At 39.9% G+C, this 115,343-nt stretch carries 91 protein-coding genes (2 of these 91 cut by a window edge); 44 read left to right on the forward strand and 47 right to left on the reverse strand.

Features of this window, described 5'->3' with window-relative positions; all coding sequences use genetic code 11:
* On the reverse strand, positions 1–6 hold the 5' portion of the coding sequence (locus JST56_00540) for a hypothetical protein (GenBank protein ID MBS1987461.1). The gene continues 882 nt to the left of window position 1, outside the view; the window shows 6 of its 888 coding nt (coding positions 1–6); its start codon is at positions 4–6; its stop codon lies beyond the left edge, outside the window.
* A gap of 267 nt (positions 7–273) precedes the next feature.
* On the opposite strand from JST56_00540, the gene dnaN reads away from it, so the two are divergent.
* Positions 274–1,395, forward strand: coding sequence for a DNA polymerase III subunit beta (dnaN, locus tag JST56_00545; protein MBS1987462.1), 1,122 nt, complete (start codon positions 274–276; stop codon positions 1,393–1,395).
* 70 nt (positions 1,396–1,465) lie between these two features.
* The gene (locus JST56_00550; protein ID MBS1987463.1) at positions 1,466–2,587 is read left to right on the forward strand and encodes a DNA replication/repair protein RecF; all 1,122 of its coding nucleotides are present in this window, start codon (positions 1,466–1,468) and stop codon (positions 2,585–2,587) included.
* On the opposite strand, the gene JST56_00555 is transcribed toward JST56_00550, so the two are convergent.
* Positions 2,499–3,416, reverse strand: a complete 918-nt coding sequence (locus tag JST56_00555) for an ankyrin repeat domain-containing protein (protein ID MBS1987464.1) — start codon at positions 3,414–3,416, stop codon at positions 2,499–2,501. The genes JST56_00550 and JST56_00555 overlap by 89 nt on opposite strands.
* A gap of 678 nt (positions 3,417–4,094) precedes the next feature.
* Positions 4,095–4,874, reverse strand: coding sequence for a hypothetical protein (locus tag JST56_00560; GenBank protein ID MBS1987465.1), 780 nt, complete (start codon positions 4,872–4,874; stop codon positions 4,095–4,097).
* A 322-nt stretch (positions 4,875–5,196) separates the two neighbouring features.
* Here JST56_00560 and JST56_00565 point away from each other — a divergent pair, with 322 nt between their 5' ends.
* Positions 5,197–5,835: an ankyrin repeat domain-containing protein gene (locus JST56_00565; protein ID MBS1987466.1), complete on the forward strand. Its 639-nt coding sequence runs from the start codon at positions 5,197–5,199 to the stop codon at positions 5,833–5,835.
* A gap of 601 nt (positions 5,836–6,436) precedes the next feature.
* Here the strand turns inward: JST56_00565 and JST56_00570 are convergent.
* The 8 genes from JST56_00570 to JST56_00605 all read right to left on the reverse strand — a co-directional run bounded on the left by JST56_00570 (position 6,437) and on the right by JST56_00605 (position 14,761).
* Positions 6,437–6,943: a crossover junction endodeoxyribonuclease RuvC gene (locus JST56_00570; protein ID MBS1987467.1), complete on the reverse strand. Its 507-nt coding sequence runs from the start codon at positions 6,941–6,943 to the stop codon at positions 6,437–6,439.
* A 31-nt stretch (positions 6,944–6,974) separates the two neighbouring features.
* Complete coding sequence (dnaB, locus tag JST56_00575) at positions 6,975–8,348, reverse strand: replicative DNA helicase (protein MBS1987468.1); 1,374 nt, start codon at positions 8,346–8,348, stop codon at positions 6,975–6,977.
* 99 nt (positions 8,349–8,447) lie between these two features.
* Positions 8,448–8,897 carry a 50S ribosomal protein L9 gene (rplI, locus tag JST56_00580; GenBank protein MBS1987469.1) on the reverse strand — a complete coding sequence of 150 codons (450 nt, stop codon included), beginning with the start codon at positions 8,895–8,897 and terminating at the stop codon, positions 8,448–8,450.
* Between the two features lie 77 nt (positions 8,898–8,974).
* Positions 8,975–10,279 (reverse strand): hypothetical protein, encoded by a 1,305-nt coding sequence (locus tag JST56_00585; GenBank protein MBS1987470.1) that lies wholly within the window; start codon positions 10,277–10,279, stop codon positions 8,975–8,977.
* An 11-nt stretch (positions 10,280–10,290) separates the two neighbouring features.
* Entirely contained in the window at positions 10,291–13,200 is a 2,910-nt protein-coding gene (locus tag JST56_00590; protein ID MBS1987471.1) for a hypothetical protein, read from the reverse strand.
* A gap of 118 nt (positions 13,201–13,318) precedes the next feature.
* Positions 13,319–13,801, reverse strand: a complete 483-nt coding sequence (locus tag JST56_00595; GenBank protein MBS1987472.1) for a hypothetical protein — start codon at positions 13,799–13,801, stop codon at positions 13,319–13,321.
* Positions 13,801–14,334: a hypothetical protein gene (locus JST56_00600; protein ID MBS1987473.1), complete on the reverse strand. Its 534-nt coding sequence runs from the start codon at positions 14,332–14,334 to the stop codon at positions 13,801–13,803. The genes JST56_00595 and JST56_00600 overlap by 1 nt, the downstream gene beginning before the upstream one ends.
* Before the next feature lie 10 nt (positions 14,335–14,344).
* On the reverse strand, positions 14,345–14,761 hold the full coding sequence (locus JST56_00605) for a hypothetical protein (GenBank protein ID MBS1987474.1): 417 nt from the start codon (positions 14,759–14,761) through the stop codon (positions 14,345–14,347).
* Positions 14,762–14,849: 88 nt separating this feature from the next.
* On the opposite strand from JST56_00605, the gene JST56_00610 reads away from it, so the two are divergent.
* From JST56_00610 to JST56_00645, 8 genes are all read left to right on the forward strand, one after another.
* The gene (locus JST56_00610; GenBank protein ID MBS1987475.1) at positions 14,850–15,713 is read left to right on the forward strand and encodes a hypothetical protein; all 864 of its coding nucleotides are present in this window, start codon (positions 14,850–14,852) and stop codon (positions 15,711–15,713) included.
* A complete protein-coding gene (locus JST56_00615) occupies positions 15,710–17,017 on the forward strand; it encodes a hypothetical protein (GenBank protein ID MBS1987476.1) in 1,308 nt (435 codons plus the stop codon). Before JST56_00610 ends, JST56_00615 begins: the two co-directional genes overlap by 4 nt.
* A 26-nt stretch (positions 17,018–17,043) precedes the next feature.
* Positions 17,044–17,562 carry a hypothetical protein gene (locus JST56_00620; protein MBS1987477.1) on the forward strand — a complete coding sequence of 173 codons (519 nt, stop codon included), beginning with the start codon at positions 17,044–17,046 and terminating at the stop codon, positions 17,560–17,562.
* Between the two features lie 23 nt (positions 17,563–17,585).
* Complete coding sequence (locus JST56_00625; protein MBS1987478.1) at positions 17,586–18,179, forward strand: hypothetical protein; 594 nt, start codon at positions 17,586–17,588, stop codon at positions 18,177–18,179.
* Between the two features lie 349 nt (positions 18,180–18,528).
* Positions 18,529–19,566, forward strand: coding sequence for a hypothetical protein (locus tag JST56_00630; protein MBS1987479.1), 1,038 nt, complete (start codon positions 18,529–18,531; stop codon positions 19,564–19,566).
* A gap of 30 nt (positions 19,567–19,596) precedes the next feature.
* Complete coding sequence (locus JST56_00635) at positions 19,597–21,882, forward strand: hypothetical protein (GenBank protein ID MBS1987480.1); 2,286 nt, start codon at positions 19,597–19,599, stop codon at positions 21,880–21,882.
* Positions 21,879–23,210 (forward strand): ubiquitin carboxyl-terminal hydrolase, encoded by a 1,332-nt coding sequence (locus JST56_00640; protein MBS1987481.1) that lies wholly within the window; start codon positions 21,879–21,881, stop codon positions 23,208–23,210. Before JST56_00635 ends, JST56_00640 begins: the two co-directional genes overlap by 4 nt.
* Positions 23,211–23,391: 181 nt before the next feature.
* Positions 23,392–25,059 (forward strand): AAA family ATPase, encoded by a 1,668-nt coding sequence (locus JST56_00645; GenBank protein MBS1987482.1) that lies wholly within the window; start codon positions 23,392–23,394, stop codon positions 25,057–25,059.
* 104 nt (positions 25,060–25,163) lie between these two features.
* On the opposite strand, the gene ileS is transcribed toward JST56_00645, so the two are convergent.
* Entirely contained in the window at positions 25,164–28,094 is a 2,931-nt protein-coding gene (gene ileS, locus JST56_00650; GenBank protein ID MBS1987483.1) for an isoleucine--tRNA ligase, read from the reverse strand.
* 136 nt (positions 28,095–28,230) lie between these two features.
* A complete protein-coding gene (locus JST56_00655; protein MBS1987484.1) occupies positions 28,231–28,887 on the reverse strand; it encodes a hypothetical protein in 657 nt (218 codons plus the stop codon).
* A gap of 260 nt (positions 28,888–29,147) precedes the next feature.
* On the opposite strand from JST56_00655, the gene JST56_00660 reads away from it, so the two are divergent.
* Together JST56_00660 and JST56_00665 are read left to right on the forward strand one after the other, a co-directional pair.
* A complete protein-coding gene (locus JST56_00660) occupies positions 29,148–29,885 on the forward strand; it encodes an ankyrin repeat domain-containing protein (GenBank protein MBS1987485.1) in 738 nt (245 codons plus the stop codon).
* Positions 29,886–29,931: 46 nt separating this feature from the next.
* Entirely contained in the window at positions 29,932–31,968 is a 2,037-nt protein-coding gene (locus tag JST56_00665) for a hypothetical protein (protein MBS1987486.1), read from the forward strand.
* Positions 31,969–32,023: 55 nt separating this feature from the next.
* Here the strand turns inward: JST56_00665 and JST56_00670 are convergent, their stop codons facing one another.
* The 9 genes from JST56_00670 to JST56_00710 form a co-directional block, all read right to left on the reverse strand.
* Entirely contained in the window at positions 32,024–33,598 is a 1,575-nt protein-coding gene (locus JST56_00670; protein ID MBS1987487.1) for a hypothetical protein, read from the reverse strand.
* Positions 33,599–33,601: 3 nt separating this feature from the next.
* A complete protein-coding gene (locus JST56_00675; protein MBS1987488.1) occupies positions 33,602–34,753 on the reverse strand; it encodes a hypothetical protein in 1,152 nt (383 codons plus the stop codon).
* 93 nt (positions 34,754–34,846) lie between these two features.
* Complete coding sequence (locus JST56_00680) at positions 34,847–35,959, reverse strand: hypothetical protein (GenBank protein ID MBS1987489.1); 1,113 nt, start codon at positions 35,957–35,959, stop codon at positions 34,847–34,849.
* Between the two features lie 24 nt (positions 35,960–35,983).
* Complete coding sequence (locus JST56_00685) at positions 35,984–37,192, reverse strand: hypothetical protein (protein ID MBS1987490.1); 1,209 nt, start codon at positions 37,190–37,192, stop codon at positions 35,984–35,986.
* A 24-nt stretch (positions 37,193–37,216) separates the two neighbouring features.
* Positions 37,217–38,383 (reverse strand): hypothetical protein, encoded by a 1,167-nt coding sequence (locus tag JST56_00690; protein ID MBS1987491.1) that lies wholly within the window; start codon positions 38,381–38,383, stop codon positions 37,217–37,219.
* Positions 38,384–38,428: 45 nt separating this feature from the next.
* Positions 38,429–39,568 (reverse strand): hypothetical protein, encoded by a 1,140-nt coding sequence (locus JST56_00695; GenBank protein ID MBS1987492.1) that lies wholly within the window; start codon positions 39,566–39,568, stop codon positions 38,429–38,431.
* Between the two features lie 14 nt (positions 39,569–39,582).
* A complete protein-coding gene (locus JST56_00700) occupies positions 39,583–41,565 on the reverse strand; it encodes a hypothetical protein (protein ID MBS1987493.1) in 1,983 nt (660 codons plus the stop codon).
* A gap of 28 nt (positions 41,566–41,593) precedes the next feature.
* Positions 41,594–42,016: an RpiB/LacA/LacB family sugar-phosphate isomerase gene (locus JST56_00705; GenBank protein ID MBS1987494.1), complete on the reverse strand. Its 423-nt coding sequence runs from the start codon at positions 42,014–42,016 to the stop codon at positions 41,594–41,596.
* On the reverse strand, positions 41,994–42,674 hold the full coding sequence (locus JST56_00710; protein ID MBS1987495.1) for a hypothetical protein: 681 nt from the start codon (positions 42,672–42,674) through the stop codon (positions 41,994–41,996). The genes JST56_00705 and JST56_00710 overlap by 23 nt, the downstream gene beginning before the upstream one ends.
* A 168-nt stretch (positions 42,675–42,842) precedes the next feature.
* Here JST56_00710 and JST56_00715 point away from each other — a divergent pair, with 168 nt between their 5' ends.
* The 3 genes from JST56_00715 to JST56_00725 all read left to right on the forward strand — a co-directional run bounded on the left by JST56_00715 (position 42,843) and on the right by JST56_00725 (position 46,742).
* A complete protein-coding gene (locus JST56_00715) occupies positions 42,843–43,781 on the forward strand; it encodes a diguanylate cyclase (GenBank protein ID MBS1987496.1) in 939 nt (312 codons plus the stop codon).
* A gap of 82 nt (positions 43,782–43,863) precedes the next feature.
* A complete protein-coding gene (locus tag JST56_00720) occupies positions 43,864–45,414 on the forward strand; it encodes an ATP-binding protein (GenBank protein ID MBS1987497.1) in 1,551 nt (516 codons plus the stop codon).
* Between the two features lie 35 nt (positions 45,415–45,449).
* A complete protein-coding gene (locus JST56_00725; GenBank protein MBS1987498.1) occupies positions 45,450–46,742 on the forward strand; it encodes an ABC transporter permease in 1,293 nt (430 codons plus the stop codon).
* Between the two features lie 68 nt (positions 46,743–46,810).
* Here JST56_00725 and JST56_00730 read toward each other — a convergent pair whose 3' ends face one another.
* The 3 genes from JST56_00730 to JST56_00740 all read right to left on the reverse strand — a co-directional run bounded on the left by JST56_00730 (position 46,811) and on the right by JST56_00740 (position 48,950).
* Positions 46,811–47,452, reverse strand: coding sequence for a hypothetical protein (locus tag JST56_00730; protein MBS1987499.1), 642 nt, complete (start codon positions 47,450–47,452; stop codon positions 46,811–46,813).
* Positions 47,453–47,654: 202 nt separating this feature from the next.
* Positions 47,655–48,242 carry a hypothetical protein gene (locus tag JST56_00735; protein MBS1987500.1) on the reverse strand — a complete coding sequence of 196 codons (588 nt, stop codon included), beginning with the start codon at positions 48,240–48,242 and terminating at the stop codon, positions 47,655–47,657.
* A 162-nt stretch (positions 48,243–48,404) separates the two neighbouring features.
* Positions 48,405–48,950, reverse strand: coding sequence for a hypothetical protein (locus JST56_00740; GenBank protein MBS1987501.1), 546 nt, complete (start codon positions 48,948–48,950; stop codon positions 48,405–48,407).
* A 248-nt stretch (positions 48,951–49,198) separates the two neighbouring features.
* Here JST56_00740 and JST56_00745 point away from each other — a divergent pair, with 248 nt between their 5' ends.
* The 4 genes from JST56_00745 (at position 49,199) to JST56_00760 (ending at position 56,465) form a co-directional block, all read left to right on the forward strand.
* Positions 49,199–49,651: a hypothetical protein gene (locus JST56_00745; protein ID MBS1987502.1), complete on the forward strand. Its 453-nt coding sequence runs from the start codon at positions 49,199–49,201 to the stop codon at positions 49,649–49,651.
* A gap of 21 nt (positions 49,652–49,672) precedes the next feature.
* Positions 49,673–50,872 (forward strand): phosphoglycerate kinase, encoded by a 1,200-nt coding sequence (pgk, locus tag JST56_00750; protein ID MBS1987503.1) that lies wholly within the window; start codon positions 49,673–49,675, stop codon positions 50,870–50,872.
* Positions 50,873–50,895: 23 nt separating this feature from the next.
* On the forward strand, positions 50,896–53,415 hold the full coding sequence (locus JST56_00755; protein ID MBS1987504.1) for a cation-transporting P-type ATPase: 2,520 nt from the start codon (positions 50,896–50,898) through the stop codon (positions 53,413–53,415).
* Between the two features lie 104 nt (positions 53,416–53,519).
* Positions 53,520–56,465, forward strand: a complete 2,946-nt coding sequence (locus tag JST56_00760; GenBank protein ID MBS1987505.1) for a hypothetical protein — start codon at positions 53,520–53,522, stop codon at positions 56,463–56,465.
* Positions 56,466–56,524: 59 nt separating this feature from the next.
* Here JST56_00760 and JST56_00765 read toward each other — a convergent pair whose 3' ends face one another.
* The 6 genes from JST56_00765 to thrS all read right to left on the reverse strand — a co-directional run bounded on the left by JST56_00765 (position 56,525) and on the right by thrS (position 64,082).
* Positions 56,525–57,949: a serine/threonine protein phosphatase gene (locus JST56_00765; GenBank protein MBS1987506.1), complete on the reverse strand. Its 1,425-nt coding sequence runs from the start codon at positions 57,947–57,949 to the stop codon at positions 56,525–56,527.
* A 156-nt stretch (positions 57,950–58,105) separates the two neighbouring features.
* Entirely contained in the window at positions 58,106–59,362 is a 1,257-nt protein-coding gene (locus tag JST56_00770; protein MBS1987507.1) for a hypothetical protein, read from the reverse strand.
* A gap of 113 nt (positions 59,363–59,475) precedes the next feature.
* Positions 59,476–60,135, reverse strand: a complete 660-nt coding sequence (locus JST56_00775) for a hypothetical protein (protein MBS1987508.1) — start codon at positions 60,133–60,135, stop codon at positions 59,476–59,478.
* A 195-nt stretch (positions 60,136–60,330) separates the two neighbouring features.
* The gene (locus tag JST56_00780; protein MBS1987509.1) at positions 60,331–60,954 is read right to left on the reverse strand and encodes a hypothetical protein; all 624 of its coding nucleotides are present in this window, start codon (positions 60,952–60,954) and stop codon (positions 60,331–60,333) included.
* Positions 60,954–62,288, reverse strand: a complete 1,335-nt coding sequence (locus JST56_00785; protein ID MBS1987510.1) for an extracellular solute-binding protein — start codon at positions 62,286–62,288, stop codon at positions 60,954–60,956. Before JST56_00785 ends, JST56_00780 begins: the two co-directional genes overlap by 1 nt.
* 81 nt (positions 62,289–62,369) lie before the next feature.
* Positions 62,370–64,082, reverse strand: a complete 1,713-nt coding sequence (gene thrS / locus JST56_00790) for a threonine--tRNA ligase (protein ID MBS1987511.1) — start codon at positions 64,080–64,082, stop codon at positions 62,370–62,372.
* Between the two features lie 478 nt (positions 64,083–64,560).
* Between thrS and JST56_00795 the strand changes: the two genes are divergently transcribed.
* Entirely contained in the window at positions 64,561–66,099 is a 1,539-nt protein-coding gene (locus tag JST56_00795; GenBank protein ID MBS1987512.1) for a hypothetical protein, read from the forward strand.
* Positions 66,100–66,293: 194 nt separating this feature from the next.
* A complete protein-coding gene (locus JST56_00800; GenBank protein ID MBS1987513.1) occupies positions 66,294–67,763 on the forward strand; it encodes a PhoH family protein in 1,470 nt (489 codons plus the stop codon).
* A gap of 43 nt (positions 67,764–67,806) precedes the next feature.
* On the opposite strand, the gene cmk is transcribed toward JST56_00800, so the two are convergent.
* Positions 67,807–68,484 (reverse strand): (d)CMP kinase, encoded by a 678-nt coding sequence (gene cmk / locus JST56_00805; GenBank protein MBS1987514.1) that lies wholly within the window; start codon positions 68,482–68,484, stop codon positions 67,807–67,809.
* A gap of 29 nt (positions 68,485–68,513) precedes the next feature.
* On the reverse strand, positions 68,514–69,347 hold the full coding sequence (locus JST56_00810; GenBank protein MBS1987515.1) for a hypothetical protein: 834 nt from the start codon (positions 69,345–69,347) through the stop codon (positions 68,514–68,516).
* 405 nt (positions 69,348–69,752) lie between these two features.
* Between JST56_00810 and mutS the strand changes: the two genes are divergently transcribed.
* The 5 genes from mutS to JST56_00835 all read left to right on the forward strand — a co-directional run bounded on the left by mutS (position 69,753) and on the right by JST56_00835 (position 77,532).
* Complete coding sequence (gene mutS, locus JST56_00815; GenBank protein MBS1987516.1) at positions 69,753–72,425, forward strand: DNA mismatch repair protein MutS; 2,673 nt, start codon at positions 69,753–69,755, stop codon at positions 72,423–72,425.
* 122 nt (positions 72,426–72,547) lie between these two features.
* Positions 72,548–73,555, forward strand: coding sequence for a protein serine/threonine phosphatase 2C family protein (locus JST56_00820; GenBank protein ID MBS1987517.1), 1,008 nt, complete (start codon positions 72,548–72,550; stop codon positions 73,553–73,555).
* A gap of 308 nt (positions 73,556–73,863) precedes the next feature.
* Positions 73,864–74,733: a hypothetical protein gene (locus tag JST56_00825; protein ID MBS1987518.1), complete on the forward strand. Its 870-nt coding sequence runs from the start codon at positions 73,864–73,866 to the stop codon at positions 74,731–74,733.
* A 234-nt stretch (positions 74,734–74,967) separates the two neighbouring features.
* The gene (locus tag JST56_00830) at positions 74,968–76,341 is read left to right on the forward strand and encodes a hypothetical protein (GenBank protein ID MBS1987519.1); all 1,374 of its coding nucleotides are present in this window, start codon (positions 74,968–74,970) and stop codon (positions 76,339–76,341) included.
* Between the two features lie 264 nt (positions 76,342–76,605).
* The gene (locus JST56_00835; protein ID MBS1987520.1) at positions 76,606–77,532 is read left to right on the forward strand and encodes a hypothetical protein; all 927 of its coding nucleotides are present in this window, start codon (positions 76,606–76,608) and stop codon (positions 77,530–77,532) included.
* A gap of 109 nt (positions 77,533–77,641) precedes the next feature.
* On the opposite strand, the gene JST56_00840 is transcribed toward JST56_00835, so the two are convergent.
* On the reverse strand, positions 77,642–78,298 hold the full coding sequence (locus JST56_00840; GenBank protein ID MBS1987521.1) for an endonuclease III: 657 nt from the start codon (positions 78,296–78,298) through the stop codon (positions 77,642–77,644).
* A 128-nt stretch (positions 78,299–78,426) separates the two neighbouring features.
* Here JST56_00840 and JST56_00845 point away from each other — a divergent pair, with 128 nt between their 5' ends.
* Both JST56_00845 and JST56_00850 read left to right on the forward strand, forming a co-directional pair.
* On the forward strand, positions 78,427–79,368 hold the full coding sequence (locus JST56_00845) for a tyrosine-type recombinase/integrase (GenBank protein MBS1987522.1): 942 nt from the start codon (positions 78,427–78,429) through the stop codon (positions 79,366–79,368).
* Positions 79,365–80,240, forward strand: coding sequence for a class I SAM-dependent methyltransferase (locus tag JST56_00850; protein MBS1987523.1), 876 nt, complete (start codon positions 79,365–79,367; stop codon positions 80,238–80,240). Before JST56_00845 ends, JST56_00850 begins: the two co-directional genes overlap by 4 nt.
* 79 nt (positions 80,241–80,319) lie before the next feature.
* Here JST56_00850 and JST56_00855 read toward each other — a convergent pair whose 3' ends face one another.
* Both JST56_00855 and trpS read right to left on the reverse strand, forming a co-directional pair.
* On the reverse strand, positions 80,320–81,132 hold the full coding sequence (locus JST56_00855; GenBank protein ID MBS1987524.1) for a hypothetical protein: 813 nt from the start codon (positions 81,130–81,132) through the stop codon (positions 80,320–80,322).
* A gap of 166 nt (positions 81,133–81,298) precedes the next feature.
* Positions 81,299–82,306 (reverse strand): tryptophan--tRNA ligase, encoded by a 1,008-nt coding sequence (gene trpS, locus JST56_00860; protein MBS1987525.1) that lies wholly within the window; start codon positions 82,304–82,306, stop codon positions 81,299–81,301.
* A gap of 131 nt (positions 82,307–82,437) precedes the next feature.
* Between trpS and JST56_00865 the strand changes: the two genes are divergently transcribed.
* Positions 82,438–84,378: an alginate lyase family protein gene (locus JST56_00865; GenBank protein MBS1987526.1), complete on the forward strand. Its 1,941-nt coding sequence runs from the start codon at positions 82,438–82,440 to the stop codon at positions 84,376–84,378.
* Here JST56_00865 and JST56_00870 read toward each other — a convergent pair.
* From JST56_00870 to JST56_00895, 6 genes are all read right to left on the reverse strand, one after another.
* The gene (locus tag JST56_00870) at positions 84,375–84,908 is read right to left on the reverse strand and encodes a hypothetical protein (protein ID MBS1987527.1); all 534 of its coding nucleotides are present in this window, start codon (positions 84,906–84,908) and stop codon (positions 84,375–84,377) included. The two genes, JST56_00865 and JST56_00870, sit on opposite strands and share 4 nt — an antisense overlap.
* 171 nt (positions 84,909–85,079) lie before the next feature.
* Positions 85,080–86,387, reverse strand: coding sequence for a hypothetical protein (locus JST56_00875; GenBank protein ID MBS1987528.1), 1,308 nt, complete (start codon positions 86,385–86,387; stop codon positions 85,080–85,082).
* A gap of 29 nt (positions 86,388–86,416) precedes the next feature.
* Positions 86,417–87,880: a hypothetical protein gene (locus tag JST56_00880; protein ID MBS1987529.1), complete on the reverse strand. Its 1,464-nt coding sequence runs from the start codon at positions 87,878–87,880 to the stop codon at positions 86,417–86,419.
* A gap of 72 nt (positions 87,881–87,952) precedes the next feature.
* Positions 87,953–89,389, reverse strand: a complete 1,437-nt coding sequence (locus JST56_00885; GenBank protein MBS1987530.1) for a UDP-N-acetylmuramoyl-tripeptide--D-alanyl-D-alanine ligase — start codon at positions 89,387–89,389, stop codon at positions 87,953–87,955.
* A 101-nt stretch (positions 89,390–89,490) separates the two neighbouring features.
* Positions 89,491–92,004 carry a DNA translocase FtsK gene (locus JST56_00890; GenBank protein ID MBS1987531.1) on the reverse strand — a complete coding sequence of 838 codons (2,514 nt, stop codon included), beginning with the start codon at positions 92,002–92,004 and terminating at the stop codon, positions 89,491–89,493.
* A gap of 104 nt (positions 92,005–92,108) precedes the next feature.
* Positions 92,109–93,002 (reverse strand): undecaprenyl-diphosphate phosphatase, encoded by an 894-nt coding sequence (locus JST56_00895; protein MBS1987532.1) that lies wholly within the window; start codon positions 93,000–93,002, stop codon positions 92,109–92,111.
* Positions 93,003–93,448: 446 nt separating this feature from the next.
* Here JST56_00895 and JST56_00900 point away from each other — a divergent pair, with 446 nt between their 5' ends.
* From JST56_00900 to JST56_00930, 7 genes are all read left to right on the forward strand, one after another.
* Entirely contained in the window at positions 93,449–94,963 is a 1,515-nt protein-coding gene (locus tag JST56_00900) for a hypothetical protein (protein MBS1987533.1), read from the forward strand.
* 187 nt (positions 94,964–95,150) lie between these two features.
* Complete coding sequence (locus tag JST56_00905; protein ID MBS1987534.1) at positions 95,151–95,534, forward strand: type II toxin-antitoxin system RelE/ParE family toxin; 384 nt, start codon at positions 95,151–95,153, stop codon at positions 95,532–95,534.
* Entirely contained in the window at positions 95,527–95,859 is a 333-nt protein-coding gene (locus JST56_00910; GenBank protein ID MBS1987535.1) for an XRE family transcriptional regulator, read from the forward strand. Before JST56_00905 ends, JST56_00910 begins: the two co-directional genes overlap by 8 nt.
* Before the next feature lie 388 nt (positions 95,860–96,247).
* Complete coding sequence (locus JST56_00915; protein ID MBS1987536.1) at positions 96,248–96,886, forward strand: hypothetical protein; 639 nt, start codon at positions 96,248–96,250, stop codon at positions 96,884–96,886.
* A gap of 164 nt (positions 96,887–97,050) precedes the next feature.
* Entirely contained in the window at positions 97,051–98,457 is a 1,407-nt protein-coding gene (locus tag JST56_00920; GenBank protein MBS1987537.1) for a hypothetical protein, read from the forward strand.
* 219 nt (positions 98,458–98,676) lie between these two features.
* Positions 98,677–100,368: an AAA family ATPase gene (locus JST56_00925; protein ID MBS1987538.1), complete on the forward strand. Its 1,692-nt coding sequence runs from the start codon at positions 98,677–98,679 to the stop codon at positions 100,366–100,368.
* Positions 100,369–100,483: 115 nt separating this feature from the next.
* Positions 100,484–101,395, forward strand: coding sequence for an Rpn family recombination-promoting nuclease/putative transposase (locus tag JST56_00930; GenBank protein MBS1987539.1), 912 nt, complete (start codon positions 100,484–100,486; stop codon positions 101,393–101,395).
* Between the two features lie 183 nt (positions 101,396–101,578).
* Here JST56_00930 and JST56_00935 read toward each other — a convergent pair whose 3' ends face one another.
* The 4 genes from JST56_00935 to JST56_00950 form a co-directional block, all read right to left on the reverse strand.
* Complete coding sequence (locus JST56_00935) at positions 101,579–101,896, reverse strand: DUF86 domain-containing protein (protein MBS1987540.1); 318 nt, start codon at positions 101,894–101,896, stop codon at positions 101,579–101,581.
* Between the two features lie 102 nt (positions 101,897–101,998).
* The gene (locus JST56_00940) at positions 101,999–102,304 is read right to left on the reverse strand and encodes a nucleotidyltransferase family protein (GenBank protein MBS1987541.1); all 306 of its coding nucleotides are present in this window, start codon (positions 102,302–102,304) and stop codon (positions 101,999–102,001) included.
* A gap of 282 nt (positions 102,305–102,586) precedes the next feature.
* On the reverse strand, positions 102,587–102,913 hold the full coding sequence (locus JST56_00945) for an XRE family transcriptional regulator (protein MBS1987542.1): 327 nt from the start codon (positions 102,911–102,913) through the stop codon (positions 102,587–102,589).
* Positions 102,914–102,926: 13 nt separating this feature from the next.
* Positions 102,927–103,289 carry a type II toxin-antitoxin system RelE/ParE family toxin gene (locus tag JST56_00950; GenBank protein MBS1987543.1) on the reverse strand — a complete coding sequence of 121 codons (363 nt, stop codon included), beginning with the start codon at positions 103,287–103,289 and terminating at the stop codon, positions 102,927–102,929.
* Positions 103,290–104,118: 829 nt separating this feature from the next.
* Between JST56_00950 and JST56_00955 the strand changes: the two genes are divergently transcribed.
* The 3 genes from JST56_00955 to JST56_00965 all read left to right on the forward strand — a co-directional run bounded on the left by JST56_00955 (position 104,119) and on the right by JST56_00965 (position 110,488).
* Entirely contained in the window at positions 104,119–105,594 is a 1,476-nt protein-coding gene (locus JST56_00955; protein ID MBS1987544.1) for a hypothetical protein, read from the forward strand.
* Between the two features lie 257 nt (positions 105,595–105,851).
* Positions 105,852–110,096, forward strand: a complete 4,245-nt coding sequence (locus JST56_00960; protein ID MBS1987545.1) for a hypothetical protein — start codon at positions 105,852–105,854, stop codon at positions 110,094–110,096.
* Between the two features lie 56 nt (positions 110,097–110,152).
* Positions 110,153–110,488 carry a hypothetical protein gene (locus tag JST56_00965; protein MBS1987546.1) on the forward strand — a complete coding sequence of 112 codons (336 nt, stop codon included), beginning with the start codon at positions 110,153–110,155 and terminating at the stop codon, positions 110,486–110,488.
* A 165-nt stretch (positions 110,489–110,653) separates the two neighbouring features.
* Here the strand turns inward: JST56_00965 and JST56_00970 are convergent, their stop codons facing one another.
* Positions 110,654–112,129: a hypothetical protein gene (locus tag JST56_00970; protein ID MBS1987547.1), complete on the reverse strand. Its 1,476-nt coding sequence runs from the start codon at positions 112,127–112,129 to the stop codon at positions 110,654–110,656.
* Between the two features lie 1,075 nt (positions 112,130–113,204).
* On the opposite strand from JST56_00970, the gene JST56_00975 reads away from it, so the two are divergent.
* The 4 genes from JST56_00975 to JST56_00990 all read left to right on the forward strand — a co-directional run.
* Complete coding sequence (locus tag JST56_00975) at positions 113,205–113,345, forward strand: type II toxin-antitoxin system RelE/ParE family toxin (protein MBS1987548.1); 141 nt, start codon at positions 113,205–113,207, stop codon at positions 113,343–113,345.
* 17 nt (positions 113,346–113,362) lie between these two features.
* Positions 113,363–113,653 (forward strand): XRE family transcriptional regulator, encoded by a 291-nt coding sequence (locus JST56_00980; protein MBS1987549.1) that lies wholly within the window; start codon positions 113,363–113,365, stop codon positions 113,651–113,653.
* 77 nt (positions 113,654–113,730) lie between these two features.
* Complete coding sequence (locus tag JST56_00985; protein ID MBS1987550.1) at positions 113,731–114,039, forward strand: helix-turn-helix transcriptional regulator; 309 nt, start codon at positions 113,731–113,733, stop codon at positions 114,037–114,039.
* 401 nt (positions 114,040–114,440) lie between these two features.
* Positions 114,441–115,343, forward strand: partial view of an ATP-binding protein gene (locus tag JST56_00990; protein MBS1987551.1) — the 5' portion only. 255 nt of this gene lie beyond the right edge of the window; the window shows 903 of its 1,158 coding nt (coding positions 1–903); the start codon lies at positions 114,441–114,443; the stop codon falls past the right edge of the window.

Below are 115,343 nucleotides of genomic sequence, written 5' to 3' on the forward strand. Positions count from 1 at the left end.
GTTCATGATAAATCCCTGAGTATTGTCGTAGAAATACTTTCTAAAATTGATTATAACGCAATGTTTATAAAGCAAGCGCAGAATATGTTTCAAATTTAAAAATATAGCAACCAGTGATTGCGCGTCTATTTTTTTGATGTTTACTTTTAATTTACATACAATTTTCAGACTTAACATTTTATAGCATTATCACTTTTTAAAATGTCTTTGGTACGGTATACTTCCCTCAAGCTTGTTTAGTTCTTAAAAAATTTTTTCTCAGTGAGTGTTTTTATGAAGTGTACATTTAGCGTTGATCAAAAAGAACTCCTTGGCCTTTTGTCTGCCATGCAGCCGATTTGTAACAAGCGTACAACGCTTGATGTTACAGAATCGATTTTGTTTCATGTGGCATCAAAAGAGTTAACGCTTAAAGCAACCGACCTTGAAATTAGCCTACAATCAAACATGAATGTTGAAGGTGACCTGACAGACGCGGTAAGTTTTCTTATTTCCGGCAAGCGCATTTTTGAGCTTGTAAAAGAGATGGATGGTTCTATTGAGTTTACACTTGAAGACAGTCAACTTCAGCTTAAGTCTAACGGTGTTGATTTATCACTCAATATTAAAAATGCCGAAGAGTTTCCTCCATTCCCTGAGCGTATTGAAAACTTAATGGATCTTGAAGCACCACCTCTTTTGGCTATGCTGAACAAAGTTGCTTTCTTGATTCCTCAGAATAATGCTAATACGGCTCTGAATGGGATGCTGCTTGAAATTGGACCAGAACAACTTTCAATGGTTGCAACCGATGGTCATTGCTTGGCAAAAATTTGCACAAAGAGATATACGCTTCCTGATGAACGCAAATGGTTACTCCCAAAACGGGCAGTTATGGAAGTTAAAAAACTTCTGGAAAGCACAACAACAACCAATTTGTTCTTAGGAACCTGTGGAAGTCAATTGGTATTTTCAGGTAAAAACTTCAATTTCTTTACCAAGTTGATTTCTGAAAGTTTTCCTCATTATAAGCCTGTACTTGATAAAACTGGATTTACTCCTGCACGCATGGCAAAAGATTCATTGCTCAGAACGCTCAAACGTACTAATTGCTTGCTTGCAGGTAAATTTGTTTCAACAACCTTCAAATTTACACCTGGCACGGTGAACGTTAATGTTCACAACAAAGAAGTTGGTAAGCTGGATGAGTCAATTGAGCTGCTTGGATATGATGCTGAGTTGGTTGAAAGTCGCTTTTATTCACCATATTTGCTCAATGGTCTTTCGGTATTTCCAGAAGATAAGGTTTCTTTTCATATTAAAAATGCGATTAAGCCAATTATTTTTGAATCAAATGCTGCTGATTATGAGTTTACTTATTTGGTGATGCCCGTTTCGATGGCTCAAGCTGAGTAGTAGATAATTTTTTGTACTAAAAAATGGGGTTGTGAACTCAGTTTGCAACCCCATCACAGAATGGTTATTCGTGATTATTAGACAGCTTAGACTTAACAACTTTCGTTGCTTTGCCAATACAGAATTTTCCTTTGATAAAAAATTTATTATCATCCAGGGGCCTAATGGCTCCGGGAAAAGTAGCATTCTTGAAGCTCTTCATTACAGCTGCTACTTGCGTTCCTTTAGAACGCACCTCCACAAAGAGCTCATGCTCCTGGGGGAAAACCATTTCTTTGCGCATATATTATTTGATCAAGAGCTCACTGGAACCAATGACCAAATTCAGATTGGCTACTCAAGCAAACAAGGAAAGGTTGTTAAACTCAACCAAAAACCAGTTCAGTCGTACAAAGAGCTTTTAACCGCATATCGCATTGTTACCCTTACTGCCGATGATTTATCGCTTATTCATAGCGCCCCTGAAGCTCGACGAAGCTTCATGAATTACTCACTCTTTTTGATTGATCCTGAATGTGCAGGGCAGCTGAAACGGTACAAGCAAATTGTTGACCAGCGTAATAAACTTTTAAGCTTCCATGGCTTGCGACAATCGCCATCATTCCATGATGAACTCAAAGTTTGGACAGGTAAAATGTGGGAAGAGTCGCAACTCATTCGCGCTTCGCGTAAAGATTATTTAGCTAAATTAGAAGCAAAAGTTAATATTTTACTCCAGCAATTTTTCTGGAGCAGCACTGATGCTCAGCTCCATGTCAAGCTTGAGTATGTTGCTCGCCCGGCAGTAAGGCATGAAACCTTTGACTCTTTCTGGAAAGACTTTTCGCAGCAAGGGCTTGCTCGTGAGTTACAATACGGACGAAGCACCTTTGGTGCACATCTTGATGATATGACTATTATTTTTCAACAAAAAAATTCTCGTATTTTTGCTTCACGCGGACAACAAAAATTATTAGTTTTTTTGCTGAAAATTGCACAGCTTCAGCTTACCAATACTTCAGGCGAAGCAAGCGTTCTTTTACTTGATGACTTTGTAACAGACTTTGATGAAGATCGATTAAAGCGTTGTCTTGAGGTTTTACAAAGTATTCCGGGTCAAATTTTTATCTCATCGCCGCACGAGCTAAATAGTCTGCTGCTTGAGCAAGTTGATAGCCAGCGTATCGTTTTGTCTGGTGTAATGAGCCATTAGGGGTCTCTGTTTTATTGACTCCAGGTTGCGCACCGTAGCTTTTGAGGAGTTTAATAATCTCAAAGCATCCATGGTCTATTGCATCATCAAGAGGTGTTTTTCCACCAATGTCGGAATCACTTTTTTTTGAAAAAGTATTAACGAGTGCCCCTTTTTTCAATAACATTTTCAATGACCCGATGTCTCCTCGAATAACAGCTAAATGAAGCGGCGTTCTGCCAAGCCGACTTTGCTTATTGATATTTGCTCCCGTCTCAATGAGCTCATTGAGTATATGATTAGCCTTAGAAAAGCGCACAGCAATATGAAGTGGAGTATACTGATCTTCGGTGGTTGCACCGTCAATATCAACTTCTTTGGTTGCTAAGAGTTGATCAATAATATCAAAGTGCCCTTTGTAAACAGCAATATGAAGAGGTGTAAAGCCATCATTGGTACGAAGATCCGGCGCAGCTCCTTGCTTAAGTAAAAATTTTACCAGATGAGCATCTTCGTAATACGTAGCAATATGGAGTGGTGTAATGCCATTTCGGTCTGATTTGTTAACTAAGGATGGAATTTTACGTATATATTTTTTGACCATTTTTACTCGTTCGTTTTTCATAAGTTTGCGCAAATGGCCAAAAGCGTTATTGAGTGCAGTATCATCAAGCGCAGAATCGGCATAATTGATTGCATTTTTTTTTGATGACCAAGACCAAAGAGAACCTAATTTACTCAAGAAACTTTTTTTTTCTATTGGGTTTTTATGAGTACTTTCTAGTTTTGACCATATTATTATTATGGATAAAAGACAAAGTAAGGTTGTTTTTGTGAAGCGAATTGCCATTGTGTCCTCTCAAGTACAAATTAACCATTATGGAAATATTTCTATTTTAAATGTGGTTTTATTTGGGTCTCGCAGTCAATACTCTTGTTTTTTTGTTCTTTAAGCTGATACCTTTAAATAGTTTTATGCAAAATTACTCTCTTTTCTCCTTTTTCCGCCATGAATGGTTTTCCTACATGGCGGTTTATTGTCTTTATTTGATGTTTTTGGCTTTTTATCTCAATTAACAATATTTTATTCAATTTTCCTTGCATTTCTTTTTTTGATCAGTAGAATGTATTTCCCCGCTTGAAAAGAAGGTACTTTTAAGCTTTTCTCGCCAAAAAGACCTTAGAAATCACAATTTCTTCAAAGCACATTAGTTTTAAGCTATTTTGCCTTAGAAATTGTAATGTACTGATCATTTAAATTATTTATTAGCAATATTTATAGTAAAAACATTAATTTATCGTTTTTTTATAAATACGCTTGATTTTCTCTTAGATAATGTTAAATTAAGATCATGAACTTAAATAAGAATTAAAAGACTTCATTACTACTCTCCTTTCTCCTTTTTCCGCCATGTAGGGTTTCCTTACATGGCGGTTTATTTTTTATACGATCAAAAAAAGCTTTAGGCCGATGTGGCATTCCACGTCGGCCTGATTTATTTCTGGGGAAATTTGAATTTACTTAATGTTACTGATTATGCCATCTTCCATGTCGTCCATGACCATGACCATGTCCATGCCCGCCGCCATGCCTACCACTATGATGGTGCGAAAATGGTGCTGCTGGTTTAGATACAGCAACTGCGCCTGCATCAGTAAGCAATTGTTTAATATCTCCATTACCGGTTTCGGTAGCAATCCCTAAAGCTGTTTGTCCACGCCTCCCAACTTCATCAATAAAAGATGCAACATCGGCACGTTGAAGTATTGCCTCAACTTTTGCCTTATCACCTATTGAACAGGCCACGCGTAAAAATCTACCCGGTTCAAGCGTCGTTGCGGGATCAGCATTCAAGATATCAAGTTGTTTTTGATGCTTGCCATGACCGTGATACCCGCCGTGCCATCCTGGCACAGGTGCAGGGGCTGGTTGAGGAGCTGGTGCTGGGAGGGCCGAAGCCTGTAGTCCACCGTTAGCTTGCAATAAGTTCCTTATGGGAATATTGATATCATCAAGGGCTATATCTAGAGCTGTTTTGCCTTTATGAAGATGGTTAATAAAATCCGCAATGTCAGCATGAGTAACTAACGCCTGAACAGTTGCAATGTCATCTGATGCGCAGGCTCGTTGTAAGAGTAAGCCAAGATCTGCAGGAGTTATTGGCGCAGGAGCCGCCTGAGAAGGCATTCCATGATGTGCTCCGTGGTGACGGCCTCTACCACCATGTCTTCCATGATACATAGCGAAGACAGAAGAGCTTGTCAGTAGGACAAAGGCAAAAAAAGCGCTAAAACGTTTCATATTCATAATACCTCCGTAATGGGTAAATCTTAGGTAAATACATTTATTATATTTTCTATCTGTATTTATTATAGGCTGTTTTGCCCTTATGAGTCAAAGACTAAAAAATAAACTTTTTGTAGGTTGATTAGCAAAAACGGCTCTTTTCTGCTGAGATTTATTATGCGTGTGTTGATTCGAGTAAAAATGGTACTAAAAAGTATTACGTACAATTGGTTAAGTTAGTGGAGGTTTTACAAAAAAAAATAAATTATGCTTGGATTTTACAGATAAATAGCGTAGAATTCGGTTCCATTTTTAACAATTATTTTATCAAGAAGGCTTTTCTATGGTCCAAAACAGTTTATTTCGATTATTCTTTATCAATTCTGCCGTATTAATGTTGCTTATGAGAACTGCTTTTGCTGGGGCTGATTTGAGTGATCCAAGAAATAATGAAGTCGAATTACCCAATCAGGCATCACTTGTAAGAGCTATAAAAACAGGAAATTTAGATTCGGTTAAAAAAATCTGTGAAGCTAATCCGGATAGCGTTTTCCAACGTGATTTTGATAGAAATATAGCACTTCATTACGCAGCCGAAAGCAAACATCTGAATGCGTTCGAAATTGTTGCTTATTTGGTTTTTGATGCGCAAGCAAATTCGTGTATTAATACACGTGGAAAATATGGTTATACTCCGCTTGATTTGGCTTGTACGTACGGAACAAAGAATGTTATAGATTATTTGAAAGCGAATGGTGCTAAAAATAATCATCGGGGTTTTGTACTTAAAAAAAAGTTGTGTTTTAATTATGATGAAGCGACCGATGAGGCAACTACTGAAAGTGATGATGAAGAAGAAAATCAAGGCAACGGTAGCGATCAAGATGAAGTAGCTACTGACCGAGAATATGAAGATGAGCAAGACGATTATGAAGAAGAAGGTTATCTCAGCCAGGAATATGATTCTGAGCAGGAATACTAGGTTGATTACTTTTTTGCTTATCTTCTTGTACCCACGTTGATTGGGATCATAATTTTAAGAGTACATGTTTCGTGCGATTGGTTCGAAAAGAAAAACTGGCTAATAGAGGAATACCGGTAAGCTTTAAAAAGAGCCGCAGGCTCGGCTTGTAGTTCTTTGAGGTTTATTTTCTTGAGCTTACGTTGAAACTTGCGTTGAATATGTACGCGCGCGATTCGTGCGATTGGTACTTTATTAATAGCATCATGATTTATTAAAACATTGATCTAGTCGGTATTATTTCGAGTTTGTTTAATAAAAAACCCCATTAGATCAATATAATTCTTTTTAAAATATTTATTACGGTTCATATAAATTTAAGTCTTTATAAATATTTTTATAAGTTCCTTGAGTTCTTTGCCTCCGGCAGGAGGCATTATTATTCCCCAGGTTTCTCTGGGGAATAATAGAATTCTTTATTCGTATCTTCATATTACTTTTCTTCTTTTTTCTTTTTATACCACTCAATGTTTACATAATAACGATTATCGGACGTAAAAATTATGTCGATTTCCCGCTCATATTTTTTCCTATTACTCCGCTATCATAAAAATTTAAAAAGTTATCGAGAAGGAATCGATTGTCGCTGATCAGCCCACAGACCGCAGACAGAAATCGCCAGCGCATCAGTGACGTCTTGCTTTGCGATATCACCCAGTTGCGCAATTTTAGGAAACATACGTAAAATCATATGCGCTACTTGATCTTTGCTTGCACCACCAGAACCCGTAACTGCTGCCTTAATTTCACGTGGAGCAAATTCACTGATTACAAGCTTATGTTGGTCAGCAAGCAGGTATAAAATACCGCGAAGAAAACCAAGCTTTAAAAAAGTCTGCGGATTCTTCCCTAGGAACGACGTTTCTAACGCAACTTGAGTGACAGAATGATCTATGATCTTCTGCTTAAATACGTCATAAAACTGGCCTGTTCGCTCCGAAAGCGTTTTAGTAGAACTCATTTTGAGGTAACCATAGTCAATAACGTAGGCTTGACGGTTATCATGCTTAAGAACGGCAAAGCCAGTAACAGAAAATCCTGGATCTACACCCAAAATAACTTTTGACATCTCCTTCTCCTTTTTTTTGAAAAATCAAAAACTAATATCCTTCTTGAAAATCCTCAAACCGAGAAACTTCTCCTCGAAAGCGCGTATGAAACGAACCGGTTGGACCGTTACGCTGCTTACCAATAATAATTTCGGTAAGCTCTGGATTATCTGTATCTGGATTATAAACGACATCTCGATAGATAAAGAAGATTACGTCACCATCTTGCTCAATCGCTCCAGATTCACGCAAGTCGGAAAGCATAGGCCGCTTATCCATACGAGTTTCAAGCGAACGCGAAAGCTGAGAAAGTGCAAGGATTGGGATACCAAGCTCTTTGGCAAGCGCCTTAAGAGCACGTGAAATTGCAGAAATTTCTTGTGTTCTATTTTCATGACGAACATGCGAATTAATAAGCTGAAGATAATCGATAACAATCAACTTGATATCCGCTTGTGCTTTGAGCTTACGTGCTTTTGCTCGCAACTCCATAATATTAAGCGATGGAGTGTCATCAATAAAAACTTTTGCTTCCGCAAGCTTTGCTGCGGTATTGGTCAACTCCATCCACTCGTCAGAAGAAACCGAAGCATTTTTAATCTTCTGGTGCGGAATATTCGACTCAGAAGAAAGCATACGCAGCACCAATTGTTCAGATGACATTTCAAGCGAAAAAACACCTACTGAATGACCTGCATGCCAGGCATTTAATGCCATATTTAAGGCGAATGCCGTTTTACCCATCGAAGGGCGCGCCGCCAAGATAAGGAGGTCGCCCTTCTGCATTCCAGAAGTCATCTTATCAAAGCCTGCAAATCCTGATGGAACACCCGTTACTCCTTCACGCGATGTTTTAACTTGTGCTAAATGTTGAAAGGTTTTTTTGAGCAGAATATCTAGCTGTACAAATGACTGAGCTGCAAGCTTGTTAGAAATTTGAAAAATTTTCTTTTCAGCCTCATCAAGCACACCATCAATGTCTTCGATGCTTTGAGCATAGCAAGTACCAATAATATCCGCAGCCGAATGAATCAAATCACGCAGGACAGCTTTATCTTTAACAATTTTTGCATGCTGCTGAATCAGTCCAATCGAAGGAATATCTTCCTGCAACTCAAGCAGATAAGCAATTCCACCAGCTTCATCAAGCATCGCTCGCGTTGAAAGATAATCTTGCAGCACAACCAAATCAACTTTTTGATTGCTTTGTGCAAGCTCCATGATCGCTTGATAAATAAGCTGATGAGAACGTAGATAATAATCTGCTGGCTTCAAAATATCTGAAACAAGCGTTAAGTTTTCATCGTTGAGTAAAATTGCCGCCAGAACCGATTTTTCGGCTTCAATGCTTGTTGGTAAACTCTTTCCAATGATCGTCTCTGGAGCATGCTGTTCACGCCGCCTCGGTTTTGCCGCTATTTGCACTATCTGGCCCCTTTATCAGATCTATATTCTTCAAACATTATTCATGGTGAGGGGTCGCCGCAGCAATGGTTATAAAGCAACGGCGAACGTACAGAATCACTATGCTTCTTTTGAAACAACTTTAAGCGTTAACTGTGGTTTAAGCTTAGAAGAAATTTTAATGGTAACCTTATGTTCACCAACTTCTTTGATTGCCTTTGGAAAGTCAACTTGTTTTTTATTGATAGCAACTTCTTTGGCCTTCAACAAATCAACAATCTCATCAGCAGAAACTGAACCGTACAATTTGCCATCATCGTGAGTTTTTTCTTTGATGACCAATTGGATATTTTTAATCCGTTCAGCAAGCATTGCAGCCTTAGTTGAAATCACCTCTGCGGTAACTTTTTCTTTAATCTGTTTTTGTTTAAGGAAAGCGATATTTTCATCAGTAACTTTGACTGCAAGTTTGCGTGGAAACAAGAAATTTTGCGCATAGCCATCAGAAACGGTAATAATCTGACCGTTCATGCCAACTTTCTCAACATCTTTGAGCATGTATACTTTCATGGATATCCTTTCAGGAATGCTTATAAAAGCATCATAATAGACTTTTCAATACTCGCACGAGTATACCAAGAGTTTGCTCAAAATCCTAGGCGGTTTACGCTGCATTTATTACTCATTAATTCATGTGAAATTGAAATCACCGGCAACCCAATCCAGGCACCACGCAAGCACCCCGCAAGCAACAAAACTCGTTTGAACGACCCGATGAACCAACTATCATTCACTAACCACACCACGCATGTCGATTTTTCACCACACACCCAACGTCTGAAGCAACGAGTTGTATGTGAAAAAATAAATTCAGAACAAACTTGAGGCAAAACAATGCAATCACTTGCAATGGCAAAGCGCTTGTTGTAGGAGGAATTTTTTCCGTACACAAACATTTCCTGTTGTTCAGACAACAAGCTTGCCTTAGAATGTAAAGTTGACCATGCATAGGGAATATGCTCAATGAAAGGAACAAGATGTTTTTTGACATAGATTTTTTTTATACGACACTGTTGGATTAAAAATGCTGCTTGATAAACATTCTGGCCACATTGATAATACGCCCCGAGCAATAGGCTCGCATCATGCGAAATTGCAGATCCCCACAAAGCTACAAGCTCTGGATAATTATTAAGCGGAAATGGAAAAAAGCTTTCTGCCCCGCAATAGATAGCCGTTTTTATATTTTTTTTTTGATGTTTCAAAGAGCTTTGTATATCGCACAACTGGTGATAAATTTTTTGCCCCAAAGAACTCGGGTCTACCTGATGCTTATTCTGCTGAGTCACCATCGGCTTGAGAGAGATTATGCTACAGCTGGCTGGTAAAGGGTCGTAAAAATGGTTTGGCCCAACAACCAATGAACTCACCAAACAGACAAGTTTAACAAACCACCGATAGGCACAAAGCGGAATCAGAGGATTGAGCAATGGATAGCCGTCGCCACTGGCCAAAATCAACGCACCAATATCTCCAAACCACATAAAATAACTCAACGTAGCAAACAGATAAATCGTCAGACGAACAAAGGTGCGCCGTGCATACCAACCGATAAACATCATGCTACCAACCCACCAAGCACTGGTGAAAGCAAAGTATGAGCAGAGCAAACCATAGGCCCCTAGTTTGAACAAAAACGATCGCTCTGAAAAATGATATAAAACAGACCAGACCCAATACAACTGGGGAAAAAAAACAAGCACGCCCCACCACAATCCAAACCAAAAGCCTTTACTCACCACAACAGATCGCGATATATTTTTTATTGCTAGCAGACTGTATAAAAAAAAAATAATGCCAACAACAGCACCAAACCCAAAGTAATCGGGCATAAAAAATGCGGCGTTAAAAAGAATTGCCCAGAGTAAAGTAGTCAACCACAAAGCCATCATGCTCTTCAAAATTAAGACTGGGCAGGAATTTTTATATCCATAATAACCGGCAAATGATCACTTGCTGCATCATACCAAACATAGCAACCATCTATTTTTAAATCCCAATTTTTAAGGTACAAAAAGTCGACAACCGTCCCGGTCCAGACAGTAAATTTTGGCGCTGAAATTTGTGCCCAAGAAAAACAATCACTAAATCCATTACTTTCAAGGTGTGCAGAAACTGCAACAGGAACTGGATCTATCCCACGGCTTTTATGCTCGGCAACAAGAAGGTCCCATGCAAGCTTTCCGCTTACTTCATATTGATAATCTTTTTGCCTATTTTCGTTAAAGTCTGCTCCAATTAAAATATTTCTTTGGTCCCCCTCACTATCAATATCGGTCACAAGTTTTTTGATTTGACTCAGCCTTGTTGCTCCTGACTCATCAAATACATCCAAATGTGTAGCATAAACATCAATCGTTTTTGCATCAGGAAGCTGCACAGCAACTCCTACATAACAGCGATCTTCCCCATTAAATATCATATTGTATTTAACCAAGCTCACTTGCTTACCAGGAACTAGTGGATATTTTGAGAAAATGGCATTACCAAAGGGCGCACCAAATAACGTAGCTGCCTTACAAAAATGTTGCTCCGAATAACCCAGTGACGTAAATATTGCTTGAAGTTCTTGTGCTGTTTTTTTTAAAAAGTAAGTTTCATCCCAACTCACTTCTTGAAGAATAAGAACATCGGCATTAATCGATTCAATAAGCTTGATAATGTTCTCAAAATTTCCATTATTTTTTGGGTCAGCCCAGTAATGAACATTCAATGTCGCAATTCGACATATTCCATCACCATGTTGATGTACAGGGATGTGGCTATTAAGATTTTTATGTGTTGAACAATCGGCAATAAATGCATCGAGTTTTTCAGCTCGAGAACACTTTCCTTCGTTTATTGCCCAAATAGATGAAATTGGGTGATCAATAAAACTTAATTTATTTTTGAGCGAAGCAAGCTTGTCTTTTAACATTCCCAACTTCTGTTTAAGAAGCTGCAATTTCCCCTTCAGGCCTGCAAGTTTTTCGGCTAAACCTTCATTTTTTGTACCACTCATGAGCGACAAACCAGATTCCCCTGAGCTGCTTGGGTTACCATGCTGCTGCAAAATACCTCTAAGCATTTCAGCTGAATATTGATGATTTTTTCTTATTTCTTCAGCATGTTTTAATAATGGATTTGATTTAAAGCTCCATTTGTTCAAATTCATATCATCAGGAAACCTTAAGCCAACTAAGTTTTTTCGCACATAAGTCGAAAACAATATCTCATGCTCCAAAGGATCTCGGCACTGTAAAAAAGATCCTGTATAATCTTGAACATCACCCTCCAAAATTTGATCAACCTGATATGCTCGATCTTTATAATCTTGGTCTGGCACAACGGCAGTTGCTCGTCCATGAAAAAATTCACCCGATGAAAATAAGCCAACAAGCGTTGAAATTGGTGGAATTCTAAAAAGGTTATTACATCTATTCGCTACATATTCAGACTTAGAAACAAGCAAAGCCTGAGCAAAAGATTCAGACTTATACATATATTTTAAAGCGCATGCCATTCCATCTAATATAACTCCGGCAAAAAGTGTTAGGCCATAAGATATTGATCGCGGTTTAAAATTTTTATTGGTATAAGCTTGAACAATAGATTCACGGCTATCTAACGGCGCTTTAGTGTGCAACATCAGCGTTGAATCAACAAGTTTATTAGATAAGACTAAGCTATCAGAAGGATTACCTGTATTTTGACTCACTAAACCTGCACCACGAAAAAGTATGCATTTGTTCTCCATGTAGGCTTGATATTCAAGATCAATAAAAGCATCAAATGAGTCTTTATAATCATTTCGCAGATAGGCCATTGCACCATGAAATGGTGCTACTTTTTTTAATAAATCTTCCTTAGATAAAATAGCAGCTATTTTATTTTTAACCTCAGCCTTAATAAGCTCTCTTTGCTCATCAGTTGTTTTATCAAAAAAGTTTATACCCTTCAAAATTTCAACAATTTTATTATTTAAATAACAAGCAGCATGTTTTATTGTCAGAGCTTGGTTAATGAATTTATACATCTCATCAAGGCCCTGAAGAGAACTTTCCGGCTTTTTAATATACTCATGAACCTTTTGATTAAAATATTTTTCAAAATAATCAGGATAATAAATAGACGCAAAGCCAAGTTGTATAGCGTTCAATGAAAAAACAGTTCCATTATAAAAAGATGAAAGCTGTTTATTTGTCAGTCTATTAAAATACCTCTGATCACCCTTTAATAAGTAGTTAATGCAACTTTTTCCAATAAATTCTATTGCTGCTAATTGGTCATTACCTGTATAATTTATAAATTCTTCCAATGCACATAACTCATAAAATGATGTTGGCACCCAGCAGCATTTTATATCAAAATTATTAATATTCGCGCTCACATCTTCAATGGATTCTTTAATAGTACCCCTGTATCTATTAAGATCTCTCTCAATATCCTTTTTTATTTTGCTTGTAACTTTAAAAAGTTTTTCTTTAATAAATTGAAACTCTCGTGAGCTATTGGCAGCTGAGGAAGAGCTTTCTTCTTGAAATAAAGATTTTTTTTCTTTATCACTGAACACATGCGCAAGACATGTCGGCCACTGATATTTATCTAAAATAAGATAGATCTGATTCCACTCATATGATATTTTTTCATTAGAATCGCAGGTATTTGTTACGTGATCCCAATCAGCATGGTTATATTCAAACCCCGAAACACTATGAGGAGATTTTTTTACTTGCTTATAAACAATAATTTCTGCCGATAGCTGCTGCGCAGATAATGCCAAAAGTATCAATAATCTACTTAAAAAGTTTTTTATAATATTTTTTTTAAACATCCCACTCCCAATCATTATTTATAACGCTTCAATTTCAACGATGAAATGTCTCTAAATCTACCCACATACGCAGCAGCGTATCAAGAAATAAGACCGATTAAGACGATTTGCTTTATCTCTAGATATTTGTTGCCCCCAGAGTAAAGTAGTCAATCGTAAAGACATAACCCTCTTTCTCTTTTTGTCGCATTTGTTCACGGTTCAATAAACAGGTCAGTGATCGTTTAACGCGTTCCTGTTGCACAAGAAGTTGTATGCAAATTCTGACCTGCTGCTCGTCAAGTAATAATGGCTTATCAATGAGCGCACGAAAATGAGCGCTCTTAGTCTTACTATCTTGACTCAGCACGAGTGGCAAAACAAGCGGTTGAGCAAGGCGGCCCAACTGCCCCCAAATAATTACATGATCTTTTTTGAGCTGTTTAACGACTACTGCAAGCACTGCTTCAAGCTGCTGCACCTCTTCATGACACTTTTGTCGCTGAATCGTTAATTCATAATAAATGCTCGCCGTATGCCAAAAATGAAATACAAGGATACTTAACGGCATAAGTATTGTCAGTACCAATAATGTTGCAAATGCATGATGGTTACGACTCATCACACCACCCTATTTCTTATCAAAGATTGATCACTCAGTATGCGCTTGCGGCCCTGCTCTTCCACATGATACGTCATGGTTACACGCAGCACCTGCTTTGTTACCTCATCAAGCGAACATGATAAATCAAGCTGTCTAATCTGCGCAGGAAGAGAGCTCACCGATTTCTTTTTCCAAGTTCCTCCTTGGGGATCATAAATCCCTTGAAATCGTGCAAGTCCTTTAGGTCTCACCTGATATCCAATCCATGCAAACTGTCGTCGACCAGCATGATCAATCCAATATTTCTTAAAAATATTCTTCTCAACATCATAGTCCTGCAAGAACCCACTTGCTCCTAACAAATCTCGCTTAACAACATCACGCGCAAGCTGCAGATAAAGATGAGCATGCAGAGCCGATCGTGCATGGGAAACATCTTTATAGAGCGACGATGCAAAACCAAATACAAACAAGCTCAGCATTGTTGTACAACTCAAATAAATCATGCACTCGATAAGAGAAAACGCCTGAGTCAATTTATTACTTCGCACACTAACCCTCTCACACTCCTGATCGAAAAAGATTCTTACCCCCTTGAAAATCAACTTCATGCAGAGCAAGCCTTATCGGCTGTTCTGGTAAAATCGATTGCCCCCTCCACCGCTGGCACCATGCACCATGAGCCGCCTCATCAAATATCAGCTGCGCTTGGTATCGATGAACTGCTAAATCGCAACCTCCAGCACGATTATTCGCAAGCTCCACCATATTATCGACCAGGTGAGCCTTTTGCACCATTGCACGCTGCGTTTGCACCGCTACGTGGAGCAATTTCCCCAATACTGCTATCGAAATGATTGCTATTCCAAGCGTTATCACAAAATCAAGCAATAAAAAACCTGGCCTTGGAGTTAACAAATAATCTCTATTTTGATTTTTTTTATTTTTAAAAATTAAACATTTTTTAACATTTGACATATTTAAACCGATTCAATTAAACTAAAAGTAGTGCATCATGGCTCAGCTCCTAGCTTGAGGAGATGTTTTATAAAAGCAAAGGATTTACATGAAAACAGCCCAGAGCACCTTTAAATTTATCTGTTTTCTTTCCCTGGCACTCATGTATCTTTGCCTCTCATTCTGGAGTGCAAAGACCTTTAGCTTTGAAGATCTTTTCCAGGGGGTAGACTTTGAACAGCTCGCAAAAGATATCGAAAAAGCAGTTGAAGAGGCTGAAGCAAAAGGTGAACTTCCCGCACGTCCCATGCCGGGAGCTGCCATAAGCCAACCAACATTTCCACTAACAGCTCCCGTGACTGAACCGTTTATAGAGCCAGAAAAAAAGGCCGCTGCTGATAAACAGGACCTTGGTAAAGATCTTAAAAATCTTTTCTTAGAACCAATTGTTATTACACAAGAAAAAGGCAAGCAAGCCCCAATCAAAGTTTCTGATCAAAAACAAAAAGCGTACGATTATTACATGGACCAACTGGTTGAACTGCTCGCATCGGTTGAGCAGATTGTTGAAACAAGTCCTAAAATTTCAGACCAATTCAAACAATTTTTTACCCATTATCAAGATGCACTTGATGAGATTACCGTTCAAAAAGATATTTTTGCTTCAAAGAAATTGTACCTTGCGGTCCTCTATGCCGACAACCCAGCAACCAATGAGCTCCGTAAAAAAATTGTTAGTACCGTCGATGAACTTTCAAAACTCCATAAACAAATTCAAGTTACTGAAGCCCAAGAAATTAAATCGGCAGAACGAGAGCAGGCTGAATTGCTCAAACGCGCACAAGAAAAGCTTGATCTGCCGGAACCTCGTAAAATTATTCAACGAAAAAAACGAGGACGTCGGGGCGCACCAGAGCAGAAAGCTTTACCGCCAAAAAAAATTAATTTAGATGATGATGAGGAGGAATCATGAACTTCCGCATTATTTTAACACTTTTACTCATCGCCTACTCAACACAAGTTTCTGCCGCTCCAAAAAGACGCTCCATGTCATCGCGCAAAGGTGATGAAAATGGAAAAGAACTTGAGAAAAAAGATGAACAACGTTTTAAAGTCAAAGTTCCAACACCGCGCAATCTTTCATCGACCGAACGACGCATTGCAAAAATTTTTTCGGACGATGTCATTCCTATTGCTCAAGGCCTTTCTCAAATAGCAGGCGGCAAGGAGGTACAAACAGCGCGTGAAGCAAAAATTAAACTTCGTGAACAAAAAGCTCAAACTGCCCTGCGCAGCAGAACTGCTACCGGAAGACATCGCCATGCATCAACACCTTCCAGCCGTGGTGGTGGATTTGGTGGCACCAGTTGGGGTGGCGGTGGATATCGCCCTTCTGGTCAAGGTGGATATGGCTGGGGAGGTGGCGGTGGATATCGACCAACACCGAACTATGGTACACAAAGTAGCTATTCACCCAGTTCTAGCTGGGGGCAAAGTTCACCAACATCGTATGGATCACCTAGTTCTTCCAGGGGATTAACAACGACCAAAGCAGCACCCTTTGGTACTGACACTGATTCTTCTAAGACTGGTGAACCAAAGAAGTCTTACTCATCTAGTTCTCAATCATCAAAAAAATATGCAAAAAATAAAGACAGCCTCATGTCGACTCACAAAGAAATTGTAAAAGCCATGGAAAATATCAACGAAAAAGCTGATGAAGCAACTGATATTCAAGAATACTATAAAGGCCAGCTTGGTATTATTGGCAGGCTGGTTGATAAATTCAAAATACACGAAAAAGCATATGGTAATCTGAGTCAGCAAGATAAATTAAGATTTGATCAAGAAGTTATTAGGGCCAAATCGACTGTTGAAAAATTTCTTTCGCACCTTGTATGTATGATCGTTTACCCAACAAGTGATGCCGAACTTCAAACGAAACAAGATGATGCGCGGGGTGTAATCTTGGATAATCTTAAAAATCTTTGCCCCATTACACCAATTGTTGCCACACAAATAACAGCCATTAAAGATTATTATGATAAAAAAACAGATGCTGCTTACAAGCGAGCTGATACTGAAAAAAAGAAAACTCCTCCTCAATCTATTGCAGCTGCAGACCAAAAAGACCTTGAACAAGCAAGGGACTCTCTCAAACTTATTCAGAATAACTTTGAAAAAAAGTTTTCTGACCCAACTAATTCAAGCAGCCCCCTGGTAAAACCAACAGAAATCAAAAATCTCTACGATAAAATAGTAGATGTTTTGAAATAAAATATTATGAAAAAAGGGAGATGCTCATGAAAATGAGTCTAATTAAAATAACCGTCGCTGTCCTTGCAAGCATCGCAACAACACACCTGCGGGCAAACCTTGCCGGCGATGCAGCGCGTACCTCAGCAGCAACAGCCGCAGCTGCGCTTGCACATGAGAATGTAAAAAAAATGCACCGCGAAATTGAGCTCAAACGCGCTCCGCTTTCTGCACTAGAAAACGCATCACAAGATGTACGGCGCGAGCATGAACAATTCAAGAAAAAAATAGCAACCATGCAGCAAAGAGTTGTTGGTATGCAACAGCTTCTCAAAAACACCCAAGATAAAGCCGACCAGATTATTAAAAAAACTAATCTGCAGCTGCAAGACGCACAACCACTGCTGGCAGTTTTACAACAAGCAAACAAGCTTCAAGATGTTGCAACAGCTCAGTCAGCTGTAGCAAAACTGCAAGCAACTATTAACGATGTTTCCGGCTTACTCAAAAACCAGCAGACGGTCCTTGAAAATCTTACCAAGACAACGGCTACACTTGAGCAATAAAAATATAAAGAAGGGGTTTGATCATGAAAAAGTTATTAGCAGTTCTCTTGCTCTCAACGCTTGCCGGAGTCTTTATCTCGCACGCTCGCCACACCCTGTTTGCTGCTATCCCAACCCCTCTGCTTGTTCCACCACAAGCAAACCCACAATTAACCGAAGAACAAGCTCAAAAGGCCTTTGAGGCTCAAATACGGAATGCTCAAAATAAGCTTGAACCGCTCATGCGTCAGGTTAAATTTGCACATACCGACCTCGGTGCAATTAAACGAGCGCTTGAACAAAGCAAAAATCAAGTTGACCGCATAAACCAAGATCTTGGTTCACTCAAGCAGGAACAAGAAAAACTTCGCACGAAAGTCTCTACTCATCGACAAAATCTTGTCAATGTTCAAAGAATTTTCAAAGAACTGCGCGAGAAGCAGCTGAGTGTCACTTCTGAAGCGCGTCAACGTGCGGCAGAAGCTCAACGCCTTGCCCGAAGCACGAGCGAAATTGAAAATTCAAGCAGACTCGCCCACATGCAAGAGGCTTCAATTAAGAACAGCGAGTCACAGCTGACCGCTATGCAAAACCAGCTCAACAAAATTGAAGTCATTGCAGCAGCCCTTGGCAAGTAGCATCCAACTTTACTCAATTCTTGAATTCAGCAGACTACATTTGCTATTATTAATTTATCGCCCTTATTGGTGGCGATATTTAATGGTATTTTAAAATTATAAAAAAATTGGCGGGGAGCCTTCATGAAGAAATGGTTTGATTTTAATAATAACAATGCATTTATAACGATCATCATTCTTAAAATTGTTTTTGTAAGCTCATTGGTTTGTTTGATGTTTACCCTGGCACGCAGCTTTAAGATCTAGCTTTAAGCGCTCAAGCTGCACAGATATAGATCTGTTGACTCGGCTTGGATAAGCCAGCTATCGTGAGATAAATAATGAGATAGAAAAATTGAGAGGGGTTGTCATGCATCGCTGCGCCAAAAGAATACGATTTTTTCTTCTGTTACTTTTTATCAAGGGTATTGCGCTCTCTGCGCTGCTTGTTAACACAGAAAAATATATACCTCATAATCATGCACTCAAAGAGTTTGATGCTTACCTGGTATCAAAGGTTAAGCGTCATAACCTCAATCTTTCCAAGCACGAGCTCCGCAAAATTGCGACAACTGGACACGTGCTTATTACCGCACATGGAAAAAAATTAACTCCAAAACAGTTAAGTACCATCAAGCGGAACCTAAGGCACTACCTCAAGGCACGATTTCCCGCAAAATATAAACCGGCAACCAAGCCGCTGAATATGCACTTTCGCTTAGCAAAGCGGGCAATCAAAGCAACACTCTTTGACTATCTGACCAACCGCATGACAATCAGCAACCCTGACTACCGTAACGCGATGTGGCACACCGTGCGTGGTTTTGTTATGCATCAACTCTACCAAAAATCATACTTTGATGCGGCAACAGGATCGCTTGCCGTCGATTATAACGATATGACCGCTATCATTGCAGGAACACAAAAACTTTTGGCGAGTTACCAAAAACAACTTCCTGCCCAAGCTCATCACGACGCAAGCTCAACTCAACAAGCTTCAAGCTCACATACACGCAAGACACTCACTCATCGCAAAAAACATCTTGTTACGCTGAAAAAAGCTCATAGCTTCGTCCATGCAATCATACAATCAAAAGGTGTTCCAGGAACCGAGCGAAACCAGGTTTTTAGAGACATAATGGCTAAGGTTAATGGACGATCAATCAATGGAAAGATCGATCATTACGACATGAAAAAACTTGCTCATGATGAAATTCAGAAACATACAACGCAGCTTACAAAACTGGTGTGCAAGCTCTGCCATAAACAGATTAAGGCACCCAACAGAAAAATGTATTCATGCAAGCATGCGTACCATAAAACCTGTTTGTATAAAAAGTTTGGAACGGTTGAATTCATCAAGGGACTCAGCTCATCCAAGCAATGCCCGGTGTGCGTAAAAAAATAGTTTTTAGTTCATCAAGCCTTGGAGTGTGTGGTGATGATATTCAACAAAATAAGCCTGATTTTTATTCTATCCTTCATGGTTAGCATTTCTCAAAATTTTGCTTTGAATGTTACACCCAAGACAAAACCAAATCCTGGAATTAATAATGAAAATGGAAATGACTGTTTTTTTAACGCTTCCATGCAAGTCCTCAGCAACATTCCAGCACTTGAAAAAATTTTAAACAAAGAAAATTATTACATCGCAGACTCTATTCCCGGCCAGTTAATTGCGTTTTTCAATAAACTTCGCACAGAATCAAATGCCATTTCTGGATCAAAAGCTCTTCGTGCTTATATCGTTAGAAATACCAAAAATGAAAGCATCAAAAATATGGCCTTAGGGCAACATGATGCCCAAGAATTTCTTTCATACGTTCTCTCCACACTCACAGAAGAATCAAAGCCAACATTTGAACTCAAACGAACTATCACTGAGTTTTTTAGAAGTAGATATGCAACACACAATTTCCACGAAGAAGTATTCAGCTCCTTTAAACACAGACTTGAGGCATACCCAATAACGAATATTGAAGATATTAAACATCACTTGAAAGATATCACTTCTATCGAAGGGAACAAGAAAAGTGCCTCTAGTAATTATACAACAAAAATCTATGCTATTACTGATGCTCAAATAACTAAAATTCAAAATGACATAGATCTTTATGACTGGGAATCTGTCCTCAATCACATTCAACTCAAAAATCAAATCACCGCTGATGTAAAAAATGTTTTTGAAATAACGCTCCAATCAACTCTTGTTTGTCAGCAAGGATTACACCAATCAACACAACTCGATCCTGCATGGCTACTCTCGCTCCCAACCCCAAATCAAGCTACTGCTGTAAGCCTATTAAGTCTTCTAAATAACTTTCTTAATCAAAGCGAAAGAGTTGATGAATTTTTTTGTGAATCGTGCGGTTCTCTGGGTGGCACAAGAAAATTCTCTCTTAAAAAACTACCCCGAGTTCTTGTTTTATCACCTAAACGCTTTGAACAACTTAATGGAGTTGCAAGCCGTATCATGACACCAGTTGCATCGCAAGAAAAACTTGTCCTGGCTGATGAAACAGGAGAGGTCACTTTCCATTTGATTGGTGTAGTCTTACATCTAGGTGGCACAGGCGGAGGTCATTACAATGCAGATGTTAAAGATAGCGGTAGTCACGCATGGTACCATTACAATGATTCATCCCGTAGCAATCAATCAATAGCTGGCGTAACTGCAGCTGCTCAGGCACCATATATTTTCTTTTATCAACGACAAGAAACTCCAGCTGATCAACCAGAACTAATCCAACCAATTGCTCCCAAGCCAGAACCAATTCTTCAGCCAGAGCCAATTAAACCGATTACTCCAAAGCCACAGCCTGTTCAACCTAAACCAGAACCAATTCAACCTAAGCCACAGATAGTACCAATTATTGATGAAACCTTTTCCGAAAAACTCAAAACACTTCAAATGAGTACAGAAATAAAAAAAGCAAAACTGGAAAATGAACTCAAGAAAAATCCAGGATATCGATTTGCGCATGTAAAAAGCGGTGAAAGCATACTCCATCTCTTTGTTGACTTTTTAGAAAGCCTCTTAGAAAGAAAATCAAAAGACGAAGTAGAAAAGCTGATTACGAATAAGATACCCCCTACTGATAATTTTTATAATAAAAAATTTGAATATGCTAGCTTTATTGATGAATTTTCACCTCAAACATATTTTAAATTTTTTGAATTTCTTGTAGAAAATTTTGATATCAATACTCCGCACCCTCTTTCTAAAAAAACCGCCCTCGAACGCCTTCTTGAAAATTCCTCACTCCAAGATGAAATCAATAAAAATGATGATCCCTACAAATTTGATAATTTTATAGAAATAATTATGAATAAAGAGGGAACTTCTAAAACTGATTTTAAACAATCAGATATTGATAAAAAAAATGTTACAGATGCATTTGATAATATAGTTCAAGAACTCCTCACCAACACAGCACTCTCAGAGAAAATAAAAAAATTGGAAGCAGACAAAGCACTCGAAAAAATTAAACAAGAAATAATCCAAGAAGCTCTGGTATCAACAAAGCCGCTTCAAAATAAAGATGTTATTGATCTGATTAGAAAGAAAATTACGGACTCCCTTGTGCAACCACAAGATCCACTCAGTGAAAAATTAAACCAACTAAAACAAAGATTAACACTGCTTAAAACAAAATTAGGACAGCTCAGCAATAGTCTTACACATCTGAAAAAAGCACTGTCACAAAGTGAGACGGGAAAATGAAATCAATACGCGTTCTTGTAGCTATTTTTTCAATTTTCTTGAGCACAGGACAAGCTGGTGCTATCAATCGAGGTCTCATCAATTGCGCGAATAGCTGTTACATGAATGCAAGCACTCAATGTTTCTCTCATATAACGCCACTATCAGAGTATCTTAAAAAAAATGAACCGACATTTATGCACGATGAAGAAAGCGATGGAATAGTACAATATATCGGTTTATTAAAAGATTTGCAGGCATCAACTGAAGAGCAAGCCCTATCTGAAGGCCCTCTGGATATTAATACTGAAACAAATCACTTTCATCACACTATCATCAATCGAATTGCAGATTGGTGGGGACTTGATGAGCAACAAGATACACCCGAATATTTAGAATACTTTCTCAATTATCTCATGAGCAAAGATCCTAACCCTGATTTTATTAAACAATTATTCTTAATACAGAGTCATTCAAAAGTAATGTGTGCATCAGGTCACCTATCTGAAAACGCTGCGAGCCCTGACTTTATACTCAAAATTTCGATACCTGAAACACCAAACGCCTCAATTGAATCTTGTATCGAAAAATATTTTGAAGAAGAACAGTTAACAGATGAAAATCAATATCAATGTGATCTGTGCAACAGAAACGTTGATGCAACTAAACAGTTATCGATTGCAGATGCTCCTCCCTACCTTATTGTCTCGCTTAATCGATTCAAAAATATAGAAGAAGAAATTGAGATTCAAAAAACAGAAAGTGATGAAGATGGCAACGTCATAACCGATGATAAAGGTTTCCCTGTAACAATTACAGAAAATCAAATTATTTATGTTCAAGAAAAAATTATGCAACCTGTTACTTTTGATCAGAATCTGACACTCCCTCCTCATATATTTTTAGATCAATCAATTGGGAATATAACCTACTCACTCGTTGGCTTTGTCGTTCATCAAGGTGCATTTGGTGCTGGCCATTACTGGGCCTATGCAAAAGATCCGAGAGATAATACATGGAGAAAATTTGACGATGAAACTGTTTACGATGCAGAGAAACTTGTTCAAAGAATTGCAGCAGCTGGGATAGAAAAATTTAACATTCAGAGTGGTAGCGAAAGCGAAGAAGAAGAAGAAGACTATGACGAAAACCTGGATGGAACGCCCTACATTTTCTTTTACGTACGCGATAATTTACCAGAAGAGCTCAACAACTATCTAGTTCCAACATTTGAAGATCCTTTGGCCAAAAAATTACGCCTCCTCAAGAATAAACTCATGAATTTAAAAAATAGACTCACTACGCTCAAAAAAAGCTTGGAGCAGCTGAAACACGATCTTGGTGCATAAAAGTTAAAAAACATCGTATCCCCCTAAAAATCAATTACTTATCCATAGTAACTGAATGTATCAGACCGACACAAGCCACTTAAGACCATTCATTGCCATTGAACCTATCGTTGATATACTTTGTATAATCCCACCAAAGCAAGCTGTAACATAAGTTTTTAAAATCGTAAGGGCTTGGATCATGAAGCGGTTACCAATTGGACTCAGTGATTACAAAAAACTCATTGAAGATAATTACTACTACGTTGATAAAACATTACTTATCCAAGAGCTTTTTTACAAGGGTGGAATAGTAACACTCATGCCTCGCCCTCGCCGTTTTGGTAAAACACTCAACTTATCAATGCTCAAATATTTTTTTGAAAAAACAACAACATCACATGCTTACCTTTTTGAGGATAAAAAAATCTGGCAGATCCCTGAAATGGCAAAACTGCAAGGGAAGTTCCCCGTTATTTTTATAACTTTTAAAAGCATTAAAGAATCGAACTGGCAGGATACCTACCATAAAATTATTCATCTCATTGCTTATGAATATCGACAACACAGCTATTTATTAGATAATGATATTTTAGATACAAACGAAAAAGAATTTTTTAACAAAATAACCTCGCTTTCATCTACTCATGCCGATTATCAGATGAGCCTGCTCTATCTCTCACGTTTTCTTGAACGCTATCACAAAGCTAAAGTCATTGTCTTAATCGATGAGTATGATGCCCCTATTCACATGGCCTTTGTTAAAGGATATTACCAAGAAGTAATTTCATTTATGCGAGGTTTTTTGACCGATGTCCTCAAGGATAATCCTAGCCTTGAACGAAGTATTGTAACCGGCATTTTGCGCACAGCAAAAGAGGGAATCTTCTCAGGCTTAAATAACCTTAAAGTCGCTACGGTTTTACAGCAAGACTTTGCGAATAGCTTTGGCTTTACGGAGCAGGAAGTTGAACGTCTCCTCAAAGACTATCAGCTTGAAAATATTCATGCCGATTTCAGAGCGTGGTATAATGGCTATTTAATCGGTCAAACAAAAATTTACAACCCATGGTCAGCACTTAATTGTATTGATGAATCCGGCGTATTTCGCCCCTACTGGGTCAACACGAGCGACAACGCGCTTATCAATACGATTATTGCCGAAGCAAGTACACAGGTTAAAGATGCTTGCGGCCTCTTAATCACTGGAAATTCTCTGCCTGATATTATCATTAATGAAGGCATGGCGCTGCCAGGCATGCTCAATGATGCAAACTCAATTTGGACACTTCTTCTTTTTAGCGGCTATCTCACCGCAGCATCATCCCACGTTGAAGAAGGACTTACGTATGTCGAGCTTATACTTCCCAATAAAGAACTACTCATTCTTTTTAACACGCTCGTCGACAGTCTCTTTAAACAAAGCTTAGGTAATGACGATTTTAGATACCTAGAATCTGCACTGCGCGATGCTGATGGTGAACTTTTTGAAAAACTTTTAAGTAAATTTATGATACAAAGCATGAGTTTTCATGACATCTCTGATGCAGAACCTGAAAAAAGTTACCACCTTTTTGCCCTAGGTTTGTTGGTACTCTTTTCAAAAAAATACGCCGTACGCTCAAATCGCGAAAGCGGTTATGGTCGTTACGATATCATGCTTATACCCCAGGACAAAACACTGCCCGGCATTATCATAGAATTTAAGAAAAAAGATCTTAAGGAATCTATGCAAAAGTGCGCTGATCGTGCTCTTGAGCAGATTAAGAGTAGAAGCTATGCGACTGAGCTCGAGAGCCGAGGGGTCAAAAAAATTGCATTTTTTGGTATCGCTTGTCACAAAAAGAATGTTTTGCTTAAGCAAGCATAAAAATACAATTTACTGACTTCAAATAAAAAATTTTAAGGCCCTGAATACAAAATAGTACTCAGAGCCTTAAATACGCTTCTGGATCTCGATAAATTATCAATATCTTATTTTAAAACCAATTCGCAACGCTTACACAGTTGCTTGTCATGGGTACTGATGCACCAATGCCAACAACGTGGGCATTTAACCCCATCGGCATGCTCAACCTTGAGCGACAACCAGTTAAGATCGGTTGACTGACAGTCGCCAAGTGACGAAACAAACTCAACATGTGAAACAATGAGCCAGTCTTTGAAGAATTTATTCACATCTTCAAGCGATTTATGTTCTTGTACAAATTCATTGAACAGGTCGCGTATGCCCTCAATCTTGGTGACGTGTATAGTCACTTTTGCCTCGAGTGAATGCTTGACGACACCCTGCTCACGCAATGGTTCAATTGCCTTGAGCACTGCAGCGCGCAATTCATGCAGCATGATCCAGAAGCCTTGCATTTTCACGGTCGACTCAACACGCGACTGACCAAGTGGTACACGTAGATGATCAACCGGACGCAACTCTTCCCAAATATCTCGACAAGGGGCAAAGTCGGTCAAATGAACAGAATCTTGATCAAGCCCAACATGATCGGCAATTTCTTCTGCAGTAAATGACATAATCGGCGCGAGCAAACGAACAAGCACCTGGAGCATATGATACATAACCGTTTGGGCCGAACGCCGAGGATGACCATCAGCTTTTTCACAGTACAAACGATCCTTGATAACGTCCAAGTAAACAGCACTCAAATCGTTGGCACAATAATTATTCACCAGCTGCACAATGCTTGAGAAATGATACTGCGCGTAAGCATCTTGAACTTTTGCATTGAGCTCATGAAGCTGCGCCAAAGCAAATTGATCCAAACTCAAAAGACTTTCTAACGCAACCAGATCTTTTGATGCATCAAAGTCATACAAATTTGAAATAAGAAATCGGCAGGTGTTACGAATTTTTCGATACACTTCCGCCATATTTTTAAGCACTTTTTCAGAAATAACAATGTCGTCTTGATAATCGGCACTGGCAACCCACAAGCGCAAAATATCGCGGCTGTACTGCTTGATTACTTCATTGGGCGCAACTACGTTGCCAACCGACTTGGACATTTTGTGCTTTTTTTCATCAACCACAAAACCGTGTGTTAACAACGCTTTGTACGGAGCTTTGCCCTCAATCACCATTGCACAGAGCAAAGAGCTTTGAAACCAGCCTCGATGCTGATCGGACCCTTCAAGGTACAAGTCTGCAGGAAACCCTAACATGTTGGAATCTTGAGCAAGCACGGCATAGCTGCTTGCACCGGAGTCGAACCAAACATCAAGAATATCCTCTTCTTTAACAAAAGAGCTTACATCGTTGTTGCCACAACTTGCGCATGCAAAGTCTGGCTTGAGTAAACCTTCTTCAAGAAGATCGGTAATGGTCACCCAATCCCAATATTCAACACCTTGATGCGCAACGCGGTCTGCAACTTTGGCAATAAATTCTGCATCCAAGTATGCCCAATTACAGGTGCCGCATAACAAAGCTGGAATCGGAACGCCCCATTGGCGCTGACGCGAAATGCACCACTCGGTTCTGTTGCCAACAAATGATAAAAGACGCTGCTTACCCCACGCAGGAATAAATTCAATATACTCAAGCTCGTGCAACGCTTTAGAAACAAGATCATTTTTTTGCAGATCACAAAACCACTGATCGGTTGCTCTGAAAATCAACCCATTGTGACAACGCCAGCAATGTGGATATGAGTGAGTAAGGGAGGTTTTATGAAGCAAGCGCCCTTTTTGTGCCAATGCCTTGAGTACCCAAAATTGCCCATCGGCAACCGGCATTCCCTCAAGCTCTGCAGGCATGATGCCAAAGGTATATTTTCCATCATCGGAGACTGGTGAGAAAATTTCTAAATTATTTTTAATACCAAGCAAGTAATCGTCTGGCCCGCAACCCGGCGCACAATGCAAAACAGCTGTTCCTTCATTGGCCAAAATTGATTCATCAAGCAGAACCGGAACGGTGACATGGTCAATGAGGGGATGATAGACACGCTTGTCCTGAAACACAACGGCATCAAATTCTGCAACAACCTGCTTTTCAATAGTAAGCATCTGACAAATTTTATCAGCTAACTGAGCTGCAACAATAAATGCTCTGTTGGTTGTAGGCTCCTTGAGTACAACATATTCAGTGGTAGGATTGATGACAAGCGCACGGTTGAGCGGCAAAGTCCACGGCGTTGTTGTCCAGACTAAAAAATTAACTTCAAGCTCTTTGTGCTTTTCAAATGCAAAAGGGAAGGTCATGCGTGCAAGTTCGTCTGGCACGGGAAAGAGCACATAACTGGATGGATCTTTGCGATCTTGATATTCAATTTCTGCTGTTGCAAGTACCGTTTTGCACGAAGCACACCATGGCACTGTTTTGCCCTTGCGCTCAATAAAACCTTTTTTTACAAAGGTTGCAAGTGCTCGCACGGTTGATGCTTCATAGGTTGGATCCATGGTTGCATAGCGTGTTGTCTGATCTGAAAGCACGCCTAGGCTTTCAAATTCCTCTTTTTGCGCAGCTATCCAGCCAGAAGCATATTCACGGCACGCTTGCTTGACCATCGACTTATGGAGCGCATTTTCTTGGGCTTGTGTTTCAAGCTCTTTCATTACCTTGAGCTCGATGGGGAGGCCATGACAGTCCCACCCTACAACAAACGGAACGTACTTGCCGATCATGCGCTGCGACTTGCAAACGATATCTTTCAAAATTTTGTTGAGCGCATGCCCCATATGAATATGACCGTTCGCATAAGGAGGGCCATCATGCAAAACAAATTTTGTTTTGCCTTTGTTTTTCTCAACAACTTTTTGAACGATACCACGCTCTTTCCAACGCTTCAAAAGTTCTGGCTCTTTTTCATGCGCATTCGCACGAATTGAGAATTCGGTTGTTGGTAAATTTAAAGTACTTTGATAGGGGTTCTTTTGTTCTTTTTCATTCATGGTCTATTCCTGGTTAACAAAAAGGGAAACTTTTGGTCTAGTTTAACGCATTCATTGATTTGCGCCAGGGTATATGCCCCACAAAAGCGGATACATCTGACAACTCTATAATAATCAAAAATAAGAAATTCCCGAATTAGGACTTAATAATTGCTTCAAGTTGGTCAACAAGATCATAATGCTTGAAATAGATTCCAAAAAGCCTGACAGACTCCCGACTTGATAATTTCTCTCCACTTTCCTTCAGAAGAGCGATGCATGCTTTAATTGACTTTACAAGACCACTTATTTCAGATTCAGACACAAAGTTAATGCCTTGAGCCATTTTTTCAAAAATAATGTCGACCTCTTTTTGAGGCAAACACTTCAGAATAGATGCAGGTATCGCTTCTATAATCGCTTTAATTTCTGCACCCGAAAGCGTCTGGAGTAATGATTTGATTTGTGCCGGCTTATCATCTATTAGTGTTATTGACTCCTCCACCCCAGACTCAGAATCTAATAAAATCTCACTTGAAGTGGTAAAATAATTACCCCAACTAGTGAGGTCAAAGTATTCAAGCAATTCTTGCGGAATATCAACAAAAGGGATATCTCCCAGAATGACAGAATAGGCTACAAGAGCTATAATTGGCACAGCGATTGCCGTTTTATAATTAAGCAAAAAATGTATGGCTTTATTGTAGTTGCTTATCGGTCTATCTTCACGAGAATCAACCGCCTCTGCAGTTGATACACTCAGCGCAAGCAAAACTATACAAAAAAATGAATAAATATTTTTTTTAATGATCACGATACACCCAAAAGACTAGTACTTTAAAGCTAACCTAAATAGATTACCAGAGCTGGTAATGATTACAAACGAGCGCAAAATACCAGTTTATCCAAGTTTAAAGCAATATATATGACAGATACTAACCGGCAAAAGCCGGCTATAGGCGTTTGCAGAAAAATGGGTAAATTATTATACTATATGTAATAATAAGTCGTAATAATCCCCACAATCATTACTTAAAACCACAAATCGCAATACTTTATTTGAAAGATAAGACTATGAATATCTCAAAAAAAATTATGTTTTTTTTACTCCTTGCTCTTGTTTCAGGTGATGCGCTCTGGGCCGCACAACCTCAACAAATGTGCTTTAACCATGATGAGGAAACGTTTTATCTCACAAATATCGGTACTTTAAGAGATTTACTCGAAACAAAAGAGCTCAATGTTAATGCACGCGACCAAGCGGGAAGAACTTTATTAATTGCTGCCATAGAAGCCAACAGCTTAGACGTTATTGAACTTTTGGTTGCAAACGGAGTTGATATTGACCTAGGAATTGATTGCGCCGAGCAACCGCCCTTACACTGCGCCATATGGAATTTTCATAGTGGTATTGTCGAGTTTTTATTAGACCATGGAACACAACATATCAACTATCCAGATGCTGATGGCACGCTACCTCTTTGCACCGCTGCGCATGGCGGAAGGCTCATCAATGATATCGATGATAAAACTATTACACCGGAAGACCTACAAACCTATCTCCCTGTGTGCCAAGAAATGATTCGTCTTTTGGTCAGCAGGGGTGCTGATATCAATGGAAAAAATACACCGGGTGAAACAGCGCTCCACGAAGCGGTCACCTGGGGACTTCCAGAGCTTGCCAAAACGCTTATTGATTTAGGCGCTGATATCAATGCTCAGGATAGCAAAGGAAAAACACCACTTGATTATGCATATGAACGCGATAACCAAGAAATTATCTCAATTTTAACTCAACCGATTCATGCATGATAATTCATAAATAGTTCTAAAAATTAGTTCATGGAGGTTATAAAACATGAGTACTTTTTTTAAAAAAATACTTTGTCGTATTACACTATTTTTTGCGTTAGCAGTCACTCAAAATGCACAAGCAACCCCAAACTTTGATATTTTACGTGGCTTTGAACAGATTACTCAGATCCCTGACCATGCAAATCCTTATGCAGGAATGGCATTGCTTCATATGATGCCAACATATCTTAATGCACTTGATGAAGAGCAAACTCCCGCAACAAAAAATTTACTCCATCACTTATTCAAATGCCCATATCCAGAGCTTGACTCTTCACACATCTTACCGGTGACAGGAGAATTTCAAGTTGCTCACCACCTCAACCCATTACTTATTGGGGAGATAATTGCAACTATCGATTTCGCACAAAAAGATATCCCGCAAAGCATATCAGTTGAAGATACTCAACAAAAAATAATGGACCTCAAAGCTATTCTTCTTCACAAGCTGAATACTCATCTTCCAAATACATCAGAATTTCATAAAAAAAATAGACACTTTGTCGACTTGCTGATCGAATCACTCAAAGAATGCGGCTCATTAACCCTTGACGCTCGAAACGCTCGGTTAATTAATCATTTCGCATCAGGAGCTCTGCTTGCATTTCTATGCCTTATGGCGTCAGATAAAGAATCTCTTCAAGAATATTGCATCGCTTATCAAGTGGAAAAAAATAGATTAGAAGGTACTGAATTGGAAATTCAATACCCCATTGAAGAAATAGCAACCACTAAAAAAAGAAACGTCCTTATATCTTGGAACGCTGCAAAGACAATAAATTCTCAATCAATTTTTATCGACTCGCTCATCACTTTTCTTAAAAGTACCCATAATGAAATGGCTCAAATAATAGAAATTCCAGACATAAAAACACGCGGAACAAGATACCCCGTTTGCATTGAAACACTTCTGTGCAACTTGGTACAATTTACGCTTAAGAGTTCAACTTTTAAAAACAAGGAATTGAGCATAATAAACTTTTTTAAAGAATCTCAAACGCAAAATCTTGAACAACATATCACAGATTTTAGCCAACTCATTAATAATTTACCCGGATTTGTATATGGCAAAATTATAACTTCAGATGACAACGTAGTTAGTCGACATACTAAAAAATTCGACCTAGCTTCAGAAATCGATGGTTTTATACATATTGGTGACAATTTAAGTGAAAGTAAACTCACAAATTTTTTTAAAAATCGAGAAGATTTTAAAATCATTAAAGAACAAGATGGCATTGTATTCATACATTTAGGGAATAAAATTCTCGGCGTTTATAACCCTGCAAACACCTACGGGCTAGCAATACGTGCAAATCTTAATAACATTATTTCAGGGCTAGTTCATCTTCTTGAAATCAATTTTGAAGTAGATAATGCACAGCTCATGTGTAATGCCACCTATGCAAAAGAGATTTTTGACTCACTTGCACCGCTTATTGACTGGAAACTAAAAACCTTAGCTAATTTTGATAATTGTGAAACTTTAAGTATTTCTGCATCAAACAATACCGGTGGCTTAATCATCAATTTATCGGCTGTTCACGGCTTTTGCTCTTGCCCAACAGAAAGAGAACGACTACGGGGTAGAGCCAATGGTTATAGCTTAAGTCTCTTCAAATTACACTGCTCAACTCAAGAAACACAACATGCTTATAAATCACTCATCCTTCTCACCGCACTTGCTCCGTGGAATCTAGCAAAACTCATTACTATGAAAGCAGCACCAAAAAACCCTTATGGGGGCCTTCCAGGAGTTGAACCAGTAACTCAAATGATATCAGAAATTCCAGAAGGGCTTGCACGCCATCTCTATCTTGGGCAAGAAATCAACGATGAAAGTTGCGCCATAAGTATTATTGATATTTTGCAGAACGATAGAGGTTATCGATTTATTGATGTTATCAATTTTCTGCACAAAAATATTAAAGCTGCTTTATCTATTAAAACTAAACAGCTTTTAAACAACGCTCTTTGTGAATCAACATGGATTAACGAAAATCAAGAGCTTGGTGAAAAACTCAACGCTCTTGTCGTATAAAAATCATCATCAGTTAATCTCACGCGGCTCAAGGTTTTTCATAAGAACCTTGAGCCTATTTTTTTTGAAGCAATGAAGCTATTGCCAGCGATATACTACACAAAACAAGGAAGAGTAGGCACAGCGTTATAACATTTAAAAATACACTGCCTTGAAATAGAGCACTTGGCTTACCGCTTATTACGTTGACAGCGTATGAATCAAGAACAAGCTGACTTTTTTGAACAAAAATTTGAAGGGCTTGATCAAAATTAAAAAGCGAGCGCATTAGGAAAACTATACCAAAAAGCGCTCCTGTGCTGAGCAGGTAACAATCAACGCCTGGGCGATACAGATCGTTCCTCCCTACAGGCCCGCTGCGCACCAACCATGCACATACAGCAATAACAGTACATACGACGGGAATAATCAAATTACCCAATAGTTGAATCATCGGAACAAACTGTTCTGAGGCAAAAATCGCCGACGGTGTGAACCTCAACCATGATTTAAGGGCTGCAAAGCTCAGCATATTTTGATAGGGAACAACAGGATTTGCCCATGGGTTTGCATAAAATAAAACGAGAAAATTGGTAACAACGGCGCCATAAAACCAGGCAAACAAAAACATGCGTGTTATAAGTAACAATGGAACCAGCCACATGAAATATTGAGGGCAGATGCCTGAAAGGCCGAAGAGGAGCGCAAACGTAATGAGTATTGCTTGAAACGCCGTTATGCGCGATCTATAATAAAACCAGGCCAGTACCGCAATAGCTCCCAAGAAAAGAAGCCTATGTTTTAACATTGAGGCAAGCACTGAATCTTTAATCAGCCAGAAAAATGGCAGCCCAAGGACTTGGACCCCACGATTGCCGTAACGCCCAATCGTGTCTGCAAGTTTAAAAAGATTAAACCCATACCAAACCAAAAAAGCGGCTACCAAACTACATACTAGCGCAAAGCCAAAACATGCCACAAACTGAAATTTCAGGTATTTTTTTACCGATTGCGAAGCCGTTGACCAACGGAAAAACGCTTTGCAAATTTCATCTAATTTCTCTTGTGCTGGCGTAAAAAAAAATGGCAAGAAAATAAGCGAAACCGGCTTGATAAGCAGCGAAAATCCAAAGACAAAACCAAACCAGAAAAATTTGGTGTATGTATCTTGAAAATAGTCTCGAATATAAAAACTCAAAATTAAAAAAAATAAAAACAGCGCATCCCATTGACCATGAATTGAGGTAATAATAATGGGAATTGGGCACAATGCATAAGCTAAACCAGCCCATTGAGCAATTCTAGGTTGATGTTTCTTAACGATATCAATAATTAACACTGCTAAAAGCGAGTCAAAAAAAATGGGAACCAATTTCATACAGAATGCAACAGGAAGCCCCGTTTTAATAATCAAAAATCCTGGGATCCACAAAAAATAGGTCAGAACAGGAACATAGTTCCACATGGGAAATGCAAGCAAATCGTGATGTAAGGTACAGTGCGTCATCGAAATGAAGCAAGGAATATCGACGCTGCCAAAAAAAATATACCCCAGAAAGCTCCGCGTACTGAGTGCGATAAAAAATATTATAAGGCGACGTGCCCATGAATATTGAAAAAAAGATTGAGGTAATGATTGAGTTGAAAACATAGATCACTCACCATAATATTGTGTAAGCATTTTATGATAAATCTTTTCCATCATTGGACAAAAGAGTGTACTCACCGCTTTTAAATCTTGAGCACTTACTTTTGCAGAACTCACCGAAGCTGTTCCATGAATATCAGAACGATGCTTGTCAACAAATGACCCTTGTTCAGAAATCGCTTTGGCCGGCAGCTTCCAGTATGCTCCTAAAATATCAACACCTACCTTGCGATTGATGCGATAGGTTACAAAAACAAGTCGCATGGTTGCATCGTACTGTTTACCGTCAACGGTAATCGTTTTTGATGGAACATATTCCTCAACAAGAAAGTTTTTTGCTTTGCCCAGAAGCCAAAAACCATAGCAATAAGGCGACTGGTTGCTCATTTTTCTGAGTGTTTCTCGATCGTATAAGATAGTTTTCAACGTTACATCAAGCTCATCTTTTGTAACAAAAATCACTCCACGCCCGCGACTACCATCGGTTGGCTTTACAACATATAAGTCGCTATTCATCTCATCAATAATAGATTGTGCAAGTGAAGGAGTGTATCGCTTTTTGCACGGCTTACAGACGGGCCTGTATGCTTTGAGCTCATGATCTTCTTGAAATAAAAGATGCGTATTGTGCTTATTAACAATATGAGTATACGCAACTTGATTAACGAAAAGAATTGATGGAAATTTACGCCTCATCGCTTCAATGGCAGGCCGCTGATGATCTCTTCTAATAAATACAATCGCTTGATAATTTTTTAAGTTTCGCAATCCTTTTGCACGAGCATCTGCTTCAATTATGCCTTGCAGCCGTACAACACTCTGCGCAGACTGCCCACCAATGCGATCAAGCGCATCACTGCCGGTTGATTTTCCGGCATGACCAACATACCAAACTGGCAAATTAAAACGTGCCAGATAGTTCCAAAATCTCTCCCAAACACTCCCCCGCCCATACAAGGCGTCGTGTCCATTAAAGAGCGATTGCCCACAATCACCAAATTCAAGAACCTTGAGATTTTTTCCGTCATATTTTAAATCTGCTATACAAAACGAGATATCATCAGGTACTTTTTTTTCAGCTGCCAGAATAGGCAATATTGAACTCAAAATAATTACGCTCACCAGCGATAGAATTTTAGATTGCATACTGATTTTCATGATCCTTTTCCTTTTTTAAACGGTTTGAGAAAGCACCATTAAATGCCTTCTCAAACCTATCATAAGATCATGTAATCAGCTAGATCAGAAAATTCAAGGTTTCAACATACTTTGATAAAGCTTTTTCATCATAGGCTTAAAAATTTGAGAAACATGCTCCAAATCATCTGGAGTAACTTTTACTGAATTAACTGGAGCTGAACTATGAATATCAGAGCGATGTTTTTCGGTGAGGCTATTATTACTGGTTAAAGGCTTCCCCGGAAGCTTCCAGTATGCTCCCAAAATATCAATTTCAATTTTTTTACCGAGAGAGTTCATCGCAAAAATCAACCGCATCGTTGGATCATAAGGTTTTCCAGCAATCGTGAGAATCTTGGATGGAGCATATTCTTCGACAAGAAAATGCGATGCACCATCAGTAAGCCAAAAATCAAACATACGCGAGCTGACATTTCTCATTTTTCTTAAATTTGACCTGTCTCCCAATAGAACTTGCAACATTTCATCAAGCTCATTCTTTTTCACAAAGATTACACCTTTACCGCAACTTCCATGAGTTGGCTTGATGACATACGTATTGCCTTTTAATTCATTAATGATTGATTTCGCCAGTCCAGGAGTATACTTTTTTTTACATACCTTACAGCCCGGTCTAAATTTTTTTAAGTCATTATCTTGCTTGAATAAAATATCAGTCCGGTATTTATTAATAACGTGATGGCGGACTTTTTTATTAATAAAAACAAGCGATGGAAATTTACGCTTAAGCAATTTCATGCTTGGTTGAGAATATGCTGTTTTGATAAATACAATACCTGCAGGATTACTCGAATCATATTTTTTTTGATCCCTATCTCTATCAATTGCTAAGGATAAAGCATTCATAGTCGATACACGCTTACCGCCCATTTTTTTAAATGATGGCAATCCTATAAATTTCTTATCTCCACCAATAAGCCAAAGTGGAGCTTTAAATGCTGCCAAATATTTCCAGAAAGAGGCCCAAATAGCACCGTTGCCATACAAAGCATTGTACCCGGTAAACATGGACTCAGCACAATCACCAAACTCTAGAATTTTAAGATCTTTTCCATCATATTTCACATCGGCAATACAAAATGAAATATCATTGGGAAATTGCCCAGAAGCACCTACACAAGAGATGCTTACCATCAAGCAAAGCATGAATATTTTTATCATCACAAACTCACTCTCTTTGTGTTAAAATCAGCTTGTTTTTATTTTTTTATCTTTATTCTTGGTACTTGCAATCATTTTTGCGTAAACACGAGTCAATGATGTAGTCAAAATTTCTCGAATACGCCTCATGTCAACAGGGTCAACAGGGAGCGAAAATATTGCTCGATCGTATTGATGAGACTGATGCACTTCATTAAGTGAAGCATCATCTCCAATTCCATAAATCGGAAGCTTCCAGTAGGCACCCAAAACCGTTATCGTTATTTTTTTGTTCAAGCAGTGCATGGTAAAAATTGCACGCAACGTTGCATCATATTTTTTCCCTTCCAGCTCTACAAGCTTTGATGGAACATACTCTTCAATCATAAAGCGCGAGTTGCTATCTTGAGACCAATAAGCAACCGATTCATTAAGAGTCACTTTTGTTTGCCCCTGTTTTTTAACTTCAACCAAAATAGTTTGAAGCATAGAACTAAGCTCTTCTTTTTTTACAAAGATTATGCCCTTGCCGTACTGGGCATTAAGCGGCTTAATGACAAACATATCACACTGCATCGTGTTAATAATTTTCTGTGCAAGCCCAGCATCGTAACGCTTAAAACAGACCATGCTTTTAGGGCGATATTGTCGTAATTCATCATCTCTAAATAGACGATCAGTCTTAGACTTATTAAAAACAAATTTATCTGCAATCTCATTAATGAAAAGAGCTGATGGAAACTTCTTTCTCATAGCGCTATTCATAGGACCATATTCAGGTCTATGGCGACTAATGTTCATTAAAAAAGCGCCGTTATAATCTGGATATGTTCCATCTGCGGCTGGTGGACTCAAAGGCGAAATATACCCTTCAACCTCTTCAGGATTAAGAGCAAAGCGTCCTCCTAATCCCAGAAATGTTTCATACGCTATAAATTCAAGCCATTTTTTCCCCACAGGAGATTCAAATGATGGAGTCCTCATGTACCACATTGGACGATTAAATTGAGCTAAGTACTTCCAAAACTCACGCCACGCCGCACCAAAGCCAAACCAGCGATCGTATCCATCAAAGCCTGAACGCGGCCCACCACCAAATTCAAGAATTTTCAATGCATCATCATTGTATTTAATATCAGCAATACAAAATTCAATACTCAGTTCTTGTTTTTGAGATATAACCTCTGGCACAGCACCCATCAATGAACCCAAGGTCCCTGAGAAAATAATAACGAAACTTAATTTTAAAAGTTGCATAGTTTTTTTCCTCATCATCATTTTTTATTTTTTTATTTGAGTAATCATCTTTGCATAAACACGGGTGAGCGATGTTGTCAAAATAGCCCGAATTCGCTCCATATCCAAAGGATCAACGGGAAGTGAATAAACTTCTCGATCATCATGCTGGCTCGATTGATGAACATCGTTGAGTGAAAATTGATCATCAACCCCGTATACTGGAAGCTTCCAATAAGCACCCAGAACTGTTATCGTTATTTTTCGATTCAAGCAATGCATAGCAAATACTGCTCGAAGCGTTGCATCATATTTCTTTCCCTCCAACTCAACCAACTTTGATGGAATATATTCTTCGATCATGAAGCGAGAATTGTTATCTTCAGACCAGTATGCAATAGCTTCAGCAAGAGGAACTCTTAAGTGCTTTGTATCTTTCACCTGAACCAAAATAGTTTTAAGCATAGAATCAAGCTCTTCTTTTTTTACAAAAATTATCCCCTTCCCATATTGTGCATTAAGCGGCTTAATCACAAACATGTTGCACTGCATGGTATTGATAATTTTTTGCGCAAGCCCAGCATCATAACGCTTTAAGCAGACCATGCTTTGGGGGCGATATTGTCGCAACTCATCATCTCTGAATAATCGATCTGTTTTAGATTTGTTAAAAATAAAATTATTCGCAATTTCATTAATAAAAACGGCTGAAGGGTATTTCTGCTTTAAAACATCATAAATTGGACCAAACTCTTGCATTCTTTTGTTAATTAAAAAAATGCCATTATAATTCGAATATGTTCCATCAGGCCCAACAGAGCTGAGTTGAGAAACAAGATGTTGTACTTCGTCTGAATTGAGCGCAAAACGGCCGCCTAAGCTTGTAAAAGTCTTCGCTCCCATAAAGCTTATCCAAGGCTCTCCTATTGGAGTTTTTATGTACCACATTGGACGATTAAATTGGGCTAAATACTTCCAAAACTCAGTCCACATTGCACCAAAACCAAATGAGGCATCGTAACCCTCAAATCCTGAGCGTGGACCACCACCAAACTCAAGAATTTTCAATGCATTATCATTGTACTTAATATCAGCAATACAAAATTCAATCTTAAGCTCCTGATTTTGAAATGCAATATCAGGAGTCATACTTATTAACGAACCAATCATTCCCAAAAAAACAATTGATACATTACGCGTTAGCCCTTGCATAGATTACTCCTTTTTGTATGAGACAAAATCGTCAATACAACTTTTTTAATTCTGCATTTCTAAAATATTGGTATAAACCTTTTTAAGAAGTTGAGGCATAATTTTTCTAATATGAGCCATATCCGCTGGATCAACTTTTGCCGACCGTACACCGCTGCCAATATAGACATTAGAGATATGCTTATCGATAAGCGACCCTTCATCTTCAAGCGATTTTGCTGGAAACTTCCAAAACCCATCTAAAATAGTAACCGATGGCTTCCCATCACTATAATGCAAACAAAATGCAATACGTAATGTTGCATCAAACGATTTGCCCTCAGCCTGGATAATTTTAGAAGGAGCATATGCTTCCACGAGAAAAATATCATTCTTGTCATGAGCCCAATATTTGTAGGCTGGCTCAATAGATTCATCTTTGAGTTGTTCTGGTTTTTTCAAGATTAAACGAAGCGTTGCATCTAAGTCATCGCGCATAACGGCAATAACCCCCTGACTTAATGTTGAATTCTCCGGCTTAATCACAAACATGTCGGCTTTTAATTCTTCAATAATTGATTGAGCAAGCATTGGTGTATATTTTTTGGGACAAACTTTACATGCAGGACGAAATTGACGCATCCACGGTTCATTAAATAGCTTATTCGATAGCAGCTTATTGCTCATCTGTTTTCGCGTAAATTTTCCAACACACAACGACAAGGGAAATGTTTTAAGAATTGCTCGAGGAGAAACAACCGGCATTTTATGACGCCACATGCTAAAAATAATCGCCCTATATCGGCTAGCTTGCCACCGTTTTCTCAAAGCCCCTTTTTGCCCACGAGTTACATTTTTTTTAAGTTGAGCCAAATTTGAAACAAGATGCCCATTCAGAGACCTAAAAGTATCTATCCCTTTAACCGCTAAGCTATCATGATCAGAAGCCGGGTCAATAAGCCAAATAGGTGCATCAAAGCCTCTGAGATAAGTCCAAAATTTTTCCCACATTTCACCTGGACCACACAAAAGATCATAGCCAACAAATGCTGAAAATGCACCGTCTCCAAATTCACAAATTTTTACCTGCTTACCATCATATTTCATATCGGCAACACCAAAAGAAATATCATCCGGTAAGCCCTTACTCAAAGCTTGTTGAGTTGCAAAAAAAGTGACTACAATGCTCAGTAATAAAATCTTCATTCTACCCTTTGCGGTTATGTTACGGTCAGTGCATTCAAACGAGTTGTGCTTTGTCCATCTGGATTCGTAACCGTCAGATTTTTGCTTCCAGGTGGCGTTCCAACCGTTGAAATTTCAATCACAATTGTTGTTGGATTTATATATTCAATTTCAGTTACCGTAACTCCACCAGAAATTGAAACATCTAAGCGACAATTAAACTCATCACCTGGATCAAAAAAACCAGAATTGTCTTGGCTTAGACCATTAATCTGAATTGATACATTGTTTTGCCCTTGAGCAACTGAAGATGTATTAAGCGATGCAATGGTTGCAGGAGGTGGGGCTTTGATTTGTGCAACACGAACCGCCCATGAATTTCTGGTATCACAGTATTCTTGAATCGTCCAAAAAGTCATATCATCACATGGATCAACACTGGTGTATGAATAATCACCCCATCGTCGAGCGCCGCTATTACTTCCAGGATCTCCGGGAGGATTATAAGTACCAGCACTTAAGGTAAAAAAAGTGGGCGAACTCAACACCCCAGGCCCATCGGTAACAAAGCGACGAGCAACCGCTGCATTAATACGATTATTTGCCCCAGCAGAACTGCAACCTAATGCCATAGTTCCTTGACCTGAAACCATAAGTGATGGCATCCAATATGATGGCTGTAATGTGTTATTTTTTAGGGTTCGATGCGATAAAGTTCCCACTTGAACCAAATGAGGAGTACCCGTTAGATTATCTATTTCATACCAGCGGGAGCCATTGCGAGTCAATGAACCAACTGCAGCCCCCTTGTTGTTAACCGCAATATTATGAGTCGTCCACAATGAGCCATCTCGAATCTGTGCCATCATCAATCGATCATCAATTCCATCCAAACGCCCCGCAAAGCCGCGTCCATTTCCATAATGCTGCACGCGCAATGGATACTGAGTCGCAGGAACGGCAAATCGTATATTCCCCGAAAGCGTTGGAGACCCGGCGGGATTGGAAACTCGACGCATAACAAGACTACCGAATCGAAGATTATCAACCCCAATAAAAAAACCGTATGTTGGTGTTGAATCAAAATTATCGACCCCCTGGGGAACATACATCCCCTCACCCGCAGGAGTAATTAAATTATTGAATGCGGTAACAAAAGCCGATCCCAAACCCAAAATTGAGCTTTTGCGAATAACTAAAACCCTACTGCTATTGTAATCACTAAATGTTGCACCACCAACGTACAAAGCATTTTCATCGATCCCAAGTGTTGGGTAATCAAGAAAAATATCTCCACCCATTCCTACCGAAAAAAAAGTCCAGGTAGTTCCAAGGGAAAGCGTACCACTATCGCTTACTGCGATGAGCAGCTTATTGGCTCCAAAATCGGGAACCGTGATGGCTATCACAATCCAACGATCTGATAGACGATCATACCTGATACGAGGGTCACTGGTAAAAGCACTGCCGCGCACAGGATTAAAAAAAATGTCTAAGTCTGCATTGATGCCACCATCTGCAGATCCAGTTATTTTACTAAAGCTCTTGATTCTGCCGTTAATTGCCATGGTGAATTGCGTTGGTCCAATTGCACCCATGCTATCGGGAGGAAAAAATCCTACATTGGAAAATCGTATAGCTTTAAAATTAACGCCAACCACCGGAGCAATTGCTCGCGTCGAAGCATGGATTGAATCATCGACTTCCAAGCCCACGCCAATGCCTTGGCGTGCAGGTGCGAGAACTTCTTGATCACGGTTACGCACGTGATGTGTTGAACGAGATTTTATTGGATGTTTTTTGAAAAATTGTGCACGTTCTTGGTGCAATCGAGGTAATTGACTGCGAATCAAGTGCTCACGCATCATGATTGATTCAGCTGATTCTTGAATAGGGGGTTCACAGGCAAGCAATTCTCCTGAATATTCTTGAGCAATACTGACGCTGTGAATTAAAAGAAATAATATTGATAGCGCTGTTACTTTTCTGAAAACAACACACTCCACCCTTTTCTCCATCTCTCTCCTTGCCGTTTTTTACATAATTTTATTGGTCAATCATGTCAAGCCGTTCCTGATAACGCCCTCCCTGAAACGTTGCTCCAAGCCATGACTCGATGATAGAAAAAGTTTGATGAGAAGAGAGATAATCAGCAGGCAAAAGAAGGAGGTTTGAGCCATTTTTTTCTCGCGCACTTCGTGCAACCTCTTCATTCCAACACAATGCTGCATAAATACCTTTATGCCGATTTGCCGCAATCGAAGGACCAACTCCAGAGCCACATACAAAGATACCTATCTGCGCAACCCCCTGCAAAACATCTAGGCAAACTTTTTTTGTATAGATTGGAAAGTCTGAACGCTCACGATCATGCGCACCAACATCAAGCCACTGATATTGAGAAAAATGCTTTATGATGTCATTTTTCAAAACATATCCACGGTGATCAGACCCAATAGAAATCTTCATGGTGTTCCACTTCTTCTTCAGATTTTTTAAGATCAAGCGACCATTCCATGGTTGCAGTTTTTTTGGTAGAAGCAATGGTCATTTTAAATGATTTACCACGATCTAAATAAGCTTTACCATCAAGTGGTTTAGCAGGAAACTTAACAAGGTAAGCTTTTTTAAACATATTAAAACGATGCCCAAAGAAAATTTGATACTCGGGCTCAAGCTCAACTTCTTTGATACTTACCGGTTGAACCTTTTCGCCATCAGGCATCTGAAGATACAAACTCCATGCAGAATCTTTTTCGCTCATTGCAACATGAGTCTTATCACGAATATCAGCCAAAAGGGCAAAGGTTACCCAATGCTTATTTTCTTCCAGCTGGCGTCTTAAAAGAGCATCACGTGCTTCATTGTCTTTTCCATGGCGCCTACAAACCATATCAACATACGTTGACTTGAGCTTGTCGGAAAACCAAACAACATCAAAGAGTGCAAGCGTTTGAAATTGATCATACAGCGCGCATGAACGAAGATGAGCGCCTGCTATAGCAGAAGGCTCGTGTACTTCTACTCCTTGTGGAAATTCACTTTTAAAGATCTTGTGATATTTAACACATCCTGGAAAAAATACCAAAACTAATGAAAAAATTAAAACGTGAGCATAGTGATACATGTGTATATCTTTCAATATTATCTGAGCTCTTATTGAAAACTGCGTTAAGATATTGTATATCATCATTACGATTGTGTGTAGTAGCGCTTCAAAGAGTAACCGGATCAGCTGGAAAATGTATACAAATAATTTAAATCTTAAAACAATCTTGCACAAAAGCAACCGGTCATGAAAAGTAATCTTTTAAAGAACAATGTTTTAGTTGTTGGGCAAAGCTGTGTGCACCAAGAAGTCACTCAAGCCCTTGGGGACGATTACCAAATTATAGCACTCGATAAAGCGGCAAATTTGCTGGCGCTGATTATAGAGCTCCCCACTATTTCTTGCGTTATCATCGAATACACTGAGAAAATCTTGCTTGAAATTTGTACGCTCAAAGCACATTTCAAAACCTACTCGATTCCAATAATCGCAATTTTATCGACATTATGTCCTGAAACAATGCATCAAATTGTACAATCCGGAATCGACGATTTCATACAAAAACCCCTTGTCGCTCAAGCACTCCAGATGCGTATGAGCATCAATACCACTCGATCACTTCGCAACCAAAATACAAATCCCTTAACTAAACTTCCTGGAAACGAACTGGTCACCACCACAATTACCAATCGCCTCAGTCAGTCCTTTGCAATGGTTTATGCTGATCTTGATCACTTTAAGGCCTACAACGACGTATACGGCTTTGCACAAGGAGACCAACTCTTACTTGCACTTGCTCACATACTCGTGAACACAACGCAAACATTGGGCAACCCAACGGATTTTGTTGGCCATGTAGGAGGAGACGATTTTGCAATTATCTCAACGCCTGATAAAGCAGAATTGATTGCACAAAAGGTTTGCGTACAATTTGATCAGCTGGCACCCAGTTTTTACAACGAGCACGATCGAACACAAAAAAAAATTGTCACGTTCAATCGCCAAGGCGATGTTCAAGAGTTTCCACTTATCACGCTTTCATGCGTCCTTGTTTCCAATGCAACGCGCACACTGAGTTCAACTGCACACGTTGCGCAGATTATTGCTGAACTTAAGCGATATGCAAAGAACAAGCCCGACGGCGTTATACGTAGTAATTATGTAAAAGACCGTCGCACAAAATGACCCAACCTTATTCGATTCTGAAAGCTTGTGCTACACTGAGCTGGTGTAGCGTTAAGAACCGATCGTTTCGAGAGGAAATGCGATGAAAAATTTACCTATTGGTATTCAAACATTTGCCGAGTTAATACTCAAAAATTATGTTTATGTTGATAAAACAGAAGTAATTTATAACATTATAACTCAAGGTAAAGCTTATTTTCTCGCACGCCCTCGTCGATTCGGCAAATCACTGCTCATTTCAACTATACAATCTATCTTTGAAGGGAAACGCGAGCTCTTCGAAGGCCTTGCAATAAGCAAGCTCAATTACGACTGGGCTGTTCGACCGGTTCTTCACTTTAGTTTTTCCAGCATTCCGCATAAAACCATTGAAGAGTTTGAAGAATCGCTTACGTTTGTACTCAGGAAAAAATTTGCTGACCATCAGATTATTGCTCCAGAAACAAAAAACTCGGCCTTATTGCTCACAAGCTTGGTTGAGTCGCTCTCTTTAAAATACGGACCCGTTGTAATTTTAATTGATGAATACGATAAGCCAATCATTGATCATCTCAATGAACCAGCACTTGCAGAAGCAACTCGTATTGCACTGCGCAACTTCTACCAGGTATTTAAAGATCTTGATCAATACCTCTATTTTCTCTTTATTACCGGTGTAAGTAAATTTACTCAAACAAGCATCTTTTCAGGCCTTAACAATCTCAATGATTTATCAACACACGCAAAAGCAGCAACACTCTGTGGATATACAAAAGATGAACTCACGCGTTATTTTCAAGAACATATCGCTCACATGGCACATGTTCGCAATTCAACAATTGATCAAATTATTCAAGAATTTGAAATCTGGTACAACGGCTATTCTTTTAAATGGGGAATGACAAAAGTATTCAACCCTTTTTCGGTATTATGCGCACTTGACCAACAAACTTATGAAAATTTTTGGATAAAAACTGGCACACCAAACTTTCTAGTAACGATGTTTAAAAATCAAAATCCAGTACCACAGATCGACAAAAATCTGCGTGTTAAAAGCGATGACCTTGTGATTGTTCATTTGAATCAACTCCCCTTTGTGCCGGTGCTTGTGCAGACCGGTTATTTAACGCTTACTGGTGAAGACCAGGATGGTTATATGCTCGATTTTCCCAACCAAGAAGTCTCAAGAAGCTACTCACTTTGGAGTCTTGCTGGAACTTTTAACAAAGAGTCAACCAGCATTCGCACGTTAGGAATCACACTGCGAGCAGCACTTAAAGAGCTCAGTTTTGATAGTTTTTTTCAACAATTAATACCTATGTTTGCCTCTATTCCGATTGATATTCAGGTTGAAGATCGTGAAAAATATTATCAAAGTATTATTTACCTCCTGTGCTTACTGGTAGGGATTGACATGGATGTTGAACTTTCAACAAATATAGGAATTATTGACGCAGTCATTAAAACCGATAAACAAATTATTATTTTTGAATTTAAGCTCCGTGGAAATGCACAAGAAGCGATGAACCAGATTAAAGATAAAAAATACTACCAACGCTTTTTAAACAACGGCAAAAATATTGTCCTGGTTGGAGTAGAATTTAGCATGCACGAGCGCAACATTACGGAGTGGCTTGTTGATTCTATTTCATAATATTTTATAGAGAAAATAAAGACGAGGATCTCTTTATGCCTTCAATTCAAAATCTTTTAGTATTCCAATATCTTTTTGCACAAGAAAAAGATTCAAACATCTCTTTTATGACTAAAATCTGCTTTTTAGGAATCAGCATTGGAACCTTTGCACTCATGCTCACGCTCATTATCACCAACGGATTTGAAAAAGTAATTCATGAAAAAATGCAAGGCATTAATGCACAAATCATTATTTCAAGTCCTGGAAATCAGCTCAACTACACCGATATTCAAAAGACACTGCTCCATGAATACCCAGACCTTTTAGCAGGCATCAGTGGAACAACGCTTAAACAAGTAATTATTGATCACAACAAACAACAAACGGTTCTTTTAGTCAAAGGAATTGATCCTGAGCAAGAATCGAGCGTTACATCGCTTAGAGAAAAAATTATTCAAACAGCTACGCAAAGCATAATTTTAGATAAAACGACATCACCAGCACTTGCTCAAGTTTTAAGAGAAAACAGTATTTTAATTGGTTATAAAATGGCGCAGGAGCATCGGCTCAAAGTTGGTCAGAGCATCGATGTCCTCATCCCAGAGCCAACCGGCAAACGACGTATTGCACTGAGTAAAAAGAAAGTAATAATTGGTGGAATTTTTAAAGTTGGCCTGGAAGAGTATGATAACAATCTAGCGTTTGCCTCTCTGTCTTGGCTTGGAAAAACCTTTGACGAACAAGGTGTTGATGCCATAACGATTAAACTAAAAACGAATGAACAAACCATTTGGTCAAAAATAAAAAATATTTTTCTCCCGATTAACCACGAACAACAGGCTATTCAGGAACTCAAAACAAGACTCCCACACCTGACTATCAATTCATGGAAGGACCTGTATCCAGCACTTGTTTCATCACTCAAGCTTGAAAAATATGTCATGTTTTTTATCCTAGCGCTCATCACACTGGTCGCCAGCATGAATATGATTTCATTACTTTTTATGCAAATTCAACAAAAACAGCGTGACATTGCTATCTTGAAAGTCATGGGGCTTTCTCAACGTAAAATTCGTGGCATCTTCCTGCGCCTTGGGCTGCTCATCACCCTACTCGCATCAACCTGCGGACTCCTACTTGCTTTCATTGCAGGGTACATTTTGGAACATTACCCCTACATTGAACTGCCCGACGTCTATTACGTTTCATACCTACCGGCACGAATTGATGGGGAAATTTTCATTGTTGTCTTTATTGCAACCATGCTGCTTGGCTTTTGCGCCACATGGTTTCCTGCGCAACGTGCACAGCGCATTAACATTGCACAAGTGTTGCGACATCAATAAAAAAGGGCCGTACACAAATTGTGTACGGCCCCCATGCATTCAACGTTTATGCACATTGAAATGTCAGATTATATACCAGGAACAACCGTTCCAAGTAAGCGCTTACCAGTCCAAGCAAGTATATTAACTATGGACTGATTCATATCAGCTGATGCGCTTTCGCTAAAGCCGTTATATGCAATTTCCATAAGTGTAGTGATCATGCTGTACGGAACATATACCGCAAGACTTGTCACCTGTGCAGCATCATAGCCACCTGGTACAGCTTCAGTAATAATTGCTGCCGCAACAACAAGAACAACGTATGCTTTTACAAATGGACAAAATGGTTTTAATACCGTCTCCCAAACTGGGCTGACAACGTAATCTTTAATGATCCCCATTGCAGTTGGATCTTTTTTCTTTTTAGGTGCAAACTTCTTAGCAATGCTTTCAAGTGCTTTAAGTATTCCTTCATTTGCTTGAATAGTTTGAAGCGCAATTCTATTTTTTAATGCATCTTCAGCTTGCGGCTGACCATTTTGATTTATCAATTTTTTGAGTGCAGCTTCAATTGCCTTGTCTTTCAAAGCAGTTTCAACCGCTTGAGCAACGACATCTTGCTCTGGCATAACAACCAATGCATGAGGATGAGCTTGGTCTTTACCCTGAACGGTAAGCCCGAAACCTGCAATAACTATTACAAGCATAATTTTAATAAAATTCTTCATATAAACCCCCACGGTTTTTAAGAATAACATCCACTTTGTCTATGAGATACGTTGAGTAATCATCAGCTCTTAACAATCAAAGCTGTCTTAATAAACTTGTTATTTTAAGCTTACCAGTAAATAATAAGAAATAAAAACGCCACAAGGCGACATTGTGCCTTGTGGCGAAATTTATTAATTTACTCAATCTGAATTTATAAAATTAGTCTAAATCTGAATCTGAGTCTGAATCAAATGCAGCCCCAAAAGGATCAGCTACCACCGGTTCTACATTATCAGCTACCACCGGTGCTACATTCGCACCACGATGACGAATGTAATTAATTGCCCTACGAACGGGTATTTGCTTAATGTGTTGAACACCTTCGCTCAGGCATACAAGAAAAGCCTGTATAACACCGTAATACGACAGAACAACCAGCATAAAAATACCTGCACACTGATTAACCCCAAAGTTACCCATGTTATAATTAATCAACGCGGCACCGGGCACTAAAAGACCATAGAGAAGGCCTTTGAAAATTTTTGCTCGAGCTTGAACTTCTTCATCTCGCTTATCTTTATCAATTTCTTTAGATTTTTTGAGAAGGCCATCAAGTTTTATGGTGGCCTCAAGTTCAGCTATTCGAGCTGCTCTTTGTTCCTGTTCATTCAAAATAACCGGTACTTGTTGCTCAGCTGCAGCGCCTCGTTGCCTCAAATTCTGTTGCATTCCAAAGAGTTTTCCCTCTTGCATCCCAAGTCCAATAACGCCGAGTAATAATAACGTACGTGAAAATAATTTAACCATGATAACCCCCATATCTTCCATATAAACCAAATTTCCAATAAATATTATTATCTATTAGAATAATCAATGAAAAGAGCATAGTCAAATGGGGTAGTGGGTCAATGTTTCAATTTGAAACATTGACCCACTATAATAAGTCAAATAACTCAATAATGTCGTTAATTAAGCTGAATAGCCTGTAAGTTGATCTTCAAGAGCTTTACTAATACGCTCAAGTATCTGACATTGTTTTGTGAGCTCAGCAAGTTTATCTTGTTCTCTTTTAAGAATCGTTTCCTGCTCATAGCAATATTTTAAATCCACAAACATATCACTAATTTCACCAGCCTTAACCGGTAAAACAAGAACCTTGTTACCTTTAATGTAATAATCTTGCAATGTTGCGTCGTATTTTTTTTCTACCAGAAAAATTCCATGATCTTCAGTCTTAATAACAAGCGCATCAATTTTAAACATTGCTTCAACAACAGCAACATCAATTCCATGCTGTTTAAGCGCACGCTTTATTGATAGATACTCTTCTTGGTTGCATTCTTGATCTGCACCAAGGGCACGTAGCTTACTCAAAAGCTTGAGTACTTCAGTACATTTCTTCACTCCAAGTGTACCCGTAGCGTAATACTCAGGAGCCACCACATCATCATTTCCACTCAGAAACCCAAAAGGCGCAAGAGACAATAGCATCATAAGACCAAAAACAATGTTCATAGAATTCCTCATATTAGATAGTTTATTACGGTTTTAACAAGGTTATTAAACTTTTAACACAGTAAAAGCTGGCACAAATTAGCATGACCTCTATAAAATTTCAAGCAATAAATATTCGCCTAATAACCCTATTTCAAGGCGGGCATAACTTATTAGAATCATTCAATTCATTTACATGCTTTACCCATTTAAGATATAAAACAATGTTATTAGATAACAATAACATTACTTGCGCAGGGGGCTGCTTAATGCTTTTATCAATAGTTACTATCTCGCTCTTGCTGAGTCTTTCACCAACCATTGCATTATCCAATAACAACATCGACGCACACGTACAGATGCTCCAGAAAATGATTACATATGGTAATCAAAAAAATAATCTAAAAAAAATACGCCGCCAAAGGAATCACGCTCAAAGAAATAATAAAACGAACGTTAGCGATAATAAGCTGACCCAGCAAGACCTTCTTAACTATGCGTATGCACAATTCAAAAATCCCTCCATTTCAAATAATAATGACCAAGTAGCTGATATTATTCATGACCTAGAAACCAAAAAATTCCAAACAGACCTGCTCTTTGATGGCCTCAGCCAAGCATGTGACATCATGAGCTCTCAAACGAAAAAAGATAAAAAACGTAGATTCTTTAATATACTCGGATTAATTTTTCGCGTTGTTGCTCAAATGACTAAAAAATAAATTAATGAAAGAGTACTTTCTATGATTCCATTCATTAAATCGCTCTCGCTCAAAGGCAAGCGGGTTCTCCTGCGTGCTGACTTAAATGCGCCCATTAAAAATAAACAATTTGTTCATGACTACCGTCTTAAAGCAACTCTTCCTACTATTAATTACATTCAAGAACACGGCGGTAAAGTTATTTTACTTACACACTTAGGACGACCAAAGGATAATAAATTTGATGAAAACCTCTCAACGCGCATTGTCGTCCCTTGGCTTGAAAAACAAGGATACAAAGTTGATTACGAAATTGATTTAATGCAAGCAATTGCCAAAACGCACACACATCACAGCCATATTTTACTTGTCGAAAATCTCCGATTTTTTAGTGGCGAAAAGCACGTCAATATCAATTTTGCTCAGCTTCTAGCGCGCCTGGGAGATCTGTATATCAACGATGCATTTGGCGTTATTCATCGAGCCGACACCTCACTCACGCTGCTCGCCGAACAGTTTTACCCCCAACGCCGAGCCTGCGGGCTTTTGGTTGAAAAAGAGATGCATGAGCTTGCGAATATTCGAGAAAAACCCGAACAACCCTTTGTCATGGTGCTGGGGGGAAGCAAACTTGAAGATAAAATTGGCATGATCGAACAATGTGCTCGTCAAGAGAAAAAACGCCGCATTGCAGTGCTTATTGCAGGTGGCCTTGTTGGACAAATGCTTTTAGCAGCACAAGGAAAAATGCATCCACCTGCAAACTCAACAACCGACGCTCTTGTTCATGCAAAAAAAGCACTTAAGCTTGCACAAGAATTTGAGATCACACTTGCATTACCAAGCGATTTTTTAGTTGTTAACAATGCTATCAGCACACCTGCTCGCATCTGCACCATAGACCAAGTGCCAGCGCAGGCACTGTGTGCCGATATCGGTCCACAAACAATTACTCACTTTAGTGAACTGGTTGCACAAGCAGGTACTATCTTTGCAAATGGCACCATGGGAATCTACGAAGAAGCAGCATACACCGGCGGCACTCACGCTGTTTTTAACGCTATTGCATCATCACCCGCCTACACCGTTATCGGTGGTGGCGATGCCGTAGCTGCAACATTTCAGTACGGACTTACGGATCAAATGGATTATCTTTCAACAGGCGGGGGCGCCACACTGGCGTACTTAGCTGCTCAAAATCCGGAAGAAGATTTACCGGGTCTTAAAGCCCTTTTAGCATAAAAATATACATGGGGAGTAATCGTATGAAACTAGAAATGCGCGCACAACAAAGTGAGCATGAGTTGTTACAAGAATTTGCAACATCAAAAGAACAGGGACTTTCTGACCAAGAGGTCGCACTGCGACAAAAAAAATACGGGCTTAACACCATTACAGCCCAAGAAACTACGTGGTGGCAAATTCTTGTACGGCAATTTGAATCGCCCTTCATGTATATGTTGATGGGCGCAGCACTTCTTTCATTCTTTTTGCAAGATCCTTGGAACACGGTACTCATTCTCCTGTTTGTTGTCCTCTCTGCAACACTGGGCTTTTATCAAGAATTTTATGCCGAAAAAACAATCTCATTGCTCAAAAAATATTTAACAACGAACACACAAGTTCTGCGTAATGGTGTGGTTATTGCCGTGCCAACCGAATCGCTTGTGCCGGGTGATATTGTTATACTCACCGCAGGACGGGCAATCCCGGCTGATGTTCGTTTTTTACAAACCGAGCATGTCTGGATTGATGAATCGGCACTTACCGGAGAGTCGGCCCCCGTACACAAAACACACGAACTCGAAGAAACTGGCCAAACAACTTCACCAGCAACAATTGGACTATGCGGCAGCATGATGACCAGTGGCACCGCGCAAGCTATAGTCATTGGAACAGCAAGTAACACTCAATTTGGCAGCATTGCTTACCTCAGCACTGCAATCACCAGACGAAGCATTTTTGCTCAAGAGATAAATACCTTTAGCCGATTTGTTATGTTCTTTGTTGTGGCAACCATTGGCTGTATTTTTTTTGGTCATCTCTTGATCAAAGGAACACCGATTTCTATTTTTGAACTCGCACTTTTTGCAATTGCTCTTTCGGTAAGCATTATCCCAGAAGCACTTCCCCTGGTCATCACCTTTGCGCTCTCATTTGGAGCGCGACGCATGGCTCAAAAAAATGTCGTTGTTAAAAGACTCTCTGCGATTGAAGATCTTGGCGGCATCGATATTTTATGCAGCGATAAAACGGGAACCATAACCAAAAATCAACTCGATGTGGTGGATGTGTACGCCGATGATCCTGGCTCAACGCTCTTGTATGCAGGACTTACCTGTGAAGAACATATTCTCAATGATGAACAGTCGATTAACTCTTTTGATCTTGCAATTTTAAATCACCTTCCGGCTCAGATGAAAGAAAAATTAAAGAGCTTTAAAATAATTGATCGACTTCCTTTTGACCACAAAGCTCGTTATAACGCAGCACTTGTTACCGACAGCACACAAACGCTTATTATTGTGCGCGGGGCACTTGAATTTGTGACACAACACTGCGAAAAAGAAGATAGTTCTCTACTTAAAAAAACTGATGCCTGGGCACAAGACCAAGGTGTTATTGGCCGGCGCATTATTGGACTTGTGGTCAAACAGGCCCCAGGAGTTACAAAATTAGAATCACTTGAAGGTGTAAAAGATTTTTCCCTTGCAGGGCTCATTGCTTTTGAAGACCCCGTAAAACCAACAGCTCTTGAGGCACTTACCAAGGCACAGCATCTTGGTGTTGCAATCAAGCTCATTACCGGCGATGCGGTAGGCGTTGCCGCAGCCGTTGGCAAAGCGGTTGGCCTTGTGCATTCACCTGATGAGGTGGTAACCGGTCAACAATTTGATGCATTATCTTACGAAGATAAAATGAATGTATGCGAAAATACGGCGGTATTTGCTCGTATCTTACCTGATCAAAAATTTCAGATCATCGAAATTTTACAAAAGACACACAATGTTGGATTTTTAGGTGAAGGAATTAATGACGCCCCCGCGCTTAAAGCCGCGCATATTGGGATTGCAGTACACAACAGTACCGATGTTGCTAAAGATGCAGCAGACATTATCTTGTTACGTAAAAGCTTGAACACCATTGTCGATGGCATCGCCGAAGGGCGACGCGTGATGGAAAATTCGTTCAAATATCTGCGGGGCATGGTAACCTCAAATTTTAGTAACTTTTATACCATCGCCTTTGTTTCGCTGCTCATTGATTATCTACCGATGCTGCCCATTCAGCTTCTGCTTATTAATCTGCTGACTGACTTTCCGCTTATTTCAATCGCAACTGATAATACCGATGCTGCAGAATTAAAGCGTCCCAAACGCGATCGCTTGCATGAAGTGGCATGGCTTGCAGTCTTTTTAGGAATTTTTAGCACGATTTTTGATCTGATGTTTTTGTCGCGATTTTATCACGCAGAACCAGAAATTTTGCGCACCAACTGGTTTATGTACTGCATTTTTACTGGGCTATTGTTCTTCTACTCAATCAGAACAAAAATGTTTATGCTCACCGCAGCTCGACCATCCAACCCACTCATCATCATGTCAACAGCATCGCTGCTCCTGACACTGTGGTTACCGTATACAAGTTTTGGTGCTCATTTTTTCCACTTCGTCCCACCAACGTTTGTGCAGCTACGTTGGACTTTTGGCATAGCGGTTGCCTATGTCATGGGCATGGAAGTCGCTAAGTTGATGTTTTATCGATTCTTTAAGAAAACGACGTAATGTTTAACGCAAGCTCAATAATTAAAAAAATATGCTCCCCTATGGCTTTAAATTATCAAGTTCGCGTTATTTAAAAGAATTTAATAAAACTTTGATGGGAAGCTATGCAATTTATATCACAACTATTTTTAAGTTTTGTTGGTGTTGTGCTGGTAACCAGCAGCGTGGTGCATAGCACTATAAACCCACTCGTATTTAAAAGAGTACTTGGTTGCTTTAGACCAGGTATGGAAGTATATGCGCCAAATTTGGGGCAAGTTGCTCTTAAAATTGGATTAGTAGAAACAATACGGATGTACGGTGTCCAGCCCGGGTTTGAGACCGATGGTAAGCGCAAGTGGATTAATGATAAAGCACCTGATGGTGATCCAGTGGTTGCACTTGCACGCGTGCTATTTCCATCACCAACAGGACAGTTAACTCCTGAAACAAGTTCACTAAAGAATATTGGTCGATATTTGAAAGTGGCTGATATTGCCAATCTCTTGAATTTTTGTAAGAGAATACGAGATATAGAGCAACATGCACAAAATCATAGATTGTTTTACAAAAAAGAAACACCTCAGTCTCAGTATTGGAATAAGAAAAGCTCTGAGAAAAAAGGAAATAAACTTTCGAATATATTTTATCATAGCAAAAAAAAATCAATTCAAGATTTTTTAGCTTTATTTGATAGATTTTCAGATGATCTTTATTTTCAAGATTTTTTAGAAACTTTCACTTTTGATATTAAAGAAAATGAACAATTCAAAAAACTGATTTATTTTCTCTTTAAAATCATTGAGCGTGAAGAGCGTCTCGACTGGTATCCACAAAATTTATATCCAAAATACCAATCTGAGCAACTCTTAAATGCATTTTTTTGTTTAAAGTTTGGAGCAGATGATATCCCAGAGTTATTAGAAAATTTGGACGATTCAATTGTTAATAAAGATGCGTTATTTAAACCATATGAATCATGCTTGTCAAGTAGCTCTGATAGTGAGATGGTTGATAATGCACAGAGCACACTTATAACACAGGATGATGTAAATGAAGTTCTGCTTAAAGCACAAAACGGACCAAGCGATCTTTCGCTGGATGACGTGTGGGTATTATTATCCAAAGATGCATTACTAAACATTACCCCTTACTCAGACACAAAGCTGCCTATTAATAACGGCTTGGTTGATATGTACAATCGTACAGATGATGAATTAATTGATAATCACCAATTTCCCGATTGTGTTGAAACAACCGTACGCCATTTGTGCAACTTAGCTTTATATTCAGATAAAATCCAAAGCTTTGATCTTGAGAAGCTCAGAGTTCATATGCAAGGCTCACCGTACCTGAAAAACATAGAAAATTTTTATGCACTTCAGACTCCACACAAAGCAAATTCAGGAGAGAGGTCAATTCGTAATGCATGGAATAAAGTGGTTGCGGGTGTTGACAATGTGCGCTATTGCAGAAAATATAATGATGCCTATCTGAAAAATTATAACGAACTTGATTCCGGAATTATTAATATTCTATCTCTTGTAAATACTATCTTTGTCTTAGATCTTGCACCAAAGCCAGTGTATCAAGATGATGTGCAATTTGTTCAAGCAACTTCTCAATGGGTAAAAGATTCTCTACAAAAACTATTTCATGTATTGAGTCCCCAAAAAAAATGTGTAATAAACGTTGCGAATGTAGAACACTTCAAGCGGCTTGAGGGTGGTCAGATCGATTGTTCTTGTATAATTACAATAACGGTCGATAAGTCCGTTGAGTTTGTCGTAGATGTTATGAGTTCTCATGCAAAATTTAATTCAATAAAGATAGTAAAAAAAGAAGAACAATTTCCTAATGATCTTTATCAAGCAATCAAAGAAGAAATATATGATTTTAATGCAACTGTTTGTGAATCGGTTTGTTTATTAAATAAAAGGTTGCATGATGCAATATCAATACCAATTTATAAGCTTTTTAATCTACCAATTAATGATAGCGCTGAAATTATCAAAGCACTTGAAAACTTATGCATACTTTTAGAGCAAAAACTTGTTTTAGAAAATTCTGTTGGAATGTATTTGAAGAACTTACTCCAAAGCTTTTTGTGGTCTGATGTATACATGGCCAAGAGGATTCAGCCAGTCATCAAACAATTCAAACAATTGTTGCGTAATCAGGGTAGATGCCAAGAAATTTTTAAGCATGAAGTTAAATATATTAACGGTGAGATACTTGATGAAGATGCTGCGGTACTTTTAACATTTTTTTCAGGAGTTGAATCTTTTTCTGGATTAAAAAAAGATTCATTTATTTTTAGAATTTCTGAACTAAATGAAGTAATAAAAAAAATTAATCTTTCTGGGTCGGAAATTCAAAAAATAGAAGGCCTAGAAAATTGTCCGAATCTTGAAGAGCTTATTGTGATGACTGCAAAAAATCTAAGACATATTGAACTGCTATCTCAGATGAGTCTATTAAAAACCATTGATCTTTCAGGAACACAGGTTGAAGAGATACAAGGTCTAGAGAATTGCCCAAATCTTCAAAATCTTAACCTGAACGGTATAAATGTAAAAATACTAAAACTGCCTTGTGGTATGAATAATTTGAAGCAGATTGATCTTTCTTGCTCGTCTGTTGAAGAAATAATAGGCCTAGAGAATTGCCCAAGCCTTGAAAATATTAGCTTAATATGTTCAAAAAATTTAAAGATATTAAAGCTCTCACCACAGATGAATCAATTAAAATCAATTAATCTTTCTTGGTCAGTAATTGAACAAATAGATGGTTTAGATAATTGTAAAAATATTGAAAATCTTGATCTGCATAAGACAAATAACTTAAAAAAGATAAAGCTTTCAGGCAAAATGAATCAATTAAAAACAATTGATGTTAGTCTGTCAGGGGTGGAGGAAATAGAAATTATGAGTCATATGCCTGAATTAGTTGAAATTAAGGGACTGAACAGCTTGCAAAAAAAACCTCTTTTTAAGGGAATTGAATTTTGTTCTTTTGAATTGCAAGAAAAAATTATAGCATATGCAACTATTGCATCCCTCTGTATTTGAGACTTTAACTCGCTCATAGAAAATCGTATTCTTTTTAAACATTATCGAGTTCGCGCTACTTACCCTAAAAATGGATATGCTCGCATACAAAAGTTATCAGCTTGAGGCTTTTTAAAATAATGACGGGCATTCCATTTACTCAAATCACTTTTAACGTGAAGCATAACAAACGAATGATAACCGGTAATATGATCTGAAGCACCAAGCGTATAAACAGCTCCGTCCCATTGCCGAACAACACCTGCCTGCTTTCTGATGAGTGAAAGCATTGGACTGTCCACCTGCAACGCATCAATTTTTTCATCCAAGTGCTGATGCCCACGCATAATCGCATGTACTGCAACCAGATCATTTGAACGCTGTTTTAAAAGATTTTGGGTAGCACGTTTGCCAAGATAGAGCCTACGACGTCCGGCTGAAAATGCAAACTCAGGCTGCCCCTGATCGTCCGTTAAAAAATTGTTCCACTGCATGCCAATGCGCATTTGATAAGCGCTGATATCAGAAGCAAGATTAACTGGCTCCGCGACCTGAAAATGCTTTTCAAAGCCCGTAGCTTCCTGTGAAGCACAATAATCAAAAGCCTTTTGTACATCACCAATAAATGATGAATCAACAAGTTGTTGCTTAAGAGACTCAAGCCCAGCGTAGCGATCAAACGTAGTAAGTAAGCAAAAAGAAGAACTACTTGATAAAAAACTTTGTGGATTGTAACCAACTTCAAGACCAGCATGACACAGCTTAACAAAATTTATGCGACCGCTCTGATCAGGTGTCCCCAGATAGAGTGCCAAAGGCAGATAATCAAACCAATAGAGCAAATCGGGGTATTTATAATCAGAAAACCGCTGCTCAAGCTCACATAAAAATGTTTTTTGTGCAGGATAATCTTGGCCATCAGCTTGCGCTTGAAAGAAACGCTTTTGGAAATTTTTTGAAGTCAATGCATACTCGTGGTTTCCACGAAGCATCACAACGCGACCTGGGTTGGTAACAAACAACTTGCACAGTAAATAAACCACGCCAATGCTGTTAACACCACGATTAATGTAATCGCCAAGAAAAACAAAATAAACATCGTCACGAATGAAGCGGAATTGGTCGTCTAGATATCCGGTCTGCTCAAGCTCTTGTAATATTGCAAGCAAGGCATCTAAATCTCCATGCAGATCGCCAATAACAATAACTTTTGAATCTGGCTTCACGACCAATTTTTGTATAAAGGGGGTAAAGTGAGAACTTGAATCGTGCTGCCCAGCTATGGCATAGCTTGCAAGATCTGGCATTAAAAATTGCGCTGCTGGCATTTGCGCATCAAACCATGATGCTTGACTCAGTTGCTGCGTAAGCGCAGAAATGTAGCGATTAATCATCGCTTTGAAGTCGTTATGACAAAGCTCCTGCATCTGTTGTTTTATTTCTTCACTTTTTGATCGGTATACCTGCGAAGTCTTTTGACATTCGCTTAATGCAGGTTGGTTCATCAAACACCTCTTAATCTATCGCGCCAGCTTTGTTCACATCCCTATTTTCATTCTAGGGCGTGCAGCAGATACTGTCAATTGCGACATAACTTTAATGTCGCAAACATCTCGACAGAGAGGCCTGTTTTTTGAAATTAAATTCAAACTGAAGCAGTATTACCACTTTCCACGCAATAAATCTTGCAGGTAAAGACAATGTTCTTCGTGTGCTTGTAAGATAGCAGCGTCATGATTTTGAAACTCATGACAATACTGACAGTATAAAATAACATTATTGTTACTGTTATTATTTGAGGCAACTGTTTGATTATCAACTCTGGTATCAATATTACAACTTACTAATGGAGCAACATCACACAACAAAGTCCTTTGGCCGGGTACTAACGGTTTTTGATGCGATTGGTAGGGTAGCGGTTGTGATTGAAAACTTTGAGTCGGATAATGTCGTGGTTGATAATATTGATTTTGGTTATTTTGTTGATCAAATTCCTGAAACTGCATAACGGGATAACGAGTCGGCACTTGATGGTAAACAAAAGGTACTCCTTGCTCGGGTAAAACATACACAGCAGGAGCATTAATCGACAGATGAATATTAATATTATTATTTATATTGTTAAAAGTTGGCACACCGAAAGGTTGCTCATTATCAGAACTATTACAGACCTCAGGCACAGAATCGCTATTGGATCCTTGCCGAGACAAACATAATTTTTTATGATTTTTTAAATATTTTTTTTCGGGATAGATAAAATTTTTACAATACTGACAATAAATTTCATGCTCAGAATTCGAAGCGATTATGCAATGCTCAATAAAGTCCTTGATTGATTCAAACTGAGGCAAGCTTGGACACTTTAAACAAATGTAATGCTTAGTCACTAGATGACTTTTCAGTGAATTCATACTGATAAATTTGTTACTTTTTCGATTACAATCTTTACCGCAGAATGGACATTTCAAATCCTTTGGAAATAATTGATCTCTTCTCAATGAATATTTCTTTCGCTCAAGCCTGATGAGGCAATTACGTTCATGAGTTGCTAAATTATGAGGACATTTTGTCACATGATTTTCACAATACTGGCAAAAAGTACGCTCGTGCTGCATATCTTTGCAATGCTGTACAAGCTGGGCACGTGAAGCAAATGGCCCTAAATCGGGACAATACCAGCAAACGTTATGCTGCGTCATCAAATGAGATCTTAAATTCAATTCATGAGTAAAAGGCTCATGATTCCTATCGCAATTTGTAAACGAGCAGCATAAGTCGTCTAAATCACTGTGAAGAACCCTCTTCGCTTCTGGTTGTTCAAATTGATCATTATTTGTTCTTTTCATTGAAAAAAGTGATGAAAAACCAAGTAACATGAGAGAAAAAGAGAGTAATTTGATGACATCATGAGTTTTCATAAGACCTCCATTGCCTACATCCACTAAAACGAATCCAATCATTCAAGCTTGAAGCACAATAAACTTATTCCATTTTTTTCTTAACACCGATTATTCAATCAACTGAAGCGGTATTACCAATTTCCGCGTGCTAAATCTTGCAGGCAAAGACAATTGTCCTCATGCTCGTGTAAGGCTGCAACATCATACGTTGAAAAATCATCGCAATACTGGCAATACAAAATATTATTATTATTGTTATTGTTATTATTTGCGGGAACAACTTGGCTTTCAGTTCTAGCATTAGTGCTATAACTTGCCAATGGAGCAACACCACATGACAAAGTCACCTGAACTGGCTGTGGTTGATAATGAGGAACATTCATATAAATGTTATTATTCAAGTTATTATAAACATTCACCGTATGCGGTTGCATCTGGTGCATAATATTACTTACTGAGTTCTGAATAGGATTAATAGACTTTACATATTTTTCCCAACAATGGGCTCTTAGTTGATCACGCGAAGCAAAAACCTCTAAATCGGGACAATATGGACAAACATTGTGCTTAGATGCTAAGTGTAATTTCAACATATGATCACTAGGAAGCGGATTACTGCTATTTGGGCAGAAATCAAAAGGACAGCACAAATCCAGGTCGATTTGAATAACCTTCTTTGGTTGTGGCGCTTTAAATTGATCATTATTTGATCGCTTCATGGGCAACAGGAACGTAAAGCCAAGGAATATCGCAAAAAGAGATAATAATTTAATAACATCATGAGTTTTCATAAGACCTCCATTTTTTAAGTCTAAAACTGAACTTATAAAAATAGAGCTTATTATTAAATTTTCAATCTGTCAAGTTTGGTAAGATTTGCCCAATATAACAACAAGCCTTGATTCAGGAATAGTTCTTGCGATTGCCTCAATTAAACCTGAATACAAAATATCTTGGATATAGTGAACAATGATCGACACGGATCGTTATTCTTCATGAACAAAGTCTTGCAAAAAAGAGCAGATTTCTTCGTGTTCCCTGAATATATCAACATCCTGAGCTTCAAAAAGACGACAATACTTACAACACAAAAGAATATCATCACAACTGTCATGACTGCCATCATCATAATTTAATGAATTACATACATGCAATTCAGCTCGAGTAGTCGTTATGAATGGGCACTTACTACAAATAAAAATACCATGTTCAGCGTGGCTCCTTTGAACATGGATTATAAAACGAGTTCTATCATCTCTGATTGAAACCTTACCAAATGAAGGAATCGTGCACCAAGGACATTTTAAATGCATATGTATTGAATGGTCCCATGCCTTTTCTTTTATGCTGAAACCGATACGGCAAGCCTCACACACAGCATCACTCAGTCGAAATTCTAGAAATGGCTGCTGATTATTATTGTATGCACTCGAAGCATAATGAATTTGAGCGTGATGCAAAGGCATCTGACAGTAAGTAACAGATTTCTTAAATGCCAATTTCTTTACCGATTGTTCTAATAATGATTGATACGATCCGTTCATGGTAAAAACCGGCGCAAAGCCGATTAAACAACCAGATATTGATAACAATGTAACAACACAATTCATTAGATCCCTATGCACCTATTGCTCAGCAAGTCAATTGTCTCAAGAGCATCCCGAACAGGTTTGTCCCCACGAATCGCAGCACTCATTTCGTCAAGCATAATTTTACGAATTTCAGGAAATTTTGGTAATAAAATTCCACGCGAAAATTCTTGTGATTGGCTCAAAAGTGATTCAATGGCAACTAAAGCAGCCTGTTGTGCAAGAGCACTTTTATAGAGAAAAGAATTAGACCTTATTGCTTGATGTGCCGCTTGAATAACCGGAATATAGCCAGACTGTTGATGCCATTTCATCTGGGTATCAACTGAAATAAGATACTGGAAAAAATGGGCTATTGCCTGATAGGTTTCTTGGTCGTATCCATCCAAAGCCCAAAATGATGCCCCACCAGCAATAGTGTTATAGGGCTTTTCAACTTCACAGCTCCAGTAAGGCAAAGCAGCAACTCCCACTTCGAAAGAATCGTGCAACATAGCCTGGATAATCGGAAGCCGATTTGAACCCTGAAGCAACATAACTATCTCTTGATTTACAAACGCTTTCTCTACATCTGAAGCACTCTTAAGGGTTAACCAACCATTTTGGTACCACGTATGCAAGGCAGAAAAATGTCGATTAAAAAATGGAGAATTTAAGCACAGCTGTGCATCATCACCATCAACTCCATTACCCTGCGTAGCAATTGCTTGATTATGCCATGCTGCAGATTGGTCTATAAAATGGCCGTGTAACCACCCTGCTCCCAAAACATTTTGAGCGCCATGTTCTTTTAAGCTCTTTGCAATATCTTGAAAGAGTTCCCATGTAGTTGGTGGCACGAGTCCAAGTTCATCAAATTTTGTTTTGTTATAAAAAAGAATAACTGTTGAAGCGTTAAACGGCAGAGAACAAAGCTCTGTTGCCCGTGCCCTGTAAAACTGAGCAATAGTCGGCAAGAATAAAGAATCATCGAGCTTAGCACCTATAGTCTTCATGACATCAGGAAGACTTTTAAACAGTGCCCTCTTTTGCTGCTCTTGATGCATAACACGCGTACCCATTTCATAAATCTGAGCAATATGAGGCCGAGCCTCTTTTTCTTCTGAATCAGAGTCTTGGTTGATAACAGCATCTAAGGTCTGGTCATAGGTTCCCTTAAACACTGGTTTGATTTCTATATTCAAAGATGTTTTATTGTAATCATCAACAATTTCATTAAAAATTTTTCCCAATACCGAATCCATTGCATGCCAAACGATAATTGTTTTCTTGGCTGAGCATCTGTTCATGCAAATGATACCGATTAATAAACCTGTTATACTGATAACGCTTATAAATTTTTTTATGTTTTTCATCCAGAGCTCCAAATCTCAAGGGCCTGCATATGCAAGCCCTTTTTAAATCTCATTTTTTTTCAAGTAAGCGATTCACAAGCACTATTCACACTTGTTCAAATCAGCGGCTCGTGCAAGCACCGCTTCAAGCGTCAACCCAAACTCTTGAGTGCCATCAGCAAGACGCAAAGTCACAGTATTTTGTTCTTGCTCTTTTTTTCCAAGAACAATCATCCACGGAACTTTGTCCACTTGTGCACGGCGAATTTGTGCGGAAATCTGATCGCCTGTTTCGTCAAGCTCCATACGCAGCCCCGCAGCGGTAATTTGGTCTGCTACACGGCGTGAATAATCGGCCTGGTGATCGGTAATTTTGAGCACACGTACTTGGACCGGAGCCAACCAGAAGGGCAGATGCCCTTTAAAATGCTCAAGCAAAATTCCCAAAAAGCGCTCAATTGATCCATAAATTGCAACGTGCATAATGACTGGACGTTTACGCGATTGATCAGCATCAATATACTCAAGCTTGAAATTTTCCGGTTGAATAAAGTCAATTTGACAGGTTCCACATTGCCACTCACGTCCCATTGCATCAAGAATTTTGATATCAATTTTGGGACCATAAAAAGCTCCACCGCCCTCATCAACTTCGTATGCAATTCCCATTTCTTCAAAAGTGTTACGCAACACTGCTGTTGCTTTTTCCCAAACCTCTGAACCGCTCCCCATCGACTTTTCTGGGCGAGTCGATAAAAAGTACTTAATAGAGCTGAATCCAAATTTCTTGTATATTTTATCAACACGTTCAAGAACCAATTTTACCGCATCGCCAATTTGATCAACAGTACAAAAAGTATGTGAATCATCTTGTGTAAAGCCACGCACTCTAAATAAACCATGGAGTACACCAGAAAGCTCACGACGATGCACAAAGCCAAACTCTGCAAGGCGAAGTGGAAGTTCTTTGTATGAACGAGGCCGCTCTTGATAATGCAAAATTGCCCCGGGACAGTTCATCGGCTTAACACAAAACGGGACGTCTTCGGTACTGGTGAAAAACATATTTTCACGATAGTTATCATAATGACCCGAAGTATGCCAGAGCGATTCATTCAAGATAAAAGGAGTTTTAATCTCTTGATACAGTGAACCACGAAGCTTACGCATCAAATCAATAAGTTTATGATAGACAATCAAACCCTTGTGATGAAAAAATGGAACACCGGGAGAAACATCGTGAAATGAGAAGAGTTCAAGTTGTTTACCAAGCTTGCGATGGTCATACAACTCAGCCTCTTCAATACGCTTAAAATAAGCGTCCATTGCTTCTTGAGTTTCAAATGCGACTCCACTGATACGCTGCAGCGCGATACCGTCGCGATTTGCTCGCCAGTATGAACCGGAAATTGCAGTCAGTTTAAAAAACTTAATTTCACCGATTGCATCAACATGACCACCTTTACAGAGGTCATAAAAATCGCCTTGATGATAAACACCAACGGTTTCATCAGCAATACCATCAATCAATTCAAGTTTGAATTGATTATCTTTAAACATCGGCCGAGCCTGGTCTTTAGGAATTTGACCGCCAGTAATTTTGTAATTTTTCTTGGCAAGCTCGCGCATTCGTTTTTCGATAACAGTCAAGTCATCTTCTTTAAAATTTTTTAACGGTAAAAAGTCATAAAAAAAACCGTACTCGGTCACCGGACCGATAGTAAGCTTTGTTCCTGGAAACAACCCCAGAACCGCTTGTGCAAGCAAATGCGCTGCAGAATGGCGCAGATTGTGCAAATAATTATTATCGTTCACGATTAATCCTTTCAGTAAACTCAGCCAAACTATAGCAGAGTCGTGAAAATTTTATACCCCACTGCTCTTTTGCAGGAGAGAAACATACATAAAAATAATTGGTTGAGAATAAAAAGATACTGCCCTTAGGCAGTCGTAGTCGTGATTATCGAAGAAATGGTCGTTGCAATCATGCAACGCATAAGGAATTGAGCATCACACTCACGTGCAGATAATTTGAAGCAGAGCGCGTTCATAACATCCTTAGTTAAACGCCATTGTATAGGTCAACTAACAATCTTATTATATAAAATTCGAGCACAAAGAGCAAAAACTATTCAAATGTGTCCTCTAAATAGAGACCTGCCTAATTTAAAAAAAGAATCTCTCCTTATTTAAATCATTCAATTTTCAACATAATTAATACAATATTGACAGATTGAATATTTATGATAGATTGATATGAAACTGTATTTTAAATGAAAAAAGCGGGGTTCTCATGTTATTAAACAAAAAAATCAATATTTTCTTGAAAATCGCATTGACTCTGGCACTCATCTGCCAATTCGATACTGCTTCTCCCATGAAGCGACATAATGATAATCCAATTGATCAGACCGACAATTCTGCAAAGAAAAAAAAGATTATCTTCGATTGCCCTTATAAGGGGAAACTAAAACAGCAAATGCACATCATTAATAAAGATCGATGCTTCAATAATAGAAAAATGGGCTTTAGCACGCAAGAAGCACTCGATGCTCATGTAATATTTTATCATAGAGCTTGCCCATGGTGCACTTTTATTCCAACAAACCCGAATGATGTCCATACACTTGCAAGCCACACTTATGAATATCATGGCAAAACAAGCTTTGCTTGCAGTTTTTGCAATGACTTTATTGTAGCTAACTTAAAAAAAAAATATTATTGCAATCATGTAAACAAATGTAAATTCAACCATAGAAATCAACTCAATCGGCTACTCATACTCCCGCGCCAAGTGACCCAGAGTAATGCTCTGCCAAAAATTCAACCCAATCCTTTACCACAACAATTTTTCAATAACGATAACATTTATAACCAGAATAATTTCTCTATTCCGCAAACACCTCAAGTTGATCCAGATAATGTGCTGGAGATAATCGAGCAGTCACCACACAATCAACTTCCTCAAAATAATAATTATCTCTCTTGGCAAACGCACGATAATTATTCAAATGCTCAGCAATTGCTTCCAACGAACAATTGCTCACAACAAATACAGAACCCTCAAGTCGTATTCAGTTGTTCTATTTGTTGTATTTTCCATACAAACAATCAACGCGACCTGGATAATCATATGTCTGGTTGCTCAAAACATAATCTAGTCTTTGGAGTAATGAATCTTGATGATGAAGAGTTGAGTGCCGATTTTGAATATGAATGTAAACCAAACAACGCGGCCGCAAATTCAGTCATGAATCAAGACGACTCAGCAGATTTTATTGACCAAATCAGTGATATAGCTCCCCCATTGAATCCTTTGTTTAATGAAGAAATCAATCAAAAACTTGATGATGACTTATCAGTAAACAATCTCCTTCCAAGCAACAACAACAACAACAACAACAACAACAACAACAACAACAATCAAAGCAAAACTCTTCGGAAACCACAAAAAAGTTTACTTAAAAAAGAAAAAACTCGGTCTCGAGGTAATAAAAAAGAACTGAATACAAATAAAAAACTTAATCAAAAGCATCACTGTCCTTTGGTTGACTATGATCAATGTGACGACAATAAAGAACGCGGATATGGTCGCATAAATATGCTTTATGACCATCTTTTGAGAGATCACATAACGTGTCCGTGGTCTGAACAATGTGGAATGACCGGACAATTTAAATCAAGAAAAGAGCTCCATGAGCATATCAACTTGTATGGGCATCCAAGAACAAGTAATTATTGTGAAAAATGCGATTACCTATCAATCGATAAAAGTGGAAATTTTCGCAGGCATATAAATGGCCAAAAATGTATGGCTAAACATGAAGGTTAAGCTTGAAAATTACGACTCTTCCATTCCCTTAAAAAAATTTCACTGATCAAAAACAAGAGCTCTCATGTTTGCATATTTTGCATTTATTTCTTGGAACTCAAAATTCCAAAAACCTCAATTCATTGCAGTAAGCCTCTCAAGGCTGATACCATGAAAACTGTCATATTCCTGTAGTGCTAACAAAGGAGAGTTTCATGACAAACAAATGCAAAGATGTTCTTGCATCAGGAACCCACCCAGGTAGCGAGCTGAAAAAAATCTTTGTTCTTGATACAAACGTCTTACTTCACGACCCTGATTCTCTTTTTGCCTTTCAAAGTGCTGTGGTTGGGATTCCTTATGTCGTCCTTGAAGAGCTTGACACCTTCAAACGCGAAGCAGGGGAACTTGGCCGCAACGCTCGAGAAGCAATCAGAAAATTGGATGAACTCCGAACCCAAGGATGTCTTGGAGTCGGCGTTGAACTCAACCACAATAGCAACGCAGTTCTCAAGGTATACCCCACTCCCAAACTCACTTTCTCTCAAGAAAATAACTACAGTCTCAAAGATAATCTCATCATCCAAACCGTTATGGACATCGCAAAAGAAGGCTATGAAGTCAAACTGATTACCAAGGATATTAACGTACGCGTCAAAGCCGATGTTTTAGGGCTTGACTCAGAAGATTACACAAAGGGGACAATTAGTTATTCCGATTTTTATACAGGTTGGATACGAGTTCCTGTTGCTCCGAATGATTTACGGTCAATGACCCCCCGACGACTTGCAACCGTTGTAGCAACCGACACGCTCATGCCAAACCAGTTCGTTATTCTTGAAAGCGAAAGTAACCAATACAATTATCGCTTGTTCCGTTACTTAGGTGATACGACCTTTAAAGAGGTGCAGAACATCACGCTCATGCAAAGCTTTCAAGCAAAAAACATTCAACAGCTTATGGCTCTAGATCTGCTTATGGATGACTCGGTACAGCTCATCACGCTCCTCGGACCAGCTGGAACTGGTAAAACATTTTTAACCTTGCTTGCAGGACTTTATAAAGTTGCTTATGAAAAAGTTTACCGTCGCTTTTTGGTAACAAGGCCGGTTGTTGCATTGGGTGCAGACGTTGGTTACCTGCCCGGCGATTTGCAAGAAAAACTCCACTACTGGATGCAACCGGTGCACGATAACTTAGAGTTTATCTTCAGCCAAATGATGCGAGGAGCCGAAGAGCAATACAACTTGGGTGCCAAAAACAAATCAAAAGCAAAAGATGGCAAAAAGGATCGCCGCCATTCGCATGACAGCAATCATTCCCACGGCGGACTTCCACACATGGAATCTCATACCGTAGAACGACTTCAACAAAAAGGTATTTTGAGCCTGGAGGCAATTACGTACATGCGCGGCCGTTCAATTCCCTATCAATTTGTATTCATTGATGAAGTGCAAAACTTAACGCCGCACGAGGTAAAAACTATTGTCAGCCGAGCGGGAGAAGGAACCAAGGTTATTCTTGCAGGCGACCCTTACCAAATCGATTCGCCCTATCTTGATTTCACGAGCAACGGGCTGACCGTTACTGCTGAAAAATTTAAAGATCAAAAAATTTCAGGAACTGTATTCTTAGAGATTAGCGAACGCTCTGAGCTTGCTAAGCTTGCTGCAGAGATTCTATAACCAATGTACCGAGCCGGATTATGACACAGGCTGATTTTGAACATCAGCCTGCTTTTTTTGTGATAATTTCTAGAAATTTATCAACCGTTTGATGAAACGTTAAATCAGAACTATCAATGATCACCGCATCTTGCGGAACAACCAACGGGGCAATTGCACGCGTGCTATCACGTTGATCGCGTGCAATCAACTGACCACTTACATACTGCTCATCATGCCCAGCATGAGCACGATTAGGGTCTTTTAAAATCCGTTGCACACGAGACTCAACGCTTGCGGTCAGAAAAAATTTAAAATCAGCATCCGGAAAAACCACCGAGCCACAATCACGACCATCAACTATAACATCATAATCTTTGGCAACAGCACGCTGTACATCAAGCAGTCGATGCCTCACTTCAGGCAATGCGCTCAATGCTGACGCAGACTGACTCAAAGCTTCATCAAAAAGAAACTCCGTAATATCAATACCTTTAAAAAAAACTAAACCATGCCCATCTTTAAAGCGAAATTGTATTTCTGAGACAAAGCTCAAATCGATATTTTGAATATCAACTGCATGATTGTTTGAGCTATCTGAATGCACAAAATACATCACCACATAAGCAACAGCTCGGTACAAAAGCCCTGTTGAAAAGTGATGAATGCCGAGCTTTCGAGCAATTTCTTGTGCCACAGAGCTTTTACCACTTGCACCCGGGCCATCGATAGTAATTATCATAACGTGTACTTTTTCCTTTTAACTACTGACTACTCATCACTGGATAAAGGGCTCTTTATAGAACAACTACTCCAGCTCGAGCTTAATTTTTGAAAACTCGCAAAAGAACTTTGATGTTGATTGATCAGAATTCGTATTTCATCATGAGCTAACTGAAGCTCTGTAAAAATTTTCATCATGATCACATTGAGCTGTCGAGCCATAAGGCCTTTTTGACTTTCCCATCGCTCATCAGAAATAGGTGCTACTGGACGAGACGATCTTTCTTTAATTGCCCGCACTTTTCCTTGCTCTCTTTTTAATTTTTCTTTTTCTCGTTCTAATTCTGCAAGAACCTCTCGCCATTCATTTTGAGTTACGCTGTCAAGTCTGCCTACGGCAACAATAAAAATTTGTACCGCAAAATCTAGTAATTGCTGGCGATTTTCATCGGTAATAGTTTTTAAGTCATTAAAAAACTGATCGATTCTTTGATACTCAGCGCTCAATCTCAGCAGATTGCTCAAAAACTCTCGATCTGTTTTATACAAACCCAAAGATACTTCAGTAAACCGAGGGCTTGAAATCGCACGCTCAAATTGGTTATCATGGCGCATATCATCAATATCCGAATTATTCTGCTCATCCTGATTACTATCATCACAGTAACTATCCGCATCCTTATCGAAGTCAAACTGCAATTCAAACTGAGATGGAGATGCTGGCTTAAAGCCTTTAAATGTATCAAACGATGTTGGATAAGAACCAAATGATCTTGATTTAGATACTCCAAATTGATCTTGATCCATAGCATAAATATCAACATTTAAAACTATAATCATGCAGCTTATCGTCAAAACCGAAAATATATTCTTCATATTCATGATGCTCCCCTTGCTCAAAATATTGCCTACTCACCTCAAAAAAGATAGCTCACAACTCGCCGGTTAGTATATCGCACCAATAAAAACAAAGTCAAAATAATGACCAAAGCTCGGTTTCATGGTATGTTTGAGCATTAAAATTTATGTAACCCAATTAAGCTAAGTTGTGATCTAAGAATTGAGCTTAAATTTTTTTGTTTTGCAGATAAACTCAATGCTTTCAGGGACTCGTCATCCTCGCGAAGGCGGGGATCAGGATTAAAAGTTTCCTTATAAAACAAGGAGATATAACGGATCCCCGACTCGTCCTGCGGACTCTCGAGGATGACAAACCCTATTTAAGTCAATTTATTTCTAGCAATAAACAAAGGTCACAACTTCGATTAATCTAAAAATTCAGGTCCCATGGAAAAAACAGTACCGGAAAAATTAACCCCGCTCATGCAGCAATACTTCGACATAAAACAGCAGTTCACCGATACTCTCTTGTTCTTTCAAGTAGGTGATTTTTACGAGCTTTTTTTTGATGATGCAAAAATTGCTTCCGCATTTCTTGCGATCACTTTGACCAAGCGGGGCAAAAATAACGGCGCTGATATTCCGCTGTGTGGTGTTCCTATTCATGCACTTGATCATTATCTGGTGAAATTGATCAGAGGTGGTTTTAAGGTTGCACTGTGCGATCAACTCACCAAACCGCAACCGGGCACCGTTGTGCAACGGGGGATAACACGTGTTTTTACTCCTGGAACACTCATCGATGCCGGCATGCTTGACGATAAATCAGCATCGTACCTGCTCACTTTTTATCCACTACCCGACCGCTGGGGCATTTTATTTACCGAACTGTTAACCGCACAACTTTTTGCAACGACAGTCCCTGCCGATTCATACCGACACATCGAAGCGGAACTTATCCGCTTTTTTCCCGATGAAATCATTTTGCCCAAGCTCAAAAAAATTGAACATTTCGATACCTACTTCAAAAAAATGGGCTACTGTACCAGCTTTATTGATGCACACATTCAAGCAAACGATGTGCAGAGTGAGGAAGAACCAAAAAGCTCAGAATCTCAAGCATGGATTGAGCAGCAATTCCCTGCGCAAGCGGTCCGCACAATTCACCAGCAACCGGCGTTTGAACAATCACTCACCACGCTCTATCACTATTTAAAAAGAAATCAAAGCGCTTCGCTTGAACAGTTCAAATCGATTCAATTTTATGAACCGGATGATTACCTAATTCTTGATTTGGCAACACAAAAAAATCTTGAAATCATTAATAACACACAAGATGGCGGAAGAAAGAACACACTCTTTTCAGTACTTGATCACGCAAAAACTCCGATGGGTTCTCGAACGATTAAAAAATGGCTCTCACGCCCACTGGTGCAAAAAACAAGTATTATTCAACGACAAGAGGTGGTTAAAGAGCTTGTCTCAAATTTTGAACTCACAAGAAAGCTTGATGATAATCTATCAAACATTGCTGATATCGAGCGCATTATTGGCAGAATTGCACTCACGCGTGCCACCCTTCACGACTACAGCGCGCTCAAAAACTCACTATCACTCATGCCTAAAATTAAGCAGCTCCTGAGCAAATTGGCGCATGTTCCGCTTGCGCAAGCAATCGCCGAAAAAATTGCTGACTTTACACCGCTGGTACAGTTGCTTGAATTAAGCGCTAATGATGACACAGCGTTGAGTTACACCATTAAGCCTGGGTTTGACTTAGAGCTTGATCGACTTCGGGGCTTGTCGACCAATGGTCATGAAGCAATTTTAGCGCTGGAACAGCAAGAACGAATACGTACTGGAATTTCAAGTTTAAAAATTGGTTACACACATCAAACCGGTTATTACATAGAAATTACCAATCCGAACCTGGACAAAGTTCCTGCAGACTTCATGGCCCAACAAACTATGGTTGGACGCAAGCGTTTTATCTCTCAACAGCTCAAAGCACTTGAAGTTGAAATTTTGCAAGCCACTGCACAAATCGAACAACTTGAAGCCACCATATTTGCACGCGTTAAATTAGAAGTTGCGCACTATCTTGCTCCGCTTCGCCATGCAGCACAAAGCATTGCCTACCTTGATGGGCTTTTTGGTTTTGCAGCTGCAGCACACCACAATCGTTATATCACACCGGAGTTTAATGACCGACAAGAGATTATAATTTCAGCTGGTCGACATCCCGTTGTTGAAGAAAGCTTAGGTCATCTTTTTGTCCCCAATAACACCAACTTGACTATCGATGAATCACTTTGGGTCATCACTGGTCCAAATATGGGCGGTAAATCAACGTATCTGCGCCAAGTGGGCTTAATTTGTATCATGGCACAATGTGGAAGCCTTGTTCCTGCCCAAGCTGCAAGCTTACCAATCCTTGACCGAATTTTTACACGCATTGGGTCAGGTGATAATGTTGCTCAGGGGAAAAGTACCTTCCTCGTTGAGATGGAAGAAACAGCGGTTATTTGCACGCAAGCAACATCAAAAAGCTTGGTGATTCTAGACGAAGTTGGACGCGGCACCAGTACCTTTGATGGCATTGCACTGGCTCAAGCAATTATCGAACACATCTTTACTCAGATTACAGCAAAGTGTCTTTTTGCAACGCATTATCACGAGCTCACTGAACTTGCGGCAATGCATCCGGGCATTAAAAATTACCACTTGGCCAGTACCAAAAAAGGAGACCAGTTATTATTTTTGCATAAAATTGAACCGGGAGTTGCACCCGGAAGTTTTGGACTTGATGTTGCCAAGCTTGCGGGACTGCCGCATTCAATCACTCAGCGAGCAAAAACCATTTTGCATCAACTCCAAGCTACAAGCGAAGCTCACCAAAAACCTACGCAACAATCATTTTTGTATCACGCTGCACATACAACCTCGATAGATTCTGATGAAGAACAGCTCCATCAAACAATCAGAAATCTTGAACTCCAAGTCACACAACAGCAAGAGCTCCTTGCTCAACTCACCAATCTTGATATCAATAATTTGACTCCTCGACAGGCGCTCGAATTTATCTGGGATCTTAAAGAGAAATTGAACGAAAAAGATTAAGCTCTTGATCGGGTATATCCGTCTGGTATGATAAAATATGCCTTATGATTGATAATTGACTGAGAAGACGCAAAAAATTCACGTTACCGTGACCGTTAATACTCAAATTAGAAGAGAGCAGTATGATCAACCAATCATTATTTTTTATTGCATTTTTTGCTATCACATTTTCTACATCAACGATAACACCTCTTTCACTTGTTCACGGCTCATGGAGTGCACAAGGTGAACGAACGAGCCAGCAAGACAGATATGTAAGTAATACGTTTGGTATTGAGGATAAACAAGTCTATTGCTTTGGTATTTTCGATGGCCATGGCCAGGTTCGCATGGGACACCTTGTTGCTCAGTATGCACAAAATCACCTACACAATGAACTTGCACCAAAAGTAGTGTCACTCTTCCAATCAAACAACTTACACCGCGTACCAGATCTCATTCAAGAATCATTTCAAGAATTTGATAAAGATTTAAAAAACAAGAATCCTAATTTTACTTTTAATAGCGGAACAACCGCAACAACGATAATGATCATCGAAGATCACTGTATTGTTGCAAACGTTGGTGACTCGCAAGCGTATCTTCAGGTATCCAATTTAATGGCGCCACAAGTCCTCACAGAAAATCATGTTCTTAATGAAAATTTTTGCAAACAATTTGAGAAATCTGATACTACTTATTTAGAAAAAAGAGTTACTACAGAAATCTTTTACCAAGACTTTCCATTTAATCAAGAAAATTGCATCCGAAGAATCCATCACAATACTTACATTGTTGCTCAATACGATAATGAGAGAGGAGCCTATGAAAGCTTATTAAATTTGTCACGAACTCTTGGCGACTCACTCTTTTTCCCGCACGTAACGGCTCTTCCATTCGTACAAAACTTCTCTTTAACGCCAGAGCACCAGTTTATTATCATTGCAAGTGATGGCTTGTGGGATAATATGACCGGCAAAGCAGCAACAAATTTTGTACTAGCCTACCTTCAAGAAAATGATATGAATATACAGACAATAACACCTGACCAGGCACAAACCATAGCACAAGCACTTGTAGACGCATCACTTACAATCAGCAAGCACGATAATACAACTGCAACCATTATCTTTTTTCAACACACTCCATAAACTATACTTCTTTAATTACATCTGTCGTATTTCTTAACTTAAGTTTTCCGATCTTCTGTTCAAGTTGCTGCTCAAGATCATAGATAATCTGCTCACTTGTAAGTTGACTAACCAACGCGCAGGCGGCAACATCAAAGCTTATTAATATGTCATAGATTGAATCACATCAAATATCAATATATTTTTAAATATTATTTACATTTGTAATTATCGTTCGGCATAATGAATTTACGGAATATCATGAACGGCTTCATGGTACTCCACTATAAATTATTTAAAACGTTGCCCAATAAGGGGAGAATCCTATTATGAAGTTCTCTTGGAATAATATGCGATCAGCACTCCTGATCACGCTTGGCCTCACAATGGTCCTTATGGGTATTGCATGGGCAATGACTCCTGCACCCGCATCACCGACCGCTTCTGCAGATCCTGCGGCTTTTGCGGCAACGCTTGCTCAAGCGGCTGCTCTATCAGCCCCAGCTCCTGCTGCACCAGCACCTTTGATTGCATCAGCGCCACCAGCAGCGCCTACTGGCATGGGAACGACGACAGGAGCAACAGGATTTCTTCCTTCAAATACAGCAGCACCAGCTGCTGGTACTGACACTGAAATTGTCGAAGAAGAAATAACCGAAGAAGTGGATTCTCCAACGCAGCCTGGTAAAAAAATTAAACGTAAACGTAGGGTCAAACGTCGCGTAAAACGTCGTGGAAAAAAAGCTGGCAAACGTGGCGGCATGAAGTTTCCAAAGCGGAAAAAAAGCAAAAGTGCTGCTCCTCTTGGTATGCAAAGAGGTAAACATCCAAGCCAGATGAAGCCCCAAGAACGTCTCCAACGCAGAAATCAACTTGTTCGAGCACAACAAAAACGAGCACTGATGCGTATACAAAGACAACCAACAAGCAACTTAGCAAAATTGCGAGCTCGACAAATGCAGCAACTTCCTCCTGGAGCAAAAAAATATGGCTCGAGAAGAACCGTTGGCATGACCCCTGGTAAGAGTCGAGGCAAAAAAGGAGCTCAACGAAAAGGTAAGGGCAACAAAGCAGGTGGAGCTTCTGCTCAGGAAGCGCAAGCTGACACACCAGCTGATTCAGCAGAACAAACCGATTCGTCAGCCGAAGCACCGGCTGCAACAGATGACGGATCTACAGAACCAGCTCCTGAGTCATAATCTGTAATTCAAAATAATGGTGCAATGTTATTTTGCACATCGCATCTTACAAAGCTTATTGAACAAGGCGCCTGAAAATACTGGGCGCCTTCTCTTTTTTATACAACCAAAACAGTTAAAATCTTAAATTATTTTTTTAAATTATTTCAATTTGAAATTACTCTTGGTATCCTAAATATAACAGGTGTATTGTATTAAAAGTAAAATCGCACTATTTAAAAAAGGAGAAAGACTATGAATAAACGTTATAAATTGTTACTCAAGAGACTACTGCTCTGCTCGTTGCTTGCAGGAAGTACGCTCACTATTAATAGTTTAAAGGCTGAAGTAAACGAGCCTTCCCACAGCAAAGCAATTTCAGAAATGAGAATTATTAGAGCAGAACTTGATAGGGCAAGAGAAGAAGAAAAAAAACTTTTTACCGATTATAAAAATAATAAGACACTATTAGAAGAAAAAGAAAGAGACCTTGCATCTCAAATGAATGAAAGTGACACTGGGCATATAGCCGCACTCAACGAAGAAATAAATAAACTCAAAGAATCTGTTAAAAAACACTTTACTGACTTTCAAAATAAGCAATTTCAAGTAATGAAACTTGAAATTGAATATGACAAAAAAAAAAGCATGGTTAATCAGATGATCAGAGCATCTGAATCCCAAGTAGAGCCTGTTGAAGTTGCAGAACTTCCACTTCCTCCAGCACTATCGCACCTCACAAAATCCCGCCCTATGGGGCCAAAGGGTCGAAGACTTCCATCTCGATGGGGTAAAAATCTAGGAACTGAAGAAACAGCTCTTGAAAGTGAGATCGCATCCACTACTGCTACTTCAGAAGATGTACCGCTTACTCAAGAAGCCCAAGAGTGCTCAATATGCATTGAAAATATAGAACCTAACAATTACGACGGTGCCCAGTTAACTTGTAATCATACTTTCCACAAAGCATGTATTGATGATTGGTTTAAAGCACAAACCGATAAAAACATTCATAAGACATGTCCGTTATGCCGAAAAGATTTCAATAACGAAAATCCTTTTAAGGTGGAGCCCTCAACTGATGAAGTTCCAACTTTAGAAGTTGCCCATGCTGCTGCACAAATTAAAGAGCAACAAAACATCCTTGCCAACTTAGAAGAAACTAAAGCAGCCGAAGAAAAAGAGCTTGTAAAAACAGAAACAAAGCTTGAAGAGGTAAAAGTACTTCCAATTGAGCCTGTTGCTCCAATCAAGAAAAAAGTTGCTCGACACAGACAAAAAATCGCTCAAAAAAATGATGCAATTGGTGTTTGTAAACGCAAAATTTACTTGCTTAAGCAGGCGCAACTCAAAGCAGCGCGACGAGCGGCTGCGCAACAAAATGCTGGTCAACCAAAAAAACAGCAGTCAGTTCAGGACTTTTATGGCGTTAAAAAAACGTCAAAACGTAAATCTCGTGTTCGCGGTAGTCGCGTAACACGTCGTGGACCAGCACGCAAGAAATCAACCAAACGTGGCGTCTCACGCAAAAAGTCGAACAAGCGTAGCTCCAAACGTAAAGGCTCAGCTAAAAAGAAATCAACTAAGAAAAAGCAAGCACGTCGACAAGCTCAACAATCAGTTGAATAAAGCACTATAAGCAACTGAATATATGGCGCCTGGGGAGCTGACTCCAGGCGCCTTTGTTTTCTAGATGAAACATAGCGGCTCAACATGATTCAATGTGAAATTATTTTTTTTAAAATATTTACATTTGAAATTAAAGTTTAGTAGGCTAAGAATAACAAGAAAGCTTTTAAGTACTCCAAACTTATGATGCTCATATTGAACCGAAGAAGAAGAACAATAGGAAAATAAATAGGTCGTTAAAAACCAAAAATAGGAGATAGAACTATGAATAAAATATCCAAGAAGCTGCTGCTCTGCGCACTGCTTGTCGGTGGAATTATTGAGAGCAATATTAATGCAGGGACAATCAGCGATGACACAGACTTAAGCGGCGTTGCCAACTTATTCAGTGACGAAGAAAAACGAGCTGAACGCGCTGCTAAAAAAGCTGCCGCCGAAGAAGATAACATTGATTACGACACAAGTAGCTTGTACGGCGAAGATGCCAGCGTTGGTGAAACAGAAGAAACTGCTGCAATTCCTACTCCACCACCGCTTCCAGCAAGCAAGGCTGATAGTAAAGAAGAATCTGCGGTGACTAAGGGAGCTCGCAAGAGACGCAAGCGAGTTGCGGGTAAAAGTCGTAAAAAAGCTGCTCGGTCAAAATCTCGTTCAAAATCTAATCGTAAAGGCAAAGAAGGCTCTAAGTTTGAAAAGCGCCGTGTTTCACGAAGAGAAAGCTTTAAAAAAGCAAAGTCTACACGTAAAAGCAGAACAGCTCGTCCACGTCGTCAGCCTAAAGGCGTAACACAAACAGCTGATAACCAAGGACGCGTAAAGTCATGGAAGTCTGGTCACAAAAAAACCCAAGCTTCTCGCAAAAAGCGTTTTACGCCTAAAACCTCTGCTCAACGTGCTACGATAGCACGAAGGCAAGCCGAAAAGCTGCTTGATAAGAGCCCATGGACCGCTCGTGATTATAAGAGAGCACAGAGCTTGCGCAAAACATTAGACAAATTGCTTCCTCGTCCATACAGTCTTGCTGATTACAAGTTCTTTGGTGAACTTGACGCTGAAATAAGTGCATATGAGGGGACACCTCAAGAAGACAGTCGATTTACCCGATCTATCAAACGAAGCGGCAGACGCTTAAAACATGTCGATGCACCGGTTGAAAGAACAGGCTACAAACTTGGAAAAGTAGTCGACTAAAAAGCTTTTACTCAAACTTTGAAGTTAAACTTAATTTTAAACCAAACTTACGGCGCCTCTCCATCCCACACTCTCCTCCCCAAGGAGCATGGAAGGCGCCTTTTCTTTTTTATCTACTTTGAGTAACTCCAACCTTTTTACACACATGGCTGATAGCGCACTGGCTGCACTTGGGTGAGATAGGTGCACAGATATTCTGGCCCCAAATCACCAACAGTTTATTCCAGGTAATCCAATCTTTCTTATCCAAAAGCCTTTTCAGCTCAACCTCTGTCTGCTCAACCGTCTTGGTCTTGATAAGCCCTAGGCGGTTTGAAATACGATGCACATGAGTGTCGACACAGATGCTTGGCACGTCAAACGCCATCCCTAATACTAAATTTGCAGTTTTAGGACCTACACCTTTAATAGAAATAAGCTGTTCATAGGTGTCAGGCACCCTACCATCAAACGCCTCAATAATCGTGCGGGAAACCTCACGCAGTACTCGAGCTTTATTTTGATAAAAGCCCGTTTTAAAGATGATTTTCCTAAGATCATCTTCTGGAAGAGCCAAGAGCTCCTGAGGGGTTTTCACCCGACTAAATAGGTCCCTGCAAACATGAATGGTCGAAATATCCTTCGCACGCAGACTGAGTAAACAGCCGATCAAGATAAGGTAAGGATTTTTGCCATACTCATCGATGATGCTATTAATCAAGGGCTGTACATACGCAACCGTCTTCTTAGCCAAAATTCTGATAATCTCTTCTCTGATCATAATCAAATGTGCCACTGTTATTGTCGTGTGCTTGATAAAGCACAAAAATCACGTTTATTTTTTATACAACAGGTTCTATACTAGCACACATTTATTGAAGAAAAAGCTCGAATTATACAAGGAGGACCAAACGCATGAACTTAGAAATGTTCAAAGGTAAAATTAAAGATTTTATCGCATTTCTTGAAGTTGAAAAAAACTCCTCACTTCATACCGTGCGCGCCTACCAAAGCGACCTCAAACAACTGTACCAGTTTTGGCTCTTAATCGAAGAAAAGGAAAAAGCGATCAAACACTCGTTTGATAAGATTATGCGCCGTTTTGCAACCTCTCTTTTTTATAAAAAGATCTCAAAACGGTCACTTGCCCGTAAACTGTCCTGTTTACGTTCATTTCAGAACTTTTTGAAAGCACAGGGCATTAAGCTGGGAATGCAGATTAAATCACCACGCCCAGACAAAAAGCTCCCTATTACCTTGAGCGTTGACGAGATTTTTTACTTGCTCGATTCGCTAAAAAATGAGACACTACCTACGAAGTATCCTTTACGTGACAAGACAATCTTTGAACTCATCTATGCAACAGGGGTTCGCTGTTCAGAACTAGTCGGAATCACCTTGAGCGACATCAACTTTGAGGAACGAACTATTAAAGTTATGGGAAAAGGTAGAAAAGAACGCTTAGTTCTTTTTGGCTCAAAGGCTGAAACAAGCCTGCACAGTTACTTACACGACGAACGCCCTCGCTTGCTCAAAAATAAAATAGAAAAACACCTTTTTTTAAATAATAATGGGGGACAACTCACCCAGCGCTCGGTACAGCGCATTTTTGAAATGTTTCGTAAATTTTTAAAAGTCGACAGAAAACTTTCGCCTCACAAGATTCGTCACTCATTTGCTACTCATTTGCTGAATCAGGGTGTTGATTTGCGCATAATACAAGAGCTGCTTGGGCATAAAACAATTGCAACCACGGAAATATACACACATGTTTCAAACCAGCATCTGGCTCAAATGTGTGACGAAAAGCACCCGCTTAATAACCTTGATTACTTAGTATTGGACCATGAATCATGATCATTCTTACTCCCCCTCCTTTTAATGAATACGAATTGTTGGACTCAGGCAATGGCTATCGCCTTGAACGCTTTGGGGCCAATATTGTTGCACGTCCGGATGCAAGCTGCGTTTGGAAGCAAGCTCAACCTGAAAACCAATGGGAACAGGCTAACGCTTACTTTAAAAAGCTTCCTGATGGTAAAAGCATGTGGCAAAAATCAATGTTCAAAGAAGAGTGGTTTTTTAAGATTCCACCATTCAGTAAAACTGCAAAACACTCAATTGTTGCATCATTACGCCTTGCGCCATCAGTTAAAAATATCGGCATTTTCCCAGAAAACGTTGCTCACTGGCCATGGATCGCACACCGACTGAGCAAACGCAAAAATGCAAATGTTCTCAACTTATTCGGTTACACCGGCCTAACGACCCTTTTCATGGCAAATCTTGGAGCAAGCGTATGTCACGTTGACGCTTCAAAGCCATCAGTCGAATGGGCAAAGCGCAATCAAGATTTAAGCAAGATGAATGACGCGGCTATTCGATGGATTGTCGACGACTGCACCAAATTTGTGCACCGTGAAGTAAAACGTGGCATGAAATATGATGCTATTATCATGGATCCACCAGCATTTGGACGAGACAACAAAGGTAATGTCTTTGAATTTGAAAAGCGCATTGGCGATCTGCTTGAGCTGTGCAAAAAAGCACTGAGTCCTCGCCCATTGTTCTTTGTTTTCAACGGCTACTCAATGGGATATTCGTCAACCGTTCTTGCAAACTTGCTCAACGATCATTTCCCTGAGCAACAGATTGAACATGGTGAATTGCACCTGAGAGAAGTAAACGATGAGCGTTCACTCCCCTGCTCAATTTTTGCACGATTTTAAATTGAATTAAAATTAAAAAAGTCCCATCTCGTAGATAAATTCTACTCGATGGGACTTTTGTTATGTGATAAAGTTGCAATCAATCAATTAATCGAACAGGATTAAAAAAAATTTTTTGAATACTCTTAACAGAGTTAATGATTTGTTCATCACCTGATTCATAGGCTTTTTCTAACAGTGACTTTCCATCGCAATCAACCGCAAGTTCCAAAACCTTTTGATTCCATATTTCTTTATTTATACGAGGAATAGTCCTACTATCTATCGCCTGAAAAGCAGACATAATTTCTGCCTGTTCTTCTTGAGTAAGCTGAGACGCAAGAAGGAGCATCCTTAAACTTTCCCGTTCTTGCAATAAAAGGCCAAGAAATCTGGCTCTCATTAAAATTCGAGACAAGTAGGAATAGGAATGAGGTACTCGAAACGGAGTTTTGCGTGTGCCGGTAAAATCACTTTCATTCATAGCACATTCAAGGAGAACACAAACTTCTTCTGGTGACTTTTTTTCGCTTAACGCTTGTTGAAGGCTATCGTTCTGAATCAGCATTCGTAGCATTTGAGCCGTAAGCGTTGCTTCAATTGGAAGTTCAAGCGGAGAAAGCCTTACAGGATTCAGATTAGCTTTATGAATAAAAATTCGCTCTGCTTTTTTAGAACGCTTTTTTGATCTTTTTCTTTTCATACTATTAAGCCTTGAACCTGTACGCTGTTGAGACATCGTACGCCTGATTTTAATTTTAAATGAATTTTTCTCATGCATACGTCTACGAAATTTTTGTAACTCTTGAGCAAATAACGGTGGCTGCTCGCTTTTTTCTTGCATGCTTAAAAGAGGTATCATTCCAAGAAAATTCATTACAAAAAGATAAATGGGTATAAATTTTAAAATCATGAGAAGCTCCCCTTGCCCACATATTTTGACAAAATAGTTACCAATTGATTATTGTACTATTTTAAATTATTTATATTATTTGTAAATATTTTTTAAAATATAGAAAAAAGTGCCATTTTTGTAAAAAAACGGCACTTAAACATTATAGACTCAAGGGCTAAAGAATTTATCTAAAATAATCGATTTTCATTGCTTGCTTAACCCTGGCAAGCGTCTGCTCTGCCAGAGCATTTGCTTTCAGGGTACCCTGACGCACAATTTCCAAAACTTGTGCCGGATCTTGCGCAAACTGTGCACGCTTAACGCGCAGAGGCTCTAAGAAAGTATTGAGTACTTCGATAAGACGCTTTTTAAGTGTTACGTCGCCCAAGCCACCACGCTCATAATGAGCCTTTAACTCAGCAACTTCTTCAGTTCTATCATCAAAAATATCAAGATACGCAAAGACCATGTTGCCCTCAACCTTACCTGGATCAGCAACATGAATGTGCTCAGGGTCAGTGTACATGGTCATGACCTTGCGCTTTACCTCATCAGCAGAATCCGAAAGATAAATAGCATTACCAAGTGACTTACTCATCTTAGCTTTGCCATCAAGGCCGGGTAATCTGCCTGCAGTTGCAGGAACAAGCGCCTCAGGTTCCACTAAGACCTCACCATAAATTCTATTAAATTTGCGTACAATTTCAGCAGTCTGCTCAATCATAGGTAATTGATCATGCCCAACAGGAACAAGATGCGCGCCAAAGATAGTTATATCAGCAGCCTGGCTTACCGGATAGCACAAAAAGCCTGCCGTTACATTCGAGCCAAATCCCTTTTGCCTGATCTCATCTTTAACTGTTGGGTTACGCTCAAGCCGAGCAACCGTGACCAAATTTAAATAGAAAATGGTCAGCTCAGCAATAGGCCCAATCATTGATTGCAAAAAAATAGTGGAAACTGCAGGATCGATTCCTACCGACAAATAATCAAGCACGACTTCAAGAACACTTGCGCGCACTTTTTCTGGTGTTTCGAAATTGTCAGTCAACGCCTGCACATCGGCAAGCATCACATATTGTTCGTAGTCGTGTTGCAGGGCTACACGATTTTTGAGTGAACCGACATAATGGCCAAGGTGCAAGGGACCTGTTGGGCGGTCACCGGTAAGAATTATTTTTTTTGCGGACATTTTTAGCCTTTCATAAAATTCAAAATTTTCACTCAGTGTACTCGAGCACGCAAAAATTTGAATTTTTTCTTAATCTCCCGTAGGCTCTTGAGCAAAATTGGACCATACAAAAGGACCATAGAAAGGAGAACATGCTTGCTCATTATTTGCAACGCATTCGCGAACTAGGATTTAATGGACTCCGGGAAGTCCTTATTAAACGTCAACGAAAAAAAGCATTTTCCGCCCGCTGGAAACAGCGTTCACTGGCTCAAGCAGCAGGGCTGACCTGGGCCGATATTGTTCAAGAATTTCGGGCACCAAAAAAATTTGATGACTTCTTTGAGCTCCTCAAAAAAAACCATCACCTCGAAAAAGTACTCATACACCGGCGCTTTGTTGAGCACCTCCCCCCACACTTTTCTATACCACAAGAACTTTTTGCCCACGCAGACCACATCGCTCAAGGCTGCTTAGATATTTTAGGATTTGGAGAACACTGCTTTGGTAAAAATATAAAATGGCACGAAGATTTCTTCTCAGGACAGACCGAAAGTTTTTCAAGCTTTAAAAATCAATTTTATCAGGATATTAAAATTCCTTTTGTGAACACCGCTGAAAATACTGACCAAGAAAAACGTAATCCTGATATAAAAATTCCTTGGGAAATCTCACGCTTCAACCATATTTTTGTGCTCGGCATGGCATACCGGGCAGCGCAAGAAATTTCACACTACGAATGGGCCAATCGCTATGCACGGGCATTTCATGCTCACGTGTCACAATGGATGCACCAAAATCCCTACTTGCTTGGTGTCAACTGGCTCTGCCCTATGGACGTAGGCATCAGAGCGATTAATCTGCTCTGGGGATTTCACTTCTTTAAAAACGAACCCAGCATCATGCCTCAGTTTTTTGAAAAGCTTGTCTGCTCGCTCTATAACCACCTTGAATATCTTGAATACAACTTTGAAACATCGGATAAACCAAACAACCACTACCTTGCAGATCTACTCGGGTACTTCTATCTCTCCACATTCTTTATTAACATAAAAAAGATTTATCGGAAGCGTCAGCATGCGCTCAAACTTTTAGTTGAACAACTCCACCACCAAATTTTGCCCGACGGAACCTGCTATGAAGGCTCAACCGCCTACCACATCTTGGTTACTGAAATTTTTCTGCATACTTTTTTACTTGGACAAGCGCATGCACTCGAGCTCCCGTTTATGCTTGAGCACCGACTCAATCAAATGCTCACCTTTGCAGCACAAGTAACCTATAGCAATGGCACACTCATTCAAATTGGTGATAATGATAGTGGGAAAATTGTTGCAGGACTTTACATAAAACCGCGTCTCCATGACACCTTAAGTAGCTACAAAGACTTCGGCCTGACCATTATCAGAAATAATGGAATACACCTGACGTTCAGACATGCAACCTTTGCGCCCTATCAACCATCGGGCCACTTCCATTATGATCAGCTATCCATAACACTTTCAGTTGATGGAATACCTATTTTGGTTGATCCTGGATCGTATTGCTACACGAGTCAACCAACATGGCGCAACACGTTTCGGGATTTTTCATATCACAATAATATGTATTTGGAATCACCCGCGCTTGAACCGCGCATCGCTCAGGAGCTTGATTTATTTCAACTCAAAAGAATTTCAGAATCTTCGCAAAGCCTGATTTTAGATCAAGAGAAAACGATTGAACTTGTTGATCGATATCAAGCGGTGCAAGAACCCGATATTGTTGCACATCGAAGCCTGGACCTTGATAAGAATGCACGCATTATTACACTCTATGACTGGTGGACAGCTGAGCATAACCCAAAATATGCGATAACGTGCTGGTCTTTTATGTTTGCACCATCAATCCAGCTTGTGCAGGATGAACAAACAAAAAACTGGATTGTTGAGCTCAACGCCAAGCCTCTGGCCAGCATTACCTCAACCTTGCGACTCGAAAGTACGCAGGGTTGGTTTAGTCCTGCGTATGGGGTAAAGCTGCCGTGCACGCGCCTGGTAGCACAGCTGCCTCTAAGCCAGACTAAGCAAAAAACAACCGTACAGTTGTTTTAGCAAAAGCTTAAAAGCGCAATTATTTGGCTTAAAAGACTTTTTTGTTTTTCAACCATATTTTCACGGCCCTCAAAGAGCAAAATGCCGTGGTTACCGTGCCGCGTATTCCACATGCAACATGATGGGTTATTCAAGCCAAGCGTTTTGCCCAAATTTACTAATCCTTCTTGGCTGCATTGGTCATGGTTACGAGTAATACTTGCATGGTTAAACTGCTTTATTTGTTGATGAAACTGCCCACTGGACATATCGTGTGCAAACGAATAAGGATCTTGCCAAACATCAGCTTTGTGCAGGCTGCATTCATCCTTGCAAAAACCGGCAACTCCTCTGAGTGAGTCAAAGTCTGGATTGTCGACAAGGTACACTGCTTTGTTGAGTCCAAAATGCGAATCATGGCCTAATTCATGTAATATCAACGGTGAAAGCTCATCAACTTCATGAAGCTGCAAAATACGTTGCGGCAGCCCGACTAGACTGTTGAGTAACGTTTGATCATGATTAATTTCATCATGATTAATTTTCTTCATGGAATGCCCTCTCCTTTGTTATCCCTTTTTTTTTCGCTTTCTATTTTTTACCATACCCCTTTTTATTCGGTACGACAAGAAAGCGAAAAATCTGGCGCAAGGAGATATTTTCCTTACGCCAGATTTAAAAGTATCACAAGTAAGAGTATGAATTATAGTTACAACTATTTATTACTCGGTGTCCATTGCAACAACATCTTGATGAACAACCAGAGGATATTCTACCTGGGCAATACCGACATCGATAATTTCCTGAGAAATTCCTGCCTCACGTGCCACGGAAATGAAAGCATCTTTTGTAACCTGACCCGTAACAACAAATTGTTGGTAGGCTTCTACAAGCTTATTGATTGCCAGTTCTTTGACAATCTCTGGTTTAACAGCATAACCAGGCTGACTCAATGTGCCATCAAATGCCGCCTCTGAGCGAAAACTCATAAAAATTCCTTGCAAATCTTCAAGTGCTTCTCCCCTTAAATACTCAGGATAATCTGGATGAATCCAGCCGTTTTTACCACGAAAATCCATTCCAAACCGTATTCGCGTTTCTCCAAGTTGAATGAGAGTATCTCGAACTTCATTGCCAAGAATTTTATTAAGCGCGATAACCGCTTCTTCCAAACGGCCAACATATTCCCAATCAGTTGCACATTGCTCAAGAACTTTGCACTGTATAGCAACAGCTCCAAGCGGTTGAGTGAGTAAAGTTCGTGCTTTAAGCAACCCAAGGTCTTCCTTAAGAAAAAGATTAATAATATCTTCTGCAATGGGTTTTTTTGTCTCACAATAATGCTTATAATGCTTATAATTTTTTTTACTATCAGGGACATAACCCGAGTCGTGAAATGTCAAACAATACTCTTTGCCTAATTGAGCCTCATCTGAATCAGACTCATAAGCAGTAAGTACCGCTGTTACCCAGTGAAACGTACCAACCTGTTTTTCATCACGAGCATCTCCCGTGTTAATAATAAAAGCTTGAGGTTGTTTATCGGCTTGAAATTTTTCTATACGTGCCAATAACGCAAGACTTAATCCATGGCCTTGCGCTAATTGAGAAATTTGATTCTTTGAAGCAAAAACGGTAACGTTATTGGCTGCTTGCACACCATCTGCTACTTGTTCAGCATGAGATGCTGGCAATAAATCTGTTCGAACCAAATTATGAACTAACAAATCAAGCTCTTCAACCTGTAAGTTATCAATAGATTGCGCAAGACGGCTTTGACGAACTATGACTTCCCAGCCCTTAAGATATTCCTTAAACAGATCTGCATTACGACGATTATCTTTCCCAAGAGTTAGGCTGCACAATGCGTTCCACAATGCGTAGTATGCGCAATGAAGACCGTGACCTCTTTGATCCGCTTGTTTCAAGCTAGCTCTAACCTCTGTATCAATAACTGGTGATGCAAAAAGTGCATTGCTCGCAAGAGCAAAAACTAGCGCAAGAGCAAGAAATTTACTTATTTTATTCATAATATATTCTCCGATTTATACAATTACTCTTAATCAGTAATAACGTTAATGTTATTGATCACTAAAGGATCTTCAACTTGAGCAATGCCAGCATCGATAATTTCATGAGAAATTCCGGCCTCATGAGCAACTTGAATGAAAGCATCTTGTGTAACCTGACCAGTAACAACAAAATCTCCATACGTTTTTGCAAGTTTATTGATTGCAAGTTGTCGCGCACATGCTTGAAGCGTGCCAATATGCACATTAAGCTCTTCAAATTGTGTCCAATTGGGATCAAGAAAAAGGCTCTTTAGTTGAGCTTGCATCACAGGAATAGTTTTACGACGAAGAAACTTTGCATAATCATTATTGTCTATTCGTTTCGCACGGCGTAAAGCCATTTTTGCATTCAATTCATTAAATCTGTCAGGAGCTGCTGCTCTAATGCAACAACGCACATAATCTTCAAGAAAATAAATGTACTCATCAGAATAAACATCACAACTCCAAAGTAAAATATCGTTAGAAGCATTGCTTATCTCTGCATATTGATCTGAATATACTTTTACTGCATGAAGCTGTGGGGTAAGCAAGCTTCGAGCGGTCAGCAGATCAAGATTTTCTTCAACAAAAAGCGCGTGAATACTGTTTCCCATAGGAATTAATGATTTACAGTATTGATCAAAATCCTTTTTATTCTCACGACTTCGAGGAACATAACCTGAATCATAAAATTTTAGTTCATAAGCAAATTCTTCAGTTGGTGCAGAATGAGGAGTAAGAACAGCCGCTATCCAGTGAAATGTACCAACCTGTCTTTCATCACGAGCGCTTCCTGTGTTGATAATAAAAGCTTGAGGCTGACTATCGGCTCGAAATTTTCTGATACGATCTAACAATGCAGGAGTCAATCCATGGCCAGTAGCTAATTGAGCTATCTGATTCTTTGAAGCAAAAACGGTAACGTTACTCGCTGCTTGCACACCATCTGTTACTTGTTCAGCATGAGATACTGGCAATAAAGTATCCTGTACAAGACGATTAACTAATAGATCAAGCTCTTCAACCTGTAAATTATTAACTTCACTCGGTAAAATTGGCCCCCTGAATATGTTCACAAAACAAGCTTCTTGCGGAGCACGTCTTTGAAAAACAATATTCTCCCAAGTCTCAAGATGTTTGTTAAAATCTTCTCGATGAGTATTTTCACCTTGAAAATCAGGATTCACACCACATAACGCATTCCACAATGCGTAATATCCGCAGTGAAGGCCATGACCTTCGTAAGAGGCTTGCTTTAAGCTTGAATTACACCCCATCTGAGTGCCATTCACCTCAATTTTTGGCTGCTTTACGTCGTCACGAACATCAACATCGCTCCGCGATCGCTTGCGCGAAGCTTTTTTGCCTGCTTGGCCATCTTGACCATGCTCAGACTCCATAGAAAAGAGAGCATTACTCTGCGCAAAGAGCATCACCATAACAACAAAAAAATTACATACTTTATTCATGATAAACCTCCACAAGTTCAGAATTATAACCTGACCTAGTTTACCACGCCCAAAACATGTTTTCAAATGGCATTATTCCTCAAAAAGTGCAACCATTCGCTCAAGCGTCATTCCACGCGATCCTTTGACCAGCACGAGCGCTTTGCTCTGCTCTAGGCTCGCCTGTAAAATCTGGGCGGCACCTTCCCAGGAGGGAACAAAATTAATAGAAAGATAGGCAGGGGCTGTTTTGGCAATCAGCTTTGCCCGCTCACCCACCAAAATGAGGCTATCTAATGAAGAGGATTTATTGAGAAATCGACCAATTTGACGATGCCAATAAGCCTCCTTATCACCTAGTTCAAGCATATCACCAAGAACAGCAACCTTGCTCCCAGGACTTTGCATCTGATCAAAGGCGGTCAAAGCAGCCTTCATGCTTTCAGGATTGGCATTATAGCAATCACTAATAATGAGACCACGGTCATTTTTGATTTTTTTTGTCTGGAATCGATTTTCAAACGATTTATATTCACCAAGAGCCGTCACGAGCGTTTCAAGCGGGATGTCGAGAAAATAAGCAATGGTACTTGCCGCGAGTGCGTTATTTACCAAACCTTGATGGTTCCCCTGCAAAAGCACCTCAGCCTTTTTACCAAACCACTTGAGCGTAAATTTTGAACACAAATTCCCCTGCGCATCCTGGACAACGGTAACCCGTCGTGCTTGCACCTGGTTACGCATTTTGAAACCAAACTTTGCAATCGGGTGACGATAAGTAACCGACGTTAAAAACTCTTGGTCACCAAAAACAATCCCAATATTTTGTGGCGTAAAATAATTAAAAAGCTGTCGCTTTTGCGCAGACACCTCAGCAAGCGACCCAATATGCTGCACGTGTGAATGTGCTATGCAAGTAATAATTCCCATCGTTGGACGTAAAATATCTGCAAGCTGATCTAAGACACCCTTATGATGAAGGCTCACCTCAAAAACACCGACTTGCACATTGGCCGGCATACGTAAAATATTTGCGCATAGACCAAGAACCGTATTTTGATTTTTGTGTGAAACATAGGCAATTCGCTGCGCAGCAGCAAAAATAACCCGCAACATTTCTTTGGTCGTGGTCTTACCAAGAGAACCGGTAACACCAATAATAGGACAGGTAAATTGCTGTCGCCATGCTTTTGCAAGATCAATCAAAGCCTGAAGCGTATCGGCAACCGTGATCACCAGCTTATTGCGCAACGCGTCGGCATATTGCGTTTTAATTGTGTTATAAGAATCGGAAGTAATAAGCAACGCACAAGCACCACGCTCAAGCACCTGAGTAATGAAATTATGCCCATCAACTTTATTACCCGCAAGAGCAACAAAAAGATCGTTTTTTTCAACCTCACGACTATCAAAACTCACGCGAACTTCTTGGTTATTCAACTCAAATGACTCAGCTTGTACATGAACACCATCAATCCATAATGTTGCATACGGAAGTGCTGCTTGTAAAAAAATTTTGCTTAATACCATGAAATCCCCACAATGACGATCAATTCAGCTATCCTACTTAACGACAATATGAAGGACAACTTACGTGTTCCATGGTATTTGTCAAGATCGTTTGGCAAGCTTTAATGCAACACCTTGCGGGGCTTGCTTCCTTGCGCCGGCGCAATAAGCCCATCAAGTTCTAATTTTTCAATAATGCGTGCTGAGCGATTAAACCCAATACGATATTGCCGCTGCAACATTGAAATCGATATTTCATTAACCGACTTAAGAAATGTAATCACCGAATCGTACAACTCATCTTCCTGCTCATCAGAAGAACCTGTAGTACATCTACTTAGCTCTTCGTTCAAATCCAAATACTGCGGTGCCGCCTGAGCACGCAAATAATGTGCAAGCCGTTCTATCTCCTGATCAGAAACAAAAGCTCCATGTACGCGTCGCAAATCGGGCGATGCAGCATTCATAAATAACAGGTCGCCTCGTCCCAAAAGCTTTTCTGCACCCGATGCATCAAGAATCGTACGCGAGTCTACCTTGGACGAAACACGAAACGAAATACGACTCGGAAAGTTCACTTTAATCAAACCGGTTACCACATCAACCGATGGACGCTGCGTTGCGACAATCAAATGAATCCCGGCAGCGCGTGCCATTTGCGCCAAGCGAATAATCTGAGTTTCAACATCGCGCGCTGCAACCATCATCAAATCAGCAAGCTCATCAATCATCACCACAATAAACGGCATTGGCTCAAATTTATTCCCATCTTTGTCGCGCTTGCCCTCTTTTGCAAGTTTTTGATACTCAACCACACTGCGCACACCGGCTGCAGCCATCCGCTGATAGCGCTCTTCCATTTCAGACACCAACCATTTAAGGACGCCAGCAGCTTTGTGAGGCTGCGTCACAATAGGAAAAAGCAAATGAGGAATATCGGTATAGGGGGTAAACTCAAGCCGCTTCGGGTCAATGAGCACAAGCTTAAGTTCATCAGGCGTTCGCTTGCACAACAGGCTCACGAGCATTGCATTCATCCCAACCGACTTACCCGACCCTGTTGCACCCGCAACAAGCACGTGCGGCATACTTACCAAATCAAGCATCACCGGATTACCGGTGACATCAACACCAAGTACCAGCGGCAAGTAGCCAGCAAACTCCTCAAATGAAGGGGTACACAATGCCTGCGAAATAAAAATATCTTGCCGCGCCTGATTTGAAATTTCAAAGCCGACAACATTTTTTCCAGGAATGGGGGCGATAATACGAATACTCAACGCGGTTAGGACCATCGCAAGATCATCTTCAAGCGCAATAATTTTACTAATTTTACTATCAATATCAGGCTTGTACTCAAACAAGGTAATCACCGGGCCTGGGGTGATTGCGGTCACCTGACCATTCAGGCCAAAGCGTGCTAATTTTTCTTCAAGCATTTTTCCACGCGCTGCGTACATATCCTGCTCATGCCCCACATCAACACTTTTTGGTTTTGCGGTAAAGGCATGCGCATCGGGCAAAATAAATCGCTCATGTTGGTCAAGCGCTTGCACGGAACCAAGGGCAGCACACAGGTGATCGCACCACAACTCCCCATCGGATAAGCGCAAAGAAAAAGGGTTCACACCGAGCACAGAATTTGGCAAACGGCGCAAAGGATATTTTCCAAACATGGTCGTAACGCTTGTGGTGCGCACCAATATTTCACCAAGCTCTTCACCGGTGCATTCCAGTTCAAGATCAAGCGTGCTCTCAGCATCGTTCCCAGCATTCACCTCATCCTGCACAACCGGCTCAGAAAAATCAGTATGGGATGCTTGAGGCTCAGGCTTGTGGGCGTCAAAACCATAAACTTCTTCTTGAGCTTTTTGAGTGAAAATATGCTGACCGGCTGCATGTGCTGGCTCAAAAACAACTTGTATCACACTGCGGACCGGCTTAATTTTTTGATACATTTTCTTGAGAATCTTCAAGCCAAAGCTGGCCGTTGTTTTGACCAGCGCATAGGCTTGCACACACAACCACCAACAAAAATTCATAACCAGCAGGACACCTCGAGCAACAATATCAAAAAGCGAAATACGCGCAGCACACAAAAGCCCAACCCACAGTGTTGCGGTCAGCACAATCAATGACCCTTGATACCCAAACAATGGACTGACCAGCAGATCAACTCCGTAGCCAAGCAGTCCCCCTGGCGCGCTGTACAAGGGGTCAACGCGCAACACAGCACACAGACCTGCAGCTGCAACGCTTGAAGCAACAAGGCCTGCCAATCGTCCCCATCCTTCGCCAAGACTTCGGAGGGCAGGCCGTGATTCACTTGATGATTGCCGACGAAACATTAATAGCGCACTCAGCACAAAAATTAATACAACAACATACGCCGAGCAACCAAATAAATAGAAGGCCAGCGCAGCACACTGTGCTCCAACGGCACCGCCCCAGTTACGGGGCACGGCAGGCTGTGTGGAAAAGTAAAAAAATGAAGCGTCCGTTGCGTGATACGAAATGAGCGACATAAATAGATAAAGTGTACTTGCGGCCAAAACAACGCCACAAACTTCTTTGGTGTAACGCGGTGATGGCGTTTTTAATGAGAGTTCTTTGAATAATTTTTTACGTGTGATCATACCAAGCCCCTTTCCCCAAACAAAATCAAATCCCTTTTACAGAGTACATCATTTGATGAGGAGAAAATAAGACTTTGAATTTTCAAGCTTTTTTGTGTCGATAATTACCCTACCATCAACCACACCAACAGACCAATTGGCACAATCATATACAAACCAAACATCGACATTTTGCGTGCAAGCACAATACGGTGTGCAAGCACAAAGAGCGCATAGGCAACAATGGTTGAAAGCAGCATCGTGACGATCAACGCTGGGGTAAAAATTTCAAACCACTCAGGGTGTTTAATCAACTCACCCACGCCATTAACCAAAAAACCTGCAATCACCAAGGGAATAAAAATCACAAACGATGCCTGAAAGGCTCGGCGTGGTGGGTAGCCAAGAAGACGCGCCGTTACAAAGTTTATTGCAAAACGAGAAATTCCCGGCACCAGCGCAAGCCCTTGAACAAAGCCTAAAATAAGTGCTGAGTTGATAAAGCCAAGAAAATTTTTATTGTTATCGTTGTATTTTTCATGAACCCACAACGCCGCAAACAACAACATCGTTACACAAAAACCAATCAGTAAAATTTCTGAATTAGGCATAATCCCCTCCTTCGCCAAGGCTACGGCGGGCAAGCCAAACTTAAATAACAACTTTCCAATACTGTACACACCAACCGAAACAACATCAGCAACAAACGCCCATGAAATAACATGCATCGCCAAACGCACACCGCGCTGCTGAGAATCAGAAAGTTTGCAACCACGCACTGCAGCTGCAAGTGCTCCAGCACAACGCTTTACAACCGGCCACCATGATGAAAAAAAGAATGTAAGCAGCACAACAAGTGTTGGACCATGCAGAAAGTGGTCGAAGTGCTCAGGAAGTGCATATGAAAAATTGTTGAGCTTTTCGCAGAGCATACTTGCAAGCATCATATGCCCCGAACTGCTTATTGGCAGCGACTCCAAGCAAACCTGTACAATCACAACCAAGAGTAACTCATTCATTTAAAAATTCCTTTCGTGAAAAATCCTTGCATTTGCACAACAGATCCTGCTACCTTCAATGTATCTAACAATGTAACATAGCTCCTTGAGCAACAAAACAGTCTTATACCACCCTAAGAAAAAAAACTTGATATCTGCCCGCATGTTCGCTAACCTATCAGCGTTGTTATAGTCGATGCGCCTGATAAGCGCGATAGATTGAAATGAAATACACGGTCAACACACTGCAAATTGGTTGGTATTAGTAAGTAACAACAACAAAAGAAGAGAGGAAAGGAGGCTGGAACACACAAGTATCTTGAAGCTGATGATCAATCATTTAAAAATATTCACGGCATTTTGCCTATCTCCTGTACACACTGACGCTGCTACAGTCACACTTCATCACAGACGCACATAATTTTCTGTACCTTGTCCTTGTTTTTATGGCAGGAGGGTAACGCAAAATGCACACGTTTAAAGCTGAAATTTGTGGAGAAAAGAGTATGAATAAAGTAATCAAGGGCTTATTAGTTGCGATGCTCGCAGTAAGCGCAACAGTTCAAGCAAGCACAAACAAAACATTTTTATTGCCTCGTTCACATGGCGTCAACCTTCCAATGGAATTGAGCACATTTAACCAGCTCGTTCATCGTAAAGCGGCCGATAAATTTGGCGCTAATTTTCAAGCAGTAGGCTTTTTTAGCCGTACAGCAGATGAAGAGGATACTGGAAAATATTTTGGTATTAAAAACAAAAACACATTTGCTTTACAAAAGGCAGCAATAGTTGGTGCCGCATCAACAACCGATGCAGATCTTGGCTTCTTTGTTCACGAATTTGATAATGCAACCATCGGTAATGGCACCAATGCAAGCGTGAACTTACACCCAAAACAAGAAGCATGGGGCGTTCGCTTTGACTATTTTCAAGATTTAGAAAAAATCGTTAAAGGTCTTTACCTCAAAGCAACCGTGCCTGTTGTTCATGTTGAAAACAATGTTGAACTTAAGGTCACAAGCCCTGTTGCAGCTGCACAAACAGGACTCCAAAACTTCTTGCAAGGTAAAGCAACCGGCATTGCTGGAGCTGAAAATGTCCAAGTAGCTCTTGATCACATGAAGATGGATGGCAAGAACGACTCAACCGGTGTTGCAGACATCGACGTTGTGCTTGGCTACAACTTCTTGAACAAAGATTGTCACCATGTTGGCATTAACATCGGTTTCACCATCCCAACCGGTGATGAAGCTGACAGCGTGCACGCTTTTGAAGCAATTGTTGGTAACGGCAATCACTGGGCATTTGGTGCTGGCTTAGATGCAATGTTCCGTGCATGGGGTAATGAAGATCACAACGTTAAAGTAACCGCTGCGCTTAACTACCGTTATATGTTCAAAGAATCAGAAAAACGCACCATGGGACTCAAAGATGTTCCAGGATTTGCTGCAGGATCAGTTGACTGGGGACACTATGTGTTGCTTGCACAATTTGATAAACCAATTGCAAATGGAGTAACACCAGCTGCAAACGTCACAACATTTAATGTTGATGTTACCCCTGGTAGCCAACTTGATGGCGTTATTGCACTTGCTTACAACAACGGCGGCTTGTGTGTAGACTTTGGTTATAACCTCTTCTGGAAAGATGACGAAGAAGTTAAGCTCAAAGCTGCTGACATTACAGCTATCGATGCAGCCAAATACGGAGTTGCTATTAGAAACTTTAATGCAACAACACCCGGAAACGTTACAGCTGGTAGTCTTTTAAATGGAGCTACACTCACCTCCAAAAACATCGATACCCATGCAGCCCAAACAGGTTCACAAGTTACGCATAAAATCTTTGCGGCACTTGGCTACATGTTCACAGAATGGGAATGCCCACTCATGCTCGGTGCTGGTGGCGGCTACGAATTCCGTGGCTCAAACGATGCACTTGAAAAATGGGAACTCTGGCTTAAGCTTGGCATTGGATTCTAATCCAGTCCACTTACTCACGAATTCAAAAAGGGTCGGCAGCAATGTCGGCCCTTTTTCTTTTGGTTAGGAAAACCTACAAATCACTCTCCCGCGCTCCTATTTGGCAAAGCGCTCCTATTTGGCAAAGCATTGATTTTGTATCATAAATTTGGTACAATTAGAGAAAATAGAATGCATAAGGAGCTGTATGAAAGCGCAATTCATTGCTTATAAAGGTAAAGAATTTACCGTTGAGTGGTATTTTAATAGTCAAGGTAAAAGTAGTTCACTTAAATATTTTATTGAATTGCCTGAAGAGCAGAAAGATAAAACTTTTTACTTAATTCAAACATTAGCTGACGTTGGAAAAATCATCAATAAAGAAAAATTCAATTATGAAGGCAATCAAATTTTTGCGATCAAGCCTTCCTCCAATAGATTTTTATGCTTCTTTTTTGAGGGCTCTAAAATCATCATCACGAATGCATATAAAAAACAAACACAAAAAATGCCTCCCAGGGAAAAAGAACGCGCTTTAAAATCAAAAGATGACTATATCAAACGACAGAGAGAAGGAGTTTACTATGACTAAAAAGAACAACGAAAAAACAACCTTTGAAGAATTCATGGATGCAAAAACACCAAATCAAAAAAAAGATTATGCGGACGGATATCGCAACTTCTTACTTTCAGAACTCATTTTGGCAGCCATGGAAGAAGATCACGTTTCAGTAAGAAAGCTTGCAAAAATTGCTGATGTATCACCAACTATTGTTCAAGATATGAAATCAGGAAACAAAGTAAGTTTCAATACAAAAAGCTTATTCAAGATTCTTACGGTCCTGGGATATGATATTTTGCTTGAACGCAATGGGACAACTACCTCATTAGGGCTCACGCAAAGTATAAGAAAATAAAGTTTTAACTCAAGTATTCAAAAGGGTCGGCAGCAATGTCGGCCCTTTTGAATACTTGCCTGGAAAAAGGGCTTATAAAAAACAATCAAATATCATTTGAGTGAGACACGTAAATCACACGAATTCATTTCCCCATCTCGCAGGGGAGCTTCCAGCCTTCGCGTGAAGCTTCCCTGCGAGATGGCTGACCTGTCGCTTTAAATTGATAACAACACTGGTACTTTTATTTGCAACACCTTCATTGAAAACGGCTTTCCACCTTGCTTTTTATTGTGGAAGCAAAGCAGAGAAAAAAATGCTTCATGATTTACAAAAAATTTTGCTAGGATGGAAAAGCGTAAAAGTTATCGTTCATTTTCAACAAGACATCATAAAAGGGAGAAATCTTATGTTGAAAAAAAATCAAATCATATCGTTACTTTTGGTAACAGCACTTGTCAGTGGTTCTTGCTTCACCATCTCAGCAGCAGATGATACAGCAGCTCCAGCAGCAGCTCACGATCACGATCACAAAAAAGGCGAAAGTTGCCCGCTGAAAAAAGGTAAACCAGCATGTCCGCTTGCCAAAAAAGCTGCTGAAAAGAAAGTTGTATCAAAAAACCCATCATGGAAAGATCGCTTTTTTGGCAACAAAGAGACCAAGCGCGATCCTGCAACAAAACCAACTCCTCGCGCACGCAAAGCAAAAGCACCATCAAAGAGCTGGTGGTCTTTTTGGGGTGAAGGAAAAGAAGGCAAAGCTGCTGCAACCAAAGAAAATCGTACACTCAAAGGACAAAAAGCTCGCCGCGCTATGAAGCAAGCTGGTAAAAAAAGTAAACCAGGTAAAGCACGCAAATCCGGTAAAAAAGGCAAAGCTGGTAAAAAAGCTGGTAAGTCACGCAAAGCTGGTAAAAAAGGCAAATCACGCAAGTCACGTAAATCACGTAAATCACGCAAAGCTGGTAAAAAAGGCAAAGCGGGCAAAAAAGACAAGAAAAACAAAAAGAATAAAAAAGAACAATCAGACGTTATTGTTGTAAAATAACTCACCTGATACATTTACGCTGCATTATAAAAAACCCCGCAAGCATCATAAGCTGCGGGGTTTTTTCTCAAAAGCTTGATCTGACAACAATCGCCGAACAAGCTAAAAGGCATGAAGCTTTACACAATGTAGTGTTACGTGATTTTTAGGATAGGAGAAGAAAGATGAAAAAGAGCCCTTGGATAGTCCAAGCACTGCTAATCGTTGCACTCACCACACCGATGCTAAACGCATCAAACGATTCTCATAGCAAAAAAACATTTTTATCAACTCGCCCATCAGGCGTTAACTTGCCACTTGAATACACCATCTGGCATGACCATGTCTACCGCAAAAAAGCAAAAACCAACCACACCAGCCTGCAATTTGCCGGCTTTTATCAAGAGTCAAACAAAGGCGAAGGCCAAGGAAAATATTTTGGTATTGGCAACGGAACGAATAAATTTACGATTGGACCAGCCGGTGCCGGTATAGATCTTGATAAAAGGTTTCTTGTACATGGCGCAAAAAATCTTGCAGGAACCGTATCGCTCACACCAAAAGTAGAAAGTTTTGGCTGCTTGGTACAACTGTTCCAAGACTTTGACTTACCATTTGGTTCTATTTTTATCACGGCAAGCCTACCGTTTGCACATGTCAGTCGCAACATGGATCTTCAAGTTGCTAACGGAAGCACCGACTTTTCAGTTGAAGACTTCTTTGCTGGGCGCGTTGAGCAAACCGCAGCTGCAGACTTGCAAGCGGCACTTACGCACGCCAAAATCGACGGACGCCGCAGCGCCACCGGCCTTGCTGACGCCGACCTTCAAGTTGGTTTTCGGGTGGTCGACAAAGCAGCGCACCACGTTTACCTCAACATCGGCCTCACCATCCCTGCGGGCAACCGTGTACGCGGCGAATATCTCTTTGAGCCCGTTTACGGCAACGGCAGCCACACCGCGCTGGGCTTTGGCCTTGATGCAGGCGTTGATGCATGGAAAAATGATCACGCAAAACTGCGTGCACTTTTTGCAGCTGACTACCGCTATCTCTTTGAAGGAACCGAGCACCGCACTGTGGGCATCAAAGGCAAACCGCTCAACCACTACTTTTTGGCAGCACACTTGGGCCAAAAAGACAAAGCTCTCTTCCCAGCTGCAAATGAGCTGACACAAGCACTGCGCATCAAGCCAGGTTCACAGATGGAAATGATGGCGATGCTCAGCTTTTTGAGCAGCCGCTTTGTCATTGATGCGGGGTACAATTTGTTCTGGAAAGATCAAGAGTCGGCGTGGGTTAAGCGCTGGAAAGATAACGACTTCTATATCGCAAAGACTACTTACAATACAAACGCTATAAATGCATTTGCAGCAACAGATGGCACTGTTGTCAACCTGGTCGACCTTGACATCGACGCGGTCAAAACGCCGTCACTCTTCACCCACAAGCTGTTCGCCGGCTTGGGGTACACCTGCATGGTCACCCGCACCTTTCCATTAAGCCTTGGCTTTGGTGCTGACTACGAATTTGCAGTGACCAATGCTGACATAGAACAATGGGGTGTCTGGTTTAAACTTGCTGGATCATTCTAAAGCTCATAAGATAGATCCCCGACTTCAGCCGTCGCTCAAGCTATGACCGACAGGCGGCCCGCTGTGGCTCCCTGCCTCGTCGCAGCCTTGGCGTAGACGGGTCGAGGATGACAACATAAATCATCAAAATCCTCGCCCGTGCGGGGATTTTTTTATTTATGCTATACTTGTCAGTATAAAAAAATATCGTTTCACCTCTTTCCCGAAAGAGTGCAAAACATGAAAATGCTTCCAATCGGTTTTAGTGATTATAAAGAACTCATTGATGGAAACTTTTATTACGTTGATAAAACATTATTGATCGATGAGCTCTACCACAGAGGTGGCAAGGTCACCCTGGTCCCTCGACCTCGACGATTTGGCAAAACATTAAATCTTTCAATGCTCAAATATTTTTTTGAAAAAACGGCAAGATCAAACGCCTATCTTTTTGAAGATAAAAAAATCTGGGGCATTCCCAAGATGGTCCAATTGCAGGGGAAATTTCCTATTATTTTTGTCACGTTTAAAGACATCAAAGAGAGTACCTGGGACGTAAGCAGAAGCAAGCTTGTTGGAATAATTTCACAAGAATATGCTCGACACAGCTACTTGCTTGATTCAGATCTGCTGAGCGATCACGAAAAAGATATTTTCAAAAACATTTGTACAAAAACCGCAACGACCGCAGAGTACCACAATAGCCTTTTAAATCTTTCTCAATTTTTAGAACGCTACCATCAGGCAAAAACGATTGTTTTGATTGATGAATACGATTCTCCCATTCACGCAGGATATCTCAACAATTATTATTCGGAGATTATTGAATTTACCAGAGGATTGCTGTGCGCCGTACTCAAAGATAACTCCAGTCTTGAACGAGGCGTTGTGACCGGCATTTTGCGCACCGCCAAAGAGGGGATCTTTTCGGGGCTCAATAACCTCAAAATTTTCACGCTTTTAGATGAACAATTAGCCGATAAATTTGGATTTACAGAAAAAGAGATTGAACAACTACTTCACAATTACAACCTTGAGTCGATTGCGCCAGAATTTAAATCTTGGTATAACGGATACTTGATTGGAAAAACGAAAATCTATAACCCCTGGTCGGCCCTTAATTGTGCGGATAGATCAGGTGACCTCATTCCCTACTGGGCAAACACCAGTGACAATGGGCTCATTAAAAAAATCATTGCAACTTCCACAACCGATATTCAAGATTCCTGCGCTGAGCTTCTACACGGCAACGCCGTTCCAAATATCGAAATTAACGACAAAATGGTGCTTCCTGGAATGATTAATGACTCAGATTCAATCTGGTCACTCCTTCTTTTTAGCGGGTATATCACCATCAATCAATGCGTTCTGAATGCAAAAGGGAAGTTCATCTGCTCGTTGGTATTGCCAAACAGAGAACTCAATTCACTCTTTGATGATCTGGTTACTGCACTCTTCAAAGAAGGCTTGGAGCATAAAAATATTATCGCCCTTGGGCATGCACTGCGTGACGCTGATGGTGAGCTTTTTAGCATACTGCTTTCAAAATTTATGATACAGAGCATCAGCTGCCATGATCTGCATGACACTGAGCCGGAAAAGAGCTATCATCTTTTTGTTCTTGGTATGCTTGTTGTCTACTCAGAAAGCTATACCGTCCGATCGAATCGGGAAAGCGGCTATGGTCGATTTGATATCATGCTCATCCCGCATGACAAAAATCGACCAGGAATTGTCATAGAGTTCAAGAAAAAAGACGATAAGGAAACCATGGACCAGTGTGCTAATCGTGCACTCAAGCAAATTAAAGAAAAACACTATGCAACAGAATTGCGCAGCCAAGGAATCGACAAGATCGCCTTTTTTGGTATCGCCTGTCACAACAAAGAGGTCCTCCTCAAGCAGGAAAACGAGGACAAAGAGCACGCTTAAAAGTAACGTTGCTGGTTAACTTCAACTCAAAATACAATTTTTGCGATCACCAAAATATGCTATACTTAGCCCAACGTATATAACACACCCCCTAACAACCTGCTAGGAGTGCTCAATGGTATTTCTTGACCCCCGCAACGATGTTGCATTCAAAAAAATATTCGGATCAGAAGATCACAAAAATATCACCATCTCATTTCTCAACTCCATCTTAGAATACACGGGCGATCGAGCAATTAAAAGCATCACCTTCATGAACACCGAACAGCTTGAAATTGTTCGCCTCAAAAAAGAGAACGTCCTTGATATCATGTGTGTTGACCATGCCGGCAGCCAATTCATTGTCGAGATGCAGGTTGAAAACGTTAAAGAGTTTGGCAAACGCATGGTCTATTACGGCGCAAAAACCTACACCATTCAGCTCAGCAAGGGTAAACCTTACTACAAACTCACCCCCGTTATTGTGATAGCAATCACCAACTTCATCATGTTCCCAGACAAAAAAGATTACAAATCAATCCATCACCTTGCAGATACCAAAACAGGTGAAAACGACCTCAAAGAGCTGTACTTTGCTTTTGTCGAACTCCCTAAATTTAAGAAAAAAGAATCTGAGCTTAAATCTGCCGAAGATAAATGGATCTATTTTATCAAGACGATGAAAAAGCAAACCGAAATTCCAGCCCCTCTTGCCCGAGGTGAATTTGAAGATGCGTGCCATATGGCACAGCGTGCCGCTTGGTCTGAAGATGAACTCAACGCTTATGATGATGCATTTGTCAAAGCAACCGATGCTCAAACATCTGCAGAACTGGCTGAAGAAAAAGGACTAGAACGCGGTCTTAAAAAAGGCTTAGAACAGGGCTTAGAACAGGGCTTAGAACAGGGCTTAGAACAGGGCTTAGAACAGGGCAAAGCTAAAACCCAACGCGAAATGGCTCGAAAGTTACTTTCCAAAATGAGCATTGCTGATATTTCAGAACTTACCGGCTTATCAATTGAAGAAATTGAGGCGCTCAAAGATTAATTTTTATACTAAAAACCGGGTGTTCTTCAAAAAGTAGCACAGCTTGTGCTACTTTTTCATAAGCAAGAAAATTAGATTACGAAGTAGGATAACAGATCCTCAATTTCCCCTTCACACTACTCCTCTCAAACCATTTTTGCAAAATACTTGATCTGCCTGCTCTGCTTGCATAAATGAGCAAATCTATCGAGTAAGCTGCAATGTGTGCTGAAGCTGCTCAAGAAACATAACGCTTTTTGTACGACCAATTTTTTTAAGATCTTCTTGTGCACCAAATAGAGCCAACTTAAAATCAGCTGAATCTTTAATTACGGTTACAACATTCAAGATTTCTTGAACAAATTGCGACAGATGGTTTTTTATAATATCAAAAATATCTTCATAATTGAGTCCAAAATATTCATGCGAAATAACATTTCTGAAGTCTACAACTTTCCTCCATTTTGGATTAACAAGATGTTGAAGCGTTGTTGATTTTAATAGACGGCCGTAAAAAGCAATTCATCTGAAACAAAATTGATTGGGTCTGTGACATGAGCCATGTGTCGAGCAACAGCATCGCTTGCAACAAGTATATCAATAATAAAAAACTCAGCTTTGCGATTAAGCATAAATAAGATCCTTTTCAACATGATGCATGATGAAACTTCTTACTGAATCGAAATAACCAACATCAACCTTTTTGCCAAATCTTTGCTCTAAGAAATCACGCAGCTCAAGTCGCTTCTCAAAACTTTTATGTGGCATTTCAATAAGAAGATCAATATCACTATCTGGCCCTGCTTCGCCTCGTGCGTAAGAACCAAAGAGAGCAATTTTTATAACGCCAAATTCTTTTTCAAGTAAGCTCTTATTGCCTTTGAGAAATTGGATAATAATCTCTTTGTCACAACCTTGTTCTTGTATCATTTTTCATCCTCCAAAAAGTTTTTTACAACACCAGTTTCAGCTTACCATAACTTGGGGCAAGACAAAGTAGCCTCTCTTTTTTCCTGTTTTTTGCTGATTCACACTACCCCTCACAAACCATTTTTGCAAAATACTTGATCTGCCAGCTCTGTTTGCATAGGCTCAAAAGTAAACTTACAAACTAGCTTCTATACCGTTCATTATTTTTGTTGATGAGGTTGTTGTTTTCAACACAACTTGGTGCAATAGAGCAAAAAAATAAATTTTGAATAATTTGCTCACTTATTTATAAAGGTGAGTCAAATCTAAAGAAATTTGATGTCCATTTCGCTCGATAAGAACCTTACACCCAAGGCCATTTAAAACTTTAAAGAAACTTCCCATATTGAAATCTTTGTTAATTCCTGAGCGCATGCCTTGGATAACCGTTGGTGATACCCCTGCAAGCTTTGCAAGCCTCCTTACGGAGATTTTATCTTCTTCCATCGCAGCAAGAATCATTTCTGACAACAAAAGATCTTTATATTCTTCGTCAAAAGCTTTTTTTTCTTTTGGACTTAATGATTCAATAAATGTATCGATCGTTGATTTTATCTTTTTATTAGCCATAAGAGTCTCCAATTTAAAACCTTTTTTCATAATTTTCTTTTGCCTTTAAAGCTCGTTCTTTTTCTCTTGGTGGGATCTTTTTTGTTTTCTTTTCATATGCATTCGTAACAATTACCTTTGAACCATCAAAGAAAAAACATAAAAATCTATCTGGTTGTGGCTTCAAGGCATAAATCTGATCACCCTCGTAACAAAACTTTTCTTTGTTAAATATTTTTCCGCTATCACCAAGCAGTAAAAAGAGCTGCGCAACCTTCTTCTTCCTAGCTGGAGTAAGGCTTTCAAAATATTCAAGCGCTTCACTTTTTCCTCGGTCATCAGAGTACCATATCAACGTAAACTTTTTACCCAGATACGCCATGAATTTTTCTTTCATCGGCTCCTCAAGCAAACAGATGTGGGATGTTTAGAATCATAAATAAACGTACCACGATCATAATACATTGTCCATTAATTTAAGATAATCGCACAGCAAGACGACTCGGCTGCTTGACTCATAATACCGTCCTCTTCACCACCAATTCACCCTAACTCCTTTACGATCATCAACCATTTTTGCAAAATACTTGATCTGCCTGCTCTGTTTGCATACGCTCAAAAGTAAACTTACAGGTTAGGCAATTCTATCTTGTTGCGATGCAAAGCAATCTTGATGAACCTAAAGCGACAGGATGGCCTCTTGACTCGCTGTAGCCTCCTGGCTCGCCATAGCTTGAAAAGCGACGGCGGCTGGCAGAGGCGGTTGGGCGCCCGGCGAACTCAGCCAATCCGTCGCTAGAGCTTTGCGATAGAGAGTAATACCGCAATCGGTAAACTTTGGTGGGGTTTCCAAGGGGCTGGCCGCCCGACTTCGCGTAAAGCTACGACGGGCTGGCAGCCCAGATGGCGGGCATGTCCGCCGTAGTTCGTAGAACGTAGGAGGATGGTAGGTACCGCGTACCTACAAAAAGATAAGCTATAAAAAATAATATTCTCTCCAAGCAAAATGAATACCATCGATAAGTTATAAACGAACAATGTTATTTTGGTGGATCCCGGATCGGAGTCCGGGATGACATCGTGGGATATTAAAAACCAGTTTTAATTCGTAGCTCTGGTATTCATAAATGAAGTAGAAATGGTACTGATCGATAAAATGAGAAAAATAATAATTTAAAAAACATTGCACAGATACCTAAGCCGAATAATCTTAAAAAGGAGACCGTATGATGAAAACAAACCTCATTGCGCTACGCCGCATAACCTTCCTAGCCCTGGCACTGACCGCCAGCACGGCACTGCTGGCCGACGGCGACGCCAGCAACAAAACCTTCTTGTCACCACGCTCGCCAAGCGTGAACATGGCGCACAAGTACACCACATGGGCTGACCATGTGTATGGCAAGCGCTGCGGCAAGGCACAGACCAGCTTTCAGCTGACTGGATTCTTTTCGGAATCGGAAAAGGGGAAAGATTTAGGGAACTATTTTGGTATTGGGAATAAGAGCAACAGCTTTACGGTTGGCCCAACAACTGCGCCTGGTGAAATCAATACAGATTTCTTAATGCATGATTTTGCAGGAATTGGAAATGCTTCTGGCACTATCACCCTTGCTCCACGCCAAGAAGCCTGGGGCGCACGCTTAGACTTCTTTCAAGACCTTCATTTCCGATTTGGAAAATTCTTTATTGCAGCCACTCTCCCTATCGTTCATGTACAACAAAACATGCGCATCCAAACAACCGATGGTTTGCCAACTCGAGCTATTGGCGGCACACAATTTACCCTTGAAGATTTTTTCAGTGGAAAATTTGAAAACGCTGATCCTGCTGATGCTGAAAATAAACAATCAGCACTGACTAAAGCAAAAATTGGTGGCAGCCATTCAGAAACAGGCGTTGCTGACATCGAACTTGAACTTGGCTGGAAAGCACTTGAAAGCAAAAAGTGCCATATTTTCTTAAACCTTGGCTTCACCATTCCAACCAGCAACAAGGCTGATGGCGAATTTTTGTTTGAGCCGATCTATGGCAACGGCGACCACTTCGCCTTTGGTGGCGGCATTGATGCTGGCGTAACCTTGTGGTGCAAAGATAAGAACAAAGTCCGCTTGCTTCTTGCTGGAGACTACCGTTTCTTATTTGACAATACACAAAAGCGTACGCTGGGAGTTATGGACGATGTCGGCGTACCACAGAGATTTGGTCATTATGCTGCAGGCTATAAACTTCTCCAGGATCCAGGAACCCCACTTTTTCCACTAGCAAATGTATTAACACAAAATGTTGGCGTTGAACCGGGTAGTCAAATTGATGCACTTGCAGCACTTTCGTTCAACTTCTGCCGCTTAACTTTTGATGCTGGTTATAACCTCTTCTGGAGAGATAAAGAATCAGTCAAAGTAAAAGCTTGGGAAGATGGAGTTTACTACCAAGCTAGCATTCTTCGCGATGCAACTGATGCTTTTACTCTTGTTAATGCAGGTCTTGACACTCCTATCAATCGTAAAAATTTAAACATCGCGGCAGCAGCAACACCATCACTCCTTTCTCATAAAATATTTGGTAGCTTGGCTTACTCAGGCAAAATTAAAAATCAGTATCCATGCAGCTTTGGTGTAGGCGGATCGTATGAGTTTGCTGATACCAACGCGGACCTTGAAAATTGGAGCGCTTGGATTAAAGCAATTCTCTCATTCTAAAAAATCAGCAACCCCACTCTTCCTGAGTGTTTTTGCGCAATGAAATGAAGCAAAAAAGTATCGAATGATTTTGAGTAATAAAAATCTATAGAGGCGCTCAATTGATGAGCGCCTTTTTTCATGCGATCTGATCAGTCATACAAATCAAGATTATTTTCAAAATTAAAAATTATTGACTTATATTTCAAATAGAGAATATCATTAGGTTAGGATATAAAATTTTTCTAAAGATACTATTTATATTGAAAGGGATTTCCATGATCAAGAAACAGGCCCTCGTGTGGGGGATAGCTATTATCCTAACAGCGATTGGATCGTTCCATTTATATGGAATGATGAAAACCCCTGAAGGGACCCAAGAGGCACAAGAAATAAATAGAATCGTTAAAAGTATTAATGACGCTCCAACATCAGTAGCTAAGATTAAGGCTCTGCCACTTTATAAAAGATATGAAGAGCTTATCACTCATCCTCACCTTGCAGGTAAGCCATTGGGAAATACGGTTATACCTAAGCTTAAAACAAAAGTTAAAGATACTTTCACAGCAGCAAGTCCAGCCGATTTTACTAGTTCTGATGCAAGCGTTCAGGCAAATGTAACTGAATATACAGTCAAAGCTGCCGATGCAGATATTAAAGCCGCCGCTGGAGCTATCGCTGCTTCAACCGACGCAGAAAAAATTGATCGCATGCTTGCTCAAGTCACTCCACTTGTTAAACCAATTGAAGATGCAATCGTCGCCGCTGCAGCCTTCAAAGCAAGTGATTATGATCCTCGCTTACTTGCTTTAAAAGCAGGAAAAGATGTTGCTTTCAAATTACCATTTGCTGATTCTTTAGAAAAATTGGCAGGCGCGAACAACTATCCAGATAAACTCGCTCAAATCAAAGCTGATATAGCAGCAATTAAAGGAAATCAGCCAGTTAATCTTAAAGACCCACTCACAACTCCTGGCGGAGTTAAACCAACCGTCAACGGAGGAGCTCTTGCAGAGGTCAAAGATGGCCCAAGTGCCACTGCATTTTACACAGCAGTAAAAGCACTTTCAGACGATATTCTTCCAAAGCTTAACCTTGATACCATTAAACAAGCTTTTGCTGATGTATCCAGGGCTCCTGGAAAAACGTTTACTTTTGCTGACGGTTCTAAAAAGGTAGCAGGTGTTGGGGCTACTAGAGTTGAAACTCGAATGCATAAGTACAGCCTGCGTAACAAAATCCTCGCTGCCCTTGGCATTACAACCTACAACGACGCTGATGCTAACTTTGCGAACCGCTTTACAGCTACCAAGCCAGACGGCGTTGCAGCAACACTGTTAGCTATTAAAGCTATTGTTGATCCAGCGCGTACAGCATGGATAGATGTAGATGGAGTAAATGGAACTCATGGAAAAGATGGTTGCTTCACATCCCTTTCTGCGGCTCAAAAAAATGACGTCAACTATAAGTCTTTCGTAAATGATCCAGCAGGAAGCAACGTAGATTACCCTCGCTTCACATCAATAGGCTCAACAGAATATACAAGTTTCAAAAATTTATGGGATGAATTTAATGCTATCTTTACTCTAGCACACGGTGCTGTAAGAGGTGCAGCAAAGAGTCTTCCAACAGCAACGAAAGCTGCAAATCCAAACGATCGCATGAAAAAAGACCTCTCTGCTCGCCTTGCAGCAGCTGAAGCACTTGCTGCAAAACTTGGAGTTGATCACACAACTGCCAATTCAATGAAAAAACTATTGCATGATGTAACGAATCTCAAGGCACCAACGCTCGCAAAAATTGCTATTGCTGGAACAGATTATTTCTTTACCGACAATAAAACTAATGGTGGAAACAAATCTTGGAAAGCATTTGCAACCGCTGCTGACGATCTGGCAAAAACTCTTAAAACACCTGATCAATTAGTTGCTGAAGCCAAAGCGTTTCTTTCAGCATTCCTTGGCAAAAATGCTGCCTTGACCGCTGATGAACCATCAGTACAACTTACCATTTCAGGCGCAAACAAATCATTGTTTCAAGCGCTGTCTGAATTTAAAACTGATATTGCAAAACGAGCAAAGCATACAGACCTCGATACCGATGCAACACACAGCGCTAACTACAAACTTATTAAGAAAGTACTGGATCCAAAAGAGTTCAAATCAGTTGATGGTACTGAGCTTGGTAGCTTCTTTGATACAGCAAATGATTTCGCCTCATTACCAAAAGCAACATTATCAATGGCAACTGGAACCGGTGGCGCAGAATCGGATGATAATAAAAAGAAATTCTTTGAAGCTGCTCAACAGTTTGTAGCTGAGTTAAAGAAACTTCAACAGGACCTAGGCATAGCTGCAGCAGCTAATGCCGCAGATCGTGGTACAGCATTCGAAGCACAGGCTACTGCAATGAAAGCAGTTGCAGGATTCTTACCAAATGAAATGCTTGCAATGGGTAAAGACATTCTTGGCTTCTTTGTCGGACAAAAGAAGGCCCTGACAAAAGCTATCAATGCTGGCAAGGATGGAAGAAACCTCAATTTCAAGGACAAAACTGGTGGTGGTAAGAAGTATGAAAATCAAACCTGGTTTGAAGCTCTTACTTGGCTGAAGAAGCGCTTAGACGCACGCGGTATCGTCGCCAATGATGCTGGAACTGATGCAGAAAAGATGCTTTATTCTATCAACGAGCTTTTTGATCCAGCGCAATCTACAGGTACTGTTTCTGGTACAACGGAGAGTCTTGCAGACTTCAATATAACAGCTAATTTCCCTGCAACAGTTACGAATGCTGCTATTAATCCTAAAGCTGCAAGTGATGATGATAAGCATCTCTTCTACGAAGCAGCAAAAGCATTCAGAACTAAACTAAATGCAATTTGTAATAAGTTCTCAGATCCTATAACTGATACAACCGGCAACAAATTTGAGGATAATTCACGTGCATTGCTCGATGCGCCAACATTAATGACGCAAACCAAAGTGGCACCAGGCATTACGGCACCAGGATTCGATCCTGCTACTGTCGCTACCTTCCTTGATGCAATGACCATCCAAGACGTATGGAGAATTGCAACCGGTGCGTACCGCATGATCCGTGACGTGGCGTTCCGCGTACATCCATCACAACTTCGGGATGCAACTGGAGCTAACTTAGGCGTAATTCCAGCAGCTTACACCGATGCGGTTGGACTCCTCAATGCCTACCACACCTTTGATGCGCTCACAGCAGTGAATTTAGATAATGCGCTGTACGGAAAAGTTAAAACTGCATGGAATACCGGCGCTAACCTTGCGGACAAACAAACTGCACTCGGCACAATTCTGACGGATGCCAAAACACTTGCTGGTCGATTGGTAACCTTTATGCGCGATGGCCGTATACAGGCACTTGCAGCGCTGTCTACTGCAAATGGTGCTTTCGCATTTCATTCAACTAATGCTGCTATCAACACTGCAATTGAAGCTGTGGTTGGAACGGTCAACGATAACAACGCAGCAAATACCATCTACGGCAAATTGAAGGCAGCAACAGAGACGTATGATCAGCTGCATGACCTTGCAAGCAAGATTCATCCAACACATGGAGTTCCTCATGATCAAGCAGATCTCTGCGCGGCACTTAATAGCTACCGCACAGAAATGATGGAGTTCATTGCTGATCCGTTGCACTGGAATGCGCGTAATAAACTTGCAACTGTAGCTGATGCTAATCACTCAAGGGATAATATTATTGAACCAACGAAAGTCAGACTTGCAACCTGGGCAACAACCGGATCAAAGCTTGCTGATCTTACTAAGCAAGGCACCCCATCAGCTAAACTCACCGCAGATCAACTCAAGCTTCAAGAACTCCTTGGTGCACCCGGTGGTACTATTTATGGTCTCTGGTTCTGGGCAAATGATATCGCTGAGCAATTGCCACCAAAAGCAATTGTTGGCACGCCAAAACCAACCGATGCTGTCTACAACACATACGCTGCTGCAATTGATAATGCAAGGGCCTTGTTAAATAACGCTCTGGCCGGCCAAGCAAGTATTCAGAACAAAGTGGCGGTGATAAAAACAAAAGCTGAAGCTGATGCATTGCTTACAAGCTTGAATGATGCGGTTGTTGCGCTTGAAGGTGCATTGTTTCAAGTGCTGACCCATCAGGTAGCACCAATTGAAAAAACGATTGCATTCTTAACACCTGTGGTTTCAGGTATTAAGTTTACTGCTACACTTGATAATGCAAGCACCAAAGAGTTCACGCTATTTAGTGCTGCTCAATTAGGTGCGAAAAAAACAGAAACAATTGCAACACTGAAAGCAACTCTTCCATCATCAACTTTACAAATCTTATTTACGGGGCTTGGCGGAGCAACGATTCTACCTAAGAATGTGAGTACAAAGAGAGCTCAATTTATTATCGACGCACAGGCGGCATTAGAGTTAAATAGAGCTAATATTAAGGCTGCAGGATTTACCGATAGCAATGTTAATGACTTAAAAGCAGCGATAGGTGAAAAGTATAGAAAATAGTAAATAACACAATTGTGTAAGTTAATTTTTAACATATTATGCTTAAGGAGAATACCGTGTTGAATATGTGCAGAAAAATATTAATACTACTATTGCTTTCCCAGGGGTTATACACTACTAAGTCTTTTGCGGCTACAAAAGCTGAACTACAAGGAGCTGTTGAATCACTTATAAAGGAAATTGACACATTTGTAACAGATAAAATAGACCCAATAGTTGTGGCTGGAAATGCTCTTGTAGCTGAACAGACTACCGGCACTCTAATTGATGGATCAGGCGATGTATCCGCGACAGGAATTGGTTATGTACATGAAATAGCCGACGGGCTAACGGGAATTGAATTTAGAGAATTAGATCAAACTGATATTGATAAAATTTATATCCCGCAATAGGTTGATGCTGCAAATAATTAAGACTGAAAAAGGGCTTCGCTTTTTACGGCGAAGCCTTTTTCCATTACTTGGATCCCAACCTTGCCACGCCATAGCTTTATGCCACGGCGGGCCCCCCAAACTTCATATCTGAGCGAGTCGGTCAGTCTTTAATATCTTATTATATTAAACTAAGTTTCTGAACTTATTAATAAACGTGTATGTCTGAAACACATTCTGAATATCTTGGCAATCGTCTTGACGAGCTTGATAAACAGCGTATGATCGCAAACCAACTAGAGAAAGATGTGCAAGCAAATCTTGACGCGTATTGTTCTGAGGCAAGCTGTTCAAGTAAGCTTGAGCTGCATCTTTGGTAGCAAAACATGCTTTAACTTTCTCACCAAGTGCAACATACACCGCATGAAGGTTTGCTCTTTGGGCTTCAGCTGCAAAATCATCAGCGGTAGCTACTCTATGTAACTCTTCAGCTTGTACACGCAATGCTTGAAAATACGCAATAACTGCATCCACATTGCCACCATCAGCAGCAACATCAGGAGCAACTAAGCCATGAAGTGCACGGTTGATGTCATTAAACGCGCTGTTTGCATCTTCTACAAACAGACCTGCGCCCTTTTTACCTGAAAAAGCCCAGTTCCATCCAGCTTTAACACCGTTCCAGGTAGCCTTAACAGGAGCAACTGTTGCGTAGTAAGCAGGGGTAACGGTTGCATGGTACGCAACATTACCAACAGACTTTGCAGCCTTGCTGATCAAGCCAGGTTTTGCGAGGCGCTCTACTTCTTCTTGGTTTGCAGCATGAAAGCGAGCCGTGAGGTCTGCTTTTGCTTGAAGGATTTGAGCATCAAAAGCATCAACATCAACATCAGCAAGACGAGCTTTGCGTGCTGCACGGGCAACGATACGAGCTTCTGCCAAGGTATACATGTGAGCTTTATTTGCTTGAGCGGCTGTCATTGTTGGGATAGCATTAACTATAGTTATTGTAAAATTAGCAATATAGTCTTTGTAGTCTTGTTCGGCTATATCAGAACGACATAAATCGACAATCAAGATATCTTTAAGGGATTGGCCAATTTTGAGTTCATCACGTTGCTTAAGCAATTCAGCTTTTGCAGCATTATCAAGACCATTACATCTTTTTGCAATGTTCAAAAGAGTGATCATGTTTTTCTTGTTTACATACGCTTTAACAGCGTTGATGTAGTTAACAACTGAGTCATGAGCAACATCTTTTCGAAGTGTTTTAAGAAGAACAAGCTTTGCTTCAAATGCAGCTGCTGCATCTTCAACTTCAATAATGTCAGCTGTTTTATAGCCAGCGGCTACAGCTTTTTTGTTATGTTCGGTTGCAGTAGTTGAAGCTGCAATCAACTCAGTTTCTTTAGCAGCAATCGCTTGTCTTACTGAAGAACGTTTGAAACCGGCTTCTTGATCAATCAACGAAGTTCTAAGCGTATTTGCAAGGACTTGCTTGAGAGCAGCCTTGAAATCGGTAACTTTTTGACCGATGTTCTCAGCGGTAATGTTTTGGATAGCTGTAACTGGTTGAACAACAGCGACGGTGTCTGCATGCAATGAAAGCATGCCACAAAACGTAAGTGCAGCGGCACCTAAAGATCGTCTTACAAAATTCATAATAACCTCCATACGAATAAGAAATAGACGAAAAACATTTTCTACGAGTATTTTATATTATTCACATTGGTGAGTAATACTTCTGTTACTATAACAAAAGTAAATTCGGGCTGCAAACGGGGGGTGGTTTACAGGGGTGGCACCCCTGTAGGCTAGAAGGATGGTATTTGATGGATGGTTGTTATCCTAAACTCAAAGCTCAACCTGCTTTAGATTATGGTTTTTATCTAAACTCCCGTGTTTCGTAGGTACGCGGTACCTACCATCCTCCTACGTTCTACGAACTATGGCGGACAGGCCCGCCAAGGTACATCCCGCTCATGCTGAGTGCCCAGCTTGCTGGGTGTATCGAAGCACCTTGGAAACCCCACCAAAATTTGTCCAACTCTTAATTACTCTTTTTTCGAAGCCTTAGCAACGGGTTGGCTAAGTTCGCAAGGCGCTCAAGGCCACCCTGTTGCTTTAAGTTCACCAAAATTACTCTGTACCTGTTATAAATTCCGCCTGAGCTCTAACAAGCCGGAGCCTGTCCGCTTAAGTTCACTACGACTAAGCTCCCGACGTCGCCCTCTGGGCTATGGCGAGGCAGGCAGGATAAACTCTGTTCAAAGAACGAAGGCGGGAGCAAGGTTGAAGAGATTCAGCTGTGCGGCGCTCTTCGACTAAGCCTATACCTGCAAGTCGCACAGATTATTGACCCGTGTTACCAAATTTGATAACATTCTATTAGGTGTAAGCCATATTTTTTTAAAATCTCAAACAGGTGTTTTAATGAAAAAACATACCTCTAAAAAAGTTTTAACCGTGTTTTTCTATCAAGATAAACCGGGAAAAGCACCTGCTTTAGAATTTATATAACGCGAACTCGATAATTCAAATTCTTTGTATTGACCCACTGGCTCAGTTGATTATCGATTTTCTAGGATGTCATCCCAAACTTGATTTGGGATCCAGCTGAATACGTTACAACAAAGTTTTTTATACGATGGGATTTGATAAATATTATTGAAGCTTTTTTGATGGATTCCATCGATAATTTACGAATGAACAGGGCTTGTGGGAATTAAAAACCAATTTGAGTAATAGAATTGCTCGATTTATTTTTGTTGTCAGAGATAATCAGATAGCAGTATTGCATGGCTTTATTAAAAAAACTCAGAAAACTCCGCGACAAGAAATTGAACTTGCACTCAGTAGATTAAAGAAGCTGGAATAAAGAGAAGGATTTTAATCATGAAAAAATTCAATAAAAAGCATAGAGGGCAAACACTTGACAGCTTTCTTAAAGAAGAAGGAATTCTTGAGAAAACAGAAGCCGTTGCTCTTAAACGGATCATAGCATATCAATTGCTTGCTATTCTTGAAAATGAAAGCATCACTCAGACCGAGCTTGCTCAGAGAATGAAAACAAGTAAAGCTGCAATTAATAGACTACTCAACCCAGAAAACCCCTCAATCACTCTGTCTACTCTTTTAAAAGTTGCACATGCTCTTGGTAAGAATCTTCAGATCTCTATTGCATAACATTCAGCAGAGGTAAAGCAAAATGGATAAAAGACCTGATTATGAAACATTTAAGCTCAGTTAACAGAGAATACCCTATGAAAACAAAAAAGCTTAATGATTACATTCAAACTCGTCTTACAAAAAAAGAGATTGCAGCCATCGATAAACAAGCGCGGCTTGAAGTGCAAGCTCTTAAATCATTACAAAATGATATTACGTGCGCAATGAATGATTATATGAAGGAAAAAAACATTGGATTTAATGAGCTTGTGCAGCGATTGAATGTAAGCCCTGCACATATAGCCAAAATCAAAAAAGGTGAAGCAAACTTAACGCTATCAAGCATCGCACGTATTTTTGCACTACTTGAGCAAGAACCTCATTTAGTATTTAACAAAAAATAGTTAAAACTATGAATCAAAGACCAGAACAATACTCAGCAAGCGGACAGGTTGCTCCCCTATAACCCCACATGAAGGGGGGCTTGCGGCAGAACCTGCCTGCCGCGCACCAGAAAAGCAATTTCTCTATCACAATATCGTAGATTGCCGATCTGATAACGCTATTGACAGAGCCTACTATGAAATCAAGACTGAAGCACTCGGAAGTCAAAAACTTCAGTGTTATTCCGAATCTGAGAAGACAGAGTCGATTACCACATTTTATGTCTAAAGGATAACACTCCTTATTCAAGCCACCTCAGCAATTCCTGATTTTTGTTTAAAAATCGGGAATTGCACTCCGTAAATTAGTATTAAAATATGGACTTACACTCCGTAAATTACTACAATTATAAGGATCTACTATGAATAATTTGATTTTTAGGAGAATTTCTATGATTGAACGATATTATAAAAATCTTAGTAATTACATAAAGCAAAACCATGTTCTTATCATTTTTGGCCCTCGTCAAGTTGGAAAAACGACCCTTTTAAAAAGCTTTCTCAGTCAAACAACGCTCAAATACAAACTCGACTCGGGTGATAATATTCGTACACAGAATCTCTTAGGGTCGCAAGACTTTGATAAGATTTTGGAATATGCCCAAGGCTACAATCTTATAGCGATTGATGAGGCCCAACAAATACCAAATATTGGCATGGCGCTTAAAATTCTTGTTGATAATGTTCCAGGGCTTTCTATTATCGCTACAGGATCATCATCATTTGATCTGTCACAATCGATAGGAGAACCGTTAACGGGAAGAAAATCAACACTGACGCTTTATCCTATTGCACAACTTGAACTTTCAAACATGTACAATAAATATGAATTACGAGAGAAACTAGAAGATTTTTTAATTTTTGGTGGTTACCCGGCAGTTGTTTCTGCTCAAGCAAGACAAGAAAAAATAAGTATTCTTACAGAACTTGTTGATTCATATTTATTGAGAGACGTTCTATCGATGGAAAGAATAAAAAAATCTGAAACACTTTTAAACCTTGTTAAATTATTAGCATTTCAAGTTGGACAACTTGTATCTCATAATGAACTTGCAACACAACTTTGTGTCGATGCAAAAACTGTAGCTCGATACTTAGATTTACTTGAAAAATCATTTGTCATTCACAAACTTGGAGCTTTGAGTAATAATCCAAGAAATGAAGTTACCGGCAAGCAGAAATATTATTTCCTTGATCTAGGGGTACGTAATGCGGTTATTGCACAATTCAATCCTTTGAACCTGCGTAACGATGTTGGCCAATTA

The organism is Candidatus Dependentiae bacterium (assembly GCA_018266175.1).
Taxonomy (GTDB): Bacteria; Babelota; Babeliae; order Babelales; family RVW-14; genus JAFEAY01.

What these genes read in the sequence shown, in the direction of transcription:
- dnaN (MBS1987462.1), top strand. Translation starts at nt 274, where the DNA reads ATGAAGTGTACATTTAGCGTTGATCAAAAAGAACTCCTTGGCCTTTTG.
- JST56_00555 (MBS1987464.1), bottom strand. Translation starts at nt 3,416, where the DNA reads ATGGCAATTCGCTTCACAAAAACAACCTTACTTTGTCTTTTATCCATA.
- JST56_00560 (MBS1987465.1), bottom strand. Translation starts at nt 4,874, where the DNA reads ATGAATATGAAACGTTTTAGCGCTTTTTTTGCCTTTGTCCTACTGACA.
- JST56_00565 (MBS1987466.1), top strand. Translation starts at nt 5,197, where the DNA reads ATGGTCCAAAACAGTTTATTTCGATTATTCTTTATCAATTCTGCCGTA.
- JST56_00570 (MBS1987467.1), bottom strand. Translation starts at nt 6,943, where the DNA reads ATGTCAAAAGTTATTTTGGGTGTAGATCCAGGATTTTCTGTTACTGGC.
- rplI (MBS1987469.1), bottom strand. Translation starts at nt 8,897, where the DNA reads ATGAAAGTATACATGCTCAAAGATGTTGAGAAAGTTGGCATGAACGGT.
- JST56_00585 (MBS1987470.1), bottom strand. Translation starts at nt 10,279, where the DNA reads ATGATGGCTTTGTGGTTGACTACTTTACTCTGGGCAATTCTTTTTAAC.
- JST56_00590 (MBS1987471.1), bottom strand. Translation starts at nt 13,200, where the DNA reads ATGTTTAAAAAAAATATTATAAAAAACTTTTTAAGTAGATTATTGATA.
- JST56_00595 (MBS1987472.1), bottom strand. Translation starts at nt 13,801, where the DNA reads ATGAGTCGTAACCATCATGCATTTGCAACATTATTGGTACTGACAATA.
- JST56_00605 (MBS1987474.1), bottom strand. Translation starts at nt 14,761, where the DNA reads ATGTCAAATGTTAAAAAATGTTTAATTTTTAAAAATAAAAAAAATCAA.
- JST56_00610 (MBS1987475.1), top strand. Translation starts at nt 14,850, where the DNA reads ATGAAAACAGCCCAGAGCACCTTTAAATTTATCTGTTTTCTTTCCCTG.
- JST56_00615 (MBS1987476.1), top strand. Translation starts at nt 15,710, where the DNA reads ATGAACTTCCGCATTATTTTAACACTTTTACTCATCGCCTACTCAACA.
- JST56_00620 (MBS1987477.1), top strand. Translation starts at nt 17,044, where the DNA reads ATGAAAATGAGTCTAATTAAAATAACCGTCGCTGTCCTTGCAAGCATC.
- JST56_00625 (MBS1987478.1), top strand. Translation starts at nt 17,586, where the DNA reads ATGAAAAAGTTATTAGCAGTTCTCTTGCTCTCAACGCTTGCCGGAGTC.
- JST56_00630 (MBS1987479.1), top strand. Translation starts at nt 18,529, where the DNA reads ATGCATCGCTGCGCCAAAAGAATACGATTTTTTCTTCTGTTACTTTTT.
- JST56_00640 (MBS1987481.1), top strand. Translation starts at nt 21,879, where the DNA reads ATGAAATCAATACGCGTTCTTGTAGCTATTTTTTCAATTTTCTTGAGC.
- JST56_00645 (MBS1987482.1), top strand. Translation starts at nt 23,392, where the DNA reads ATGAAGCGGTTACCAATTGGACTCAGTGATTACAAAAAACTCATTGAA.
- ileS (MBS1987483.1), bottom strand. Translation starts at nt 28,094, where the DNA reads ATGAATGAAAAAGAACAAAAGAACCCCTATCAAAGTACTTTAAATTTA.
- JST56_00660 (MBS1987485.1), top strand. Translation starts at nt 29,148, where the DNA reads ATGAATATCTCAAAAAAAATTATGTTTTTTTTACTCCTTGCTCTTGTT.
- JST56_00665 (MBS1987486.1), top strand. Translation starts at nt 29,932, where the DNA reads ATGAGTACTTTTTTTAAAAAAATACTTTGTCGTATTACACTATTTTTT.
- JST56_00670 (MBS1987487.1), bottom strand. Translation starts at nt 33,598, where the DNA reads ATGTTTTCAACTCAATCATTACCTCAATCTTTTTTTCAATATTCATGG.
- JST56_00675 (MBS1987488.1), bottom strand. Translation starts at nt 34,753, where the DNA reads ATGAAAATCAGTATGCAATCTAAAATTCTATCGCTGGTGAGCGTAATT.
- JST56_00685 (MBS1987490.1), bottom strand. Translation starts at nt 37,192, where the DNA reads ATGCAACTTTTAAAATTAAGTTTCGTTATTATTTTCTCAGGGACCTTG.
- JST56_00690 (MBS1987491.1), bottom strand. Translation starts at nt 38,383, where the DNA reads ATGCAAGGGCTAACGCGTAATGTATCAATTGTTTTTTTGGGAATGATT.
- JST56_00695 (MBS1987492.1), bottom strand. Translation starts at nt 39,568, where the DNA reads ATGAAGATTTTATTACTGAGCATTGTAGTCACTTTTTTTGCAACTCAA.
- JST56_00700 (MBS1987493.1), bottom strand. Translation starts at nt 41,565, where the DNA reads ATGGAGAAAAGGGTGGAGTGTGTTGTTTTCAGAAAAGTAACAGCGCTA.
- JST56_00705 (MBS1987494.1), bottom strand. Translation starts at nt 42,016, where the DNA reads ATGAAGATTTCTATTGGGTCTGATCACCGTGGATATGTTTTGAAAAAT.
- JST56_00710 (MBS1987495.1), bottom strand. Translation starts at nt 42,674, where the DNA reads ATGTATCACTATGCTCACGTTTTAATTTTTTCATTAGTTTTGGTATTT.
- JST56_00715 (MBS1987496.1), top strand. Translation starts at nt 42,843, where the DNA reads ATGAAAAGTAATCTTTTAAAGAACAATGTTTTAGTTGTTGGGCAAAGC.
- JST56_00720 (MBS1987497.1), top strand. Translation starts at nt 43,864, where the DNA reads ATGAAAAATTTACCTATTGGTATTCAAACATTTGCCGAGTTAATACTC.
- JST56_00725 (MBS1987498.1), top strand. Translation starts at nt 45,450, where the DNA reads ATGCCTTCAATTCAAAATCTTTTAGTATTCCAATATCTTTTTGCACAA.
- JST56_00730 (MBS1987499.1), bottom strand. Translation starts at nt 47,452, where the DNA reads ATGAAGAATTTTATTAAAATTATGCTTGTAATAGTTATTGCAGGTTTC.
- JST56_00735 (MBS1987500.1), bottom strand. Translation starts at nt 48,242, where the DNA reads ATGGTTAAATTATTTTCACGTACGTTATTATTACTCGGCGTTATTGGA.
- JST56_00740 (MBS1987501.1), bottom strand. Translation starts at nt 48,950, where the DNA reads ATGAACATTGTTTTTGGTCTTATGATGCTATTGTCTCTTGCGCCTTTT.
- JST56_00745 (MBS1987502.1), top strand. Translation starts at nt 49,199, where the DNA reads ATGCTTTTATCAATAGTTACTATCTCGCTCTTGCTGAGTCTTTCACCA.
- pgk (MBS1987503.1), top strand. Translation starts at nt 49,673, where the DNA reads ATGATTCCATTCATTAAATCGCTCTCGCTCAAAGGCAAGCGGGTTCTC.
- JST56_00755 (MBS1987504.1), top strand. Translation starts at nt 50,896, where the DNA reads ATGAAACTAGAAATGCGCGCACAACAAAGTGAGCATGAGTTGTTACAA.
- JST56_00760 (MBS1987505.1), top strand. Translation starts at nt 53,520, where the DNA reads ATGCAATTTATATCACAACTATTTTTAAGTTTTGTTGGTGTTGTGCTG.
- JST56_00765 (MBS1987506.1), bottom strand. Translation starts at nt 57,949, where the DNA reads ATGAACCAACCTGCATTAAGCGAATGTCAAAAGACTTCGCAGGTATAC.
- JST56_00770 (MBS1987507.1), bottom strand. Translation starts at nt 59,362, where the DNA reads ATGAAAACTCATGATGTCATCAAATTACTCTCTTTTTCTCTCATGTTA.
- JST56_00775 (MBS1987508.1), bottom strand. Translation starts at nt 60,135, where the DNA reads ATGAAAACTCATGATGTTATTAAATTATTATCTCTTTTTGCGATATTC.
- JST56_00780 (MBS1987509.1), bottom strand. Translation starts at nt 60,954, where the DNA reads ATGAATTGTGTTGTTACATTGTTATCAATATCTGGTTGTTTAATCGGC.
- JST56_00785 (MBS1987510.1), bottom strand. Translation starts at nt 62,288, where the DNA reads ATGAAAAACATAAAAAAATTTATAAGCGTTATCAGTATAACAGGTTTA.
- JST56_00795 (MBS1987512.1), top strand. Translation starts at nt 64,561, where the DNA reads ATGTTATTAAACAAAAAAATCAATATTTTCTTGAAAATCGCATTGACT.
- JST56_00800 (MBS1987513.1), top strand. Translation starts at nt 66,294, where the DNA reads ATGACAAACAAATGCAAAGATGTTCTTGCATCAGGAACCCACCCAGGT.
- cmk (MBS1987514.1), bottom strand. Translation starts at nt 68,484, where the DNA reads ATGATAATTACTATCGATGGCCCGGGTGCAAGTGGTAAAAGCTCTGTG.
- JST56_00810 (MBS1987515.1), bottom strand. Translation starts at nt 69,347, where the DNA reads ATGAATATGAAGAATATATTTTCGGTTTTGACGATAAGCTGCATGATT.
- mutS (MBS1987516.1), top strand. Translation starts at nt 69,753, where the DNA reads ATGGAAAAAACAGTACCGGAAAAATTAACCCCGCTCATGCAGCAATAC.
- JST56_00820 (MBS1987517.1), top strand. Translation starts at nt 72,548, where the DNA reads ATGATCAACCAATCATTATTTTTTATTGCATTTTTTGCTATCACATTT.
- JST56_00825 (MBS1987518.1), top strand. Translation starts at nt 73,864, where the DNA reads ATGAAGTTCTCTTGGAATAATATGCGATCAGCACTCCTGATCACGCTT.
- JST56_00830 (MBS1987519.1), top strand. Translation starts at nt 74,968, where the DNA reads ATGAATAAACGTTATAAATTGTTACTCAAGAGACTACTGCTCTGCTCG.
- JST56_00835 (MBS1987520.1), top strand. Translation starts at nt 76,606, where the DNA reads ATGAATAAAATATCCAAGAAGCTGCTGCTCTGCGCACTGCTTGTCGGT.
- JST56_00845 (MBS1987522.1), top strand. Translation starts at nt 78,427, where the DNA reads ATGAACTTAGAAATGTTCAAAGGTAAAATTAAAGATTTTATCGCATTT.
- JST56_00850 (MBS1987523.1), top strand. Translation starts at nt 79,365, where the DNA reads ATGATCATTCTTACTCCCCCTCCTTTTAATGAATACGAATTGTTGGAC.
- JST56_00855 (MBS1987524.1), bottom strand. Translation starts at nt 81,132, where the DNA reads ATGATTTTAAAATTTATACCCATTTATCTTTTTGTAATGAATTTTCTT.
- trpS (MBS1987525.1), bottom strand. Translation starts at nt 82,306, where the DNA reads ATGTCCGCAAAAAAAATAATTCTTACCGGTGACCGCCCAACAGGTCCC.
- JST56_00865 (MBS1987526.1), top strand. Translation starts at nt 82,438, where the DNA reads ATGCTTGCTCATTATTTGCAACGCATTCGCGAACTAGGATTTAATGGA.
- JST56_00870 (MBS1987527.1), bottom strand. Translation starts at nt 84,908, where the DNA reads ATGAAGAAAATTAATCATGATGAAATTAATCATGATCAAACGTTACTC.
- JST56_00875 (MBS1987528.1), bottom strand. Translation starts at nt 86,387, where the DNA reads ATGAATAAAATAAGTAAATTTCTTGCTCTTGCGCTAGTTTTTGCTCTT.
- JST56_00880 (MBS1987529.1), bottom strand. Translation starts at nt 87,880, where the DNA reads ATGAATAAAGTATGTAATTTTTTTGTTGTTATGGTGATGCTCTTTGCG.
- JST56_00885 (MBS1987530.1), bottom strand. Translation starts at nt 89,389, where the DNA reads ATGGTATTAAGCAAAATTTTTTTACAAGCAGCACTTCCGTATGCAACA.
- JST56_00890 (MBS1987531.1), bottom strand. Translation starts at nt 92,004, where the DNA reads ATGATCACACGTAAAAAATTATTCAAAGAACTCTCATTAAAAACGCCA.
- JST56_00895 (MBS1987532.1), bottom strand. Translation starts at nt 93,002, where the DNA reads ATGAATGAGTTACTCTTGGTTGTGATTGTACAGGTTTGCTTGGAGTCG.
- JST56_00900 (MBS1987533.1), top strand. Translation starts at nt 93,449, where the DNA reads ATGCACACGTTTAAAGCTGAAATTTGTGGAGAAAAGAGTATGAATAAA.
- JST56_00905 (MBS1987534.1), top strand. Translation starts at nt 95,151, where the DNA reads ATGAAAGCGCAATTCATTGCTTATAAAGGTAAAGAATTTACCGTTGAG.
- JST56_00910 (MBS1987535.1), top strand. Translation starts at nt 95,527, where the DNA reads ATGACTAAAAAGAACAACGAAAAAACAACCTTTGAAGAATTCATGGAT.
- JST56_00915 (MBS1987536.1), top strand. Translation starts at nt 96,248, where the DNA reads ATGTTGAAAAAAAATCAAATCATATCGTTACTTTTGGTAACAGCACTT.
- JST56_00920 (MBS1987537.1), top strand. Translation starts at nt 97,051, where the DNA reads ATGAAAAAGAGCCCTTGGATAGTCCAAGCACTGCTAATCGTTGCACTC.
- JST56_00925 (MBS1987538.1), top strand. Translation starts at nt 98,677, where the DNA reads ATGAAAATGCTTCCAATCGGTTTTAGTGATTATAAAGAACTCATTGAT.
- JST56_00930 (MBS1987539.1), top strand. Translation starts at nt 100,484, where the DNA reads ATGGTATTTCTTGACCCCCGCAACGATGTTGCATTCAAAAAAATATTC.
- JST56_00940 (MBS1987541.1), bottom strand. Translation starts at nt 102,304, where the DNA reads ATGATACAAGAACAAGGTTGTGACAAAGAGATTATTATCCAATTTCTC.
- JST56_00945 (MBS1987542.1), bottom strand. Translation starts at nt 102,913, where the DNA reads ATGGCTAATAAAAAGATAAAATCAACGATCGATACATTTATTGAATCA.
- JST56_00950 (MBS1987543.1), bottom strand. Translation starts at nt 103,289, where the DNA reads ATGAAAGAAAAATTCATGGCGTATCTGGGTAAAAAGTTTACGTTGATA.
- JST56_00955 (MBS1987544.1), top strand. Translation starts at nt 104,119, where the DNA reads ATGATGAAAACAAACCTCATTGCGCTACGCCGCATAACCTTCCTAGCC.
- JST56_00960 (MBS1987545.1), top strand. Translation starts at nt 105,852, where the DNA reads ATGATCAAGAAACAGGCCCTCGTGTGGGGGATAGCTATTATCCTAACA.
- JST56_00970 (MBS1987547.1), bottom strand. Translation starts at nt 112,129, where the DNA reads ATGAATTTTGTAAGACGATCTTTAGGTGCCGCTGCACTTACGTTTTGT.
- JST56_00980 (MBS1987549.1), top strand. Translation starts at nt 113,363, where the DNA reads ATGAAAAAATTCAATAAAAAGCATAGAGGGCAAACACTTGACAGCTTT.
- JST56_00985 (MBS1987550.1), top strand. Translation starts at nt 113,731, where the DNA reads ATGAAAACAAAAAAGCTTAATGATTACATTCAAACTCGTCTTACAAAA.